Here is a 115,343-nt window from a genome sequence, read left to right as displayed (position 1 = left end):
CTAAATCTGCGTTTTTTACTGGCGGTCATCAAATGATTGAAACAATGGGATTAAAATTGATTGCTGGAGAGGGGTTCACGCCGGCCGATGAAGGTACTTTGGTTAATTTTAATCTAGATAGCGCGTCAGGTATTGTGATTACAAAAGCGCTTGCTCACACATTATATCCTGAATATTGGAATCAAGCGCTTGGTAAAACGATATATTTGAATGAGGCGCCTCAGAACGTACGAGGTATTGTAGAGCATTTAGTCGGTCCTTGGAGCTATTGGCCAGATAATAATAATAGCGTGATTTATCCAATCGTATTTATGATGAGTGATGTGAATGTGATTGTTAGAGCGCATGAGGGAAAACGCGCACAAAGTATGAGAGATGTGGTCGAATTGTTGATGAAGGATCCGTCAAGGTACATAGATGAATTGAAGTCTATGAATGAGTTGAAAAAAACAGCTTACCAAGCGCAAAATGCGGCTTATACAACGCTACAAGCGGTGATAATTGGGTTATCTCTCATCACCATGCTTGGGGTTTTTGGTCAAACCCGATTTACCGTTTTGAAGCGCCGTAAACAAATTGGCACAAGGCGTGCTTTAGGAGCCAGCAGAAGTGAGATAATTCGTTATTTTACACTTGAAAATAGCCTGATTAACATATGTGGTATTCTCATTGGTGTCGTGCTGACAATTATGGCTAACAATTTAATTGTCGAACATTTTGAGTTATCTCCAGTACCTATGGTTTATTTAATATACGGTGCAGTCATTATATTTGTAGCCGGTTTGGTTGCGGCAATTCAGCCTGCAATAAAAGCTGCAAATATTTCTCCAGCAGAAGCAACTCGTTCAGTGTGAGTTAGTATCAGAGCTTACTTCCTGTAAGCTCCTTTTTCTATGTTTCTTTTTACATGACCTGTTCATTTATGTGCCTCGGCGGGGGATAAGCAATGGATGCTTTTCAGTGAATTTTATATTAATTTTGTGTTTATTTTTTTTTATATGATCTACAATGTCGCAAGTTATCTTTTTGGGTACTTAAATACCTGTTTTGGCAAGGGTAATAAATAAAAAGCTTAAGGAACAGCAAACTATGTTCTTTTCACTGCGCTATGTCGTTAGTAAGAATAGTGAAATGCTGTAGAATAATTAGTCAAAAAAGTTAAAGGAAATGTCATGTTAAAAATGCGAGGAGTTGCAAAGTCTTTCATCACTGATACGGTCAAAACGCAAGCATTGCATCCATTTGATCTTGATATTCAGCAAGGTGAATTCGTTGCAGTCGTTGGACCTTCTGGTTCGGGTAAAACCACGTTTCTCAATATTGCAGGCCTGTTAGAAGAGTACTCTGAAGGACAATACTTGCTAGATGCTAAAGATACAATGGGTTTATCTGACAAGCATAAATCGTCATTAAGAAATCAAAAAATAGGCTTCATATTTCAGAGTTTTAATTTAATTCCTGAACTTAATTTATTTGATAATGTAGAAATGCCTTTGAGGTATCGCGATTTTAGTGCCAAAGAACGCACCGAGAGAGTATTGAATGCACTTGAAAAGGTAGGCCTTGCAGGGCGTAAGTCCCATTACCCGCAGCAATTATCAGGTGGTCAGCAGCAGCGTGTTGCGATTGCAAGGGCGCTCGCCGGTAGTCCTTCTTTTCTACTTGCCGATGAACCCACTGGGAACTTAGATTCAAAGATGGCTGAAGGTATTATGTCTTTGTTAAAAGATATCAATAAGCAAGGGACCAGCATTTTAATGGTAACTCATGATATGGAGCAAGCTAAGCAAGCTGGTCGTATTGTGGAGATCCGAGATGGTCATTTAAGTGAACAAAATATTGCAATGACTGCATAGAGGTGAGTCAAATGGGCAATTACTATTTTAAGTTGGCTTGGCTCAGCTTTAAAAAAACACCTCTACTGAGTTTATTAATAGTCGGCACCATAGCCATTGGTATCGCTGCTGCCATGATCACGATTACTGTTGGATATATGATGGGTAATAACCCATTACCGCACAAAAGTGAGCGTGTAGCCATGGTACACCTAAACTCCTGGGATCCGGCAGAGCCGATCGGTCACAGAAGAAATGGCGAACCCGACATCCCAAGTATGCTGACATATCAAGATGCCATGGCATTACTGGCAGCTGATAAAGCGGATAAGCATGTTCCATTTGTTTCATTCAGCACATTTGTGCGCACTGAAACTCAGGATGTAAAAAGCGCGGAAATGCATGATATACGCTCCACAAGCCGGCATTTTTTTAGCGTTTTTGGTGCGCCTTTTATTTACGGTTCTACTTGGAGTGAAGACGCTGATGAGCTAGGGCAGTCCGTGATTGTTTTGTCTAAAAGAGAGAATGACCGTTTGTTTAATGGTGCAAATTCCGTTGGAAAAAATATCCTCTTGGACTCCAAGTTGTACCGCATAGTTGGGGTGATAGATGATTGGCAGCCAACCCCTAAGTTTTATGTCAACTTCTACCACATGTATACCCCTACACTGCCTTATTTTGTGCCGCTCGAGTCTCAAATAAGAAACGACTTTTTTTCTCCAGCGACGATGGCATGGTATTGCTGGGGTGATGATCCGACGTCAACCCTAAAGGATGTCATGTTATCTGAGTGTGTATGGATCCGGTTTTGGGTGGAATTCGAATCTGAAGCAAAAAAGCATGAGTATTTCCAGTTTATGTCCGACTATACAGAAGAGCAGAGAAAGGTAGGTAGATTCCAGAGACCTGAGCCGAATCGTTTGATGTCTGTCACAGAGTTTTTAGAGGAAGAGGGGGCAGTGACTGAAGAAAGCAAACTCGGCATTGTCTTTGCGCTAGCATTTTTACTGGCCTGTTTATGCAATGTCATGAGTTTGATGATGACCAAATTTTATGGCAAGGGCGGTGAAGTGGGGCTGCGCCGAGCTGTTGGGGCTACAAAGAAAAATATTGCGGTGCAATTTGGTTGCGAGTCTATATTAGTTGGGTTTTTAGGGGGCGTTATCGGTTTAGTGCTCGCTCAGTTAGGCTTAGCCGCTTTAACTGATATGTACCCAGGTTACCATGCGAATGTGATGACAATGAATTTTACTTTGATGGTCAGTACGGTTGCATTGGCTGTCGGTACGTCATTGCTATTTGGGTTATGGCCAATTTATCGAGCTATTCGTGTCCAGTTATCAAGCCAACTTAAGAGTTTATAGGAGTATTTGATGAAGGATTTCAAACCTATACTGAAAACATTGTGGAAAAATAAAACGGGTCCATTTTTGCTTATTGTGCAAATTGCGGTGGCCTTTACTATTCTCATAAATGTTTCATTTATGGCCTCTTCAAAGCTGCATGAGTTGACTGAGTTAAGTGGTCTAGATGAAGACGTATTGTTTTCATTTAGAAGCAACTTACCGGTTGAACCTGAAGATTATGTTGCGCTATTACAGCAAGATTTAGCTGACATTAAAAATTTAAATAGTGTTGAAAGTATTACTGTCACAAACTCGGTGCCTTTATCTAGCTGGGGGGTATTTTACTCGTTAAATGCAAGTGAGGATCCTGATAGTTATATTGCTCAAGCCGGCGCTTATGCTGGGTCACGGGATTATATTAGCACGCTAGGCCTAGAGATAATCATGGGTCGATGGTTCGAAGAAAGTGAGATGGAGTTTACCGTTAACGGCAACAGTGAACGCTCAAATTCAATCCTAGTAACTAAGGCGATGGCTGAGCGAGTTGCTCCAAATGATTGGTCTACTGCTGTTGGGAAGGCTGTATATATAAATGGTCGAGCCTATCAAATCGTTGGGGTTATCGATAGGTTAATTGCTCCTTGGGCCGAATGGCAAGGCAATGAGCGCAGTGTAGTGTTCCCTTCCTATATCATGGCGGGTGAGAATATATTTATGGTGAGGGCAAAGTCTGGACAACTTGAGCAAGCGATGGATGATGTAAAAGCGCTTTTAATGCAACAACCGAGCAAGTTTGTTACAGACTTACATACTTTTCAATACACGCGAGAGACTGGATTTAAAGCGATGGAGTCATCATTCTTAATCTTGTCGGGTGTTACTATTGCACTGATAATGTTAACTATGTTGGGTGTATTTGGACAAGCGCGTTTTACATTGATGAAGCGTCGTCGCCAAATTGGTACAAGACGGGCATTAGGTGCAAGTAAATTCCACATAATGCGATTTCACATTCTAGAAAGTCTAATTGTGGTTGGTATCGGGATCCTACTAGGTAGTCTTTGTGCCATGATAGTGAATGTCAAATTAATCGAGTTGTTTCGCCAAGACACTGTTCCGTATGAATACTTTTTGTATGGTGGAATCGGTGTCTGTGTTGCCAGTTTGATAGCTGTTATACCAACAGTATATAACGCAGCCAATACGTCACCTGCAATCGCAACACGTTCTGTGTAGCGATTTATTACACACTCTATTAAAGCGTATAGGTTTAATAGAGTGTGATACACAATAATCTATATCATCTTTGTCCAATATATTCGAATACATTAGTTTTATCTTTATGTGCTTGTTATTGAGTCTGATTTTTAAATTTAGTAAAAAAAGCTTATTTTTGTGTTGGCTTTAAGTTAACATTTGGCAATCTATTTTAGTATACTCATAGTTGAGTAAGTAAGAAATTGCGGGGTAAGCATGAAGTGGCTGATATGGGTATGGCTCAGTTTATGTTCTGGTAGCCTGTCTGCTCACAACCAGTTGGTGGTTGACATTATGAGTAGTGAAAACTTCAGTCAACGTTATACCGAATTTCTCAACGGTCGCTCACCGTTAGACGTCAAATCATTTTATCCCACGACCAAAGGGTCTCATATTGAGATCATTGAGATGGTCTTATTGCAGCAAGCACTTTTCCTTGGCGGTGAAACTCGGGAAGTCGTGTTTAACCCTAAGCCATCGGTCAATATTATTGAGTTCTCAGATATGATTTCGGGGGAGAGCTTAGTGCTGGCACGCAGCGTGTGGCATGAGGACATTATTAACTACAGAGGTTCATTGTATGTCAGTGATGCCGTAGTTGAATTCGGTCAATATGAAGCTGGACTTTATGTCACGAAACGCAATGTGGCACTGCAAAATTTACCGCAAGAGCAGTTAGAACAATTAACCGTTGTTGCAAACCCTAGATGGCGTGTAGATTGGCGAGCTTTGAATAATACTGATATTAATATTGTGAGCTTCATTGGGCCTTGGGAGACCATGCTCAATATGGTCGAAACGGAAGTGGTCGACGCCATGTTAATTAATTTTAGTGTCAGCCAAGACCTACTACTAAACTTCGAAGGTCGTGAATATGTTCCTATTCAAAATATCAAAATGATGTTGCCTGATTCCCGCCACTTTATCGTCAGTAAGAACCACCCTCAAGGGGAAATGATTTTTGCTGCTTTGAATAGGGGATTAAAAATACTCAGAGCGCAAGGTGTACTCGATAAAGCACTGCAGCAGTCCGGTTTTATCAGTCATTTGGTAGAGGATTGGCGTTATGTGAATCAGCAAATGCTTCACCCAATACAGGGTGCGCCATGATTAAGGGGTTATATTGTTTACTGGCTTATTGGTTACTGAGTTTTGTAACTTGGGCCGATGTGGAGGCGGGATCTACGTCATCACAGCGTGAAGATTTATCGAAAATGCTGACGCACCTCACTGATAGTCTTAAAGAGGATTACGATCTCAATCTATTGCCTCAGGTGCGTGTACTTAGAGAGCAATCAAAACAATTAGGTGCTAAAAATTTACAGGCGCGTTCTTTATTGTTAGAGGGACTTATTCGCCAACATTTTGGGGACTATAAGCACAGCTTAGTATTACATAATGATGCATTAAACATTGCTAGAACGTTAGATATGCCGGCACTAGAAGTACAAATTTATCTCGCCATAGCACAGCTAGAAATGGATTTGGAACGATTCCGCTATGCCCAACAGCTGCTGGACCAAGCTTATCAATTAATTACTACTAAGGTGGCCGCTGAACAAGCCCATACATTGATGGGGGAATTTATTTTATGGCAGGGGTCGCTGTACTTACTCAAAGGAAGTTACCGTCAAGCACTGGCCACTTTAAGTGATGCGCATTTAATAGAATACGAGGCGCTTTCAAGTAAACTTGCATTAGCTCGGGCGTGGGCATATTTAAGTATCGGAGAGTATCAGCGAGCAGAGACATTAATAGAATCTGACTCTGTTAAAGCGAAAGAGCTTCAACGTAACCTGCATTTACGAGTTCGCTATCAACTAATGAGTGCAACGGCGGCGATACAAGCCGGAGACTTTACTGTGGCAATAAATACAGCTAAGCATGCACTAAATGAGACTTTTGGTACGCGTTTTCTGACAGAGCAATCTATGTTGCAAAATATTTTGGCTGGGGCGTATGCACAGTTGGGAGATTTTGAACAAGCACATCTGTATTTAAAGCGCTTTGCATTGTCTCAGCAAGCGCTTAATCTACAAAAACGTAACAACAAGCTCCTTCAATTAGAGGCACAGTATTCATTGGCAGCACAAAAACAGCAATTGAGTGTGTTGGAAAAGGATAATGCGATTCAAGCTCAACAACTTATTCAGCACCAGCAGCAAATTGATAATGCGCATCTTGCACAACAGCGTGGCGTGTTAGGGTTATTGCTTATCGCGCTGGTGGTTGGTTTTGGTTATTGGAGGTGGCAAAACAAACGCTACCTGATCACTCTAAAACAACAAGTGACAGAGCGCACCGCAGAACTCGCCGAACGTAATAAACGATTACAGGCACTGAGCTTTACTGACAGCTTAACAGGGTTAAATAATCGTCACTATTTCTTCAGTGTGATAGACGCGCAGATCAAATCTGATCCGTCGAAAAGTGAAGAAAAACAAGAAATGATATTTTGTTTATTAGACATTGATCATTTTAAAAAGGTGAATGATAGCTACGGTCATGCAGCTGGGGATATAGTGCTGCAGACTGTGGCTGATATCCTAAAACAGTGCACACGTGATAGCGACTTGGTGATCCGCTGGGGCGGAGAAGAGTTTCTGATTGTGATGCCGAATATGACGCATAATGAGGCCATTGAAGCCGTAGAGCGTGTTCGCAGACAAGTTGAGTGTTTCCCATTCGTGGTCAATGAACAGCCAATTCAAGTGACGTGCTCAATCGGGTTTGCACCATATCCACTGACCAATGGTACAAACAATACCTTGAGTTGGGAGCAAGTAGTTGAGCTTGCTGACAATGGACTATATATGGCTAAAAAAGAGCACCGCAATGCTTGGGTTGGACTACACAGCCTAAATCAACCATTGAACTCATCCATCAAACAATTAAATGAAGATTACCGAAGTTTAATCAACAGTGGCCAAGTGATCGCGTCAACTAGCTACTAAGCTGAAAAGTTGGCATACAAGCTCTTATGGCATGGTAAACTACGAGCATCCATATTGTTAACACTTGAGACTGCTGTGCTCCCAATTGAAGCTGTTTTTTCAGAGTTAGTCGACCACCTCGACACACATGAAACTGTGTTATTGCAAGCCCCGCCAGGTGCTGGTAAGTCGACTTGGCTGCCCCTCAACCTTATGAAGTCAGGTCAATATCAACGTATTGTGATGTTGGAACCCCGTCGTTTAGCTGCGCGTAATATTGCCCAATATTTAGCTGGTCAACTCAATGAGTCACTAGGTCAGCAAGTTGGTCTGAGAATACGCCAAGAAGTTAAGGTATCTGAGCAAACTCGGTTAGAAATTGTTACCGAGGGAATGTTGACGCGAATGATACAACAGGACCCAGAGCTGAGCGGTATTGATTTGCTGATTTTTGATGAGTTTCACGAACGCTCATTGGCGGCCGATACCGCTTTGGCATTTGCGTTAGAGACGCAAGCAGCTCTGAGAGATGATTTGAAAATTTTGGTGATGTCAGCCACGCTCGATAGCGAACGTTACCAATCATTTTTACAATGCCCATTGATACGTTCTGAAGGACGAGGCTATCCAATTGCACATAAATATATTCCAGTTAAAGATGAAAGCCAGTGGTTGATGCAAATCGCCCCTGTGATACGCCAAGCTTTAAAAGAGGAAAGTGGTAGTATCTTGGTTTTTTTGCCCGGTCAAAAAGAGATTCGCTATGTTGCTAATGCATTGCAAGATGCACTAGATAGCGAGCCAAAAGTACATTTAGCGATGTTATTTGGTGAACAAGATAAAAGCGCGCAGCAAGCAGCCATTGCGCCAGCACCAAACGGTGAGCGTAAAATTGTGCTTACGACAAATGTGGCAGAGACATCTTTAACTATTGAAGGGATCCGAGTAGTTATCGACTCTGGAAAGCGTCGCGCAGCCGTGTTCAATTTAAAAACTGGCGTCACTGAGCTTAAAACCGTCTCTATTTCAAGAGCATCCGCAGTACAGCGAGCGGGTCGTGCTGGACGAATCGAGCCAGGTGTAGTGTATCGTTTAGGTAGCCAAGCATTGTTTGAGCGACGTGATGCACATGATAAGCCGGATATTTTGAGTTCAGATATTAGTGGGCTGATTTTAGAGTCCAAAGTATGGGGGACTCAGATATCTGATTTACCATTATTGGATATGCCTTCGCTTGCACAGTGCAAGCAAGCTGAGCAATTGCTGTTAAACTTAGAGGCTATTGACAATCAAGGCAAGCTAATGACCCTTGGTAAGCGCATGCAGCAAATGGGCAGTGAGCCAAGGTTTGCGCATATGTTGCTTAAAGTACAAGCGCTCGAAACACAACTATCAGGCATCACTTTATTGGCCTGTTACTTTATGGCGCTACAAGATAGCCGTGTGAAATGCGCGCCAGAACTCAGTCTCGCGCTCAATCAATTGCACCACAATGCGCCCCAAACATTTACTAAGCAGTTGAAATATTGGTGTAAGCGTGCCGATATAACACATAAGACTAATGAGATCGCACTTGAGCATTTGGCCATTGTGGTGGCGCTCGCTTATCCTGATAGGTTGGCAAAGCGACGTGGCAATGGGTTTGTTTTAGCAAATGGTGCGGGCGTCAACGCTCACAGTGAGTTTTGGCAAGACTGCGACTATTTGGCCATTGCAGAGTTGGGCGGTCAACAAGGTCAAACCATTTTTAGTGCGACTGAATTTCATCCGACTTTGCTTGAAGCGGTTTTACCTTACTTATTTGAGCAAAAAACGGTCTGTGAATTTGACCAAAAACAGGCACAATTCTTACATCAAGACAGAGTGTATTTGGGGCATTGGGTATTCAGTGCAAAGCCGAGCTCGGCACCATTAAATGAGGCATCAAGAACGCAGGCCTGGATGTCCATTGTTAAAGAAAAGGGCCTAAGCGTTTTTTCTGCTTATGACGATGTTCATCAGCTGCTTGTGCGTATGCAATTGGCTGCACAGTATTTTCCGGATGTCTTTCCAGCTAGTACTGAAATTGATTTAGTGTCGGATTTATCACCATGGTTAGAACCATTTTTAGGTGAGATAAAACAATATAACCAGCTTAAAAAGTTAGATTTGAAAAGCGCTTTACTGGCGCGTATAGACTGGCAGAAGCAACAGCAATTAAATAGTTTATTGCCAGAGCGAATTCAGGTACCCAGTGGTTCTCAGATCCGTATCCAATACCAATTAGAGGGCCCTGCGCGTTTGGCCGTAAAAATGCAAGAAGTCTACGGTATGTTGCAAAGCCCAACCCTTTGCGAGGGTAGAGTTGATATATTAATGGAGTTGTTATCACCTGCACAAAGGCCGCTGCAGTTGACTCAAGATCTCGCTCATTTCTGGCAATCAAGTTATAAAGACGTACAAAAAGAAATGAAAGGCAGGTACCCCAAGCACTATTGGCCTGACGACCCTGCGACAGCTATTGCCACCAATAAAGTAAAAAGTCGTATGTAAAAATATCCCCGCCAGTTAATCTGCGGGGATTTTTTTAGAATCAATAAAAAAATTTCTTTACCTAAACTTAACTTGAGGTTTTAGTCTGGGCGCGAAAGATAAATAAAAAACAGCAGGATATTCAGATGGAACTTACTCAATTCTCTTTGCAATTAGGTCGATTCACACCGCTTGTTTGGACCATGTTACTCGGTAATTTTTTTGTCAGAGCCAGTTATTATATGGTTTGGCCTTTCCTAGCGGTTATTCTTTACAGCAAGTATGGCTTAAGCGCGACAGAGGTGGGTGTACTGCTCACAGGATCTGCGGTGTTTGCCGTATTGCTAGGTTTCTATACTGGTAATTTAGCGGATCGATTTGGTCGATTTGCATTATTATACAGTGCATCTATCGTTGGTGTGCTCGCTTTCACAGCCTTAGCATTAGCAGAGCAGTTATGGACATTTTGCTTCGCAGTTTTTTTTGCATGTATGCCAAGGACGTTGTGGGATGCACCCAGTAAGGCACTGTTAAGTGATGAGTTGAGCAATCGCGAAGATAGAGAGTTAGCGCTGCATATATTATATTTTTTAGTGAATGTGGGCGCAGCAATAGGGCCTTTATTTGGACTGTGGGCGGGACTTAATGGGGAGCAGTTTAGCTTTATTTACACCGCATTTGCGTACTTAGGATTGTTATTGGCATTGATTTTAAAGCAATCAAGCGCTGTAAAAAACGATAACAATGTGCAGCGAGCTCAAGTACCGAGCTTTAAGTCATGGCTTGCTATTTTGCGTCAAGATACGCGTTTTTTATGGGTTTTATTAGCGACGTTCTTAGTGTATTTAGTTTATGGGCAGGGAGATTCAAGTTTAGTTCAGTATCTGACTCGAGCTGAGGTTCCTGAACTAGCAGTGCTTATTTCAAGTTTGATTATTACGAACTCAATGGTCATTGTTATTTTTCAATTCCCTTTATTACATATCATGCGCAATTGGTCTATTCAATCTCGCCTTTATTGTGGTGGTGGCATCCTTGTTTTATCCCAGATGATGATGGCCTTTAATCCGGTTGATGGGTTTTGGGGTTGGGTGGGTGCTATTGCAGTGCTGAGCTTCAGTGAAGCCATTATGTTTTCAAATATTAATATTCATATCGACCGTATGGCACCATCACATTTAAAAGCGAGTTATTTTGGTGCCGCGGGATTATGCTCATTGGGATTTGCATTGGCGCCATTAGTGGGCGGGGTACTGTTGGATTGGGGCAGTGGTCTCTTATTGTTTATAGCGATGGCGATTGCCAGTGTAAAAGCACTCTACTTATATAAATTAGCCGAAAGTACAAAGTTATAGGCGACTCACTAAAGTTTATAGATAAAAGCTCCCATAATGGGAGCTTTTCTTATAAATTAGAACTTGATGATGGTAGAAACGGCTTCTTCTTCTGCAGTTTGAATAGATAACTTAATTTGTTTGTTCTGCCAGTCGATATCGACCATGCCATAGTTGCTACCTGACTTATTGATCAGGTGCCTATCGCTGGTGGTTAAATTGCTGACATTATTACTGACAATGCCCACTTGACCTGTAGGAATGGTGGCACCTGAAGGCGCGCAATTACCCCACTCTCCTGCGATACCTTTACCACTGCTATCTACCTGCGTATAACACCAAGGCTGAGCATGATCTTTTGTGGTACACCCTCGGTAGGTGGTTCCACCATAAGAGAATGGAAACTGACAAGCTTGCTCATATTGTCCATTGCCCTTAGTATCCGCATAAACAGGCAATCTTAATGGGTTTTCAATATGATATGGCCAATTTTGACCGAAACCTGATGCCGTGACTTCGTAAACGGTTACTGCGTCGCCGTGTTCAGTGCTTTTTGGTATGGTTTTCTGTAACAATTCCCCCCAATGTTGATCGCCAGAGAGGAAAATAACCGCTTTGGTTTTGCCCGAGTTTATCGATTTTTGTACTAAACGTAGCAGTTTCTCTCGTTCTGTTGGCACCTCAGCCCACGATTCATAGCTGGTCCCAGACAGGCCTGTCTCATTGAGTGCTGCGATAGCTTGTTCAAACTTTTTCCCATCGCCGTATGCGCAATATTTATCTCTGCTTCTACCTTGATACAGTGGTGGTAAAAACTGAATACCACTGGCAATTAACTTGATCTCAGAAGGTGTATTGAGTTGCTGTTCGAGCCATTGCCATTGTTGTTCACCTAAAATCGTTGTTTTATCTCCTTCACAGGCGCCATAGTTAGTAAATGTAGGTGAGCGGAAATAGCGCGCATCCAAAGTGATCACATGCGTACTTTCATTGGCAGGTCCAAGCATTTGGGCTTCATAGACACCAGCTTGACCATTTAACCTTGGATCATCCGCAGGCGCATCAAAATGACGAAGGTATTCCTTTTGGCTAGCGGCACGTTGAGGGTAGTGCTTGCCGTCGTTATTTGCACCATAATCATGGTCATCCCACGTTGCCATGGTAGGTATGTTTGCAGCCAAGAATTTTTGATAATCAATGTTACGCTTTTTATCATCATATTTTTGTCGCATCGTGTCCATATCTGTGGTGTCGGCATAAATGTTGTCACCTAACCAAAGAAATAAATCAGGCTGATGTGAAATTAACTTGGCCAGAGCTTGCGGCATATCTCCTTTGGTTTTAAAACACGAGCCGAGTGCCACTCTATCCAAGCGTTTATTTGCTTGAGGGTGGGTATGAGATAGTAGCGGTTCATTTTCAACTGGTGCACATGCTTCCCAGTTGCCTTGATCATCGGTATAACACCATGGCTCATCATGATTAATGGTCGCACAACCATAAAAGTTTTCGCCCTGATAGTTGGAGGGAGTTTGGCATGACTTTCCTGATACTGTTTTGAATTCAGGGATGGTCTCAGTGCGAACGTTTCCCCAAGTTTGCCCATCAATGGCTTGTTTTAGATAGCACCACTGGCTGGTACCGTTATTTTTGTCTGTGGTACCTTGATAACGAGCCAATTGATAGCTGAAATTGGATTGGCATTGTTCATAGGGTACTTCTGGCGCGGCAAAAGTATATAAGTGGACGGTACCTAAAAGGCTGGTTAAAAATACGAGATTATATTTTTTCATAATGATTCCTGCATGTAACGACTTTTCCTCCTTGTTGACTTAGCCCTAAAATTTACATTGACGGGGGTGCTTCCTGCTGAACGAAAGTAGTGTATTTCCCAAAAGTGAAACTGCGTTGTCAAAATCGTGTCAGAATTATTTCTTAGGTCATTTTAATGCCTTGATAGACATGGTGTGGTTTTGTAAGGTTATGAAATAAATGGTTTTATTATTATATTTATATTTTCTTTCTATTTTCTTATTTGGTCGTTGATTACTTGCACTTGTACCTGATTTTAGTTATTTTTATTTGGTAACTGTATTTTCCGCATACTTTTACGCCGTTGCAAAATAAAAGGTTTTGCAAATAATGTTAGAACTAAAAATCACAAACTCGCTTAATTGAATAACAAGAAAGTTGACTTGCCAATTGACGTCTTAGTTTAAGTAGGCAGGAGGCATTTTTGCACAATGTGTGTCGGTGGTTGTGATGTGATAAATTCAAGTTATTGTGTGTTTACCACATCAAAAAATGAAATTTGCTAAGAAAAAGCGGAGCCATATGGCTCCGCTTTTTGTCTATATGCAAACTTGGAAGCTAGTGTCAGATAGCCTCAAAGTTTATAGCCTATTGAGAGTGACGCCAGTATTTTAATGAGAAATTATCAATACTCACAGTGGCAGTTGAGCTGCTAAATGATCGTACTCTAATTAGTAAACGATATAATGCTTTGCTTTGGTCTAGCGTATATATCTCGTTTATTTGGAAACTGCCTTTCCCTAATACGCGTTCTTCGCAAAATGAAGCGCGCTCACCACCATGGTAATAAACATCCGTACATACTTGAATTGGTTTGCCATAGTCAGCTTGGGTTGCTTTAAGGTCTAATTGCGTGTGAATTTGATTTGCAAACACTTCCTCGCCCCATGGGAAAAAATGTGAGTAGCTTGCTTGTCGCCATGGTGATAGAGAGAGCGTGAGGCTCTTGTCGCCATACAGCGGTGAGTTTTGGTCAATAGCGATTGAGACATCATCGGGGTAGCGGGTTGTGAAATCAATGCGACCAGCTTCATAATCATTCAATACTTGATATATCGCACCGTCGATTTTGTTCGACGCACTGTACATATCGAGGTCATCGATCACAAGGAGGTCGTTTGATTCAATTTCAAAATACACGGATGAAATGGCTGAGGTGTAATAGTCATCGCTGAAATCAAGCACTAAAGGTACGCGTTTGGTTTCGTTTGCAGCCAATACGAGTGTGTTATAGTTTGCAATTGTATTTGCAGTCCCTGAGAGCTCTTTGGTGTAGTCTGCACGGCCTGAAAAATTGACAGCAAGCGACTTATTGCCTGGATTATGTAAAGTGACATATGTGGCTAAATATTCAGGCGTTGAGTGGACAATAAATAGATTATTTTTTTCAAATTTTAATTTAAAGCGCCCGTTGTCATCTGCGTTAATTTGCACACCACTTTGCCCTGACTCTGTTGGGAAGTGAATGAGCGTTGGATTATCCCTAAAGTATGTATTTAACTGTGCTTGTGTTGCAGACTCAAAATTACCCTGAATCGGGAAGTGGGCGATCATGGTACTCGTTTCACCATGGTTTTCACCAATTGTGGCCGAGATATTATCAAAGATGACAGGCATCTCTTCGAGTAGATGCATGCTCCATTGTACGGATACGTGTTTGATTTTTTTGTTTTTTGGCAGTGTGGTTTTAGTATCAAAAGAATGGATGCTTTGTGCTTGTGGTGGCACAACATGTGCGTCTGAGCCATATATTTGCATTTGGCTACCATCATTAAATTCAATAGTAAAAGAGGTGTAAAATAAAATATCTTGAGCAAATTGAGCATCTGCAAGCGCTGGTAACTTTACGTCAAAGCTGACTTCGAAGGGGGTAGACTTTGTAAAGGCTTGATTAAGCTCGAAAGAGCGCTCAATTTCAAAGTGACTCAATGCGTTTATTTGAAGGCTATACTGGTCAGAGATTGGGTTGATATTCGTCCTCGCGATAGAAGTCACATCGCCATAGTTCACTGTTATGTTTTCCAGGGATTGTTCAAAGTTGAGTTGTGCGATTGATTGAGCATAAGATTGACTACTACATAAACTGACCAAAGCAAGCACTAAAGGCTTAATTTTCATTTTCCTTTCCTTATTTAGTTGTAATTTCAAAGCACTTGTCGGTAGGCTAAATAAAATATTTAGTATTTATTCTAAATTGCAAATAAAAATACTGATTTAGTATTGCTTTTTTTGCGAGGCAAGCTTGTTTTTTATGCAGTTAAAGAAGTTAGAGATCGTGTTCGATAACAATTTCTTCGCTAACTGGATTATACAAACTAGGCTTATCAATTTGCTGAGCAATAAGTGTTTGTGGCAAAGATGGAGTGAGTAGAGGGGAAAATGCACTGACTTCATGGTAGCTATCATCTAACCATTTATTTAATAGCTCAGGCTGTTGTGGCAATACCAATGGACTGGCTTTATCGTGAAAAGGCTTCAGTTTAGGGTGAGGGGGAAGGGTTATAATTGAGCAAGAAAAAGTATATTTTCCTGTTATTGGATGTAGCCACTTTTTATATAACCCTGCGAAGCACAATGCTGCATTGTGTGCTTTAAAATCATGATAATGCTGGGGTTTTCCTTTATTATTTTGAGTTTCGCCAAACCCTTTTGCCACCACAATGCAGCGCTGGTACCTATATGGGTGGTATGCTGCACTACTTTTTACATTGAGTTTATCGTATCGGCTGTTAAACGACGTATATTTTGAAGGCTTAAATCCTGTTGTCGTTTCTGATAGTAACAACCACCAAATAGCATCGGTGAGCAGACGCTGGTTATTTTCTTGATATATGATACTTATCTTATCTGTCGCGCGTTTGAAGCGAGAAAATTGAACTTTTTCTATCGGGTTTTCGATACCTAAATCCAATAAAATTTGGATCACAAATGGGTCATCAGTGATATTGAGTCGGCCGCACATACTCACTCCTAATCTTCACTTCATACATCAGTGATGCTCACTTTAGTTTAGCGTTGAATGATAAGAAGTGATCATACTTGCACTTTTAACTATGATCTATAATACTGTATATGTATACAGTAAAGTGTGTGATATGGCCAATTTAATTGATTTTTTACAGCATCAGAATCTCGTATGGCATGGGACTGATAATGCGCCTTTGTCTCAGCGATCAGTTGAGAAGCAAAGTACCGGTTATGAAACATTGGATACCTGCCTTGAAGGTGGTTTTCCTATACCCGGTATCGTCGATATCCAATGCCAAGTCGGTATTGGAGAAGTGGCCTTATTGTTGCCTTTCATCCGCGAGCAATCACGCCTTTGTGTGATGATAAACCCGCCCGCTAATGTGAATGCTCACGCATTATTACATCAAAATATAGTGACAGAGTTAGTTTGGGTGCTTTCAATATCGGATCCGACGGAAGCACTTTGGGCTGCTGAGCAATGTCTAAAAAGCGGTGTTTGCAGCAGTGTATTGTTGTGGCATCAAGAGCTACAAATACATCAGGTAAAACGGCTAATTTTGAGTGCACAAACTGGGCAAAGCTTGTGTTGCTTATTACGTTGTAATCCTGCTCAAGGCGGTTCATTACCCGTGAGTTTATCTATGCAGTTGTCCCCAAGGGGAGAAGGGCTGGATATTAAAGTGACTAAATTGAAAGGTGGTTGGGCCAAACCCAAAATCACACTGACATGGCCCCAGCTTTGGCCACAGCTTATCCTTCGAGATGAGTCTGAGCAGTCAGGGCAAGTTTTGCCTTTTGTACGCAGTATCAGTAGGTAAAAGAAAAGTGCTTTGGCTTTACTTACATTTTCCTCAGCTACAGTTAGATGGTTTGTTAGCGCAAGATGCGTTGATGCCACCGACGATTATAGTCTCCAGTAAAAAACATGTTGTGGTTCAGTTAAACGATGCTGCTCGGCAACTCGGTATAAATATCGGTATGGGTTTAGGTACGGCGGCAGCAATGAATACCTCATTATCTGTATATGAATTTAAAGAGCGTAATGAACAACAGCGGATACAAGAGCTGGCTCAATGTTTGTATTTAGACACGGCTGAAATTCACATTTCAGCGCCTAATGGCTTATTGCTTAAAGTATCTAATATGCTGCCTTTGCATCCTAACTTGGCACATTATTGGAAAGTTATTCAAACGCGGCTTATGTCACAGCAAGTGTACTATCATTTTGGCCTTGGATACTCGCCTTTGGCGGCGCAGCTGCTTGCTCAAGCAGCGTTTGATAAGATAGATGAAGATAAAGCAACTTTGTCTGCAGAGGTAGGTAAATTACCGATAGGATCATTGGCGTTTAGCGAGCGGCGAAAACAACAGCTACAACGAGTTGGTGTTAAAACTGTACAGTCGCTGTTAGATATTCCTTTGGTTGAACTGGGAAAGCGCTTTGATACTGAACTAGTTCATTACGTTGGTAGGCTACAAGGAAAACTCCATCATCCTGTCGAATTTTATCAGCCACCGCAGATATTTCAGCGTGACATCACCTTACTGTTTGAATTAGAAAACCTTTCCTATTTGACAAAGCCACTTTATAAGTTATTACAACAACTTGAAGAGTTCTTAAAGTCACGTGATAAATTAACGCATGAAATAGCACTGACCTTGGTACAAAGGGACACCGAAGCAATCGTTTTAAAAGTCGGGAGTTCGCAAGGTGAGTACCGGGCTCAAAAATGGCAAGATTTATGTCACCTAGTGCTTGAACGAACGCAGCTATCTGCACCTTTGCAAGCCATCACTTTAAGAGTGGATAAGTTTTGTGAACCATCTAATCACAATGATGATTTATTTTCTGAGCCAATTGGTACCATGTCGAGAGCAGACCTGCTCAGCGTACTGCGCGCAAAGTTAGGAGAAGGCGCGATACATGGAATACAAACCATGCCAGATGCGCGTCCCGAGTATGCTACAAACCACTGTGAGCCGAGATTACAATGTTCGAAACCTTCAGTCACTGAGAAGTCAGCGCCATTACTTAGGCCTAATTTTTTGCTGGCTCAAATTCAGCCGCTTCATAACAAGGTTATGCTATTACAAGGTCCCGAACGGATCTCAACGGGCTGGTGGGATGGGCATGAAATTGAGCGAGACTACTTTATCGCACAAGATGAGCAGTTTAGGCGCTTATGGATATTTAAAGATAGGCAACAGCGCTGGTTTATTCATGGAATATTTAGCTGATGCAATATGCAGAGCTTTTTTGTCAAAGTAACTTCTCTTTTTTAGAAGGGGCATCTCATCCAGAAGAGTTGGTGAAACAGGCGCACTTTTTAGGCTACTCTGCATTGGCGATCACAGATGAATGTTCACTGGCAGGCGTTGTTCGCGCGCACACTTTGATTAAAAACACCAAACTGGATATACAGCTTATTATTGGCAGTGTCTTGCGTTTTGAGTCATTAAAAGTGGTACTACTCTGTCCAAATAAAGCAGCTTATAGCGAACTATGCCGAGTGATCAGCAATGCCAGACGCCGTGCAACTAAAGGAGCGTATCAACTTGAAAATTGGGACTTATTATCATTAAAGCATTGCTTTATCCTTTGGTTACCACAAGGTATGCCAAAAGATGAAGAATGGGGAAAGCTGCTCACACGTCATCACCCAAAACGTACTTGGATTGGAGTTCAAAGAGACTTAAGCAACCTTGAGAAGCGATACATCCAACGCTGTGAAATATTATCCGAGCAATTTGAATTACCCCTGTGTGCTGTTGGCGCGGTATTAATGCACAGCGCGAATAGAACTCGACTTCAACATGTATTAACAGCAGTTAAATCCAACAAAAGTGTTGAAGAATGCAAAGCACAGCTATTAGTGAATTGTGAACGTTCGATGCGTGCCAAAGATAAAATCGCGAAGTTATTTAAGCCATCTTGGTTGGATGAAACAAACAAAATAGCCAAACAGTGCCATTTTAATTTAGATGAGTTGCGTTATCAGTATCCGAGCGAATTAGTGCCAAAAGGTCAAACCGCGATGCAATACTTACGTAAACTCGTAGCACAAGGCTCAAAGCGCAGGTTTGTTGATGGACTACCAACAGATATTGCAAAAATTATAGAAAAAGAGTTGAAACTCATCGAGGAGTTGGATTATCCGTACTTTTTCTTAACAATTTATGACATTGTCATGTTCGCGAAAGCGCAGGGGATTTTATATCAAGGGCGGGGGTCTGCAGCTAACTCTGTGGTGTGCTACTGTCTGGAGATCACCGCAGTGGATCCCCGTCAAGTGGCTGTATTATTTGAACGTTTTATTAGTCGTGAACGCAATGAACCGCCAGATATTGATGTTGATTTTGAACATCAAAGGCGTGAAGAAGTGATTCAATATATTTATCAAAAATATGGTCGAAAACGTGCGGCGCTGGCTGCCACAGTGATCACTTACCGGTTTAAAAGTGCTGTTCGGGATGTAGGCAAAGCGCTCGGTATCAGTGAATCGCAACTGACATATTTTATTAAAAATGTTAATCGACGTGATCGAGGGTTAAATTGGCAGGCACAAATTGTCGAGTTGGGACTTGCGCCTGATTCGTTAAAAGGTGCACAGTTTATTGAGTTAGTGAATGAAATTACTGGCTTTCCCAGACATTTATCGCAGCATGTTGGTGGCTTTGTGATTTCTGCGGGCCCTTTGCATGATCTGGTACCGATTGAAAATGCATCCATGCCTGAGCGCACAGTGATCCAATGGGATAAAGATGATTTAGAAAGTCTTGCATTGTTAAAAGTAGATGTATTGGCATTGGGCATGCTCAGTGCTATCAGAAAAACATTTGAAATGGTGTATAAGCATACTGGCTGTAGACTAAGCATTGCTCAGTTAACACAGCGCCAAGATGATCCTAAAGTGTATGAAATGATACAAAAAGCAGACACAGTTGGGGTATTTCAAATTGAATCTCGTGCTCAAATGAGCATGCTTCCTAGGTTAAAACCACGCTGTTACTACGATTTAGTCGTGCAAATCGCTATTGTTCGTCCAGGCCCTATTCAAGGTGATATGGTGCACCCCTTTTTGAAGCGTCGTCATGGAGAGGAAGAAGTATCTTACCCCTCTGAAGCCGTTAAAGCCGTGCTCGAGCGCACCCTTGGCGTGCCTATATTTCAAGAACAAGTCATAAAGCTTGCGATGGTAGCTGCTGGGTTTACTGGAGGGGAGGCGGATCAACTAAGGCGTGCTATGGCATCTTGGAAAAAGACAGGTGAGTTGATGCAGTTCAAGGATAAATTACTGAAAGGCATGACTGAACGGGGGTATGAACATCAATTTGCTGAGCGGCTTTTTGAGCAGATCTGTGGGTTTGGTGAATATGGCTTTCCAGAGAGTCATTCTGCCTCTTTTGCTGTGTTAGCGTATGCGTCTTCTTGGCTAAAGTATTATTATCCAGCCATGTTTTATGCTTCTTTACTAAATAGTTTACCGATGGGGTTTTATAGCGCGTCTCAGTTGCTTCAGGATGCAAAACGACATCATGTCACAATTCTTCCTGTATGCGTGAACCAATCTAGTTATGATCACTCTGTTTGCCAAGTTGAAGGTCAATGGGCGATTCAATTAGGGCTTAGGATCATTAAAGGGCTGAATCAATCAATAGCAACTTTAATTGTTGATGAGCGCCCAGCCAATGGCTATATCAATATTCAAGGTTTATCTGAATTAGGCGTAGATAAAGGGTCGCTTGAACGTCTTGCATCGGCCAATGCATTGAAGGGTTTTAGTCATAATAGATATCGTGCTCGCTGGCAGTTAATGAATCAAGAGGTGACATTGCCACTATTTATTGAGTTACCTTTTGCACAAACGGTAGATATTCAATCACCGAACGACTTTGAGAATTTATTGGAAGATTATACAGCGACAGGGATCAGTTTGAATAAACACCCAATCACCTTACTAGATGAAAAAGGAGCGCTTAAGGCATTTACTAGAATGAATGAGCTTTGCGAAAAATCGCATAAAAGTGTGGTTACAGTCATTGGCGTAGTAACAGGTAAGCAATCCCCGGGTACAGCGGCAGGTGTAACCTTTTTTACCCTTGAAGATGATACAGGAAATATCAATGTGGTGGTCTGGGCTGGGACTGCCAGAGCACAAAAGCAAGCTTATCTAGGTGCAAAGTTATTGGAAGTGAAAGGAATTGTTGAAAAAGAAGGCGATGTTATTCATGTTATCGCAGGGCGGTTAATTGATAGAAGCCAGCTTTTACTTGGCTTTGATGCTCAATCAAGGAACTTTCATTAAGTTTTTTTAAATTAATTAGCTCAGCGTGTTATTTTTGGTTTTTTATTGCGTTTATTGAATTAAGTGTGAAGGAGTATTGGCTGAATAAAAGCGATAGGACGCGCATTTTGGCAAAAAGTGACAGGACGCGTATTTTGGCAAAAATCGACAGGACGCGTATTTTGGCAAAAATCGACAGGACGCGTATTTTGGCAAAAATCGACAGGACGCGTATTTTGGCAAAAATCGACAGGACGCGTATTTTGGCAAAAAGCGACAGGATGCGTATTTTGGTAAAAAGCGACAGGATGCGTATTTTGGTAAAAAGCGACAGGATGCGTATTTTGGTAAAAAGCGACAGGATGCGTATTTTGGCAAAAAGCGACAGGACGTGTATTTTGGCAAAAAGCGACAGGATGCGTATTTTGGCAAAAAGCGACAGGACCCGCTTTTAAATTATACGAAGGATCCGTTGCTTCAAGTAAACGAAGGGACTCGTTTTACTTAACAAGATCAGTAATATAAGTTTTATCAGTAAATATTTAAGGATTGATTTATGTCTGAGTTGATACGTGAAGTGGTTGCGACAGTGCTTTTTATTATTGCCTGTATTGCTTTATATATTATTTTTACTGATGACTTTAATCTACTCTTCTGTGCTTTGGTTCCGATTTGTTTTTTGAGTGCCTATTTTATTTGGCCAAAGCAAAAAAATCGAGAAAAAGGCATGACCGCGTTGGATATGATTGAAGCGGTTATTTTGTTTCCTGTCGAGTGTATCATTTGGATTTCACGCTTGCTGTATCGTTTTCTAGGCTTTATTGCAGGCGGTAAAGAGGGAGGGGGTTTTGACTAGTTCGTTTTGTCTTGCCTAACATCTACATTCGCTGATTTCTTTTCAACTTTCTATCCCTTATCTATACTCAACGACTGTGCAAGCTTTACCTTCGTTGAACTTTTCAAGCGGATATTGTAGTGAACGCCTGTGTTGCCTTTCGATTTTTCATTTGTCAATTTATTACACTGAGTGTGTACTTTTCTACTTTTGTCTTTGCAAATACACAAAACAGTTTTGATACAGAGCAGAGGTCGTTTTTTGATTTAGGCGAGCTTATTTTTCAACAGGTCGGTGATAGCGAGAAAATCCCTAAAGGAGTGATCACGGCAATAGCTCAAGATAGTAGAGGGTTTATCTGGATAGGCACGCAGTTTGGGCTTATCCGCTACGATGGTTATCGTTTTAAACGTTTTGGGCACAACCCTCAAGATCCTAGTTCCTTACCAGGTAATTTTGTTCGTACTTTGTGGGCTGACCAACATGGCAAGCTTTGGATTGGCACTTTTTCTGATGGCGTCGCTATGTTTGATCCGCATAGCAATCAGTTTCATCACTATAAATATGATGCCGCTAATACAAATAGCTTATCAAATAACAATATTCGAGCATTGGTCGGAGACAACCTCGGCAATATTTTTATTGCCAGTAATGACGGGTTAAATCACATAGACAGCGTAACAGGGAAGGTAACAAGGTTAGAGAACATATCGGGTTGTGATGAACCGCTAAAAACCACCCGGATGCGCTCTGTGCAACTAGGTGCGAACCACACTCTTTGGCTAGGAACGCAAAAAGGGTTGTGTAAAATCATGCTGTCGTATCCGATATCTCAAAATATCAAATCAGGCTCACTAGCACTTATTGGTCAGACCTATGGTGCTTTTAATGGTAAGAATGTATTTCGACTCTTTCTAGCTGCCGATGGCGCTATGTGGGTTGGTACAACGGATGATGGTGCAGCGAAGGTCAGCGCCAATCATAATGCGGTTGCATGGGTATCACATAATCCGAATGATCTTAAATCATTAAGCCATCATTGGGTGAATGGCATTGTGCAACCAACCCCAGACGAAATTTGGTTAAGCACATCTGGAGGCGGGATCACTGTTGTTGATGCAGCCTCAACACGAGTAAAGCGGCATATACGCCATGAACCCTTAAATGAATATAGCATTCCTCTTGATACTATGGGGGCCATGCTAGTGGATGATTCAGGCGTTGTGTGGGCAGGTACTTGGGGCGGTGGTTTAAGCCGGTATAACCCTCAAAATAATGCATTTAGAAAATTTGTACGTGGTCTTGATCGCAAAAATACACTGACACATGAGGATGTAAGAGGGTTTGTCGAGCTTCATAATGGTCAAATTTGGGTGGGAACAGCGCAGTCAGGTATTGATATCATTTCACCTAAATTAGGGGTTATTGGCGGTTTTAGGCCAGAGCCAGAAAACCCAAAGGCGCTAGCAGAAGGCTATGTACGTGTCATGCGGCAAACACGCGATGGCAGTGTGTGGGCTGGCACGACGAACAAAGGTCTACATCGTTATGACTTTGCACAGCAGCGTTTTTATCGCTATACCACATCCGAGGGGCTGCCAAGCATACAAATAGTTACTTTGCAGGAAACTCCAGGGGGCAAGCTCTGGGTTGGGACTGGTGAAGGGGTGGCGTTGATAAATACTCAGACAAATCAAATTGAAGATATTTCTGACTTTTCAGGCAGCGATCTCTTTATGGGTAAGTCGATTTTAAGCTTTGCCTATGATCACCAAGACAGGCTTTGGGTTGGTACACGTAATGGCCTATTGGTGATATTCATCACAGCCAAAAAAGTACTCGAAATAAGTCATGAGGCAGGCACAACCAACACTTTATCCGATAACTATATCAATAGTTTACTGTTAGATACTCAGCAAAGGCTTATTGTAGCGACGCCGCATGGTTTAGACCGCTTGGTTAATTTAAACGGTCATCATGCTGAGTTTGAATCATTAAATACCCTAGTTGGCAGGCCTGTAGGTACGGCCGGCAATCTACTCGAAGACGCACAGGGGCGCATTTGGAACGGATATGGCTGGTTAGACCCAAATCACGGCACATGGCAAAACTTAGCGCGTGCAGACGATTGGGATGTAGGCACCATGTGGACTGGTTCTTACATCAAGCTTCGTGATGGCACCATGCTTTTTGGCGGCACGAAAGGGATATTACTAATGCGCCCCGACCTTTGGCAAAGCTGGCAATATCAGCCGAATCTAGTGATCAGTGAATTAGAAATTGATAATCAAGCTACTCCAATTCCTGAAAAACTCATTTTGCCTGCAGATACGAAGAGCTTTTCAGTTGAGTTTGCTGCGTTAGACTTTACTTCTCCTGAGCACAATCTATATGCCTACAAACTAGAAGGATTCGATGAAAAATGGATTTACACAGATGCATCTAAACGCAGAATAACTTACACGAGATTACCTCCAGGTGATTATCATTTACACATTAAAGGGAGTAATCGCAAAGGTAAATGGAGTGACCGCCAAATTAATTTGCTCATCGTACAAGAGCCTAAATGGTTCGAAACGATTTGGATAAAGCTATCATTGTTTGCGTTGATTGCACTGGCATTTTATGGTTTTTATCGTTGGCGTGTGAAGGAACTGAAACAGCAACAGATGGCGCTTGATTCTTTGGTCCAGTCTCGCACCGAGAATATTTCAATGCTGGGTAAAATTGGTCAAGAGATCACGTCAACTCTGCATTTGGGTTCAGTTTTAGAGCGGGTATATAAGCATGTCAATGAATTGATGAATGCAGATGTATTTGTCGTTGGAATTTTGGATGCGCCAGGCCAGCGGATCTTATGTCAATTGGCGATTGAACAAGGTGAAAAGCTGCCTCCTTTTGAATATTCATTGACTGACTTACGTCGCCCTGCTGTTTGGTGTATCAATAACCAAAGTGAACTTGTTATTAATCGCGTAGAGGAGTTGAAACAGTATGTTGAATATGTCGCCGCGCCAGTGAGCGGCGCGAACACGGAATCTTTAATATATTTACCTTTACTGATTGATAAACAGGTATTGGGTTGTATCACTGTGCAGAGTTTCAAAAAATCAGCATTCAGTGACAATGATGTACAAATGTTACGTACTATCGCTAATTATACCGCGATTGCACTGGCAAATGCAGAGTCTGTAGAAAAGCTAGAGTCCACATTTGCGCAGTTAAAAGAGGCTCATGACCATCTTCAGCAAACACAAGATCAATTGGTTCAACAAGAGAAAATGGCGGGTCTTGGACGTTTAGTCTCAGGTGTGGCCCACGAAATCAATACGCCGTTAGGCATAAGTATTACTGCAAGTTCTCATGCTATGAAAGAGCTCGACGAGTGCCAAGGGCTATTTGATAGTAGCAAGTTAACAAAGAATAAGCTGAATGCATTTTTAAGTGTGATGAATGAGAGTCTGTATTTACTTGAGTCTAATTTATCCCGTGCTGCGCAATTGGTTAAAAACTTTAAACAAGTTGCTGTAGATCAGTCTATTGAAGAACGTGGTGAGGTGAATTTAGGGCAATATCTTGAAGATACCTTGATGAGTTTAAAGCCAAAATGGAAGCATACGCAGATAGTTGTTGAGACAGACTTTGATGCCAGTATTGTGCTATGCACTTACCCAGGTGCATTTGCTCAAGTGCTAACAAATCTCATTGAAAATGCAGTACGGCATGGTTTTGATGAGGGGAAAAAGGCTGGTGAAATTGCCATTCGTTTGAAGCGCACACCATCTCACATTGAATGGACCTTTATGGATAATGGTGTGGGTATGAGCAAGGAAACTTTAGCGAAGGTATTTGACCCATTTTATACTACAAGACGCAGTGCTGGCGGGACCGGATTGGGCATGCATATTGTGTACAATATTGTGACCCAAAAGCTTCATGGTGAGATTGCTTGCCATAGTGCGCATAACCAGGGGTGCCGGTTTGTCATTAAACTGCCTATTGATAATTAAAGCATAGATTAAACTCACATACCGGCTACGTTTTTAACTAGTTAAGCCGGTGGCTTAACGATAGTCTTCTGCGTCAAAATATAAGTGTTTCAATGTACCGCAATTGACAAATTTATACATCAACTCGGAGCTTTTAGGTACCCGTTTTGAGGTTTTAAACTTTTGCATACAGGCATTAGTTAAATCAACAAAAATCAAGTGATTGAAGCTCGGTGGCTGAGTTAACTTATGGATGTAGATCCGTTCAGATTTATTGAGCTCAATACTGTCATACTCTTGCCATTGAGAGGCCGCAGGTAAGTCTTTTATTTTGCGTGCATACAGCTTTTTGCTAAAAACAATGGTGCGATCACTGTAAACTTTAAACCCATCGCGTTGGTAGTGGCCTTCATAGATATCGGCGACAATATTGACTTCTTCTCCCCGCTCTAAACGTTGTAGGTTGAAAGGCTTTGGTTTAATGGTGATGAGATCTGAATCCCTGACGAGGTTTAAAAAGGCGACGTCTGGGTTATCAATCTGATATACAATTTGAATATCACTAGGTAATTTATACGAAGCAAAGTTTGTGGCGTAGATTTTGGAGCCGCGATTCATCAGTACCATGCCATGCTCACCTTTATAGGCAGGGTTTAATGGCGGGAGCTCTTTTTTTTCTTCTTCAGCGAGCGCAATGAAGCTAAAAGCAGAGATGAGAGTGAACAGCAAAATTTTTTTCATGGTATTTCCTTTGTGCTACGGACTTGGGCTGAGTATAGCAAGTGTTAGATGAAGCGCTACATCAGTCGCTTTGGCCATCATGGGTGAGATAAATATAAGATTAGGCTGCCACGTCTTCTATACGGTTGTAATGCAAGTTGTACTGACAAACCCTGTCGCGTCCACGCTGTTTCGCTGCATACAAAGCTTTGTCAGCGCAGTTCATCCATTTTGTTTGTGTCAGGTCATCAGCACTTGCACATAAGCCCAAACTAACGGTAATCGTTTGATTCTCGAGTAGAGCGAGTGATTTGATATTTGCCCTGAGTTTTTGTGCGACTTTTTGCGCTGTTTTGAGGTCTGTATTCGGGAGCAGCACGACGAACTCCTCTCCACCGACGCGAAACAGTAAATCGGTCTCTCTGATCTGTTCGCGAATATCAGACACTAAGTTAACAAGCACTTCATCTCCTTTTGCATGACCATATACGTCGTTTATTTGCTTAAAATGGTCCACATCAATCATGATCAGTGTCGAGTCGTAGTGGTAGTGCACCTTATTCGCTAACGCATCTTTCAAAAAAAGGTTGAGCTGTCTTCGGTTCAGTGCCCCTGTGAGGGCGTCTTTGCTTGATTCCTCTTTTAATAACGTGTGTAGCGCATCAATATGTTTGAGTAACAAGTGGACTGAGCAAGCCGTGAGTAAATAGGCAAAGAAAAACCTGAGTGCATCTGCCAAATCATAATTTAAAAACACATAGGTGGTCGCGGTGAGTAGTAACGCACAATTAAAGAGGATCGAGGTGAATAATGGAAATGCGAAGCTGAAGATAATACTCACAGGAAATACCCAAAAGATGGTACCAGCGCCTAATGTAAAAAGCGATAATGCGACACATGATATAGCTAAAGTTGCAATAATATGCTCATGAATGGGCAAGGCACGGCCTTTAATTAATGCGTGTGCATCAGCAATGAAAGCGCACACAAAAATTAAAATGAGTGCACCGAGCGCATACTCACCGATAATCAGGTTTTTGATTGCTAAGGGGGTAAACACCGCCAAAATGATCAAAGATAAAAGCGGAAACACTCTGCCTTTACCATCAAAATAGGTGTTTAAACGCAGCGAATACTGACTGTTATTTTTTACTGGCACGCGACATACTCTCTACCATAAATTATGCACTGTCACCCTTATAAATATATATAATTTATTCTTACTTTAAAGGTTTTTTGTGTTAATTATTTGATAACTCTTTGTGTCATTAATACAGGGGGATTATCAGGGTCAACCTTGTGTCTAAATGATTTGGGCTGTTGATGTACTTTTGGTTTATCCGCTGTGGTTTGGTTGTTACCAATATACAGCGGATTAATCAGTATATAAGTTCGAAGAGTCGATGACTTGCTGTCAGAATATCTATTGTAAAAACTCAGTTTTGGCTTGGCGCTGAGAGGCTAGCTGTGCGATAGCTTGATCACTTGGCTTTTGATCGATTAAGCCTTCATGGGCTAACAGCCATTGCTTACGTAGCACGCCACCAGCATAGCCTGTCATTTTACCATTGGCGCCTATTACTCTATGGCAAGGCACTATTAAGGTGATCGGGTTTCGTCCATTGGCACCGCCAACTGCGCGCACCGCTTTGGGGTTATTAAGCTGCTGTGCTAATTCTAAGTAAGATAAACTCTGGCCAAATGGGATGGTTGTTAAAGCCTGCCAGACTTGTTTTTGAAAAGGTGTGCCTTGCCAGTCAAGGTCGAGATTAAATTGCGTCAGCTTCTGGTCAAAATAAGCTGATAATTGCTGTTTACACTCTTGCAATAATGCACTGGGATGCACATCAGACGTTTGCTCCCCGCAAAATATCAGTTGGCGCACGCCGCTATCAGATGCTTTTATTTCAATCAGTCCCAGTGGGCTTTTAAAGTAATCTGTATACAAGCTCATAGTTGACTCCATAGTTGAAAAGTGAGGTAGCTGCGCCAAGGTGAAAGTTTTTTATCATCAAAAGCTTGTTGTGATTTTAGGGCTTTGATTACACCAAGGTCGGAAGCCAGAAAAATATCGGGGTCGCTTTGTCCACGCATTTTGGCATAAGCGACTGTCCAAGGGCCAATCCCCTTAATCGGTAACCAGTCATCCGCATTGTCGGTCACGTCGTTTTGTGTAAAATGTTCAGCAAAACGAATGAGTGTTTGCCGGCGCGCGTTGGGCATTTTTAAGAAAGCTAAATCACTGGTTGCCATTGCTTGTGGGGTTGGGAAAAAAGCCTGTTCGTCGTGTTTTTCTCCAAGCTCGTATACCAGCTGAGTGACCAAATTTTTCGCTGCTTGCACTGAGACTTGTTGTCCAAGTATGGCGCGTACGCCTGCTTCAAATAAGCTCCAGATCCCGGGTAACCGTAGCCCAGTGACCAATGTAAACTCATTCGGTAGTGCATTTTTCAAATCCCCTTCAATTTGGCCCAAGTCGGCGTCCAAATCTAAAATACGGCGGATATTGTTTACTACAGGTTTAAGGTATTTGATTTCGTCTATTTCAATGTCTACTTCAAAACAATGCGTTTGATCACAGTGCTTGGCAGTGAATTGCCCTCTGCAACCTTGCCAAAAAAAGGTGCGGCCATAGCTATCGTCCGTTACCCATTCAAGTCCGTCGATTTGGCGCTTGGACAAAAATTGCTGCATTTTTTGCCAGTTGAAGGGGGGACGATAATAAAGCGTCAATGTAATGTTTGAATTGCTTTGGTCTTGCTGTTTGCGCATTTGCGTAGGGGTTAGCTGTAACTGGTTTTTAAAGCAGTCATTGAAGCGACGTATACTATCGAAGCCGCTTGCCAAGGCAATTTCTGTGATAGGGAGCTGAGTTTGATGCAGTAATTTTTTGGCGAACAGGCATTGCTGATACAACGCATAAGCTTTTGGCGACACCCCAAGGTGCTGATTAAATAGCTTGCGAACATATCGGTCACTGACGCCAAGCCGGCTGGCAAGTTGAGGTAAGGAGCCCTGTTGTAGCGCACCTTGATCAATTAAGTGAAGTGCTCTGTCTAATGTTGTGCCAACCCCTTTCCATGGTGCAGAGCCAGGTGCACTGTCTGGCCTGCACCGCAAACATGGTCTAAACCCCGCCTGTGCAGCAGACATCGCAGTACTAAAATAAGTCACATTTTCTTCTTTTGGAGGATGCACAGGGCAAGTTGTACGGCAATAGATCCCCGTGGTTTTTACTGCAATAAAAAACTTACCGTCAAAGCGTGGGTCTCGTGAATGGCGCGCTTTTTTACAGATTTCTACATCTAACATCAAATCAGTCCTTCCGCGTTAATGGGATAAGTATATGCGAATTACTCTGTACTACTGGCCAGTTTCGGAACTCACTGTTGATGTTGAATAGAAAAAAGTCACACAATGACATACGCCATTATGTGACTAGACCCTGTATTAGCGAATGTTCGCTCTGATTTCATCAAAGCTGTGTTCAATTAATAACGTCCCATTTTTGAATACAGTTTTAAGTAAGTTCTCGCGGTTGCCCAAATCACTCTCGCGAATGGTTTTCACTCCTTTAACCTTATCGTGAACCACTGCGAGGCGACCTTTTTTACTGCGTTTTCCGTGATCTGTGATGGGATCTTTAAATACATCATGCCACAGGCCTTTCACTTTGACGGCACTTGCTTTCATGGCAAATTGCATCGTGTCTCTATCGAGTTTTTGCAGCAGCGCACCGCCCATGCCAAACGCGATATTCTCAGCGCTTTGTTGCTTGGTTTTCATGGTGTGCAAAATTTCACGAATGCTATTTTCTGCGATGCCATCCCCTTGGATCACACGAACGCAATCAGGTAACACGCGATAGCCTTTGCTATTGATGCGATAGCCAAAATTTGCCATCAACTTTTCGATGGTTTTGGTAACGACTTCCACAGGTTCGCCACTGTCTGGGCGGATCACTAAAGTGCCACCTGTTTGCTCTACTTGCTCTTTCAGCTCATCGCCCCAGATGTTATCGATGGCATGCCAAAGGTCGTATGAATCACTGACTACTGCGACGAGCTTTCCTGGGCCTGAAAATTGTTTGAGCATATTCTCATACGCGGCTTTTTCGCCGTTTTTCCCCCATGCTGTAATGGTACTGTGCTCTGCCGCAGGAATTGAAAACCCTGGCATAGCTGCGCCATAAAATCGTCTTGCAGCGACGATGGCACTGAGGGTGTCGGTACCCATAAAATTGAGTAAGTGCGCAGCGCCACCGACAGCAGCTGCCTCTTCAGTGGTTGCGCCGCGGGCACCAAAGTCATGTAGCTTAAATTCAAGCCCATCTAGTGAGTCAGCCGTTTCGGCCAAATATTGCAGAATAATTTGTTTACAGTGATAAGACACAGTGGCAACTGTAGTTGGATACCAAATTGCGCGCAGCAGGGCGGTTTCAACATAGCTGGTTAGCCATGCGCATTTGGGATCGGTATTGATAACTTGAACTAATGCATTACTGATAGGCACAACGCTCCCTTCTGGTAATGCTTGGATTTTGATGGGCAGCAAACCTTGGTGTTTGTCGACAATGTGTCGCCAACCTGCCTCATGAAAAGGCACGCCATGGGCTTCTAGAATGGTTTTAGCGTCATCCACATCTTGATGTGTGAGCGGGGTAGTTAGGTACTGTTTTATGAACATCTGTAAACCAAAAAACAGCGCTTTGTCATATTGCCCACCGCGAGGCTCAATATAGCTTGATACTTGGCTAGTGCCTTCTGGATACTGCTTAAAGTGTGAGGCTTTGTAGCTATCTGCGTTAAGTATGATATTGGTCATGATGGAGTTCCTCCTATCTATTTGCTAACTGGGTCTATCCCAATCGGCATTGGCATTTACATACCGGTTAATTCTTGAATGATAAAGTAATGATCTTCAAATAATTTACTTGGCTCTAACTCTGCGAGCGGCACCCACATGGCATGCTTGGCGTCATCCCCGCCTTTGACTTTGGGCAGTAATTTATTCGGCGCCAAATCAAAATAAAATGCATGAGTGATAGTGCGCCCTCGTGCCGATCTATTTGGGTCATCAAATACTTGTTGTTGCTTCATTGACCCCATTAACACCGGGGCAGGCACCTTTAACTTGGTTTCTTCTCTGAGCTCTCTCAGGCAAGCGTCAACAAGTTTTTCACTGCCATCGACAAAACCACCGGGTAGCGCCCACAGCCCTTTTCCAGGGCGTGCTTTTCGTTCAATTAGCAATACATGGCCACTTTGTACGACCACCGCATCGACGGTGACAAATGTCGGCGGGTAAGGGGCGTTTTGCCATGCTTGGCGATATTTTTCGATGAAGTCATGCTCGCTTTGAATGGCAGAGTAGTCATCGGTTCGCATAAATTTGTCTAGCGTATCACGCACAAAGTGAGGTAACACTTGGGCATTTTGCGAAGTTAAAAAATTTTCACCTTGAGATGAAAAGAGTTGCTTCCGAATTGGCGTAGCAGAGATAGATTGGTAGTTTTCTACAGGAACCGATCCCCATTGGGGGAATAAGTTTAAGTAGTAAGATGACTGGTCTTTACTGTGACCAATTAAACCTACACGAGGCGTTTTATGCGGCATTTTATACTGTGCTGTAATGATGCCTTTTACGGTTGTTTGCACATTACGAACCCAAGCATCGTCGTTATAGACTGTGTCCATTAGAGGCGCAATGTGTACTCGATTGTTTTGTTCAGTGGTGAGTGAACCGCGGATCATTAACTCTCTCTCTGAGTTAGTCCATGGGTTTCTAACTGTTCTTGGTTGGTGGGCAGAGCCACACAAAGTGATGATATGCTCAGCACGTCTTAACCCTTCTTGAATCACAGCTAAGTGACCTTGATGAAAAGGCTGAAAACGGCCAATAAATACGAGAAAGTCGTACTTTTGATCGTGTTGTAGTGTCATTGCAGCAAACCCCTTGCTGTTGTTGTAAAACGCGACGCAGGTCTATCCCGCTTACGTTGTGATTATCGAATGGTTCCCATTCGATAATGCTACAATGACATATCCGCGCTTAAATTTCAAACATGAACATTGATTAAGTTCCCATCTTCGGGCAAACCAAGTTGAGATTTTAAGTCAGATAACAGCGCTTGCTTTTGCTCATCGTTTAATTGGTTGCTATCTTGCTCCACCAATGCGTCACTTAGATATTCGACGACTTGCTTTAAATCCACTTGTGCAGAAGGCTTGTCTTTTGGTGGCTTTGCTGGCGCACCGGCGAGTTCGCCGATTGCTTTGGCATCAAAGCCGAGCTCAGACATTTGTTCAGCCAGTGCTTTTGACGGTTTAATACCAGCTTCACTAAAGCTGTTTACAATGCTTTGGGCATCGGCTTCTGACAAATTATCAGGGTCAAATTGTTCTAACGTCTCTTTGATAGTACTTGTTTGCTGCTCCGATAATGTGATTTGAGGGCGACTTGCTTGTGTAGCGTTTGAATATGATTGCGTAGCTTGTGTGATCATGGGCAATTAGCTCCAACAGGTTCGTCATTTTAGTTTGACTACTAATTGCGCAAATAATGTGGAAGTGTGAATGATAACTTTCTATTTTTGGCAAGAATGACCTCTATTTTACTCTCCATTATTTTTGACATCACTTTTGACGGACACTTTTTCATTTTCAGATTCGATGTATTTCAACTCGCCTAATTGGTAAGGGACACGTAAATCGAGGTTGAATTCGTAGATTTTTTGTATCTGCTGTTGCACAAAGTTTTGCTTTATGGTGTCTAAATTCTTTTCTGCCCATACCTCAATGGAGTCTGAATGTAGAAATTCATCCGGATGGTTTTCTACATCGTGCAACAGCTGTTGCCACGTATCCTTGTGTGTCGCTGCGGGCGTATCGAAAGTAAACTCAATGACTTCATTCATCCAGCTCAGGCCATTATTTTCATACGCTTCCAAGACGCTTTTATGCAAATCTCTGCGCTCGCTTTCATCGGTATCTTCATCGTGATGTACTACAAATTCTCGGTCGTCTGTTAGAAAGTATTGAGTATGTGCCCATTTGTCAGTTTGCTGCCCAAGCATGGCGAAAATATTTCGACTATTAGACTTGTCAACTTCTTGTAACATGGCGAAGAAGTCTTGATGCTCAAATTGCTTAATGGTATTCGCCATATCAATTATGCCTACATTTGTAGCAAAGTCACTTTGGTCAATATGTTGATTAAGCTCTAATAATTGGCCATCATTCATTTTATTGTTATCAAGCAATTTAATGTATTGCATCAGGTGTGCGGAATACTCATTCAACTCCATTAGACTCACATCTTCAATGGAAGCATATTCAACGCGCAGTAATGGGTCTGCAATGCCATCATCATTTAATAATCCCACAGGTGTAAAGGGGGCAGTGCTATCATGTGCCTTGTTTTGTTGAGCAAGGTGAGATAAAACGTGTAATGAGCTACTGAGTACATCATCCGATAATGCGCTTAATGCTGAAATGATGTCTTCACTGTTGTCACTGATTAAATTCGTCTTTTCATTATAGTGAGGAACCGATGTCAGTATTTCCGCCAGTTGTTCCAGTTCATCGTCATTTAAACGCTGGCTCAGCTCAAGTAGGTCTTTGGTTGGCTTGACAAAGGTAAATCGAATTTTTCCGTCCGAAGATAGTCTGTCTTTTTGTGCTAAGAATGCGTCAATATCACTTTGTTCTGTAAGCGCTCCATATCGAAACTTATTTTCCTCATGATGATCAGCTTGAATGCTGTATACACTGAAATAGCCAAAAGAAACCAAGTCCGGTATTGCTTTAAAGAAGATATTATCTTTAAAACCTTTGAAAAATTCGTCGGTTTGAGAAGCGGAAAATGATACGTGATAATCATCGCCGCTGGGGAGTGCAGTCGATTCATATCTTGAGCCTGCATCGTTCAATGCTGAATTGAGAGGTGTGTTTTTACTGCTGTGTGAATAGCTTGGCACGTTGCCAGTACTTGGGTTGGTCAATCTATTAATCATCACCTTATCCTTAGAATCTGATTTATTGAGCTATTTGTCGGCCAACAGTGTTATTTCTTTAGGGACGAGGTGGTTAATATTTGAACGCAGCGCGTAAAGATCACACTGCTATAAATTACTGCGTAGTTGCGAGCTATCTTTGCTCCGGTGTGCGATGAATATGCGTAAAGCCATGAATGTTGCGACGCCAGCAACCGCTGCGCATAGGAGATGATGCAACACTAAATGGCTAACTATAAATGCTGGAATGTCTTCCATTCCGTCGATGAAAAACGCTTTCAATAGTAGCCCAGCATAAGCACTTAAGTGACCAAATAGAGCCACCTTGTAGATAAGATTGAACTGCTTTTGTGAAGCAGGAGTGATAGTTAAAGGCGCAAATTTGATTACTAAGAGTGCTGACAATGCTATTGCTATACTGATAACACCTAAACCTAGCAGCGAGGCCTTTATAAGTGCAATTACAAAAATATATCCTAGTAACATCTATATATCACCTTGATTGAACAACGACAGAATGCTATGTCAGTATGGTTTTGATTGTCTATCTGAATTGCTCTGAGGCGTTATCAGGTTTTATTTACTAATCTTGTTGACTCAGTGCTTTGTAGGGTACATAGTAACCATTCTACTTCACAGGATAATAAGAACTAACCATGAATTTGCTTTCCAATACACAACATAATTGCCTGTGGCGCTCTGTCACGTGGTTGGGTGTGTAGCGGTTTAGCTTTTTTACTAACCGCGACGATAAATGCGGTTAGCTTATTCTTGAAAATTCCCTCATTTATCGTCCTTTTATAATAAGGATAAATAAAAATGCCCGTGCAACTGTCTTATGCATTTGTGGTTTTAATTTGGTCTACGACTCCATTGACTATTGTCTGGAGCAGTTCGACGATGGCACCTACCACGAGTGTTTTGCTGAGAATGCTCTTGGCGCTAGTATTGGCGGCAATCGTAGTAACATTTAGCAGAATAAAAATGCGCTGGACAAAAACAGCATGGCTGTTATATGCCTATTCAGGTGGCGGGATTTTTATAGGAATGATGCTTTCCTACTTGGCCTCCCGCACAGTGCCTTCTGGGGTCATCTCCTTAGTGTTCGGCTTAGCACCAATCATATCTGGCGTATTAGCACAGAAGTTATTGGGAGAAGAAAAGCTTACATTCATTAAAAAGAGTGCGTTAGGGTTAGCATTGGTTGGTATGTTTTTAGTTTGCTTTACGCAATTACAAGAGCTGAATTTAGAGCCTTTAGGTTTGATATTTGTTGTGTTGGCCACCATCAACTTTAGCATCAGTGGTATTTTGGTTAAGCGAGTAAATATCTCCATTCACCCTATGGCGACAACCTTTGGTTCACTGCTTGTTGCGACTCCGTGCTTTTTCATAATGTGGTTGTTATCGGGTGCGCCATTTGAGATAGATAGCTGGAGTGAAAAATCTATGTTGTCCACTTTTTATCTCGGTATATTTGGTTCATTTTTCGGTTTTTTGGCTTATTTTCATATATTACAGAAATTAAAAGCCAGCACTGTTGCATTGACAACATTGATAACACCGGGACTTGCAATGACATTAGGTGCTTTGATTAATAATGAAATTATCACGCCTCTGTTATTAGTGGGCACGATCACCATAATTTTAAGTCTAGCATTATACCAATTTGGCGGTTCTTGGAAGTCGATACATTTGATCAAGAGAAAAGCCCGTTAGGCAAAGAAAAATAAGAGGGTCAATAAAGTATGAAGTTAATAAATAACTTAATTGGCCCCATTCATTTTAAAATAAGTAGAGTGAATTTATTACTATGTATAAATAACAGGTTTAATTCATATTACAATCTGTGGTAAAAATAGTAACATCGTTGAAAAATAAAATTATAATTATAAGTTTAGGGACAATGAAACTAGCATTCGAAGACTTTCAATTTGATATTCAAGCGCTGACTCTGTCTAAAGATGGCAGAAAAATATCGTTAAAAGAAAAACCAGCACAAATCCTTGCCTTGCTGATAACCCAACCAGATAAGATCCACAGTAAAGTGGAGATCTTAGAAGAAGTTTGGCCTGGCAGGACCGTTACTGAGCAAGTTGTATTTCAAAATATTGGCCATCTAAGAGCTCTTTTTGGTGATGAAGCAATAAAAACCTTTTCAAAAAAAGGGTACCAGTGGCAATTGCCATGTGATCCTGTTGATGGTGCGTTACAAGGTGCATCAGTGGTTGCATCCGATGATGTTTCTATTGGTGAAGCGCAAAAGAACGATTCAACAGTGCAAGCATCGGCTCAAATCTCAGACGAAAAACACACAGCTCAATTACCGTGGGCCTTAATAGTACCCGCATTAGTTGCTGCGGCTGCAATTGGTGGTTTTTTGGTGTTTGCGTAAATTCAGTTTTTGTGGCTAAGCTGCGCATTGGGATCAGCCTTTATAGCTTTGTGGATAGAGGAGCGTGTAGCAATAATGTAGCTTGTTCATTCTTAAGCATTGAATGTCGGCGTGTGGTTGTAAATTGAATAATTGAACTAATACTAAGTTCTGCTGTCGGAATTTAAGTCTATAAAAGCTAATGTAGGGCATATTTGACCTGTTTCTATTGGTGCTTTTAAGTTAGCCTGCCTCAGAGGCTATTTTGACCAAAAGGAGTTTTTTTTGACTACGATAGCATACCACCATCCATCACAAACCATTTGTGTTGATAGTTTGACTACCACATCGCAAAGCATTGTGACCCATGATGCGCAAAAATGCCAAAGAGTGCACAATGGATTTATCTTTGCATCCGGTAATTGCACAGAAATTTATCATTTGTTGACGAATTGGCAAAAAAACTGCTTTGAAGCGATAGGATGTACATTTTTCTTTATTAATAAGTTTGATGAGATATTTTACGGTGAAATTCGTCATGGCAAACGATTCTTGGAGCCCTTGCAAGTGAACTGGGCTATTGGCTCTGGTGCTAATTGGGCAATAGCGGCAATGGACTTTGGCAAAAGTGCCTTGGAAGCCGTCCAGTATGCATGCACCAGAGATAAATCCACAGGAGGTAAGGTACACTCTTTTTGTTTAAAACAAACGACAAGTTGGTTGTCTTTGGGGTGTACTAAAAAGCACCTAGAAGTACTGCCAGAAGTTAAGCACTTTTAAACACTAACAGCCTAGCTATCTCTTATTGGCATGGGTATTATTATTTGTTTGATTTTGGAGCGATTTACAGATGACGACGCTTTATATTACTGGTGCAGGTGTTAGTGCTGAGAGTGGCATTCCTACTTTCCGTGGTGAAGATGGTTATTGGACGATTGGTAGCCGCAATTATACGCCTCAGCAAATGGCAACTCGTGCGATGTATGAGCAAAATCCAGCTGAGTTTTTAAAGTGGTATTATCATCGGTTTGTGACATATCGTCATCATGGTCCAAATACTGTGCATCATTGGCTAGCTGATAAGTTATTAATAACCCAAAATATAGATGGGTTAGATGGCAAGGCGGGTAACAGGGGTTTTATTTCTATCCATGGACGAATTGATAAGATGACCCAATATCATGTCCAAGGCGAAGAAGTCGATATTGAAACGACACCGTGGCAGCAAGTAGATGAAAGTAATCTAACCGAATCGTTACTCGAGTTGTTCAAGATCTCCAGTAAAGGTCCTGAGCTTAATGTTTCTCTTAAGCCGTTTGTTTTGCTTTTTGATGAGTTTTATACCGATTTATATGGCATAAATAGAGCACAGCAACGCATGTGGGATGCCACTAAAATGGTATTTATGGGAACTTCTTTCAGTGTCAATATCACGCAAATGGCTTTGGATATAGCTCGCCATAAGGATATACCAGTAGAGGTTGTAGACCCCGAACCGACTCATATTCTACACAGTCACGTACAGTATTTTCCAATGACTGCAAAGGAGTATATTGAATATGGCGACCATACCTAAGCATGCTACGGTCGTTGAACTGGAAACGGAGCGTTTAGTACTGCGACAATGGCAAGAAACGGATAAAATACCTTTTGCACAAATGTGTGCAGATCCTGAGGTGATGCGTTATTTCCCCGAGTTGCTGAACAAAAATGAGAGTGATGTGCTGCGTGAAAAAATCAAAGCTTTAATTGATGAGCGTGGTTATGGCTTTTGGGCCGTTGCACTTAAAGAGCATGTATCTCATGTCTCTAAGCAATCAACGAACAGTCGATTTATTGGTTTTGTGGGTCTGCATTGGCAAACACAGATTATGCCTGAGCTGCCTTTTATGGAAATTGGTTGGCGACTGAATCGGCATTATTGGCGCAATGGTTATGCATACGAAGCCGCAAAAGCGGCACTCACATTTGCTTTTGAGACTTTAAAATTAAATCAAGTGTATGCGTTTACAGCCACAGAAAACATCCCCTCTCAAAAATTGATGAAGCGTTTAGGGATGAAAAACTTAAATCAAGACTTTGCACATCCAGCACTACCTAGAGGCCATACTTTGCAAGCCCATTGCTTGTACGCAATTACTCGCCAGCGATTCGAAAAGTAACATTTAGTGTACTTGACACAACGCATTGATATCGATCTGATAGTAACTAGCAACAATGAGTAAAATTTGATTTTTTGGCTCAAGGTTTATTTTACGGTTTTTCATAGCGTCTTTTACACGGCTTAAATTACTACTTGTTGGAGAGATATTATCAGCTTGTTCGGCTTCTATGAGCGCAAATAGCGCGGTAAGTTCATGTTCTGGCAAATCCATGTTATTTAAGTTGTATACGAAATAGCACTCTAATGGTGTTAACCCATGTTGGTTGCGCACTCGTAGCGCCTTAGCCAATGATTCATTGCGCTCAAATAGTAAGAGTGAGCGAATAAAATTAAACGGTGGTGGTGATTGCTCCGTGTTAGCAAACAGTGCATGTAAAAAGGTATTTCCTTGGTGGTTAGTTTGTGAAAAAGCATCTGAGGCTTGTAGTGCAGGCATAAAAAAGCTGACCCTATCACTGTTGTTAAGTCCAGCGATGATGCCTGGGGGGAGACCGTGGGCAGCAATGCATTGTGCAGCTATATTTTGATAATCGGCATAGCTAGCAGTTTGTGATTCGCCTGTTTCAAAGCAAAACTTAAGCTGCGCAGCGCGACCAACATCGTTTTGTTGTTGGTAGGCTGAAAGTATTTTTGATAGATCTTTGCTGCGAATAGCTAAGATTAGCTCAGCAACAGCTTGCTCATTGCTTTTGTTATCATGTACCTGCGTCATTATCTATCCTCGTTCTAAACTGCGCTTTATATATCATAACTTTACTCGATAACATGGGTTATCAACAGAGCAATTTGCTTTAAGCTTGAAAAGTATTCGCACTGACCTTATTGCATTGTCATACTGGTCAAAAGGAGTATCAAGTATGGTCTGGCAAATCGTAGTATTTTTGCTGTTGTGTATAGTGATTATTTTGTTGTATCGAGCGGTACTCTGGGCAAAGAAAATGCCAAAGGGAGCTTTTTTATTTATGGCTTTCATGCCTTTGATCGCGTTATTTCCGATCCCACCGCCACAATTTAAAAATATTGCTAAGGCAAAACAGGAACAGAGGAAGAAACAGCAATCTGAAGAGGACTAGTAAATTAATCAATGAAATAAGAATATAAGGAGTCATTGTATGACAGGGGAGACGAACCTAACGGTATTACTTGCCAGTATGGAGCCGGATTTATCTTCGGAGCTGTATGTGTATGCAGTTGTATCTGAGTCGCAACTTGAACAACTTGGTTTGGCCAATATACTGGGTCTATTTCGAGAAAAGGAAGGGGTTACGGTAATTACCACTCAATCATACGCTCAAGCACAAGGTATAAAATATCAGGGGGATTATCGTTGTATTACGCTTAATGTTCACTCAAGCTTGGAGGCTGTTGGTTTAACAGCTGCCTTTGCCACTGCACTTGGTCAAAATAATATCAGTGCTAATGTAGTAGCGGGTTATTATCATGATCATATTTTTGTGCAAAACAACTATGCTGATGAGGCGTTGCAATGTTTACTCAATTTATCTCGTGATAATCAAAAGAAGTAGGCCTTAAGAGCGTATAAAAAGGCTGCTCATACAGCCTAGCAAGTTGGGAACTGGGATTAATTCATGGTTAAGACAATACGGCCTTGAATATCACTGTTAAGCATTTGCTCGAATACCTGATTAATATTGGCAAGAGGCTGGGTTTGTACAATGGCTCGTACTTTACCTGAGGCTGCAAACTCTAAACATTCGATTAGGTCTTGTCGTGTACCGACAATGCTGCCGATTACGCTGATCCCTTTCAAAACCGTATCGAAGATCGGGATAGGCAGCGCATCATTAGGCAAGCCAACTAATACGCATTTACCACCCCGTTTCACGCTCTGGTATGCACTGTCAAAAGCTGCTTTTGATGCCGCTGTGCATATTACAGCTTGTACACCTCCAAACTGTGTTTGGATTTGCTGTGCGGGGTCAGTATGTTGATAGTCGATACACAGATCCGCACCTAACTCTTTTGCTAACGAAAGTTTATTGTTACCAGTATCAACAGCGATAACATTTAGCCCCATCGCTTTGGCATATTGAATTGCAAGGTGACCTAGACCCCCGACGCCGACAATGGATACCCATTGGCCTGGTTTTATGTTGCTAGCTTTGAGTGCTTTGTATGTTGTCACACCTGCGCAAAAGAGTGGGGCAGCCTCAACGAAATCTAAATTATCAGGGATTTTTATGGTGTAGTCGGCATTAGCCAAGCAGTACTCAGCATAGCTACCGTCTACGGAATAGCCGCTATTTTTTTGTTCGGGACAAAGGTTTTCATTGCCTTGTAAACAGTGTTCACAGTGACCACATGCAGAGTGTAGCCATGGGATCCCGACTTTGTCGCCAATATTGATATGCGTCACGTCTTCCGCTTTATTGATGACAGTACCCACGCCTTCATGTCCGGGGATAAGGGGCATTTTAGGTTTTACAGGCCAATCGCCATGGCATGCATGTAAATCTGTATGGCAAACGCCACAGGCAGCTACTTTTACTAACACTGTTCCGGGTTTTATTTCAGGCTGAGCAACGTCTTCGATGCACAGTGGTTCTTTAAACTGATGAGCGATAGCGGCTTTCATGTTTGTGCCTTAATAACTTAGAAGTTGTTATTGAGTGTATCGCCTTTTGTTTTTACATTATTGATCAGGCTCAATAATTTGGTGTGATAGTTAACTTAGGGAAATTATGTAATATTTATAAACACTTAGTGGCAAAGTGAAATAGTTTCTCTGTATTGTTACGCAAGGCTGTCGTAGATTGAGATGTACCTAAATAATTACAACCAAAGCAGAGAAAGGCAGTGGAATGAATGACCTGACCCAAGGGGCGATTGGTAAGCATCTCGTCTCGATGAGTTTGCCTATTATGATTGGCATGCTTGTGCATACATGCAATTTTTTGGTAGAGCTATATTTTGTCGGGCAATTAGGTAGTGCGGCATTAGCAGGCGTCAGTAGTGTGGGTGTTCTGGTGTTTTTTGTAATGGCATTGACACAAATTCAGAATATTGGCATTGGTACCTTGGTCTCTCATGCGGTTGGGCGAAAAGATGTTAAGCAAGCGAACCTCTTATTTCATCAAGGATTATTTACAGCTTTCGCGAGTGTCGTAGTGCTTGCGTTAATTGCGGTGTCTGTTGGTCCATTGTATTTTACGTTAATCGCACCAAACACTGAAACCTTGATTGCTAGCTTAAGTTATTTTTATTGGTTTCTTCCCGCGTTGATGTGTCAGTTTCCTATCACGGTTATTGTTGCGACACTTCGCGGTGCAGGTGTTGTAAAGCAGCCAATGATGATCAGTATTATGGCTGTGCTGATCAATATGTTGCTCTCTCCTGTTTTGATCACAGGGGTAGGCTTAGGTATCCCATTAGGTCTGATAGGCGCGGCTTTGGCAAGTTCTATAGCCATGCTGTTTAGTGGGCTTGTATTGTGTTGGTACTTTAGCCGTCGGCAAGATTACTTTTATTTTTCATTTATCGAATGTTGTCCAAAAGTGGATGTGATCCGGCAGATTGTTAGGGTCGGTATTCCCGCCGGTGGCGAACTGCTTTTAACATTTGTCTATATGTCAGTTACTTACTGGGCACTTCGTAATTTTGACCCCTCTGCACAGGCTGGGTTTGGTGTGGGCGTTAGGGTGATGCAAGCCCTTTTTCTGCCCGCGATGGCGGTGACTTTAGCTGGGCCTGCGATCGCAGGTCAGAACTTTGCCTCAGGACATACTCAGCGTGTATACAATACTTATCGTCAAATGGCATGGATGACGTTTAGTTTAATGCTGGTCTTAAGCGCAGTATGTTTTGTTAACGCTGAAACGTTAACTGCATCATTTTCTGACTCTAAAGAAGTGATTGCTGTAGCGACAGTGTTTTTAAGTTTTGTTTGTTTTAACTTTATACCGGCTGGCTACGTGCTGGTGGTATCAGCGATGTTTAAGGCTCTGGGCAATGTGTGGCCAGCATTTTTTAGTACGGCAATCAGGCTGTGTTTATTTTCTATTCCGGTGATCTCATTATCAACACAATCTACTGTGCATATAGAGACAATTTGGCTTATCTCAGCAGGCTCTGTCTATGCGCAAGCAGCTATCAGTTTTATATTGATAAGGCGGGAGTTCGCACAAAAATTACCAAAGCGAGTTGAAGGTGGTGAGGCGCGCACATTATGGCCTCCATCTCACTCTACTTAATAGACTCGGCGGACACCGCATCATGAGGCATCAGCACTTCTTACTTGGAATATAAATTCGCTGCCTTGGCCAAGACGACTGTTAACCTTGATTTCTGATTTTATAAGGTCAATCAATCTTGCTGTGATAGCAAGGCCAAGCCCCGCATGAGATTTTTTGCAACCACGGGTATTGCTTGCCTGATATCGGGCTTCGAAAATATAAGGCAGTTCCTTTGGACTGATCCCGACTCCGGTATCTTGCACCGCGATACTATATGATTTATCCATCGCGCAAATTGAAATGCAGATATTGCCTTTGGCAGGCGTATGGCGAAGTGCATTTTCAATTAGGTTGCTTAAAATGCGTTCCAACTTGGCAATGTCAGAGTAAACAGTAAAGTCACAGTCTGCTGGTGAGACACTTAATGATACATCTGCTTGTTGCGCTTTTAGAGCAAACTTAGCGAGAATATCATAGATGAGTTCCCCTAGATTGAAGACTTCAAAGTTGACATTAGACTGACCAGACTCCAGATGTGCCAATTCAAATATTTGGTCAATGAGACTTTTTAATTGGTTGCAGTTTTTAAGTGCAATGGCGAGGTATTCTTGTTCATTGATACCTGCAGGAGGCGTTTTTTCAATCAACTCTAGATAGCCTTGTAATGACGCCAATGGGGTACGAAGGTCATGAGATAAGTGTGCAAGTAATTTTCGGCGTTGCTCATCTATGGCGGTGAGCTGCGTCATTTGCTGGTGGATGGTGTCCAGCATACTATTGACACTTTGCCCGACAAGATGGATCTCATTGTGTTTTGACGGCCAAGTAATTTTTTTGATGGCTTGCGTATCAAAGTCATTCTTTTCGACATTTTGAATAAACTTGCTCAAACGTTGCAAAGGCTGGGTCATAGTCCGAAATAGTAGCAACAGAATGGCAAATAGAAAGACTGCCATTGCGATTAGCCAAGCGGTGCTTTTTGCCAGTTGTTCTGAACTTTTAATTTGAGCACTAATTGAGTCCGCGATGGCCGAACCGATGATGACATACAAGTAGCCTTGAAGTGTGTCTCCATTATAAACAGGGGAGACGGAAAAGATTTTATTTTGTTCAACTGAGCGTGGGTCTTCGCCATAGACGGGGAGTTTGTTTGGCTCATTTATCAATTGGATAAGAGGTCTAAGGTCTATCGATTGTCTTTTGACTTCGCCGGGTTTAGCTGAGTAGGTGAGCAGTTTACCACTGGGGTCGACAAAGTAGAACTCGAAGGCAGGACCCAATACCATTAAGGTATGAAACAGGTTTTCCAGTGCCTTGTAATCATATACTCCTTGTTTGAGTAGCGGGTTATCTTGCGCCAAATGTTCCGCGAGCCCTAAATGCAACTGCTGTTCTGCTTGGGAACGAGACACTGAAGCGAGGTCTTGTGTCCAAAACACAAATGCGGAGACTGTCAGCATAAACACGCCGGTGATGATCAATGCAAGGCGATGATAGAGTGAAAAGGTCATAACCGTTCCTGTTGTAAAGGCTTCGAATTAAGTTTATATCCCACTCCCCAGACCGTTTCGATAATCGCTTGATCTGTGAGTTTCTCTAGTTTGGTGCGAATACGATTAATATGCGAGTTTACTGTGTGCTCATAACCAAGGTGATCGTAGCCCCAAACTGACTCGAGCAACTGAGCACGTGAGAAGACTTGATTAGGGTGCTTGGCAAAAAACAACATTAGCTCGAACTCGGTGGCGGTTAAATCCAGTTGCTTTTGGTGCAAGGAGACTTCATGGCAATGTGGATCAACTTGCAAATCACCAAGGGTAATAGGGGGTGAAGTCCCATTAGGTATTTCAATGGTTTGCTGTGCTTCTAGTAATTTAATGTGTCTGAGTTGTGCTTTAATACGCGCTTGAAACTCTCGATAACTACAGGGTTTGCAGATGTAGTCATCAGCCCCCATTTCTAGACCAATAATTCGGTCCATCTCACTACTTTTTGAAGTCAGCATAACAACACTAATTTTGGGGTGTAGTGTTTTTATCTCTCTACAAAGTGTTAACCCATCGACTTGGGGTAACATAATGTCTAATAACACGATGGCATATTTTTGATTTGATAGCTGAGACATAACACCTTCTCCAGTTGCAAGGTGATCAACTTCAAGGTCAAGCTCGTTTAAATGTACTTGGAGTAAGCGAGCGATGTCTAAATCGTCTTCGACAATGAGCACACGTTGATGCATAGACTAACCTCCTGCTCATGCTTTATGCATAAGCAAACACGCCCCGGCTACTCGGATACCGGGGCGAGTAGGAGGCTATTTAGTTCTCATAATGGTCACTGACATCAATGGGTTGTCAAATTTATGGTCGCTGCTTAACACAGAATCAGTTAGACCATCGTCTTGACCAACAACACCTGGATGCATGGCAACCTTGTTCAGTGCTTCTCTTTGCGCATTAAACCCTTCACCACCGTCGGCAGGTCCAGGAATTGTGCCACTGGCTTCTGAATTCTCTTCAGTACCTGCGTCATACGCATAGGTGACGTAGTGCATCTCGTCACCAACAGCCATAGAAGACACATCTAAGGCATTAAGACCGGTAAAGCCGTCATTTGTATTCACCATCATAGTAAATAATGATAACTTTTGGCCATCAAGTGATGATTGGCTCAGTGTTAATTCCGTTTTATTACCCGGAGGTAAGACCCCTTCTCCCGACACTTTGCTTTGCACTACACCTAGCGCAAGTAGGTCGCTGTTATCACCACTTTCTGCCATTTTCTCCAGTGCTTCACTCGCCGCTTCCCCTATTTGCCATAGCTGTCCTTCTTTATGCAGCACAATGCCGATTGGTGATAGGGGTTGTGCATAGGTCATATTGGTGACCGTCACGGTTAACATCGCCTCACTGGGTTCAGGGTCAGGCGTTGGGTCTGGTGTTGGATCCGGTGTTGGATCCGGTGTTGGATCAGGCGTAGGGTCCGGTGTCGGAGCAGGTGCTGGTGTTTCAACAACTGTTGTTGGTTCATCGTCATTATCGCTACATGCAACTAAGGTCAGGCAAGCAATCGGAATAATTAAATTAGAGAGTTTCATGATAGCCACCTTATTTCACTGTGATAGTCACTTTAGCAACAGGGTTTAACCAGCGATGTACTGTGTTGTGTAAATCACTTTTACCACCTGATGCGTCATCATCACCTAGGTTGCCACGGTGAATGTGGATCATCTCATTTGCTTCACTTTCTGTTACGCCAGTGCCCTGTGTACCTGGTGTCGCACCAGGCGAAGCTGGTATGCCAAGTACGCCTGGCGCGCCCGAACCATCCACGACAAGTTCATTATTGGCTTCAGTGCCCGCATCATACGCGTTCAGATAGACATGATAGGTACCAGCCTCAGAAGGGATTTGCCAACTATTTAAGCCAATAAACCCGTCATTGGTCGGTAGCATCATGGCAACTATTGACAATTTGTCGTTACCATCAGTGGTTTCTAAATCAGCCATTGTGCTAGTTACTGGCGCGAGTAAACCACCAGCTGGGTTGCTAACAGAATTCGCATTTATGCCTGTCAAAATGGTGTTAAGGCCGTCTAAACTACCGCCTTCAGCCATCGCTTTAAGTTCATCAGAAGCTTTCTCACCCGCTTTGAATAGCATGGCATCACCCGTATGTGCGGTGATGAGTAGAGGAGTGAAATATATCCCTTGAGTTAGGTTTGTAACTTTGACTTCAAGAGACGCTGCATGCGCTGCGCCAGCGCTAAGAAGTGTGCCTGCGATGAGTGATAGAATACGTGTTTTCATAATTGGCTCTTGTTGTTTGTAATTGACAAGACTAATCATGCAGGGCAATTGTCGCGAAAGCCTCGCTCAATTATCACAAATTTATCACAGCAAGATCATTTTTTAATATATGTAAAAAAACCAGCCATATAGGCTGGTTACTGGGGTTAAAATTTATTTGCGGGTGGCCATTTTGGGTTGCATATTTCATCTTCACCGACTGCTGTTGGGGCTTCGGCAGTGATACTCGATGGAGTATCTTCTTTAGGAATACAGACTTCGACGACATAATTGAGGTGATCATTATGACGAATTTCTTCCATTGCACTGAGTAATTGTTCAACGCTGGTTACTTTAATCCCTTTGCCGCCGAATGCATCAGGCAGTTTGGCGATTTCCCATGACGGTAAGTCATTGTAGCTATACACCTGGTTGAGTAATTTATCTTGATAATCAACAGGTGGCTTACGAAATGGGTTGGGGTTGACGAGGTATTGCTCAATCCCATAAATGCCATTGGCTAAGACGAAGACAACGGTGTTTTGCCCATAAGCATGTTGATCGGCAACGGCTTGGCAGGTCTCATGGAATGCGCCATCACCGACAACGACAATAGACCTTTTATCGGGGTAAGCGCACTTCACACCGGTGCCCGCTGGGACTGAGTAACCGATTGATAACCACGCAGCTTGGGCTACAAAGCCATTTCGTGCAGGTATTTTGACGCGTTGAGCCCCAATCAATGGGAACCCAGCATCGACAATTAATACGTCATCTTCTGTTATCCAGCTGCTCATCGCGGCGAAAAAGCTATCGTACCCTAATTGCTGATCAGGCATTGGCATATTGTTCACAGGCATGGGTTTGCGAATACCGGCCAATTGGGCGGGATTGTGTTTGGCCAATTGCTCAAATGCTTCTGTGAGGTAGTATAAATAATCTTTGAGCAATACAGATGGGTAAAAATCAGCACCGACATAGACGCCTTGGTGGGCAGACAATATAGTGTTGCTGCTACGAATATCCTGATTTCCAGTATCTTTACCCGTAGTCCATGCACCTATGCCTACTAATACGCCGTCTTTACCTACCAGATCTTGTACTTCAGATGGTGAGAGTGTGACACAGCCCTCGAACCAAGGGTGAGTTTCTGCAATGACTGATTTACTTAAAGCGGAAGTGACAAAATGGATATGTCCGTCCGGCATGGAGTGATGACGATTAATCACTTCCATTAAATTGAGAAACTCATCCTGTAACCCGAGGCGTTGTAATTCAACGCCTGCCCAAAATATACTTTTGGGCTTGGATAGCATCAATTGCAAGGTGGCGTCAGCAGCTTGTTTAGCACAACTGACGGTGAGCGTGTCATTTTTGCGCTCTCTTATTCGTCCCTGCGGTCTTTGACACGGACTACGCCAAATATCTTCGGTAACTTCAAAATAGATAGGGCGTTGCTCGCTCAGCAGTGCTGTGATTGCTGAGTCGATTTGGTAGGGGGCTTGTAAGGCGTTATTGATGCGCTCTGCGGCCACCGTAATTGGGCGAAACATATGAATATCGACGAATTCATAGCCTGTAGTATGGGAGTAAAGCAACCCTTGGCATTTTGAGACTTGGTCTTCTTTATTGGTGGGGGCACCATTGATTAATATAACGGGCACTTGCTCAACATAAGAACCTGCAATGGTATTGAGTAGGCTAAATGCACCGACGCTATATGTGACATACAATGCACAAGGGCCTTTTAGCCGAGCATAAGCATCTGCAGCAAACCCGGCACAAATCTCGTTTGCATTGCCTTTAATGGTAATTGGAGATTGGCTGTCGGCTAAAATGGTATCCAATAAGCCAGCAGTATAATTACCCGCGACGCCAAACATTTGGTCAACACCAATTTCTTCTAAGCGGTCTTTGAAATAATCCGCAACTGTATATTCTTTGAAACATGTACTCATAAATAATGACTCTTCGTTTTATTGGCCAAAAAGCGGCTGTGCAAATGCATAGCCGCTCACTTTGGTGATAGTTATCACTTTGTGTCGAAGTAGCAGAGATCAACGCCAATGACGCTATCAAAGTCTTGAGTACGGTCAATCGGTGCCGTATTTGCTGAGAAGTTAGTTTCTATATATTGGTTGATGAGCTTACTGGAGTTTTCCTCGTAAATCGCTTTGATTGCATCCGCTGCATGGATGTTGGTATTTTCAAAATACACTTGGCTAAATGGTTTCAAACCAAAGCTTTTTTCTAGTGCTAAATCAGTAGAGCGCAATGCACCTTCAACCCAGCCCTGATAATCAGAGAATGCTTCACCACAGGTATATAGGTTTGGCAATGGCTCACTGAGTGTTTCCATTACTTCTTTATCATTGGCACCCACTGCCCATTGGTGAACACCGAAACCGAATTGTCGGCTTGCAGGAATATCAAATTTAGTGCTGCCTTCCCAAATACGAGCACTGGTTAGGATAGGCTCAGGTACATAGTGAGTATTAAATATCTCTTTAAAGAATTTTGTTGCCTGAGCCACAACTGCTGTCGACGCTGGATAGATATCATCAGGGATATCTTGGACATAGTGACTTTGATTCGGGTGATGGTAAGTCTCGCCAATATTTTGCAAGTTGCTCCAGAAGTTGATATTCAAGTAATCACAATAGATGGTTAATGCGGCAGGTCGCTCATATTTTTCGTTGCCGATACGGTCCAGCTTGGCTTGAACATCTTTAGATGGGTGTGTCGAACGTTCTTGGTACATCAGTGCTGCAGCCAATTCATCATTTACCGCATAGAAGGGATAAACAGAGCCTGTGGGTAAATCGGCAAAGTTGGGGCCAAACTCAACTGCGGGCCTACCAGTGGTACCGCGACCCCACCACGCTGAGTCATAATATAGGTTAATTTTTAGCAGCGGCTGATTACTGGCGGATTGCAGAGTGTTCCAAAGTTGCTCAGATTTATCTTTGTCGAGTTGGTTAAATGCATTAGAGCGAACAAACAGCTTTTCAAGCGCAAGTCGTGGTAAACCTAATATGACTTTTTCAGCTTGTACAATGCCTTTGTGTGTTCGGCCGTGTTCATCTGTGTGGCTATAATGAAGGGAGTACAGTCCAGACTCTTCTGCGTAGTCAATCTCTTCAATGCTAGTCTGTAAGTGAATGTTGTCAGTGCCAACTTCTTCAACCAACTTATTAGGTAAGGTGCTAAAGCCATCTTTAAACGTTTTAAATTGTACATTGGCTGGGAAGTCTTCTAACAGCTGATATGCCACACCTGCGTTCATTTGTGATAAAAATGTACCATTGAAACCAAGTACTCGGTAGAGCATATTAATACACTCTTGTGAATAACCCATGTCGGTATAGAGATCCCACAGTGTCCACTCATTCAGCGTTTGTCCTTGCCATTTGCACTCCAACCTAAAAGCCTGCCAAAACTCTGGGCCTCTGACTTCAGGACGTTGTTGAAACTGAGGGTTGGCTTCTAAAATACGATTGAAGACGACGTTGACGATGTCTTTGGGGTTCACACCTTGCTCTGATTGATCAAGATTGTATAAGTGAGACCAAATGGCGTAGTTATCTTGTTGAGCATCTTCAACACTAAAGCTCTCACCGCGAAAGAATAGTCGATTGTTTCCGCCGCTATTCATAGGAAATGGAACGATGTCGTTTTGTAAGTTCAGTTTTAAAAACAGCGCCATGAGATCATCCATTCCATCAAATAGGAATCGCATACCACCTTGCTCTTCTTTGACGGTAATTGTTTTAGGATGTTCCGAACGTAAATTATTGAATTCAAGTAGATCGGAATCTAAGCGTCCACCAGTTCGATTAGAACGCTCAAATATAGCAAGATCTTGTACTTGGGCTTCTTGCTGTAATCGCCAAGCACTGTATAGACCAGACATGCCAGCGCCGACAATGGCAACTTTGACTTTTGTTGGGAGGGGTTTATCCGTGATCTCTTTGCCAAATGTGTAATGTGTCATAGTTTTTCCTTAGCCTTGATGGTTAAGCCTACTTTGGCAGACGACTACTCCTATAAAACAACTACTGCGACTGTGCTGCAAAGCAGATAGTTAAATCTGCGATTTACATAAATATTTTACATTTTATGCAAGTGTTTAAAGTCACTCAGTTTGAAAAACAGAGCGATGCATTGGGACAATTCAGCATTAAATGTAGCACAAAGGTTAACTTTGTGACGTTTAGATATCATGCGCTAAAATTTATGTGCGTTGGCATGAATTTTATTCCCTAAGTTACCCCAGAAGATTGTCTTATGATACTTGAGTACACATACACATTAGGGCAAACTACATTTAAAACAGATGGTTATGATTAGGTGTCTACGAAGACTGAATCAATGGTATTAAATCATGCGCTTTAAAATTGATAACAAGGAAGTCGACCTGGTCCGTGGGGTGATTTATACCCAAGGTACACAACAACGACTTGATATACGAGCCAAAACGCTGCAAGTACTCACCTTGTTAGTCGAAAACCCAGACCGTGTAGTCACCAAACAAGAATTATTAGACAATGTTTGGTGTGATGTCGTTGTGCAAGACCAAGTGTTAGTTCAGTCGATTAAAGAGATCAGGGATATGCTTGGGGCCAATACGATTAAAACCTTCCCTAAAATTGGATATCGCTGGGTCGCAGAGGTTGAAGCAACTAAACAGCCAGCTCAGTTTAAACAGTTTATGACGATGCCAATGGTGACGCTTGGTTTTTTAATTCTGATATTAGTAGCAGGATTAGCTTACTTTATCTCAGGCAAATCTAATTTGCAGCAATTGCCCCGTGTGGCGTTTTTACCAGTTGAAAACAACATGCCAGATAAGCTGCATGAATGGGTGCCGATTCAAGGCATGGATCAATTAACACGCACGCTTGCTCAGCAAACAACCTTATCAGTGAGTAACACCGATGATGTATTATTAGCGATAGAGTACCTTCAGGAGCTTGATACTCGAGGTGCACGCCCTCTGTCGGGGAAAATATTTAAATTGCAGCAAAAATTGGATGTTCAGCTCGTGGTCCAAACTCGACTGACCGGTTACCCTGAAGACTTACAATTACACTACACTCTCCATTCAACGTATGGCCCGCAACAAGGGGTAATATTATCCCAAAGTGTCGAAGATGCATTAAACCAGCTAGTAAGCGTATTAGCCGAAAAGTATCAGCAGCAAGAAATAACAGCTACTGCGTCTTACCATGGTGCATTTAGCAATCAAGCCTTTGCCAAAGGGGTGAATGCATTTTTACAGCGAGATTATGAAGATGCTATCGCACTGTTTCGCAGTGCGCTAGTAGAGCAACCGAATATGCTAGCCGCAAGACGATACTTGGCAGGAAGTTTGGCAAACACCTTTCAGTTGGAGCAGGCAATTAGTCTGCTTCAGGGGAGTTTGTTACTAGTAGACAACTCTGTGAGTCAAAAAGAACATTTACGCGCCAATTTGTTGATAGGCTATTTATTAATACATTGGCCACAAGGAGAAAATAGGCAACAAGAGTTAGATTTGGCCGAGCAGTATATTGCGAAAGCAAAGGGGTTAGCCCAATCTAGTCAAGATAAGCTGTTTATCGCATACTCTTATGAGGAGCTTGGTAAAATCAAGCGCTTGCAAGGGCAATATAGTGAAGCAACAAGGTGGTTATTAGCTGCGCTTGAGTATCATCAAAGCTTTCGTGGTCGCTATGGCCAGACAGCGGCATTGATCGAGTTGGCAAAAATAGCCATTGCACAGCAAGAGATAAATGAAGCAAAACATTATTTTAGTAAAGCGATGCAAGTTGCCAACGAAAGCAATGCCAGCCCCAATCAAATTTGGGTATTGTTAGCACAGGCTGACATGTATCGAGAGTTGGGGGAAAAGGGCCGTGCGCATTCTATGGCACAGCAGGCACTTGATATTGCGCACCAAGCGGATAGTCCTCAACTAATTGCGCGGGTGCAGGCGTGGTTTGCTCAAGTGCCCATTCATACGATTAATTAAAGGCTACAGTAGTCAGGTTGCTTTGGTTTCCAATCAGGCACAGTATCGCGTTGGGCCACCTTTTGTTTTCTGAGTTGCTCAACTGCTTGAACCACAGTTGTAGGCTCAATTACTTGATCTTTAGCAAAATATACCCAGTCTACATCTTGATAGTATTGACGCATATGGGTCGATTGAACCAATTTATTTGGATCAAACCATTGATTGAAGTTAATGGACATAGGCACCTCGGGATAAACATCTGCACCATGTTTAGCAAATAAGTGGCCATTGACGTAGTACTTCAGTGTATTGTCGGCGACTTGAAGAACCAGCGTGTTCCAGCCTTGCAAAGACTCAATATGATAGTCGTATGCGTTTACTTTGGTCCAAGGCGTTAACTGAAAAGTTTCCCAAGAAGTGGCAAACAAGGCAAGACGCTCAGTACCCCAACCGCCGTTAGGCAAGTATTCGAAATCCATTTCGCTATAGTTTTTATCCATAGGCGCTTTCAAGGGGCTAATGGCGTAGAAGGTTTGGATAACCGCATCACCATCGGGCCCATATTGTGGGGCATCATTAAAGTAAACTCTTGCGGCGTATGTACCTTCTTTGTATTTACGGTTGTGGCAGATTTGTGTATGGCGAGTATTCTCAGCTGTGCCATCGGTTTTTGAAGTAATACGCATTACGGTATTGCTTTGATTGAGAGGGTCTGGGTGGAATGTAATACCTTCTTTCCACCAGGTCGCGTTTTTAATGCCCGGATGGCCCACTTCTTCGCGAATTTGCCAACCATTCTCTTGTGCATCTTCAAATTTTCGATAGCTAAAGTCATCAAACATGACTTGAGGTGTCTTGGCATTGGCAGCTGGTGCATTTGCACAGATCCCGAGTGTACCAGCTACGAGCAAGCTTACCTGTGTTTTTATCAAAATTTTGTTTGTTAGCATGTTTTCTACTCCGTTATTCGTTGTTGGAGTAGCTTGTAAAAGACAGGTTGAAAGTGCCAATTAAACTTACTTAAATTCAAGTTTCCTTACTATTAAATTTTATTAAACTTATGATTTTTATGTATATAAAAATGAGGCTTACTCATCCATAAGCAAGCTCATTGGGCTAGTAATCTGTCAATTAATGGCGGGCCTGTACGTCAACTTCCTGCCCATCTGTTAAACGTTCAGCACCCCTTACCGCGATTTGATCGCCAATATTAAGTTGACGTGTGTTATCTATGGCTTTGACCTCGACAAATGTGCCTTCGCCTTTACCAACTTGGACTGGTATTTGCTGAACAGTGTTGTCATGGTCAACTTTGACGATATGGATCCCGTTTTGCCGAATGATGAGCGCATCACGGTTAACCAATAAAACGGGTTGATTGGATTGCAGTGGTACGGTGACATCAACAAGCTGTCCAACCGCATAAATTTGCTTGTGGTCTGTGGGCAAATCGGCTCTGACTTCGACCGTTTGTGAGCGAGGATCCGTAGCGGGGATAACACGGCTAATTGTTGCTGAGCTTGTAACTGGGTTGTTCAAGTCACCAGTTTGAAAAGGCAAAACAATTCCCTGCTTGAGATAATGTAAATATTTTACTGGGACATATAGCCTTGCTTCTAAATTATGATTATCAACAAAGTTCAGCAATTCACTAGCTCGGCTGACTTCTCTACCTGCGCGTTTAAATCGCTCACTGACAACACCGGTGAAAGGTGCTGTTATTGTCGCCCGAGATAATTGATCTGCGATGACGTTCAGTTCAATTTGAGCTAATGCGATATCAGATAACGCCAGATCATGTTGATTTTGCACGCTATCAACTTGAGTCGCCGCAGCACTGTTAGTCTTAGCAAGTTTTTTCAATCGGGTCAGTTCTTGCTGGTGGAATCTCAAATTGATTTGTGCACGTTTGAGCATTTCTTGCTGGCGAGCTTGTTCAAGCTCTAAAGGTAAGGTGTCCATTCGAATGAGCACCTCTCCTTGTTCTACTCGCTGTCCAGGCTCTGCAACAAAGAGCAGACGCCCAGCGAGCCCTGCTGTAATCACAACATCTTGCTTGCCAAAGAGGGTGCCACTGACTGCCAGTGAGCTGGTCAACGGGGCCTCTGTCACCGCTTCTACAGTAACAGGCAGCGCTGCACGGCTGGTTGCGCTAAACAATAGCGAGTTGCATGCCAAAGCCAAGGAAAATAATGTCACAGTTAAAGATGTTTTACGCATTGCTAATTCCTTATTGATTTGACACTAAATTTAGAGAAGGTTTTGAATTATCATTTTGCTTAACTTTCGGTTGCTTTCCTCGACCAAGTTGCAGCAAGCTAGGCATCAATATCAAGGTGAACAGGGCACTTATTGCCATACCACCTACGATCACAGTGGCTAAACCGCGGTATATCTCAGCACCAACGCCTGGCACTAATGTCAGCGGTAGCATGCCAAAAAGGCTGGTTAATGTGCTTAAATACACAGGCCTTGCGCGCATTAATACGGCCTGTCGAACCGCCGCTTGTCTAAGCATGCCGGAAGCTTCGGCAACACGAGTTTGGTCGACAAGTAAAATGGCATTATTCACCACTAATCCGAGTAATATGATAAAGCCAATCATTGTGAGCAAGTCGAGGGATTGAAAAGTAAATAAGTTAAGAACAAACAAAGCGATAACGCCGCCCGCAGCAGCTAATGGCATCACCAAAAGCACTAATAGACTGTCTTTAGCAGATTTAAATAGTGCACTCATTAATAAAAACAAGATGAATAAGGCTAAGACGAAATTGATTGCCATCTCTTGAATGGCCGAATTCATTTTTTGTGCATTGCCCGATAGGATAACCCCTGCATTTTCAGGTAATGTGGCTTTGACTTTAGGAATAACTTGCGACAGCAAAATTTGTTGTGCTTGTTCAAGTGACATATCAGCCGGTGGCGTGACCACAACACTGACCGTTCTACGACCATTGACTCGGCGCAACTGACTTGGCCCGACTGTGCGTTCGACATGTGCAAGCTCCCCGACGGTTTGAATACCTGAGTCTGGTGTGACGATAGGCAAAGCTTTTAATGCCTCGGGTGAATCCCAGCTGGTGGCGCGTAAAATCACATTCATACGGTCATTGCCATTGAAGTATTCGTTGACGAATAATCCCCCTGTAAAAGCTTGTACAGCTTGAGAAACGTCTTGGCGGGTGAGGCCTGCTTGAGTGATTCGGCGATCATTTGGATGCAACCTTAATTCTGGCTCGGCCATATCTAATCGAGGTTGGGGTTGCGCTGTTGCCTCGGGCAGAGCCTCCTTAACCGCCGTTAATGCCACTTGTGCGCCTGAGATGAGGTCATCCATATTAGGACCTGTGATCTCGATATCTATATTTCGTCCATCTCCGCCATTGGAAACTTGGATCATAGAGCCTCTAAAGAGGAAAACTTGAGTATCAGGCAGGTCTACTAAGATTTCTTCTCGGGTGACTTTCATTAGCTCTTCTACTCTCTGTGGATCTGCAGAATAAATAAAGCCGCCTGCATTCGTGCCGAATAGATAAAAATTGAAATCTTTGATACCTGGTTGCTTTTCTCCTGTGTAGTGAGGCATAAGTCGCGCTTTGACCCGCTTTAACAACTCCTCTTCCATATAGTTTACATTCCCGCCTGGCGGTGTAATGAGGGAAAAGAAAAAACCATCAGTGGGTGCTTGAGGCATAAAGTCTGTTTTAGGCAGCATGGTGACTGTGATGAGTAATGAGCTCCCCAATAAGCCAACGATCCAAGAGACTTGTTTGAGCTTGGTGTTGGTCAGTTGCATGATAAAATTGGTTAACTTTTTCCAGTATGCTTGATATGGGTCTTTTTTTGCTTTGCTGTCAGGAATATAGCGATTCGCTATGGGAATGATTGTGAGGGCGCTTAGCAAGGAGGCGATCACGGCAATGGATAATGTTAACGCTAAGTCTGAAAATAGTTGCCCTTCAATACCTGCCATAAACAAGATAGGTAAGAATATGGCTACACTGGTCGCTGTAGATGCAAACAGTGCCCCTGCGACTTGTGTGGCCCCTTTGAGCGAGGCTTTGTGGTTATCAAAACCGTTAGATTTTAGCCGCGCGATGTTCTCTTGTACTATGATAGCGGCATCTAATACTAAACCGACCGCAAATGCTAAGCCCGCCAGTGAAATAACGTTAATGCTGCGATCAAAGATATTTAAAGCCAAGAAAGCCACCATTAATGATACGGGTATGGTGGCGGCGATGATCAGCGTTGTTTTTATACCACGAAAGAATAGCCACAAAATAATACAGGACAAGAGTACCCCTAAACCCAAATTACTTTTAACCAGCAGCAAGGCGTTACGAATGTGTACTGAGGCGTCGTAACTGAGCTCTATACTTAACCCTGCTTCCTTCAATGGGCCCGCATTAAGCTCATTTATTGCAATGTTAATCTCATCCAATAGCGCTACGGTATTGGCTTCATTGATTCGTCCTACGCGAATATAATAGGCGGGTTGCCCATTTCTGCCACTCATACCCAAACGGTCAGAAAAGGTCTCTTTTACCGTGGCAATGTCTCCAAGATATATAGGCCTTTCACCTGAGTAGCCGACGCGCATTTGTAACATATCTTGTAAATCATATTGGCCTGTGAAGCGCACTGTATACTGTCTGCGTCCCACATTGGCGAGGCCCGCTGAGGTATCTTGAGAGGCGCGTAATGTTTGCCTAATTTGATTGATGCTAATGCCTAGCGCTGACGCTTTATGTGGATCAAAGGTGACACGTAGCTCCTTTGAGCGCTCACTAGCCAGATCTACACGAGAAACCCCTTGAATTTGAGATAATCTAGGCTCAATGATTTCATCTATTTGCTTTTGGTATTGGGCCATATCTAGACTCAAGCCTTGCTCGCCGGCCTCAAGTGGTGTGACGAGCAAAGTGGCTGCAGCGGCGATGCCCCCACCACCAAAACCACCGCCAGCAGATACCACGGGGTCAATTGCATCCAGAGGGAGTGGTGGAGCTTGATTGAGGTTAGTGAGTACATCCAGCATGGCCTGTTGCATATCAGTGCCGATAGCAAAAGTCAGTGATATAGAGCCATTTCCGCGGTTAATCGTAGTATTTACTTCAAGTGCACCTGGTGTGTTTTTAACCGCATTCTCCAAAGGTTCGATTATTACCGACTCAATTTCTTCAGGTGCGGCTTGGCGCCAACCGGAAAATATTGTGATTTGAGGTTGCTCAATATCAGGTGTCAGTTGTATTGGGAGCTTAAAAATACTTAATAATCCAAATACCAGAACAAGTGCCAGTATAACGATGACACTGGCGGGGTTTTTGAGGGAACTGCGTGTTAAATTCATCACAACATCCAAGTTTAACTGTACATGATGGAGTGTAACGACTGAGCGAAAAAGTGCCAGTACCAAAAAAGTAGCCATGCTTTCGACGCGCGATAAACTGCTGTTTTAAGGCGATTGATTGCACTTTTGCAATAAGCTGTAACAATTTTTCATTGTTTGAAATATGTGTTTTTTAGCCTAAATACCGAATAGAACATGGTCGAAGTTTATTTAGGGCTTTGGGCTGTGTGCAAAAATCTAACACCCAGAGACAGTGTTATTCAGCAAACTGCTGATAGTTTGATATAGGTTAAACAATATATTCGTCGTTGACGCTTTAGCTGTAACTGTGTCAGGCGCTAGACTAAAATCTTGTAAATAGATTAGGAACGGCCATTTGGAATAAAGGCTATGTCGTTATGAAGTATTACGAAGGAGTGGCATGGGCTTTCAAAAGGCGGGTTTAGGGACAAACAAGCAATCGTAATTAGATGTTTTTTATATTGTTGGAAGGAGTATCTTCATGTTTGTTGCTTTGAAGTGGGACCATCAAATTGGGGCTCATTTTGTATCTTGGATTGTTGTGGAATGTTCTGCGGTAAGGGATAAATTTGGCCTACCTCAGGCAATACCTCCGCGCCGAGACATTGCTTATTTTGTCGATCCAAAAACCGCTGAGCAAGATGCACATGCATTTGCAGATCATAAAAATGGTGTTACCAGCGTCTTGTGTGAACAAGATTACTCTCCTTACCTGTCTGACCATCATGGTTATGCGCATTATCAGTGGGACCATACTTATCTGGAAGAATTAGTAAAGCACGCGGTGTTATATTGGGAAGATGGTAAACACCTTGCGGGCGCGCCATTAAGAGATGATATCGCTTATTTTGTGTGCCCCTATGAGTCTGAGTTGGATAGCCGATTTTTTGCGCAGTATAAACTGATGATGGCAGGGCAGTGTTTACTTCATAGTGCGTAAAGTGCGGCGCGTAAAGGGCTGGTGCAAGCCCTTTTCACTGTTTAAATATCTTGCGTTGAAAAAGTAGGGTAACCATCAGGTTTGAAACGATTTAGGTTGAGTAAAAAGCGACTGTCTTTGACAGGCAAAGTAGCAGAATCGTAATCATAGGTATTCAATTTGTCACGTAGAGCTTGATTATTTACTCCATCTCCCTCCATATGGTACCAGCTAACGATAGGTGGTGTTACAAAGTACCCATAGTTATTCTCAGCCACTTCATTGCGCTTGGCAAATCTAAATGCGTGCGTAAGCAAGCCATCTTTATGGTAAACAATTTTTAAATGTCCATTTTCAAAAGGCAGTTGGTTTGCAGGCTTTGTATACAGGCTTCCATGGGCACTGTAGCTACCATGTGTGACAATGCCATCTAAGGTCCAGATAGCAGCATACTCCCAATCATGGCGATGTCCGCCTCCTAGAAATGGAATAATCTGATCTTTTTTAAAATATAAAGCATAAAAATGGGCACAGAATTGCCCGACACTGGTCACTTTACAGGCATACCTGTGCACCGTATTTGATGTTGAAAGAAACTCCCTATCACGACAACTGCCTCCCAATGAGCCAGATGTGTTCAGGCCAGCGTTTTGTTGTCCAGTTCGACTTATTCCAGCACTGGGAAAACAGCCATCGCCGTCAAAGTCAAAAACAGGCTCAGTGTTATTAATCACATAACTCGGTGGGAGGGCCTCGTTGAGTGCGGCAAAGTCATTTGCTTTTATACTTGTGTTAAAAGTAATACAGCTTAGCAAAAGTGCTGAATGAATTATTTTGTTGGTCATAATATTCCTTGTTATTGGCGATATAGCATTATCAAAGCGCGTATTTACACACGATAAACACACCTTATCGCGATATTATGACCAAATGTATAATTAATGTTGTTTTTTGATTTTTTACTCTACTTCGGAATCGACTTTGTGTTGGAAATCTTGTTTGACTATTTCCAGCGCATCTAAGACTTGTTGAGGGGACACTTGGTTTTGCTCTAATAACATTATTAAATCAACAGCGAGTTTTACATGCAGTGGGGCTTGGTCTAGTGAGGAGGGTTTGTTCATTCGTTAAATTGTCTCTTTTTGGATACTTGCTTTATGGCAACGTCTATCGCCACTTTAACACGCTCCTCCATTTGTTGTCGCTCAGACTGGGGTAAATAAAACTCCATATCGACATCATATCGAATATACCGGGCGGGTAATTGGTTGAGTACGGTACAGCAGAAATCAGCCATGACATTATCGTCATATTTTTCATTTAATTTGCGTTCTAAGATTTGCTCTATCATCACTTTTTCATAATAATTGTGTAAATCATCATGCAGTTTCATAGTGTCAATTCCTCCTCGAATACAATGTAAAGTCTATATCATAAAAGTTGTCTGCGCGACTTAACAACAAGTTATTTATCTGTATAAATACAAACCGCACGTAAATACAAAAAACTTATTTGGTGAGAAAGTGGGATGAGGCTAGGGCATTGAAAAGTTGTTGGTGTACCGAGACCAAACTATCAATATCTCGTTGATAACCACCGCCCAGAGAACACATCAAAGGGATTTTGTGATGATAGCAAAAGTCTAAAATGATCTGCTCGCGTTCTAAAACGCCTTGTAGTGATATATTAAAGTGACCTAATTCGTCTTTGTGGAATATGTCAGCGCCAGCATTATATAAAATAATATCAGGTTGATGAAGGCGTACGCACAGTTCTAAGGCCTGTATCAAGGTGGCCAAATATTGACTGTCTTTTGTGCCTGAGGGCAGGGCAAAATCGTAATCTGAGACCTCTTTGAGCCTTGGGAAATTTTGTTCACAGTGGATAGAGCAGGTGATCACATCACTGCGTGATTGCAAAATAGCGGCAGTGCCATCCCCTTGGTGTACATCACAATCTAAGATTAATACATTATCTGCCAATTGTGTGTCAATTAACTCACACGCCGCAACAGCCAAGTCGTTGAAGATACAAAATCCGCTAGCTCTATCTGCAAATGCGTGATGATAACCCCCAGCTAAGTTAGCTGAGAAGCCATGTGCCAATGCATACTGTGCAGCTTCAATACTGGCTCCGACAGAAATGAGTGTGCGCTCAACCAATTGCTTAGACCACGGGAAACCCATACGCTTGATGTCAATTTGGCTCATTGCTCCTGTGCAAAATGCGTGGATATAGTCTTCACTATGGCAGCGAATGAGTTGCGCTATTGAAGCTTTCCTGCTCACCGGCTTAATATATTGCCCCAGTTCTGTCGCTGCAATACGTGCTGTGAGCTTTTCATATTTAGATATAGGAAAACGGTGTTTGGGAGGGAGTTCGAGTTTGCTGTAAATAGAGTCAAAAAACAGCACGTTAGCGATTACCTTGTTTTTCGAGTTGTTGTATTTTCTCTTCGGTGGCAGAGATGGCTTTTCGGCAGCGCCCTAAGCGGGTGTGCAGTGCTAAAATTTCGGCGTTAAGTTTAGTATTTTGCTCAGCGCTTGCGCCGTCTAGTTGTGCACGGCGTATATCAATCATCTCTTGCAGTCGACGTTCAAACTCATGGTTTTGAGAGAGCTCCTGATACAATTCATGGGATGATTGCATAATGCGTTGCACTGCTTTTTTATATACCTTGGCTTTTTTAGGTTGGCTGAGTTTATTTTCTTTTGCCCATACAGGTGTAGACTTGAGTACTTTAATAATGGCTTGCATTTGCTCGCCCACTTGCTCTACGGCAAATTGATAGGCATGGCGATTTTGCTCTGGGGGAAGGTTTTTAAGTGTGAGCTTAATTTCGTCTACATAATCGCGAAGCAAGAGGCTTTTAGTATGAAACAAATGACTATCGAATAAACTAGGTTGGTTTTGTATATAACGGTTTTTATCAAACCACTTGGCATTATCAAACTGGTGGGCCTGAGTCGCTAATTGTTCAAGTTTGCTGTTGAGCTTACTGAGTGCTCGGCTCATGATATATATGCCTCAAAAATTAGCTTACCAGCCAAAATGATTACTACAGTGTTAAATATAGGCTTTATTAGTTTACTGCCAAATTTTATGGCTGAATGGGCACCAATCCAAGCACCGAGCATAAGAAATGCGCCCATGGTGATCCCTAATAAAAAGTTTACATGCCCTAGTGCAACGAATGTGATCAGGGAAATAAAATTGGACACAAAGTTCATTGAGCGCGCTAGGCCACAGTTTAGCAGTAAACTCATTTTGTACAGCAAACTATTTGAGGCGGTCCAAAATGTGCCTGTGCCCGGGCCTGCTAAGCCATCAAAAAAGCCCAATGACAAACCTTGTAGCCACTGTTTTACCTTTAACATACGAGTTTTCTTTGGCAAGGTGTTTAATTCAGTGGAGCTGAGGCTACCGAACAGGCTGTACAATGCGACGATGATGATGATAATCGGCAGGAGTTTATTTAAAAACTCAATACTCAACTTGTCTACGAGCAGTGTTCCCAGGATTGCTCCTATGGCCGTTGCGAGTGTAGAAGCTGCCCAAAAGCGTGGATTAAATAGCTGCTTTTTATAATAGGTAAAACTGGCAGTTAGCGACCCGAAACTGGCAGCTAATTTATTGGTACCCAGTGTCACATGAGGCGGCAACCCCGCAGTTAAAAGTGCAGGTACAGTTAGCATGCCTCCACCACCAGCGACGGCATCAATAAAACCAGCTGCCAAAGCAACTGCACATAAAAGCGCCCATGTGAGTGGGTCAAAAGCGAGTTCTAGCATTCTTAATCTATTTGTCTAGCAAAGGGTGGCAGCGTATCAAGCATGGCTTTTCCGTAACGTTTGGTTACAAGACGCCTATCAAGTATTGTAATGCGACCAGAATCAGTTTCCTTGCGCAGCAGTCTACCACAGCTTTGTACTAATTTCTTTGCAGCATCAGGTACAGTAATAGATAAAAACGGATTTCCGCCTTTTGATTGAATAAACTCAGCTTGTGCTTCTTCAACAGGTGAGGTTGGCACTGCAAAAGGGATTTTGGTAATAACTAAGTTTTCTAGATACTTTCCTGGCAGGTCTAGCCCTTCCGATAGGCTTTGCGTTCCAAACAAAATACTGCCGGCTCCTATGTCGATAGCAGCTTTGTGACGACTGAGTAAAGCCTCACGTGACATTTCGCCTTGTACTAGAATGTTAAGTTTCTTTTTTCTTAGGGCTGTAACAACGTGGTCCATTTGCCAGTAAGAAGCAAACAATACTAAGTTTGCCTTCTTTTTATCTAGGTATTGCGGCAGTGCTTCGGCTAAAAAGTCACTGAATGTTTTGTCTGTCGGTTCAACGGTCGTTTTAGGTAAATGTAAAGTCGCTTGTTGCTGATACGCAAACGGAGAGTCAGCCTTGATGAATTTCACACCGTCTTCGCCAGTTAACCCACTTTCCCTAGAAAAGTGGTCAAAGCTGCCAAGGGCTGTGAGTGTCGCAGAGCAAAGTACGGCACCTGCACATTCTCGCCATAGCTTGTCTTTTAGATAAAACCCGACCTCGATAGGGCAGTCACATAGCAAGTGGTCATGATGGCTTTTATATTCCATGCGTTTTATCCAACGTGCATGTGGCGTGCTTTCGCCTTTGGCGGCATAGCTAAACCATAACTTGTTTAGCTGCTCTAGTCGGTTAATATATTGGCCACTCTCTACTAAAAGTGGATCAGCTAAAAATGCCTGCACATCACCATCTGAGACATCGGTTGTTAATGCCTCATGCATTTTATTGAGAGCTCTGAGTGCATCGAGTGTTGCATCTGCAATGTCTTTTGCTTGAGTGGTGAGTGTCTCAGGTACATCTCCGTTTATAAATCGGTACGTATCGTTGTCATTATATTCGAAATCCGCTTGATCTAAACTGTCTCGCACAGTTCTCAGACACTTGCTGGCGTCATTTGCTGCATCATTGAGTTTGAAGTTTTGTCCAATGGCTTTTTGAGAGACAATCGTGTTAGCCATTTTTCCGCTAAATTTTAATAGTTTTTCAAGCCATTCAATAGTGCCTTTAATGGTGGCTGCGGCGGATGAAAAGTCTCGTGTTATATGCGGTAAATGGTGTGCTTCATCAATTACGTAAAACGTATCTTCAGGCTCAGGCAATATCGTGCCGCCACCCAGTTCTAAATCAGCGAGTAGCAGGGCGTGATTAATAACCAATACATCCATTTGTGCGATTTTTTGTCTAGCCATATGGAACGGGCATAAATGATGTGATTTCATCTGACGCTGACAGGCATGTTTGTCGCAGGCAATGAGGTTCCATACTTTGTCGGGAATGGTATCTTCCCAGCTATCACGATCACCCGCCCATTGTTTATTTTGATATGCATTGGCCAGCGTCTGAAGGCATTTTTGCTCCATATCAGTCAGCGGTGAGGATGTGGTCGGAACAAGGGACATTTGCATATCATCTTGATTGACGGCGGCCATGAGTTTTTGTACGCAAATATAGCGCTGACGACCTTTCACTAAATCAAACTTAAAGTCGATGCCGCTATGCTCTTTGAAAAAAGGTAATTCTTTTTCAATTAACTGTTCTTGTAACGCTACGGTTGCGGTAGAAATAACGAGCTTTTTCTTTTTTGCTAGTGCTAAAGGCAGTGCGCCTAAGCAATATGCCAATGACTTACCAGTACCGGTGCCAGCTTCAATGACACAGATACGTTGTGATTTGTGGTATTCACCTGCAAGTGTTTTTGCTATTTCTGCTACGAGATAATTTTGACTGCTGCGAGGGCGGTAGTCCTCTAGTTGCTGGGCGATATTTTGATGGGCATGACGTACGGTTTTTTTTAATGAGTCTGACAACATGTGGATCGCCTAAGCAAAAAAGTATGGATATAATTACAGGGGTGTATTTTAGGCGGGGTTCACAATTGGCACAAGCAGTATATCCGGGCTTTATTTTGTCACGGCAACAAACTTCAAATAAAGGCAAGATCCGCTTGTGCTATTGGTTGAAGACACATCAAGGTGTGATTAAAGCATTTATTGAACATGAAAAGTGCGTATTTTTTATCAAGCGTGTCGATCAAGGACGAGTAAAACATAGCTTAGAGCAGGCTGGTTGCCAGTTTCATCTGACTGATGTGCCACTTAAGCATTTTGACCAAGCAGCAGTATGTGCTCTTTACTTTTCAAGTTTAAGTGACTTTTATACCGCTAAAGAGGTATTGAATGGGCAGGTGTCTATGTATGAAGAAGATATCCGCCATGCCGACAGATATTTAATGGAACGATATATCAAAGGAGGTGTTTGGGTAACAGGCCAACCCTTACAGCGTGATGGCTATCTCGAGTTGCATAGCGCTAAGTTAAAAGCTCACCCTATATTTGTGCCTCATTTAAATATGCTGTCGTTGGATATTGAATGTAGTGGGGATGGTGTCTTATTTTCAGTAGGTCTGGTGTCTGATCAAGATAAAACTGTGATCATGATAGGCGCTCCACAGCCAAGTGACATTAATATCATTTGGGTTGAAGATGAAATAGCACTATTACGTAAGTTGTGTGCATTAATTGTACAGTTAGACCCCGATGTGTTAATTGGTTGGAATGTCATTGATTTCGATTGTGTCGTGCTGCACGAGCGTGCGCAAGCTTTGGGTGTCACTCTAGATATTGGCCGTGATGGTGAAGCGATGCATGTCTCCAGTGGCAATTTCACTCGTGTGCTGATACCTGGTCGAGTAGTGATAGATGGTATTGATACGATGAAAAATGCGACCTATCACTTTGAAACATTTAAGTTGAGTTTTGTAGCCAAAGAAGTACTTGGTCGTGACAAGTTAATCAGTCAAGATAATCGTTTAGAAGAAATCATCAGGCAATTCCATGAAGATAAACTGAGCTTGGCAAAATATAATCTAGAAGATTGCCAATTGGTTTGGGATATATTTCAGCAGCAGTCGTTACTTGATTTTGCGATTGCGAGAACCCGATTGACGGGCTTGGAACTAGAGCGTATGGGCGGCTCTGTGGCGGCTTTTACGAACCTATATTTACCTCTACTTCATCGCAGTGGCTATATTGCGCCAAACTTGGGTGAGCATGGGTTAAACTTTGATAGCCCCGGCGGCTATGTGATGGACTCTAAGCCAGGTTTATATCAAAACGTCTTAGTGCTCGATTTTAAAAGTCTATATCCATCAATCATACGCTCCTTCTGCATTGATCCCATGGGGCTTATTGAAGGTGGCAGAGATGAGGCCAGTGCAATTCCAGGCTTTAATAAGGGGTTATTTTCTCGAGAATACCATCATCTTCCCCAGTTGGTTGCACAGCTTTGGGAGGCTCGTCATCAAGCTAAGCTTGAAGGAGAGCATATGTTACAGCAAGCGATCAAAATTATCATGAATAGCTTGTATGGTGTATTAGGTTCCAAAGGGTGTCGTTTTTATGACCCGAGGTTATCGAGCTCGATCACCATGCGAGGGCATGAAATTATGCAAATGACTCGTCGCTGGATTGAAGAGATGGGATATGAGGTGATTTACGGCGATACAGATTCAACGTTTGTTAAAGTCAATGATGCTTTAAATGGTGAAGCTTGCCAAGGTATTGGCAAAATGTTGATGACTAAAATTAATCAGCGTTGGGCTTGTGAACTTAGCGAAAATTATAACCTTCAGAGTTTTTTAGAGATTGAATTTGAAACACATTACAGCCCATTTTTTATGCCCACGATCCGAGGTCAAGAAACAGGCTCGAAGAAGCGTTATGTAGGTCAAATTGAACGAAATGGTCAACCAGAGTTGATATTTAAAGGGATGGAGACTGTACGCAGTGATTGGACGAGCATTGCAAAAGAATATCAACAAGCGTTAATCAGAGCGTTATTTGATGGAAAAAATGTCACAGATATTACAGAGCACTACATTAATTTGATCACATCGGGACAAGCCGATGAAAAGTTGATTTACAAAAAGCGTTTGGGTAAGTCACTCGATGCTTATGTCAAAAATATTCCTCCCCACGTGCGCGCAGCGAAAGAAGCAACGCGTTTAGGGCTTGTGAATGGCCTAGGGAAGGGCAGTCAAATTGCATACTATATTAGCCAATCAGGCCCACAGCTTTTTGTGGAAGATATTAAGCAGCTAGATTATACCCACTATATAGAAAAGCAGATTTTACCTATTTATAGAATGTTGCCGAATATAGATGAAAATGCCATCAACTTGGCCGGTCAACGTTCCCTCGATTTGTAAACGTCAGGAAGCGATTTTTTATCGCTTTGTAATATTCGAGATTTTACCGTACACCAGATAGTCAATCGATAAAATTGCGTTTACTGTGATGTAAATGCCAACACCTAATTGTGCAAATTTTTTGTATTGAACCGAGCCGTCGGGTTAATTTTTGCCCACTTAAACCAAAAGTAAAAATATTTTTATTAACGCGATTGTTGCTTGCTTTTTTTATTCAGAATAAAAGTTGGTTTTTTATTGTACATCCTGTCTGTGAATTTAATTAATAATTTAATTCATATTGTAGTAAGTGTTTATTAACTTCAAAACCTTATTAAAAATAGATGCTTTTGTGTTTCATAGTTGTTAGTGAGTGTTAACTCCCTCTTGTTTGACGTTTAACATGAGTCCCGATTAGTATCCATGCCGAATTTTTAAAACCGGCCACTAGAGCCAGAAATAAAGACTTATAAAACTCAAGCTTACTGCATTGTGGTAAGCCCAGGGAGAATCTCATGTTGAACACTAAAGTAACTAAGGCTGTGCGTATTGCATTAGCATTTGGTGCTGCTTCTTCAGCTGCATTTGCGACGAATGCAGTGGCTGCAGAAGGCGCAGAAAAAGTAGAACGTATCGAAGTAACTGGCTCACGTATCAAGCGTGTTGATATGGAAGGTGCAAGCCCTGTTGAAGTAATCTCAACTGCTGAATTTGAAAGCCAAGGTCGTGTATCTGTTGCAGAAGCACTACAAAGCGTTACATCTAACAGCTTTGGCTCAATCACGCCATCGTCAGGTAGCAGCGCGCAATCTCAAAACACAGTAAGCCTTTTAGGCGCTGGTGCTGGTCGTACTCTAGTTTTAGTAGACGGTAAGCGTTTAGGTGGTTCTCCATCGTTAAATGGCGGCGGTGCAAACCTAAGCTCAATCCCAATGGCTGCGGTAGAGCGTATTGAAATCTTAAAAGACGGCGCATCAGCTATTTACGGTTCTGATGCGATTGCGGGTGTAATCAACGTTATCCTTAAGAAAGATTTCGAAGGTGCAACGTTTGACATCCAAGTAGGTCGCCCAGAAGCACAAGGTGGTGACACTAAGCAGATGTCTCTTTCATTTGGTGTGAGCTCTGACAAAGGTAACATTACATTTGTATATGACCACCAACAGCGTGGTGAGATTTTCGACCGTGATCGTCCTTATACGTCAGCAACAATGGAAGACACAAATGGCGATGGCAAAATCTCAATCTATGATGAAACAACTGGTATTAGCTACTTCGGTGCGACGGTAAAAGGCCCTGATGGCTACCTAGCTTCGCCTAAATGTAATGAGCTAAAAGAAACAGTTCCTGGTTTTGTTGGCGTACTTGATCAAGGTTCAAGCCTAGGTGGTATTGGCAAGGGTGAAGTTTGTGGTTACGCATTTGCTGACGTTTCAGCAAACTCTGCATCAACTAAACGTGACTCAATCATGACAAGCTTAACATATGAGCTTACTGATGATTTAGAGCTATATGCACGTGGTATGTTTAGCCGAAATGATTCTTTCGGTCGTTATGCACCGCCAGCGGCATCTTGGAGAGGTATGGCTGCTGACAATGAGCATAACCCAACTGATGAAGTGGTAAACGGTCAATTCCGTTGGTACCAACTTGGTAACCGTGATGGTGAAGTAACAGACTATCAGCAAGACTACCTATTAGGTCTTAAAGGTATGTTCGGCGATACAGCTGAGTGGGAAGTATCTTATCACAAAGCTAAGCTAGACTATCGTACAGCTGGTCGTTATTACCTAAGCTACTCAGGCCTTGCATATAACCAGCAAAATGGTATCGATATGGGCTCTGAAGAAGGTATCGATAACATGCGTGCGACAACGTATACTGAGAACCAAAGTGAGCTAGATCACTTCTTCGCAGGTCTTGGTTTTGAATTTGGTGAGCTACCTGCTGGTATGATCAGCCACTACGTAGGCGGTGAGTATTTCGAAGAAGTACTTGAGTCTAAGTACGATGCGCAAAGTGAAGCAAAGCTTATCGGTGGTAGCGCTGGTAGTTCAGGTCTAGGTGAGCGTGATGTAACGGCGTTCTTCTATGAGATGTATATCCCTGTACTTGATAATCTAACTGTAAGTGCGGCATACCGTTACGACGATTACAGTGATTTTGGTAGCGTAGGCAACCCAAGTATTAAAGTTGAGTATCGCCCAATGGATGATCTACTTATCCGTGGTTCTTACTCAGAAGGCTTCCGTGCACCAACGCTTAAAGAGTTGAATGCAACTGACTCTGAAGGTGCGCCACAAGCAACTGATTATGTACTTTGTGCACAGCAAGGCACTGCCGCTTCAGAGTGTAAACAACGTGGTTTTGAAGAGTTAAGACAAGGTAACAAAGACTTAGGTCCTGAAGAGTCAACTTACGTTAACCTAGGTGTTGTTTACTCTGGCTTCGAAGATGTGTCTGTTAAAGTTGATTACTTCGAACTTGAAATTGAAAACGTGGTTTCTTTAATCACTGTTCAAGATCTAATTTACATCGAGAACGCAGGCAAGCTAGACGAAATCACGACTAAATTCCCTAAAGTTGATATTCAGCGTGATGCCAATGGTGCTGTAGATGGTAAAGTTAAAACACTTTACGCAAACGGCTCTTTCATGTCTCGTAAAGGTTTTGATATTGACCTTTCTTACAAGCTAGACACAAGTTTTGGTGAGTTTAAGTTCAAGAAGGTAACAACGTTACTGACTGAAGTAGGTGAAGACGTATACTTCTCTGGCCCAACTGGCAACGAGAAAAGTGCTCCGGCTCAACCAGAATGGCGTTCACAGTTCACAGTAAACTACACGCTTGATAATGTGGCGATTAACTGGACTACAGATATCGTTGCTGATACGTACGAAACTGAATATGTTAAAGCTGAAGTACGTGATGGTGAGCTAGTACCAGTGAAAGCGTACGAAGATAACATTCCAACGTTCGTTACACATAACCTAAACATGAAGTATTTCACTGAAAACTACGGTACGTTCACTTTAGGTGCACGTAACTTGTTTGATAAAGACGTGAACTATGATGATAACGGTAATTACATTGATTACTCAATCTATCACTCAGCTCACATCGGTCGTGAGATCTTTGCAGGTTACAGCATCAGCTTCTAATTTGCTGATCTAACTGATAAAAATAAAAGCCTCGCCATGCGAGGCTTTTTTATGTCTTTCACTAAATGCTGTGCTTAACAGCCCTCTATTTCTGTACATCTAGCCTCTCACAAACCTATTTAGCACATTGACTTGAATATATCAGTTGCTCTGTTTTCGGAATTCTATTGATCTGTTTAATTCAATAAATGCATTTCTGTTTGAAAAATAGCCTCTTAAGTGTTTTTTAGCCCTTTTTTTGTACCTATGTTTAATTTTTGTTTCTTAAATTGGTATTTAAGTCTATGTGTTTACCTATTTTTATCATTGTTTTTTTGTTTACACTAAATTAACTCTGTGTTTTTGTGGGGTTTTTTGGATTTATGTTGATGATTTTATTGTATTTATTTTTGTTTTTTGTTTGTTTTTTTAAAGGGTACGGTTGTTTCGGGTTTGTTTGTTGCGTATTTTGATCCAACAATCAGGGTGTTATTTTATTTTCTATATTTTTTTATTTTTGAATTTTTAGAATAAACCCTTCTAATACATGAGCTTAATGTTTTTTTATTGTTTTATTTGTAACATTTAATGTTGTTCAATGTTGATTTTTGCGGGTTTAAGTGCAATAAAATTGTTGACGCTGAGTGCGGGGATTGTTTAGTATTCCTGCAATGTGTTGCCTTTAGTGCAACAATAAAAATATTGGTGTATGCCATTTATATAATTATAACCACTCAAAAGGGTGGTCCAGGGAGATTCAAATGTTAAACAATCAAGTAACCAAAGCTGTGCGCTTAGCATTAGCTTTAGGTGCTGTATCAGCATCCGCTTTTGTGTCTGCTAATGAAGCAGGTGAGCAAGAAGTGGAACGTATTGAAATCACGGGTTCTGCAATCAAGCGTACAGATCTTGAAGGTGCATTACCTGTAGATGTAATCGACGCAACTGATATTGCAAAGTCTGGTGTAACAAGTGTGCCGGACTTAATCGCAAACATTCCGTCAATGCAGGGTTTTACTGCCGCTGGTGAGTCTGTTGGTGGTGGCGGTGGTGGTATCCAAACTGCTTCCCTACGCGATTTGGGCGCTGAATATACGCTGGTTCTTATCAACGGTCGCCGTATGGCATCGTCTGACTCAGGTTCAAGCATTGATATCAACTCAATCCCTTTATCAGCGATTAAACGTGTTGAAATTCTTAAAGATGGTGCATCTGCATTATATGGCTCTGACGCGATTGCAGGTGTTGTAAACTTTATTCTTAAAGATGACGTGCAAGAGACAACGATCAGTGCACGTTATGACAAGCCAAAAGATACGTCTAGCTCTAACTTCTCTATCACAACTGGTTTTGGTGATTTAGGCAGTGATGGCTTCAACGTTATGGTGAGCTTTAGCCGTGATGAGCAAGACAATCTAAGGTCTGTAGACCGCGATTTTGCAAAAACTGGTTTTGTTCAATTTGAGCACGCTGGCCAAGAGTTAGTAGCGATTGCTGGTTCTTCAAATGCGATCCCTGGTAACGCTTACGTGACTTACAACACGCGTGACGAGGCCGGGAACTTAGTTCTAAACGACGCTGGTAACAATGTTACTAAGACATACGCATTAAACCCTTACAAAGAAGCAAATGGTTCTTGTCACACGACAAGTGCACCATCTGGTAATGCATGTCAGTTTGACTACACGAGTACATTAGAAATTCAGCCAGAGAGTGAGCGTAACAACTTATTCTTACAAGGTACATTTGCAGTAAACGACGACACAGAAGCATATGTGACAGCGTCTGCTTCAGAATTCCAAATGACGACGCGTATTGCTCCTTACCCAACAGGTACATTTACACTGGCTAACGATTCACAGATCGTGAAAGACAATGTAATTCCATATCTTCCTGACAATGTACTAGCAGATATGACGAAAGTTGCTGCTCGCTGGCGTGTACTTCCAGGCGGTAATCGTACGGACGAATATACGGCATCAACAACACATTTTGTAGCCGGTTTACGTGGTGATTTTGGTGAGTGGAACTATGAGTTAGCCGTTACAGCATCTGATGCAGAGCGTGAGCAAGTTCGTATCACAGGTTACCCATTAGAGAAAGAATTCATTGAACTTGTGACATCTGGTGAAGTAGATATATTTGCAGACCCAGATTCATTAACTGACGAGCAAAACACAGCGGTTAGAAACACGATGTTTAACGGTCTGTGGGACACAACTGAGACTGGTTTGTTCGCTATTGAAGGTAAGACATCAGGCCCAATCGCAGAACTGGATGCTGGTACAGTGTACATGGCTGTTGGTTTTGATTACCGTATGTCAGACTACTCGCTGACCAATGGTGAAGGCCAAAATGCTGAAGTCGTACTATTTGAATCAGCTGGTGAAGAATTTGATTTAGAGCGTGACAGCTACGGCGCATTTGCTGAAGTTGTGGTACCTGTACTTGAAAACTTAGAAGTAACAGGTTCATTACGTTACGATGAAATTGGTGAAATCACAGATTCTAAGCGTACTGGCAACCAAACTGTTAACGAAAGCGCTGACGATACAACATATAAGTTGAGTGTTTCTTATCGTCCTAATGACCAGTGGTTATTGCGTGCTTCATATGGTACTGGTTTCAAGATGGCGACAATGCGCGAAATCGCAGAGCCACGTGTTGAGTTTGGTGTAACAGCATCACCTTATGACTGTCCAGCTGGTTTGAGACAAGAAATTGCACAATTCTGTTACTCTGACAAACTTCAGTACGATGTATTCCGTGAAGGTAATACAGGACTTAAACCTGAGACTTCTAAGCAGTACACATTTGGTTTTGTATGGTCTGGCGATCAAGGCACAAGCTTTGGCATGGACTACTGGAACGTACAGATGGAAAACCAGGTTAGACGTCTAACCCAGAACCAAATCTTTGGTGACCCGGTAACATACGCTCAGTGGTTCACGACTAAGATTGACCAAGGTACAGGCGATACAGTTGTTGCAATCATCCAAGCAGCTGAAAACGTGGGTGAGTCAAGAAATTCAGGTATTGATTGGCACTTTGATTTCACGACAGAGTTTTCTTTCGGCACACTTAAGTCTCAACTAATGGGTACTTACATGCTTGAAAGTGAAAGCTTGCGTGTTGGTAGTGACAATATCTGGGACTCTAGTTTAGGTAAAGTGGGTACGAACGAAGCTGTTACATTCCGTAATATTGTTAACTTCAACAATACCTTCACACATGGTGATTTCACACATAGCTTGAACATTAAAGCACGTAGCGGTTACACAGATGCAGCAGCAGATGTGAGTTTCTATGTAGCTAAAGCTGATGATTGGAATGATGCGGTTGATGGTAGCGTAATTCAAAAGCATATCCCAGTGTATATGACAGTTGATTACCGTTTAGCATATGCTTGGGGTGACAATGCAAATGTAGGCTTTGGTATTAAAAACTTATTTGATAAAGAACCGCCATTTACGCTTAATGCGGCAGCGGGTCACCAGGTAGGTTATGACCCTCGTTACGCAGACCCGTATGGACGTACTTTCTACCTACAAGCTGATTACACTTTTTAATCTCAGCATCTTGGCTCTAAGCTCAATTTAGAGCCAAGTTACGAATTTACAAGGAAAACATAACAAACTGCAGCATTTATAACTTTATTCATAAATGATTTTGACAGCATTTATGTAAACAAGGTAGATGTCATGTAGCGTAAGTTTCCAATTGAAATATTCGTGTCTAAAAAACCTGCATAGGCAGGTTTTTTTTTATTTATTTTATTGTCTTTTATGGCTTTTGTTGTTTCTTTTGTGTTTTTAGTGTTAATTTTTGGTTTTAAGGCCTGTATTTTTTTTGAACTTATAGCTTGTGTTTTTGCTTGAACTTTACACATGAATTTTTAGCTTTAGGTTTGCCTGTTGTTATCGGTCTTTATCGTTGTGTTTTTTTTATTCTTTTGTTTTTGTTTGTTTTATTTTTTGTTTTTTTATTTTTTTTGGTCACTTAAAGTTGGGTTGATTGCGAAAAAGCCAACAAAAATCATCCACTCCTTTTGATGTCGAATAAAAAACACCCTTCTTCTTTTTGTTGCTATTTTTGCAACTGACTTTTGTATTAACTCGTTTTTACAAGCTTGCATGGGTATTTACTTTGTGGTTACTATACTTGCGTTGTTACATATAAGGTACACAAAAAAGTAACGTGTTTAACCTTGTATAGAAGGCATAATTAAAATAAAAGCTTTGTTAAAAGCCCAGGGAGAAATTGAATGTTAAATAGTAAGATCTCAAAAGCAGTTCGCTTAGCGATCGCTTTTGGTGCTGTTTCAGCAACTGCGTTTAACGTAGCAGCTGAAGAACAAAAAGAAATCGAAAAAATTGAAATCACGGGTTCTAGCATTAAAGGTACAGACCTTGCTGGTGCTTTACCTGTAAACGTATTAAGTGCAGAAGACATCAAAGCAACTGGTGTTACCTCTGTTCCTGACTTAATCACTCAAATCCCTTCAATGCAGGGTTTCACTACTCCAACTTCTTCTGTTGGTGGCGGTGGTGCAGGTACTGCAACAGCGTCTTTACGTGGTTTAGGTTCAGAGTACACTTTAGTACTTCTAAACGGTCGCCGTGTTGCATCACAATTCTCTGGTAGCTCTGTTGACATCAACAGTATCCCATTAGCAGCAGTAGAGCGCGTTGAAGTACTTACTGATGGCGCATCAGCTATCTATGGTTCAGATGCAATCGCGGGTGTAATTAACTTCATCCTTAAGGACGAAGTAGATCAATCAACTCTTTCAGTAAGAACAGATCGTCCACGTGACGGTGGTGAAACAACTAACGTAAGTTTCACAACTGGCTTCGGTGACTATGACTCTGATGGCTACAGCTTAATGTTCACAGTATCTCACGATACTCAAGAAACATTGCGTTCTAAAGACCGTGAATTCGCAAAAACAGGTCTTTTAGAGTTTGCTTATGAAGGTCAAAGCTATTTTTCAATCAATGGTTCTCCAAATGCTATCCCTGCAAACGTTGAAGTAGAGCTTGACGACGGTGATGCTGCTTACTTCTTCAACCCGTACCTATCTGAGCATGGTACTTGTGCGCCAGACAATGCTAAAGATCCAAGCTCTGATCAGTGTATGTTCGACTTCACAAGCACACTTGAAATCGTTCCTGAAAGTGAACGTACTTCATTCATGGTACACGGTAATTTTGATGTTACTGAAGACATCAAAGCATTTGCTACTGTGAGCTATACCGATTTCTCAATGACTGCTCGTATCGCGCCTAACCCAACTGGCCCAATCCCAATTGGAACAACTGGTGAAGCTTACAAGCAATATGTTGAACCTCACCTAACTGAAGACCAGAAAGCTCGTGCAACTGAAGTTTATGCATCATGGCGTGCACTACCAGGTGGAAACCGTACTTCAACATACGATACAACTACTTTCAATTCATCTTTTGGTTTGGAAGGTGTACTTTTCGATACTATCGATTTCAGCACAGCAATTGCAATCTCAGGTGCAGAGCGTGATGAGAGCTTCTCTGATGGTCACTTCTACGCAAACTGGGTAGGTGATATTGCTAACGGTACAATCGACGTATTCGCGCTTCCTGGTGAAATGAGTGAAGCAGGTATGGCTGCTCTTGAAGCAAGTAAATGGCGTCACCTTAACCAGACATGGAAGACAAGCTCAATTGCTTGGGATTTCCGTGCATCACAGGCGTTATTTGAATTACCAGCGGGTGAAGTATACATCGGTTATGGTGTAGATTACCGCGTAAACTCTTACGAAAACCTTCCTTCTGCTGAAAATGCTAAAGATGAACGTTGGGGTTCAGGTGGCGACCCAATCTTTGACCTAGAGCGTACAACGTACGGTGCATTCACTGAATTCCAGGTTCCTTTACTAGACGACCTAATGCTTTCTGCAGCAATTCGTTACGATATGATTGGTGGTGTTGATAACAACCATTTCATTGATGAAAACGATGAGACTGAAACAGTTCAGCAGATCACTGCAAATGACGACGAAAGCGACGTAACTTACAAAGTGAGCTTGCGTTATAACGCGACTGATGACTTAGTACTTCGTGGTTCAATCGGTACAGGTTTCCGTTCAGCGACAATGCTACAAATTGCACAGCCGCAAAACTACGGTGGTGTAACTCGTGCACCATACACTTGTCCTGTAACTGATGCTCGTACACGTGGTTGTAGCGCTGCGCCAGTACAGTATAACTTGTACAACAGTGGTAACCCGAACCTAGCACCTGAGACTTCAGATCAGTGGTCACTTGGTTTTGTTTACGCACCAAGCAACGAATTTACTTTCGAAATGGACTACTGGAAAGTTGACATCACAAACCGTGTTGATCAACCTTCAGAAACATACGCGTTTACAGTTAACCCAGGTCTATATGACGCACAGTTCGTAATCGGTGATGATCCAAACGGTGGTTCTCGTGAACGTCTATACTTCATCTCTCAACCAGTTAACATCGGTGAGAGCATCAACGAGGGTATTGACTGGAAAGTTAACCTAACAAACGATCTTAGCTTTGGTACGCTGAAGACTTCACTTCAAGGTACATATTTTGTTAAGCAAGAGTACACTCTAGCTGGTACAGCTGACGAGTGGAGAAGCTCTCTTGGCCAGTATGGTGCTGATGAAGAAGTTGTATTCCGCAACGTTATCACTGCGCAGACAGTATTGAGTACAGGTGATTTCACTCATACGCTACGCGCTAACTTCCGTTCTGGTTGGAAAGATCAAGAAACTGAAGTTCAGTTTGGTACAATAGATAATCCAGACTACGTTCGTGCTGACGACGGTACATTAACTGGTGACGTACACAGCCGTGACGTACAGTTGGAAGTTCCATCACACACAACTTTCAACTACAAAGTTGATTACTATGGTTTTGAAAACACAGTACTTTCAGCTGGTATTAAGAACATCTTTGACAAAGAGCCTCCGTTCTCACTGGGCGATGCAGAAGGTCACTTAGTAGGTTATGAAGGTCGTTACTATGACCAGTTCCTACGTACTTTCTACGTAAGCGTTGACTACAGCTTCTAATTTGAGCTGAGTTATAAAAGAGCCGCTTGATGCGGCTCTTTTTAATTTCCCACCTTTAAATCGTTTACACTTCATTTTTTATTTTAGTTATACCCGAATTCAATTCCGAAGTGCGACACTCTTTAATATCAAGCAGCCATTTCTTGTTCTTTAAAAATAATAGCTGGTTGCTTAAACCCTAAACACTTTCTGGGATGGTAGCTGATCCTTGATTGAGCGAACTGAATGTTTTCATTTGTTACTTGTCTTAAATCCATACCCTTTTTCACATATTGCCTCGATAGACTATTTGTGTTTTCGGTTGCCCTTTGCTCCCAAGAACCGTATGGGTGCGCAAACCGCCTAACTATCTGATCTAATATAGAGTATATAAAATTACAGACTAAATAACGTTGAACCTAAGCGTATCTGAACAGCTTTTAGCACTTTCTCGAAAAGAGCCCAACGCACGTAAATGCATGCGATTACTTGCCGTGTCATTATTTTATGAAGGGAATAGCAGAACCGACATTGCAAACCGCCTTAATGTAGCACGAAGTAGTGTTAATAGATCGGTCTCTAGTTACCTAGAGCATGGGCTCGATGGCTTAAACAATAAGTCTATTCAAGGACGTCCATCTAGGCTGCAAGCGTCTCAGCTTGAGCAACTGTCTGAATCTATTAAGCGCACAAACACGGAGCTTCAAGGTGGCCGTCTAACCGGTAAGGGTATTGTACATTACATTAGTAGTGAATTTGGTGTTCATTACCACTTAAATCATGTCTATAGAATACTAAAGCAGCTAGGCTTTAGTTGGATCACAAGTCGTTTAAAACACCCTAAACAGTCATTACAAAGCCAGAAGCTTTTAAAAAACTTCTAACTGGAAACGATCCTTCACACACCTGGACACTTACCTCTTGATCGTATCGACGTATGGTTTCAGGATGAAGCTCGATTTGCCCAGCAAAATCCGACTACGCGCATTTGGGCTGAGACAGGTACTCGGCCAAGGATTGTGAAACAACAACAGTTTGAATACGGGTATTTATTTGGTGCAGTATGTCCTGCTACGGGCCAAACGGAAGCGTGAGTAAGTCTATTTGTAAATAAAGAAGCGATGACGCAGCACATGCGTCAAATATCACAAGCTACACTAATTGGTAGGCATGCCGTAATGATAATAGATGGCACAGGCTGGCATACACATGATACTGCATCAGAATTCAGCAACTTAACGCTAATAAAACTTCCCCCTAATTCACCTGAGCTAAATCCAATAGAGTATTTTCGGTCTATGTAGAAATAGTTGACGAAGTTTCGAAAGCTTGGAATCAATTTATTTCAATACCGGTTCGAGTTAAGAAAATGTGCAGTCGTGAATGGATAAATCTGATTTAACCTTTATGTGGAATGGTATTAGTATCCAATGCTGCGCCAATCTGCGCATGTCCTGCGGATTCTCTCCATTATCTGCTGTGATTGTGTGTACGCACTCTTTAAATGGCATAAGCATCTCTATTGTCGATTTTGTAACTGCATCAGCCGATTTTGATGGTACTTTCTTCGCTAAATAAAACCGACTTTTTCGCTCTAATATAGTCACTATCGCGCCTTTACCATGCTTACCTAACACTATGTCAATTTCCCAATCACCAAATCGTTCTCAACTTTCAACAATTACTGGTCGTTCATCAATTGATACCGCACTTTTAATCGTTGACGCTTTATCTTTTAGGCCTCTACGATATCGCTTATGTCCTTGTCTTAAATGGCGATAGAGCTTACAACCTCGACATTTATCACGAGCTACATAACGATAAATCCACTCATGGCTGACTGTTTCACCTACGCTTGCAGCACATTGGAAATTTGCTCAGGACTCCAATTGATACTGAGCAAAAAGCAAACATATTCAATGAGCTGGGCCGGTATCCGATACTTGCGAGAGACCATACGCCTTTTAACAGAAGAAATATGTGCATTCTGAGGGCAATATTGCCCATGCTTTTGATTTCTTTTTAGTTCACGATACACCGTTGCACTTCACTTTTTTGGCTATTTCAGAGATCGAAATCCCTAGTTCCAAAAGGGTAGAAATCTGGTATCTTCTTCCCTCGATCAACTGCTGATAATTCATAGTAGTATTGCTGGTTTCTTTGGCGAGAAGAGCGTACTACTTTCGGCAGCTGGCTTCCTCTTCTATATCTGTCTATGAGTGTCGCACTTATTATCTGAAATCAGGTATACACATAAACACAATTCTTATTTAATAACCCTCCTTACTTGGCCTAATAAAATTGTTTCATATAGATTTACATGGCTGTGGTTGATGGAATCAGTTTCGCATATAAATCTTTGTTATACATACTAACTATACAAAACTGTCTGTTTTCACAGAGTGTGTGGATTTATAATTGTAGTGTAGTTTATCCGAATTAATTATTTTATATGTTTTCTGTTTTATTTTTATTCGCTTGATTTATTTTTTTGTACGTTGTAATTTTAATAACTAGATTTTCTATAATAAAAACAGGGAAAAAAATGATAAAAAGAATAGGGTTAGTAGCATTGCTTGTATCGATGGGATTCGTTTCTGGTTGTCAATCAACGGGTTCAGCCGATGAGACTGCAAAAAAGGATGGGTATCGTTGTGAGCAGGTACGCAGCCTAGGATCAAGCATTCCTAAAAAGCGTTGCACAACAAAAGAGCAGCGTAGACAAGATCGTGTAAACGCTCAAGAGCAATTGCGTGAAAGCCAGGTTACTCTGAGTGGTGATGGGGCTGGCTAAATTTAATTTAGCTTATTATTCGGGGTTTATTTCATTAGCTATAATCTATTTTCATTTATAATGAAAAGGTGTTTTATACATTTGTCTTGGTATTTTTACCTGTGTTTTAAATGGTTTTTGCTATGGCTTTAACTCCGGAAGGTGTTTTGTTTTTCGTTTTTAAAAGGAAAATTAATATGAAGATGACATTAAGTATTATAACTCTCTCTCTACTACCTTTACTTACAGCTTGCCAGTCGAATCAACTTTCTAAAACAGAAGATAATGGATATCGTTGTGAACAGGTACGTAGCTTAGGAACAAGTATTCCTAAAAAGCGTTGCACAACAAAAGAGCAAAGACGAGAAGAAAGAAAACATGCTCAAGATCAAGTGAGAGAGTCCCAAAGAAATGTACTAACAAGTGCGATTGGTAGCGGAGGCTGATCTCAAGCGTAATGTAATGATGCGCTCAGTACTTTTCAGTTTATCTGACATCAACTACCTTGCTGGCTTTTTTATATTGTATTTTAAAACCTTGAAAGCTTGGTAGTTCCCATCTTTTGGGCGCATCCTTTCTATTACCAGATTGATATTCTAATACAATACGTTTTGATAAAAAGTTATACGTCACAAACATGCTTAATTCGGGCAGTGTGACTTTGATAGGGTGCTTTTCAATAAATGGGTCTAATATCCAACTTTCTATGGCTTGAAAATATAAATCTTCTGGTTCAATTAGCTCTAAGTCTTCAAAGTGGCTAACGCCCAGCTCACGTAATGTACATTCTAAGTGCTGCTCTAAAGTAGGTACTACTTCGTTTATTTTTTCGTATTGATAATATAAAGCGTGATATGCAAGTGAGTCTTCGAGTTTTTCGATTAAGCTTGGAAATACCTGCCCGCTCTGAATTAGCATACAGCAGGCCGGGATCAGCATGTCACTTTGTGCATGACTCACTTTTGTTGCCAGCGAAACGCCTGCATAGACCAAGTTATATTCTATTTTTATCTGCTCATCTTCTATAAATGCTTGAGTAATGTGCTGCTCACCCATCCCTAATTCAATCAGTACTTTTATTGGTAGCGGCGCGGCAAGTGTTGCCATGGTCATTGCTTGCTTTGTGCCTTTGCCTGCAAGGGCAAAGGTGTCTAGTACCAGCATTGCCTGTGCGCGTTCGTCTACCCGTGAGGTATTGGAAGGTGATATTTCCATGTTACCGTTGCCGAAACCGCCTCTGCGGTTTTGTCGCTTTATAAATACCCACTCTGGGCGTGCTTGTGCGATGGCTTGGATAAGGGCTTGGCGATCGTAGCTTGCCGCCTTATCAAGACTTGGCAGCAAAAATGCCTCTCTTAACTGCTCACTAAATTGCTTTGCTTCGGCTAGGGCTTCAGATTCTGTATGAATAATGCCATCAAGTTTTCCTCTTATCAGCGCGATAGCAAGCTCTATATCACATTGATTTGGCAATAGTAGGTTTAGTTGCTCCAACTGCTCTAGATGAGTCGGTAACTGATAAACGCGAGCTGGTACAGAGATAACAGCGATTAAGTCAATCATGGCTTGCTTGAGCGCGCCGGATGGCATTTTATTAATTAAAAAACCAAGCTCAGCGTCCACTGGTAGTGGGTATAGCATTCGACCAAGATCAGTTGCTCGTTGGCCATCGTCAATAGCACCGATATTATGCAATGTTGTAATCGCACGTTGTTTTGACGCTTCCGGCAGGGGATCAATAAAGGGCAATGAGTCTACTCCTTGTGCGGCACACCCTGCTGCGAGTACAAGCTCTGTCAATGCTTCCCGTTGTATTTCTGGTGGTGTGCGCTCAATCAAAGGTGCATATTGGCCGTACAGACGAATGCAAATACCTGCTTGGGTTCTGCCTGCGCGACCGAGGCGTTGCTTTGCTGAATCTTGGCCTATGGCATCTAAACCAAGTACGGTTTTTCCGTTTCTTAGATGCGTACGGCGCTCTAACCCTGAATCAACGACACAGGTAACATTGGGAATCGTTAGGGATGTTTCTGCGACATTGGTGGCCAGTATAATGCGCTGTGTTGATTGCTGGGACAGGGCGAGCTGCTGATGTTGCTTACTGCAGCCACTGTAAAGCGGAACGATAATCGCGTCGAGAGATTTTAAAGCTGTCGCACAGGCGAGGATCTCTCCTTTTCCTGGTAGGAATACCAAAACATCGCCATGTGTATCTTCAAGTGCTTGTTGACAGGCAAAGACAACGCGCTCGACAAGGCGCTCTTTGCTGGGCATAGCGCGCTGGTCTTTTGCGATAAAGTCTAGCTCTACTGGATACATTTTACCTTCGCTATGCAAAATTGGTGCTTCCAGATAACGACTCAGGCTGTTCGCATTGAGTGTCGCAGAGGTCAATACTAGTCGGTGCTTTGCATGTTGTTTGAGTAGTGCCAGTAGTAAATCCATATCCCAACGTCGCTCATGAAATTCATCGAGCACGATATGTGAATACGTGGCCAATTTATCTTCAAAATACCATCTTAGCGCAACACCAGGTGTGACAAACACAATATCTGTTTGCTCATTAAAGACAGTTTCAAAACGAATGGCATACCCTACCTTGTCACCCAGTTGTGAGCCACATAAGCAAGCCACATATTCAGCAAGTGAAGTACAAGCGATCCGCCTTGGCTCGATAACCAAAACCTTTCCCATTGTGGCTGCCCAGATTGGGAGCTGCGTTGATTTTCCAGAGCCTGTAGCTGCGGTAACGACAACATCTTGCTTGGCAAGAGTAGCTACAAAATCTGATTTGATGGATTCGATGGGCAAGGTCATGGCTATTGTTTATCAGTGCTTTTTTATCGATTTTATCAAAAAATGATTGAAAAGGGACAAAAGTGAACACACTTAAATACAAAAGCACAGTAAATGAGCAAGTATGATAAATTTAATGTTGATCGTGTTTTTAGTCGTGTTTGTGATTGCTTATTGGTATAGCAATGATATCAGACGTTACTTTTGGCACAAAAAATACCAACAGCGCACGCTGTCTCGAGCAGATAGAAAAATATTACTCAAATATATGCCTATTTATCGCAACATGACAGATGCTGATCGTGCGCGATTGGAGCAACATATTATTTGGTTTTTAGGGGAGAAGCGTGTTATCGGGCGTGACGGCTTGCAGGTGACACGACCCATGTCGCTAATTATCGCTGCGGATGCGTGCTTATTGGTTTTGAACCAAGCTTGGCCACTATACCCCAATGTTAAAGAAGTATTATTGTATCCGAGTCAGTATTATGCACCGCAAACCAACAAAGACAGTGCTGGGCTAGTCAGTTATCACACGGCAGTGAGACAAGGCGAGTCTTGGCCAGGCGGCACATTGGTATTGAGCTGGCATGATGTCCTTGAGGGTAATCGTTTACCCGGAGATGGCCACAACTTGGTATTTCATGAGTTTGCTCATCAACTTGATCAGCAAGCAGGCAATACCAATGGCACGCCTGAATTACCAAAAGAGATCAGTTACCAGCATTGGGCAGATGTTTTAAGCCGTGCCTATCGTCAGCTAAAAACACAGTTAGCGTATCAAATGCCGCACGTTATTCATGAATACGGTGCGACTAATGAGGCAGAATATTTTGCAGTTTTAACGGAGACCTTTATCGAAAAACCCGTTGAGCTGAAGCAAGAAAACCCAGAGTTGTTTAACCTGTTAGTGAGTTATTTTAGATTTGACCCTAGAGACTGGTTGGGTAGGGCTGTGTAAAACTGGCAAACACAAAAAGGTTCCAGCCTGCGCATCAAATGCGTCGTCTGCGTTATTCATGAATACGGTGCGACTAATGAGGCAGAATATTTTGCAGTGTTAACGGAGACCTTCATCGAAAAACCCGTTGAGCTCAAGCAAGAAAACCCAGAGCTGTTTAACCTGTTAGTGAGTTATTTTAGGTTTGACCCTAGAGACTGGTTGGGTAGGGCTGTGTAAAACTGGCAAACACAAAAAGGTTCAAGCCTGCGCATCAAATGCGTCGTCTGCGTTATTAATGAATACGGTGCGATTAATGAGGTAGAATATTTTGCGGTGTTAACGGAGACCTTCATCGAAAAACCCGTTGAGCTCAAGCAAGAAACCCCAGAGCTGTTTAACCTGTTAGTGAGTTATTTTAGGTTTGACCCTAGAGACTGGTTGGGTAGGACTGTACAAAACTGGCAAACATAAAAAGGTTGAACCTTGTGTATCAAATGCATTGTCTGCTTTATCCATGAATACGATGCGACCAATGAGGCAGAATATTTTGCAGTTTAACGGAGACCTTCATTGAAAAACCGTTGAGATCAAGCAAGAAAACCCTGAGCTATTTAATCTGCTAGTAAGCTATTTTAGGTTTGACCCTAGAGGCTGGTTGGGTAGGGCGGTTTGAAAAAGTGATAATGCAAAATGGGACGGATCAACAAAACAAAAAAGCCGCTGAGTCAGCGGCTTTTATCAATAACGGTTACAACTTATGAGAAGTTGATTTCGTTGCGCTCACCACGCTCTTTACGTCTGTTGTCACGGTTACCATCTCTGTTACCGTCACGACGTTTGTCGCTGCGAGGATCTCTGAAGCTACGCTTACCACCGTCACGACCTTCAGAACGCCTGCCACCATCACGGCGATCACCACGCTCTTCAAAGCGTCTGCCACCTTCACGACGATTACCATTGCCACGCGCCTGATCTGCAGGGTGTGTGCTCTTAGTCATCTTCATTGGACGTTGACAAATATGAACACCTTGGAAGTGTGTTAGCGTTTCAGCAGGCATATCCTGTGGAAGCTGAACGGTGCTGTGCTCATCAAATAGACGGATTTCACCGATAAATTTGCTTGAGATATCTGCTTCGTTAGCGATTGCGCCCACAATGTTCTTAACCTGAACACCGTGCTCACGACCCACTTCAATGCGGTAAGTATCCATTGGCTCTGAGCTATTGCGACGGCCTTTTCTGTCGCCACGTTCACCACGCTTGTCGCCACGTTCACCGCGCCTGTCATCACGGCGGTCACGGTTACCATCACGGTCACGACGCTCGCGTTGTTGAACTTTAATTTCTTCAACTTTAAGCGGAGACTGTTGCTGTGCTAGACAAAGTAGTGCAGCTGCAAGTTGTTCTTGGCTTAGCTCTAGCTTTTCACTCAGGCCCTGAGCAACTTCACTGAAGAACTCAATGTCTTTGTGATCAAGTGACATGCTAAGCTTGTTTTGAAGTGCTTCAATACGCTTTTGCTCAACGATTTTTGCACTTGGAAGCTCTACTTGCTCGATGTCTGAGCGAGTATGACGCATGATGTTACGTAGTAAGTAACGCTCGTTACCTTTTACGAACAAGATAGCCTTACCTTTACGACCCGCACGACCAGTACGACCAATACGGTGTACGTATGCTTCGCTGTCTTGTGGGATATCGTAGTTGATAACTAGGCTTAGGCGGTCAACATCTAGACCACGTGCTGCAACGTCTGTTGCGATAACGATATCTAGTAAACCACTTTTCAGTCTTTCAACTGTACGCTCACGTGCCTGTTGGTTCATGTCACCATTGAGTGGTGCAGCAGAGAAACCTTCACGCTCAAGCAGCTCAGCGAGCTGAACAGTATCGTTACGAGTACGTACAAACACGATAGAAGCATCATAATCTTCCGCTTCTAAGAAACGCACGATTGCTTTGTTTTTATGTGTTGTTGCACGCCAGTAAACCTGCTCAATTGTGTCAACAGTTGAGTTACGTGGTGTGATTTTTACTTGCTCTGCGTTATCTAAGTACTTAGAACAAATAGATTGGATCTGCTTTGGCATAGTTGCAGAGAAAAGGCATGTTTGCTTTTCTTCTGGTGTTTTTTCCATGATGCTTTCAACATCATCGATAAAGCCCATGCGTAGCATTTCATCAGCTTCATCTAATACCAATGCATTTAGGTTTGATAGATCAATGGTCTTACGGTTGATATGGTCGATTAAACGCCCCGGAGTTGCCACGATGATCTGTGCGCCACGGCGAAGTGCACTTAACTGCACGCCATAGCTTTGTCCACCATATAGCGCAAGTACTTCTACGCCTCTGGTGTACTTAGCATACTGCTCGAATGCCTCAGCAACTTGCAATGCAAGTTCACGAGTCGGAGTCAGTACTAAAATTTGTGGTTGCTTAACGGATGCGTCAACATTGTTTAATAGCGGCAGTGCGAAAGCTGCCGTCTTGCCCGTACCCGTTTGCGCTAGTCCCAGCACGTCCTTTCTTTCTAGCAATAACGGTATACATTGAGCCTGGATCTCAGAAGGTGATTGATACCCTAGCTCTTCGACTGCTTTTAGGATTGCAGGAGAAAGGTCTAAAGATTCAAACGTTACTGGTTCTGACATTAATGCGCCTCAACAATTTAAAAGAGGCGGCATTGTACAGTAAAGAAAAGATAATTGCTTGTATAAATTGGCACTAAATTTGTAGGTGGTTGAAATTGGTCAAAAAATAAACTGTAATTTTTTTAGGGTTACTGATATAACCCTAAATTTGCCTTGGCATAGGCCTCAAAATCATCAAATCCACCAATGTGATCCTGGTCAACAAATATTTGTGGCACTGTGTTACATGGCTTGCCAGCAGACTTTTCTAGGTCAGCCTTACTGATCCCTTCTTTGTTAATATCGATATAGCGAAAATTGAAGTCGTCACGCTCGTCTTTTAAACGTGTTGCTAGTTCTTTTGCACGTACACAATAAGGACAACCTTCTCGACCAAAAATAACAGTAAACATAGTAATAACTCTCTCATTGATTTTAATGACACTCAGTATAGTTGAGTACGCTGTAATTAAAATTGATTAAAAGCTATTACACCAATCTGTTTTTTCGATTTGAAAAGAAGGGGAGGCTGAATGTTGTTTTATGAACGATATACTGTTTTGATTAAGTGAAAGCCAAATTTGGTTTTAATGGGGCCATGCACCTCATAGAGTGGCTTTTTGAATACCACGTCGTCAAAGGCTTTTACCATATCGCCTTTATTAAACTCTCCAAGGTCGCCGCCCCGTTTTTTTGAAGGGCATGTTGAATGCTGTTTTGCTAGCTTATTAAAATCTCCCCCTTTTGCGAGTTTGGCTTTGATGGCTAAGCATTCTTTTTCTGTTTTGACTAAGATGTGATACGCGCAAGCTTTAGGCATGATAATACTCCGACATGTTTAAGGAGCGGATCATGCAAGGCGATGGCGAAAAACGCAAGAGGCAATTGCTTGCTCGCCACGCCTTTATCAGGAAAGCGCAAGCCATCATATGGGTTTGTCAGTGTAGATGACGGCGTTATATTAAAAAGTCACACTAAAACCAATTGAAGGGCGCATTTCAAAGTCGTCATTTTCTTCTTTTATATGTAGGTCATTCACTGACGTGATTTTGTCGTAATCTAAATCAATGTAGGCGACATTGTCTTGACCATAGGCATTCATAAGCTCAAGTATCAATTTACCCTCTAAGCCAAACACGGTAGTCTTTCTTTCAAATCGCACATCTAATCTGTGGTAAGTCTTGAAGCGCTCAGAAAACGGGTCGCCATAAACAGGTAAAAAGCGTCCAGCATGATCTGGGTTTTCTCTAACACCGACTATCGGGGTATAAGCTTGCCCACTGCGTGCGGTAAAATTAAATCCACCTTGCCAAAGTTCATTGATGTCGTAATTCAAAACGGCGTTAAATACAAGAGGTGTATCTGCGTAGTAATCTCGTGTGATATTGCGGCGTAAGTCCGTGCGCTCGCTTTTTGCGTAGCTCAGCGCAACCCAGCCATACCAGTTGTCGGTTTTGTTCTTATTGACTAAAAGGTCAACACCATAGGCGCGTCCTTCAACTTGGTTGCTATATAAAAGGTGAGCATCGTTGCCAGCGTCGATTGCCAGTGGTAAATCTTCCATGGTTTTATAATAGCCTTCAATAGACCAAGACCATTCATCTTCAAGCACTTGCCTAAACCCAAGAGTGCTGTGTGTCGCAACTTGTGATTTGAGGGCGGGATTGCCTATCTCGGGCAGAATATATTCAACATCTTGCATGCGGTTATAGCGACCCACCTTAGCGCTGATCACACTATTTGGTGTCACATAGTAATTAATGGCGACACGAGGCGACGTAAATGTTTCATCGGTATAGCGGTTATGCTGGCTTTGGACGCCGACTTCGGTTTGCCAGTCTTCATGCGGTTGCCAAATGTGTGTGATACCAACAAAGCCCGAGTCCAGATCTATGGTACGCTTACCGGAAATACGTTCACCTTTTTTCAGGTCACAATCTGGGTCAATTTCAGTACACAAATATTGAAATGTGTCATATTCATAAGACGTTTCATTATCAAAGTAGGCCGCGTCAAATACAAATCTGTGCTGTGGGTTAACGGTATAGTTTAGGCGTGCTTTATAGGTAAGTTGCTTTTCACCTTCTTGTTCAAAAAATCCGCTTAAATTGTTTGGTTGTTTGCCAAATTCTAGTCGCCCAGAATGATCCAGTGCGCCAATACCGACTCTTAAGTGAAACTTTTTGCTGTAGTGATCCCAAAGTATGCTCTGACTATTAAAGTCCCTGATAAATCGAGCATCACCCTGAAATTCAGGCGTTTTTTGTGCGATTTCAGCTCGCTCACTAAAACCCGCAGCGGCGGAGTCCTCAGCGCCGGTAAAATTAAAAGTAAGGGTATTATTGTTATTAATGTCCCACAAAAATTTGCCCTGATAGTCATGGTCATCTGGTGCGTCGTTAATGGTCACCCCTGACGGTTCGCCATCATCATCCTCTAACTCTTCACCTTCACTGAAAAACAAAGGCAGTGTGCTTTTTCTGCCGGAGACATAAAACGCTGTAGTTTCAGTAGCCTGACCTTCTACAAAAAAGCCTGCATTAAACATCGAAAAGTCTAAAGTGGTGGTAATTGGCTGATACTTTGGATTTCTCAAGGTGACGTCAAAAACTGCACCAGTGGCATTACTGTAGCCAGCACCGTAACCTGCGGAATACAATTGAAAGTCTTGAATAATATGGCGGTTGAAAATTGAGCTGCCAAAATCGTGGAAAATATACCCAGCTGGCATAAAGTCGACTTCAAACATGTTGTCACTGGGTGATGAGCCTCTGACAGCGGGTTCACTCATTGAACCGCCAGCAGCTACTACACCGGGCAGTGCAAAAACAGCACGTAGCGGGTCGCCCAATGCGCCGGGCATTTCAATAAGCTTTTCCGTATCCTCTGTAATTTCTGATGTAATTGAGCTGCGTTTATAAATGACTTCTATATGCTCAATGTCATCTTTTTTGGTTTGAGCATGCACAGACATCGCCATACACAGCATGATTGGAGATAAAATAAAGCGTTTTTTCGCAGTAAAAGCAAGCATCGTCGAGTCCCTGTGGCAGTGAGTAACTTTAAATTTGACGACAGTGTACGGGCTAAAAGCGTTGATTTATTGCGGATTTGGGTAAGAAAATGTATTTCAGTTATACACTTTCTTACAGGCGAAGGCGGATCCCAAGTTCGCTTGAGTAACCAATAGATCGCTCAATGACTTTAAGTTTCGTATCCATAACATAGTAAGTTGGGTAGGCTTTTATTTTGTAATCTTGCGCTGTTTTTCGGTTGCCTAACAATACCGGCATTGATAAGTTTAAGTCTTTGCTAAAGGCCTTAACTTCTTCGGCACTTTGAAAGTCTAAAGCGATGGCAACCGCATTCACTTTCCCTTGGCGGTGGAGTTTATCGATATTTGGCATACTGTAGCGACAAATGTTACACCAAGGTGCGAAGAAATAGATGACGGAACGCTCCCCTTGAAGTTGACTAATGTCATAGCGTTGAGCCACATTCTCTAGTAAGGGTAATGAGAAGTAGGGGGCGGATTGTCTTCCATCATCTTCCAGCATACCAAGTTCTTGATACGCTAAAACCGCAGCAAAGATGACAATAAAAACGATGATATTAAAGAGAGATTTAATCATTACAGGCGCTTAATCTGCGTTGTTATATATGAAGACCGAGCGCCAGTATAAAAAATTGCAACTGGGTTGCAAGGATTTTGTCTTAACCTTTCTATTCTTCAGACGTGTTAAACCTACTTATGAGTGGTAAATATTTTCGCCAAGATAACGTTTGGCTTTATTTGCTTTTAATTTAGTTAAATCTACAAGTACCAGTCCATCGATACAATTATTGAAGTCAGGGTCAATGCTGAAGCTTAAAAAGTTGACGCCACTTTGTTCACACAATTCGGTATATTGCTTAAAAAGCGTTGGAACCTGTGCGCCCATATTTGCCAGTATGTGTTTAAGCTCAGCAAAATCTTCTTTTATATCTTCACCTGAAAACAGGTTACTGCAAGTATCGAGCTGAGATTGTGACAGCTTAAATTCATTGTTAGGGTGAGCCAAACTCTCTAATTCTGAGAAATAATGCTGATAGTGATATACCAACATGGCTTTTGCTTTATCCGGCAGCGCATTGGATAAACTGACTGGGCCGAATAAATACCTGTGTTCAGGGTAGCGCTGGATAAAGGCACCAATCCCATACCAAAGGTAATCCAAGCTTTTTCTGCCCCAATATTTTGGTTGCACAAAGCTTCTGCCAAGTTCTAGACCTTGATTGAAATACGGTGTCATTTCGCTGGTGTACGAAAATAAACTGCTTGTATATAACCCTTTCTCACCGTACTGGTTGATAACTTGTTTTGCGCTGGCTAAGCGGTAAGCGCCAACGAGCTCAAGTTGTTTGGCATCCCACAATACAAGTTGTTGGTAATACATGTCATATTTGTCGGTATCACGTCGTTTACCGCTGCCTTCGCCAACGGCTCTAAATGCAATTTCACGTAAGCGACCGAGTTCTCGAAATATAGGAGAGCTGCCAGCATATTGATACAAATATATTTGCATTCCATCAGCTGTTTCACCTAGACGTTCACATTGTTCAATCGCACTTTTTAGCTCTTTTTTACATTCAGGCACCGCTATTGGGGTCTGTGTTTTTAATGGCAGTGTTTTTTTACTGTTGAGTCGATAGAGTTGCTTGCGAATAAGTGCAACGATCTCTTTATCTTTAAGGTTGTCTAAACGGTATGATTCTGGAGGGATGCTGGCTCCGATTTCAAATTCTAAAGACTTTTGGCGCTGTTTAAACATTTCTTTGACCAGTAATAAACTTGCCAAAGGCTTATAAATCATGGATGTACCATAAAATAAAGGGCTGTTTTTGGCTTTAATATAAATAGGCAAGATTGGGCAGTTGGCTTTTTTTGCCATGCGTAAAAACCCCGTGTTCCACTTACAGTCTTTGATCCCAGTAGGGCCCAGGCGTGACACTTCTCCTGCAGGGAAAATAAGTAAGGCTCCTTCAGCTTTAAGGTGCTTTTGTATATTGGCAAGTTCTTGTTTTCGGCTGGCGTTTGATAGATTGTCAACGGGTAATAACAATGAATGCATAGGCGTAATTGACATTAACATACGATTTGCGACGACTTTTAAGTCAGGTCGCGCCTTGGCCAAAACTTTAATAAGTGCTAGGGCATCCAAAGAGCCTATTGGATGATTGGCGACAATCACAACGCTGCCTTCGCTAGGTATGTGCTCAATTTGTTTTGGTTTGAATCGCGCGTCAAAGTCTAACTCTTCCAGTACTTGCTCGACAAACTCAAGGCCCTCTAAATGCGGGTACGTGTCAGCGAATGCGACAAATTCCTGCTCGTGTAATAGGTAACCTAACCCTTTTTTTACTAACCCCTTTACTTTAGGTGAGTTTTCTAGTTGTGGTAGGTTGGCTTCGATCACTTTATCAACGCTGATCATAATATTTCTCTACGACTGTGTTTATAGCAGATTAAAAAGCTAATGTGACAATCTGGTTGCGTTGGTATGTCAGTTTTATGGAGATCGTACACTATCGTCACCGCACTGCTAAAAGGTATACTCTGCTGCGCGAATCATTTATCTGGAGTAGGGATAGAGTATGTCGGTATTAGTTTGTATAACTGGGCGTAATAATGAAAAGCTTATGGCGCAGCTGAGGGAGATGTTGCCTGATGTGGAGTTAAAGTTGTGGCCGCATTGTGGTGATCTTGATGATGTAGAGTTTGTTTTGGCCTGGAACGCACCATTGGAATTGTGGCAGCAATTGCCCAATTTAAAGGTTGTCCAATCTTTTGGTGCTGGTGTCGATGGTATTCCAATGGATCTGCTTCCAGAATCAGTAGAAGTTGCGAGAATCGTTGACCCTAAATTAAGTGATGATATGGCGGAATATATACTTTCTCATGTACTTGCTCATAAACTTAGGCATCAAAACTACTTGGTAGAGCAGGCTAAGCAAAACTGGAAACCTCGCCGTGCCAGAAAGGGTATAGCAGCAGGTGTTTTAGGGTTAGGTGAGCTTGGTAGAGTTGTGGCGCAGCGTTTGTCAGACAATGGTTTTGCAGTAAGGGGTTGGTCTAGAAGCGCTAAAGTACTGAATAATATCGAGTGTTACTCAGGTGAAGCACAACTAGCATCTTTTGCTTCAGAGCTTGATTATTTGGTGTGTTTACTCCCGTTAACAGAGGCAACACATGGGATACTAAATAGACAATTGTTCCAGCATGTATCAAACGATTGCCTATTAATCAATGTTGCACGAGGTCAGCATTTGAATGAGAAAGAGCTAATTGAAGCGATTGATATGGAGGAGCTTGGCAGTGCGGTTTTAGATGTATTTGCTCAGGAGCCATTGCCCAAAACACACCCATTTTGGGAGCACCCAAAGGTGACCGTAACACCCCATATTGCGGCTGTCACTAGTTTAGATACAGTTGTTGCGCAAATTGTAGATAATATTCAAGCTTGTATATCAGATATGCCCATTAAAAATGGCATCGATGTATCTAAAGGGTACTAAGCGTGAGCGATAATGAAAAAGAATTATTTTTGACTGAAATTCTCTCATGTTGATGGCGCTGATGAATGATTTCATGAGTGTAAAAGTAACTATATGATTTGTAAGTAAATGTAAGTAATAGTTATTCTTTTTTACAAAATTACTGTATATAAAAACATATTGAGACATCTTTTTATATTCAGTATGTTAGGAAAAAAACAATAATAAGACGGGAAATTAAAATGAAAAACGGTCAAGGTGGTGTCAAACTCTCTTTTGTCGTTATTTCTGTACTCGCGTTAGGTGTTTCAGCTTGGTTTAACCAAGCACAAGCTGCAGATACCACGTCACATACGTATATTTATGTTCAAGAAGAATGTACGTAACTGTGTTTTATGGGGCATTGCTGCCCCATAAGTAATTTTATCTCTTGGCGTGAATTTCTCTGTTCTCTATCTTCTTTTCTTCACTTTTCTTTAGCAGTGTGTACGTAGATCCACTTCCACCATGACACGTCAAGGCAGAATGAAAAGCTAATACGCTGGGCATTTCTTGTAACCACTTATTACAATAGCTTTTTAGAATGGCGGGAAAAGGCTTACTTTTAAGTCCTATGCCATGGCGGATCAATAAAACACGGATATTGCGTTTTTGACAGTCCGTAACAAATTCAAACATGGCTTGGCGTGCTTCAGAAAATGATTTGCCATGCAGGTCTAATGTCGCATCAATTTGATACTTGCCCAATCTTAGGTTTTTATATACCCCTTCTTGCACTCCGTCTTTTTTATATCCAAGTTGGTCGTAAGGGTCTAGCAAGTCGACATATTCAGTAGACAAAAAGTTGGGATCGAAATCGAGTTCCTTTTGCGCGGCTTCTCGCCTAGCGAGTTGAGCATCGGTAGGTTGGTTTTTTTGCTGTTTGAGTTGTGCGCGATTGTCTTGTGCCAACGGTACAACATCGCCCATTGAGGCTAAAAATAGCTCTTCATCTGTCATCGCCATGACGATTCTCCAATCAGGGACAATTTTCACGATTCTAGCTTATCAATGAGATCTTGAATAGCCTCTTACACGCGAATATTTTTGTGATCTGATTTATGGCATAAAACGTACGCGGAGGGACTTTACGCGCTTAGTGGTGAATAGTTATTAACTTTTATTCAATAGATATTATTCATGATAAATAGCTGAGATGATGTACACCTCAGCTATACAATAATTAGTTAGTATCGTAGTGCTCTAGTGTGAACACCTTAAATAGATAAAAAGAGTTTATTAGAATAAGACCCAGATTTGAAATCACTGAAGTATCCATAAGATCTAGACTAAACAAAACGAAAAGTAGGCTACAGGCTATAGCTGCTGCAGCTCGTAGTAGTGTTTTGTGATTAATAAAAAGAGCTCCAAAACCTAGTACCAGTAATAAACTATTCAGTAACCAGTCAAACTCATTAGCCATGATCTTAAATTAACTCCATAATTGATTAAAAAGGGGCGCCATTATGCGCCGCTTTTTTAGTCATCTCAAACGAGTAATTTTACATCTTTCGGATTAGTTTTTCTAATTCATTGTGAGGTGCTTAACCGCGGCTATAAAGCCATGGGTCTCTAGAATTGCATATTTTTGACAAGTTGCTGGCTTTGACACATCTTGACACAAATAAAGTGTATTACGTTCTGACGCTTTAATTGGCTGCAAAATAGAGTCAAATAAAACAGGTTTAACTCCGGGCAACCCTGGCCAGTAGACGCTCTGAGTTACCATATTGAGTTTTTGATATGTGATGAGCTGAGGCTTGGGAAATAGTATCGCAATGAGTGCTACGACTCCAACTATAATCAGCGTTGTCAGGCTTTTCTTGGGCGGTTCAGTTTGTGCTCCTTGTTGGCCATGTTGTTGTTCAAGCTCTTGTTGCCGTTTTATTTGTTGAGCAGAGAGACGACGCTTTTTATTTTTGTTTGCTTGTTGTTTTTGAAAGTCACTTTTATTCAGTAGTGTTTGTTTTTTTGGATTAATTGCCATGCTTAGGTGTAGCCTTTTGGTTGCAGGACTCTATAATAGTTCTATGCTATAGATGATAGCGCATTTCTAATTACTAGCCCACGGGAAAGGATATGGAACAACAAATCTCTATTCTCATTGTTGATGATGTAGGAACTGTTAGAAGCTTTTTGCATCAGACATTGATGCACTTGGGAATTGACAATGTAAAAGAAGCCTCTACCGCAAAGCAGTGCATAGCTGCATGCGAAGAGAGCCACTTTGATATTGTCTTTTTGGATATTGAATTACCAGATGGAGATGGAAAAGAGTTAATTGCTGAATTAGCTCAGATTAATCCGGATATTAACGTTGTGATGGTTTCGGCGCATTCAACAGTTGATAACGTTAAAGATGCTATCGAGCGCGGGGCTAAAGGGTTTGTTGTAAAGCCTTTCTCACCGAAAAAAATTGCAGCGATGCTAAAGAAGTTCTATCCAAAGTTGGAAATAGCGTAACGCGATTACGTGTTGTGTAACTCAGTAAAAGATAGGCATAAAAAAACCGACTTACGTCGGTTTTTTTATATCCATTTCCACAGATTATAGCGCTTTGATTTGAGCAGCTAGGCGGCTCTTATGACGAGCAGCTTTGTTTTTGTGGATTAGACCTTTAGTTGCGTAACGGTCAAGGATTGGAGTTGCAACAGCAAATGCTTGCTGTGCAGCTTCTTTATCACCAGCTTCAATAGCAGCGATAACTTTTTTGAAGTAAGTACGCATCATTGAACGACGGCTTGCGTTGTGCTGACGACGCTTTTCGCTAGTAATAGCGCGTTTTTTTGCAGACTTGATGTTAGCCAAGGTATGCTCCTAACAATCTTTTAAAAATAAGCTTAGTTTAAAGGCCGAGGACTATGCCTGTTTTATGATCCAATGTCAATAAAAAATAACCTGCCCGGCCTAAGTATTTCAGTACGGCTCTACCACATCAGACATGACTACAAATTGGGTTAGACGAATGATGCGCTGCCTTTTTATGCCTGTTAAAACCATTTCCAAAACCTTTGGTCTTCAGCAACGGTGTAAACAGACTATGAATCAAAAGCCAACTGGCTGATGATTAATGCGAGTATTGTAGCAAAACACAGAACTCAAGCCTAGCTTTAATGTTGCATGGTGGCTTCTATTTGAAAGCCGTGTTTTATGGTTATGGTTCTAGCTGGTCTATGGCATACTTGGCGCTGATTTTTAATTGTTAGGGTAAGTTTAGTGGCAAAAGGGTTATTTAAATCAGGCATTATCGTGAGTGCCATGACCATGTTATCGCGTATTCTCGGTTTAGTGCGTGATGCTGTGGTTGCAAATCTTCTCGGTGCTGGGCTTGCCGCTGATGTTTTTTTATTCGCAAATCGAATTCCAAATTTTTTCAGACGACTATTTGCTGAGGGTGCTTTTGCACAAGCGTTTGTTCCTGTGTTATCTGAAATTAAAGAGAAGCATGGCGACGATGAAGTAAGAATTTTTGTCGCACAGGCTGCAGGCACACTTGGTACTATTTTATTGTGTGTGACTTTGCTAGGTGTGATCGGTTCTCCTGTGGTGGCGGCGCTTTTTGGTGCCACTTGGTTTCTAGATTGGTGGCAAGGTGGAGAAAGTGCGGAAAAGTTTGTGCTAGCCAGTGCTTTACTCAAATTCACAATACCTTATTTATTTTTTGTATCTTTGGTTGCCCTTTGTGGCGCGGTTATGAATGTTTATAACCGTTTCTCTGTTGCTGCATTCACACCGGTATTATTAAATGTGAGCTTAATTAGCTGTGCAGTATTCTTGCACGACAAATTTGAACAAGGTGCCTACGCGCTAGCTATAGGGGTATTTGTTGGCGGAGCAGTTCAGCTGGCTTTTCAAATTCCTTTTTTAGGCAAATTAGGCATGCTCTCAAAGCCAACATTTGCTTGGCATGCACCACATGTTACAAAAGTGAGAAAGTTAATGCTGCCGGCTATTTTCGGTGTTTCAGTTAGCCAAATTAACTTGCTACTCGACACCATTATTGCAGCTGCCTTGATGACGGGCTCTATCGCATGGTTGTATTATTCAGATCGATTAATTGAATTTCCACTGGGGTTGTTTGGCATCGCCATTGCGACCGTGATTTTACCTGCCCTATCTAAATTACATGCTAACGATAAAGCTGATAACTTTCAGCATACTATGGATTGGGGGGTGCGGTTTGTTTTATTGCTCGGCATTCCAGCAATGGGTGGTTTAATGGTGATTAGTCCACTCATCATATCTGTATTATTTGGTCATGGTGAGTTTAAAAATAGCGACGTGGATAACATTGCTGCTGTGAGCGCTGGGGTCACTGCATATAGTGTTGGTTTAGTGAGTTTTATGTTGATTAAGGTACTCGCTCCAGGTTTTTATGCGCGTCAAGATACTAAAACACCAGTTAAAATTGGTATAATAGCACTGGTTTTGAACATGATATTTAATCTAGCGCTCGCTCCATTTATAGGGTATCTAGGACTCGCTTTGGCAACGTCTTTGTCGGCTACGTGTAATGCGTTTTTATTATACCGAGCGTTAAAGAAAGAACATGTGTATACCTTGTCTCATTTTACTTTATGGTTTGCCGCTAAATCAGTAGGGGCAACATTGATAATGGCGACGTGTGTTTATTCGTTATCAGAGCATTTGGTTTGGCAAGGTGAGAGTCTCATCACGCAGCTTTGGGTTTTAGGTTGTCTAATGGCGTGTGCAATTTTTTTGTACTTCTTTGTGTTGTTTATTTTTGGGGTCAGGGTATCGACAATAAAAGAAATAAAGACAATAGAAGAATAAATAGGCGCGAATGGGGGACTTCATAGCTCGCATTTCTAACTAACTTGGGTATAATCGAGCTTTTTGAAGACTCGAGCAAAAGGCACGCGTTGTATGCAATTAATCAGGGGTATCCATAATATTCGGCCACATCATTATGGGTGTGTATTGACTATAGGAAACTTTGATGGTGTTCACTTAGGTCATACCGAGGTATTAAAAGGGCTTAAATCGGATGCTGAGAAATACAATTTACCAAGCACAGTGATGTTGTTTGAGCCGCAGCCACAAGAGTTTTTTATCAAGAATAAAGCGCCAGCGCGTCTAACTCGTTTGCGAGATAAATTAGCATTACTCGCTGAAAATGGCATAGAACGTGTTATTTGTGTGAGCTTTAACGACAAATTTTCGAACTTAGAAGCAGAGTACTTTGTGAGAGAAGTACTTTATCAACGGTTAGGCGTGAAAGCGTTAACTGTAGGCGATGATTTTCGCTTTGGTAAAGCTCGCAAGGGTGACTTTGCGATGCTTTCTAGTATCGGTCAAGAGCTTGGTGTACACGTTAAGGATACCCTAAGCTTTAGACAACAAAATAGTCGAGTGAGTAGCACACTTATTCGTAATGCTTTGGCTGAGGGTGACCTTCATAAAGCACACGAAATGCTGGGGCATACTTATGCTATTTCTGGTCGTGTTATTCATGGCTGGAAAAAAGGCCGCGAGCTGGGCTTTCGTACCGCAAATGTCGCATTGAAAAGGCAAGTGAGTCCGGTGCAAGGTGTGTTTGCAGTCAATGTTTATATAAATAGTAAGATTTTTCATGGTGTAGCTAACGTTGGTACCAAGCCGACGCTAAATGGCAAGCGTGCTTTACTGGAAGTACACCTATTTGATTTTGACCAAGATATTTATGGTCAATTTATTAAGGTGGAGCTTATTCATAAGCTTCGCGATGAACAAAAATTTGAGTCACTGACGCATCTGACAAAGCAAATATCGGCAGACGTCGATGCAGCAAGAGCAGTATTTTCTAAAATTAGGTAGCCGAACGGAAAGTAAGTTAAATGAGCGATTACAAACATACTTTAAATTTACCGGAAACATCGTTTCCGATGCGTGGCAATTTGGCGCAACGCGAACCCAAAATGCTTAAAAAATGGTATGAGCAAGACCTATACGGTCAAATTCGTAATGCGAAAAAAGGTAAAAAGCCATTTATACTGCACGATGGCCCTCCTTATGCCAATGGTAATATTCACCTTGGTCACTCAGTAAATAAGATTTTAAAAGACATCATAATTAAGTCAAAAACACTATCTGACTTTGATGCACCTTATGTACCGGGTTGGGACTGTCACGGTCTACCAATTGAGTTAATGGTAGAGAAAAAGGTCGGCAAGCCAGGCAAAAAAGTATCAGTGGCGGAGTTTAGAGAAAAATGCCGCGAGTATGCGCGCAAGCAGGTAGATGGTCAAAAGACTGATTTCAAACGCTTGGGCGTGTTTGGTGATTGGGACAAGCCTTACCTAACAATGAACTTCGATTTTGAAGCGAACGCCATTCGAGTGTTAGGCCGCATTATTAAAAACGGTCATTTACATAAAGGTGCAAAACCTGTTCACTGGTGTACTGATTGTGGCTCTGCACTTGCTGAGGCAGAAGTTGAATATCAAGATAAACAGTCTCCAGCGATTGACGTGCGCTTTGTATTTACTGAAGCGGCGGCGGTTGAAAAAGCGTTCTCTTTGGCTGAAGGTCATGAGGGTAAAGGCGATATCAGCACTGTAATTTGGACAACAACACCTTGGACTTTGCCTGCAAACAGAGCGGTCGCAGTGCACGGCGGTCTTGAATATGCATTAGTCCAAATTGAAGATGAAGGTAAAGAGCAGCGCTTGGTACTAGGTTCTGAGTTAGTAAAAGATGCTGTTGATCGCTTTGGCTTTAAGCAATATCACGTACTGGGCTACTGTAAAGGTGACACATTAGAAAACCTTGAAGTTGCGCACCCTTTCTATGAATTCAATGTGCCAGTTATTCTTGGTGAGCACGTTACTACAGATTCAGGTACTGGTATCGTTCATACAGCGCCTGGTCACGGTCAAGAAGACTTTGTGGCAGGACAAGCATATAACCTAGAGGTTGCAAATCCTGTAGGTGCGAATGGCGTGTATTTACCTGACACGCCGATTTTTGCAGGCCAGCATGTGTTCAAAGCGAACGCAAATGTAATTGAGCTATTAACTGAAAAAGGTATGTTGATGCACCACCATGCATTGACACACAGCTATCCACATTGTTGGAGACATAAAACGCCAATTATTTTCCGTGCGACGCCGCAGTGGTTTGTGAGCATGGATCAAGCCGACTTGCGTAAAGACTCGATGAAAGAAATCGAGAAAACACAGTGGATCCCAGCTTGGGGTGAAAACCGTATTGCAAACATGGTAGAGGGCCGCCCTGATTGGTGTATTTCTCGTCAACGTACTTGGGGTGTGCCAATTGCGTTGTTTGTTGATAAAGATACAGGCGCACTTCACCCAGATACTGAGGCACTTATCGAAAAAGTAGCTGACTTAGTTGATGAAGCTGGTATTCAAGCATGGTATGACCTTGAGCCAAGCACGCTGTTAAATGAAGCAGATGCGCAGCAATACGTTAAGGTACAAGATACATTAGATGTGTGGTTCGACTCTGGTGTCACACACGCATGTGTTGTAGATGCAAGAGAGGAGCTAACTGGTCCAGCAGATTTATACCTAGAAGGCTCGGATCAGCACCGTGGTTGGTTTATGTCATCTATGATGACGTCTGTGGCTATTAACGGTCATGCGCCATATAAGCAAGTGTTAACGCACGGTTTCACAGTAGATGAAAACGGCCGCAAGATGTCAAAGTCTTTAGGTAACGTGATTTCACCACAAGACATTATGAATAAACTAGGTGCTGACATCCTACGTTTATGGGTGGCTTCAACTGATTACACGGCTGAAATGACAGTATCTGACGAGATCTTTAAGCGTTCAGCAGACCGTTATCGTCGTATCCGTAACACCAGTCGTTACTTACTATCGAATTTAAGTGGCTTCAATCCAGCAACGGACTCGGTTGCAATTGAAGATATGGTTGAGTTGGATCGTTGGATTGTGTCTCGTGCAGCAGAACTACAAAGTGAAATTGTAGAAGCGTACGACAACTATCAAATGTTAGTAGTGACACAAAAGCTGATGAACTTCTGTACAGGTGAGTTAGGCTCATTCTATCTTGATGTTATTAAAGACAGACAGTATACAGCGAAGAGTGATAGCCATGCTCGTCGTTCATGTCAGACAGCGCTCTATCATATCGCAGAAGCGATGACCCGTTGGATGGCGCCTATCCTGAGCTTTACAGCGCAAGAGCTTTGGGAAGCACTGCCAGGTGAACGTGGTGAGTTTGTCTTCACTGATGTTTGGTACGACGGAATTACTGGTGCAACGTGTGGTCAACTTGACAATGCTTTCTGGCAAGAGTTGTTAACAGTTCGTGATGAAGTGAACCGAGTACTAGAGAACGCACGTAAAGAAGAAGTCATTGGTGCAACACTACAAGCTGAGGTAACACTGTACACAGGTGGTGAGTTAGCTGAAAAACTTCAAGGCTTAGAAGATGAACTACGCTTTGTACTACTGACTTCAAAAGCACATGTTGAAGTAGTATCAAGCCAACCAGACGGCTCAGTGGCTTCTGAGATCGATGGCTTGTTCATTAAAGTTGCTGCAACAGATGCGGCGAAATGTGATCGTTGTTGGCATCACAGTGAAGATGTTGGTACAAGCGAAGCGCATCCAGAGTTATGCGGACGTTGTATTACCAATGTTGACGGTGAAGGCGAACAGCGTAAGTTTGCATAAGGGAGTTGCAAGTGACCAAATTGACCGAACGAAGTGGTCTAGTGTGGTTATGGCTCAGTCTACTGCTTTTTGCAGTAGACTACGTCACAAAAGCATTAGTTGTCGCGAATATGAAGCTTTACGAATCTATCGAGCTACTGCCATTTTTTAATTTCACGTATATGCATAACTACGGTGCTGCATTTAGTTTTTTAAGTGAAGCGGGTGGCTGGCAAAGGTGGTTTCTCAGTGGTATTGCTGTCGTGATCAGCGTGTTATTAGTGGTATGGCTTAAAAATCTACGTGCTAATAATTGGATACTTTGCGGTGCGTACTCGTTAGTGCTTGCCGGCGCTATCGGTAATTTATATGACCGCGTAACTTTAGGCTACGTTGTCGACTTTTTACACTTTTACTATCAAGATTGGCATTACCCTGCTTTTAATGTCGCTGACATGGCGATCGTCGGTGGTGCTGGTCTACTTTTATTTGATGCATTTTTTGGTGATAAAACCAATTCTCGGGAGACAGAGGCGTGAGTGAACAAGTCATAGGCCCAAAATCAGAAGTTCTGTTTCATTTTTCTATTAAGCTGGAAGACGGATCTGCTGCTGACTCGACAAAGGTGGATAATAAGCCTGCTAAGTTGTTTATGGGAGATGGAAGCCTCACCGAAAATTTTGAAAACTGCTTGTTGGGTTTAAAAGAGGGCGATAATAAAACCTTCAAATTACAACCAGAAGACGCATTTGGTATGCCAAACCCGGATAATATCTATTACTTAGATCGTACCAAGTTTGGTGCTGATACACCTGCAGAGGTAGGCAGTATTATTGCCTTCACTCAGCCTGATGGCACTGAATTACCAGGGCTTATTCGTGAAGTGGCAGGAGACTCTGTTACGGTTGACTTTAACCACCCCCTTGCAGGTCAGGTGGTGACGTTTGAAGTAGATATCTTAGAGGTTCATAGTTAATGGAAATCTTGTTAGCTAATCCACGTGGGTTTTGTGCTGGTGTTGATAGAGCGATAAGCATTGTCGAACGCGCATTAGATATCTTTGAAAAGCCAATTTATGTGCGTCATGAAGTGGTACACAATAAATATGTCGTTAATGGTCTAAGGGACCGAGGCGCCGTGTTTGTTGAGGAATTGCATCAAGTTCCAGACGAAAGCATTGTTATATTTAGTGCTCATGGTGTGTCACAACAAGTGAGACAGGAAGCTAAACGACGAGAATTAAAGGTATTTGATGCAACATGCCCGTTGGTTACTAAAGTACATATGGAGGTAACCAGAGCGAGCAGAAAAGGCACTGAATGCATTTTAATCGGCCACAATGGGCATCCTGAAGTGGAAGGCACGATGGGGCAGTATGATAACCCCAATGGTGGGATATATCTTGTCGAAACACCTGAAGATGTTGCGTCTTTGGCGGTGAAAGATGAAAGCAATCTGTTTTACTGTAGTCAAACGACGTTGTCTGTTGATGATACAGCTGATGTGATTGATGCACTTCGTGAGAAGTTTCCTGAGATTCATGGCCCACGTAAAGATGACATTTGTTATGCTACGCAAAACCGTCAAGACGCTGTCCGAGACTTGGCCGACAAAGTCGACTTGCTGTTGGTTGTGGGTGCTAAAAATAGTTCTAACTCAAATCGACTGCGTGAGCTTGCGGATAAAATGGGCACGTCCGCTCATTTAATTGACGATGAAAAAAGCATCTCTGCAGAGTGGTTTGAAAATGTTGAGCGTGTAGGCGTCACCGCTGGAGCTTCTGCACCTGAAGTACTTGTTCAGCAGGTTATTGCTCGCTTAAAAGAGCTCGGTGGTCACACGGTTGTAGAAAACCCTGGCCAAGAAGAGAATGTAGTGTTTGCAGTACCAGTTGAGCTGAGATAACACGTGACTCCATGGGTTAATTCGACTTCGATTGACCGTGGTTTATTTAAGGCGATGCTCTCCGAGCGAGGCATACTTGCAATGATTATTGCCTCGCAAGCAGTCGCCTTTATTTATACCCTATCCAGTGGTAAAGATTTTTGGCTGAGTTTGGGTTTAGTGAGCCTGTTTACCCATGCCAACGCGTTTGTAACGCTTGCACTTATAGCGCTCGTTGTAAAGTACTGTAAGGAGCTTGCTTTTAGAACTGAGTTGATTGTTGTACTCATTTTCTTTCAGTCTGTCTGTATCTTTTCTAGTTTATTAGTTCAGTATTCTCTGTTTTCTCCTGTAGATCCTATTGATTGGGCATTCGTCTTCAATAATAACGCCATATGTGGTTTTGTAGTTATTTTACTTATGCATTTTATGGCTATTTACATTGATAATTTGAATACGATTGCACACGCCGCTCATGCTGAGCTAGAAGCATTACAAGCAAGAATTCGGCCTCATTTTTTACATAATGCTTTGAATACGTTGGCGGAGCTGTGTCATGAGAACCCTGATGATGCTGAAGAAGCGGCGTTGACGATGGCGAAATTGATGCAGGTAGCCTTCTCAAGTGGAAAAACTCATAGCTTAGGTCAGGAACTTTCGTTGACCAAAGGTTATTTAGCGATAGAAACGTATCGGTTTGAACATCGCCTACATGTGGATTGGACGACCGATAATATCGATTTAAATATACGAGTGCCCGCTTTAATTTTACAACCATTGGTTGAGAATGCGGTGGTTCATGGCATTGAACCTGCCTTGAAAGGGGGGAGAATTAACATTGAGGCGAGTTGTGTTGAGGGTAACTTAATCCTTAAAGTCGACAACCCATATAATCAAGGATCCAAGTCTCGTTCTGGGCAGGGTATCGCTTTGGCAAATATTCGACGTCGTTTAGTAATTTACTACGGCGATAAAGCGTCTTTGAAGACATCGCAAAAAAGTGGTAGATTCTTCCTAACATTGATGTTGCCGCTAGGAGCTTTGAATGAAATATCTGGTAGTAGATGATGAACCGATTGCCCGTCGACGTATTCAGCGGTTACTAAAAGAGTTTGAGCTATTGGAGTGCGTTGGAGAGGCTCAAGATGGTGAAAGTGCATTAAAACTGGTTGAGTCCCTTCGACCAGAACTCGTTTTTTTGGATATTTCAATGCCGGGGATGGATGGCATTGAACTTGGTAAAAAGCTACGGGATAGTGATGTTAACATCAAACTTATCTACGTGACTGCGTACCCTGAACATGCACTAAAGGCATATCAAATTTACGCATCTGGTTATTTAGTGAAGCCTGTTGATAATACGCAAATATCTGAACTGATGAATCATCTTTTTCCTGACACATTAGCTAAACTTCAGTATCAAGTTGGACACGACATTAGGTGGGTCAATGTCCCTGATATTTTAATTGCTCAAACGGATGATAGGTATACACATATCTACTTCGAAGGAGGGGATGCCTTGATAGATACTCCCCTTAAGAAGCTATTGGCTGACTTCCCGTCCCATTTTGTGCAAGTGCACAGAAATACAATCGTGAAAAAAGCCAGTATTGTAAGTTTGGAAAGTTATGAAGGTACCCATAAGGTTGTTTTAGACGGTGTAGACGAACCTGTTTCAGTTAGTCGGCGTGCATATGCAAGTCTCAAATCTGTGTTTTAACCACTGACCCACATTGATTGACCGTTTAGTCATTTGACTATTTGGTTACACAAAAAAAGCGATAAGATGTAGATTAGAGTATACATTGAGTTTTTTTCATGGGTAATTTGTTTCCAAAAAAAGTCCAGATGGGGTTCACTTTATTAGAGGTGGTCGTCGCCTTTATGGTGCTGAGCTTTGGACTTCTTGGTGCGGTTGCTTTGCAAGCTAAAGCAAAACAAGCAAGCTTTGACTCAATGCAGCGGGCTGCAGCCGTTGCACTTGCTGGAGACATCATTCAACGTATTCGATCTAACGACACGCCTGCGATGATAGATTTATATGGTGGGTCGTTCACAAGCCAAACTCAATTAAATACTGATACGACGTGTTTTTCGAGCTTTTGTAATAATCAAGCGATTGCTAATTTGGATAAAGAGCAATGGAAGCAAGCGATTAGAGCCAAAGAGAATACTGGTTCATTAGATGATACAACAGTGTGTATTACCCCTGTTAGAGATGGTGATGGATTTGAGGTTACGGTCACCGTTACCTGGGTTGGCAGGCAAGCAATAAAAGCCAATAACGCTACGTCAAATATTAACTGTGGTACAAAAGATGATTACAGAAGACTCGTGTCTTTATCAAGTTTTGTACTGGTGAGGAGTTAACGATGCGCCAGCGTGGGTTTACTCTAATTGAAATATTAATCTCCTTATTTATTGGCGCGATTTTGCTAGGTGGTGTTGTTGCTACATATGTCAGTATGCGTGTGACGACAAAAGACACCATGGCCATAGGTGAGCTTCAAGAAATTGGCCGTTTGTCATTAACCTTGCTGCGCAGAGATTTGGAGCAAATAGGGTTTTGGGGGACTTTTTACGATAAGAGTTTTAGCAGTAATAATTCAGCGGGCCCTGCAAACCCTGTTGGCGATTGCTTTGGCGGCTTGAATAATGGCAGCTTCCCAGATGTCACACCAACCAACTTTCGTCCAATTTATGCCGACTTTACTACTAATGGTAATGCTCTAGGGTGTATCACTGGCGCAAAAAAGAACACCGAGGTTTTACAGTTGAAGTTCCTAGAAGGGGAGCAAATAGCCGTCGGTGCAGTGAACGCAAATAAGTACTATTTTATCGCTCAGCAGGAGCAAGCCGAATTTATTGCAGGCCCTAACGTTGTGGCTTTGCCAAATGTAAACTCAACATTGTGGCCATACAGTCATCATGCTTACTATATCGCTGATCAACAAATCACCATTGATAGCAACCAACTTTCGATCCCAGTTTTGATGAGAAAGAGATTGACCGTCAACGGGCAAATGACGACGGAGACCGTTATTGAAGGGGTTGAGGATATACGATTTTTATTTGGTATCGATATCGATGGTGATAGCCGGGTTGATAGCTATCGTAGTGTGAAGAAAATGACAGCGGCAGACTGGGAAAGGTCTGAAGGCGTACTCACTGTCCAAGTTATTGTATTAGTTAGGTCATTAGAGCCTGATCCCGGTATCAAATTAAATAACCAAACATATACGTTGGGTAATGATACCGACAAAGTCGTTCATTCATTTTCTGACAGTTATCGTAGAACTGTATTTTCTACAACAGTGCAGCTTTATAACATGGGGTCGTCAGCATGGTAGGTCAGGCAAAACAGCAGGGAATGGTATTAATTGTATCAATGGTACTTATCGTAGCTGTGACGAGTATTGCGGTTACCTTGATGAGCAGCAGTACTTTGGATATCAAGATAACGAACGCAGCTCAAGAGCGAGAAACAGCTGAAGCTTATCTTATGGGTGAGGTCCAGCGGCTGGTAAAAGAACAAAAGCAATTGTTCGGAGCAAGCAAGTTTCACTTAACCAATGGCAAAATTGATGCAAATGATAATGGTGTTCATAAGTTTGATAATGAAAGCCAAGAAAGTCCTGTGGATTATGAGTTAAGAAATTTAAACAAAGGACAGTTAGAAGTGCCATGCCCTCGGGTATATGGGTATACCGAGGGGGTTGTCTGTAACATGACTGAGCTGACTAGCTCTGTAGAGTATGGTGATCAAGGTCGTCATAAAGTGACAGTGGTTATTGGTATTGGTCAAGAAATTCAAGATGTTAAGGCAAATCAATGATGTATTTTAAACGACTACTATTGTTCTGTCTGCTAATGAGCAGCGCAGTGTATGCCGAGGACATCGAGCTCTACGTTAAACACGATGTAAGTGGCTCCGAAAAGTCCCGCGTGATTGTGATCTTTGATACTTCTGGCAGTATGGCCTGGGATGTCAATGATGGGAGAAGGTGCTATGAATACAGGAATTGGCGACTACGTTCCGTAGATTGTTTTGACACCTCAAAAACTTCAAAAGCGTGCTACAAGTACATCAATGGACGCTACCGCTCAGTCAATTGTGGTGATAGTCGTTTGAAAGTGGCGCAAGATGCAATGGTGTCTCTGGTCACCGATAATCCGGACTTTGACTTTGGTTTAATGCGCTTGTATTCCAGCTCTGGTGGTTATGTTTTAAATGGCATTGGCTCAGATCCTAGTGTGGTTATTAGTAAAATAAACAGCTTGCGTGCAAGTGGCAGTACTCCGCTTGCAGAAACACTTTGGGAGGCTTATTTATATTTGACCGGTAGGGCAATAGATTATGGTTATAACGGCGGCAACAATCGTGATAAAACCATTGAGTCTAGTGGGCGTTACAAGTCACCTTTTGCACCTGTGGCTGGCGATCCTGAACGCTGCGACACATCGACCAACATTATATTGATGACAGATGGTGATCCAACAAGTGACACCGGCAAAAACTCTGCGATTGCCAATGAATACCTCAGTAAATTTGGTTCATACCCTACGACTGTATCGAATAGTTACCTAAATTCATTGGCAAAACTGATGCGGGGCACTGCGGACACCCAAGTGGATTTGTACCCCACAACCGCAGATAAACAAGATTTTGCACGTGTATATACCATCGGCTTTGGTACTGGGATGTCTAATTCGGGTAAAGCACTATTGAAACAAACCGGTGAGGTAGATGGTGGTGGTGCTTACCTTCATGCTAATACCGCTTCTCAGCTCTCAGAGGCACTTAAATTAACTATTTCTAAAATACGAGAGCAAAGTGATAGCTTTTCTTCTCCGTCGGTGTCAACAAGTAGCTCGGATTTAAGCCGCAGTGGTGACTCCGTTTACTTTACTATGTTTTATCCAGAGACACATACGCGTTGGGCGGGAAACCTTAAAAAGTTAAAAGTCACAGGTGGTATAGTACATGGCTCAAGCAGCACATCTAATGCAATCAATGATCAAGGTCAAATTGATAAATCAGTGACGACTTTTTGGTCCGCCCCTGGCAGCAAGGATGGTAATGTTGTTTTGGAGGGAGGGATCAACTATCAACTCACGCAGCGACAGACGACTCGCCGACTATTTTCTGACTTTGGTAAAGGTACTTTATACAACTTTGACTATTCAACCGCACTCACTGCGCATCAAGGCTCATTGGTTAACTTGGCGGCTAAATTTGGTACTTCAACCGCAGAAGTAGAAAAAACTATGTTGTGGGCAAGGGGCCAGGATGTTGATGACCAAAATGGTAACCGAAATACTGGCGAGAGGCGCAAAGATATATTCGGCGATCCTCTTCACTCAAGACCGGTTACGATTGATTATGGTAGCAATGACTTGAGAGTGATTGTGGGTACCAATGCTGGCTTTTTACATATGTTCAAAGATAAGGGGGATACGGTCGAAGAAAGTTGGGCGTTTATTCCTAATTCACTACTTGATATTTTAAAGCCGCTGAGAGATCGCAGACAGGACACCAAATTATATGGTATGGATGGGCCGATCACAGTTTATTTTTGGGATAAAAATGATAGTGGCGTTGTCGACTCGGGTGAAAAAGTCTGGTTAATAGCGGGGATGCGTAGAGGTGGAAATGAGTACTTTGCCTTTGATATTACATCGCCAGATCAGCCTAGAATGCTATGGGGTGGCCCAATTCAAGGTGGAGTAGGTGACTTTACAGAGTTAGGTCAGACATGGTCAAAACCAGTTGTTTCTTTTATCACAGCACAACCTGATAAACCTGTGCTCATATTTGGTGCCGGCTATGATACCAACAAAGACAATGCCTTATTCTCAAATGACAATAAGGGAAGAGGGATTTACATTGTTGATTTGGAAAGTGGTAAACCTGTCTGGACTTTAACACCTGATACTGGCTTTAAAGGTAAACATAGCATTGCCGCTGATGTCAGTGTATTAGATTCTGATTACGATGGTTATGTAGATAGAATTTATGCAGCAGATACCGGAGGCGGTCTTTGGCGTATAGATTTACCCAGTAGCTCACCAAATGATAAAGATGCGCCTTGGTCCCACTTTATGTTAGCAAATTTGAGTGGTGGAAATGATAATGCGAAAAGACGATTTTTCTATCGCCCAATGATAGCGAGGACTTACTTTAGTAAGGTGACGGTTGAGATAATCGATGGCAAGCCAACCAAGGTTAGAAGAGATGTTCCCTACGAGGGTATTTTGATTGGTAGCGGTAATCGCGCTAAGCCAACTTCAACCCATGTTAAAAACTTCTTGTTCATGGTACGGGATGAAAATACTAAAACGCAAACCTTTACCTCTCAAAATACGCCAAGCGTGATTCGGGCAAGTAATTTATTTAATGTAACAAACGATCCGTTCAAAGCGAATTTAGACAGCTATGAAGATTTTACGGATAAAGAAGCTGAATTGGGGCAAGCAAAAGGGTGGAAGATTAAGCTGGAATCTGGCGAAAAATCTTTATCTGCAGCGACAGCGATTGGTGGATTAGCGTATTTTACGTCTTTCTCACCGACAACCGTCTCAGAAAACCAGTGTGCGATTGGAGAAGGGACCGGCTACTTATACATTGTACACTTACATTATGGCATGCAAGTTTTCCAAAAACGTCGTTATCGTACCACCGCGACATTACCTGATACACCACGTACACATTACGATGTATATGAAGATCCAATTACTAAGAAAAAGACGGTAAAAGCGAAGATTATTAGTCCGACAGTGATTAAAGAAGACGCTGTAGATGAGATGTTTGGCGGTAATCCTGCCGATGGGATTGATCCGCAAAAGCTTGAGCCACCCAATGTGTATAAAAACCCGGACGGTTCTGCAAATGTTCCAGGCGTTTCACCATTGACAATAACTTATGAAACGAGACAGCTGTATATTTACAAAAAAGAGGATAATGATGAAAAATAAAATTCGTACAGTCGTTGGGTTTTCATTAATCGAATTAGTGATTGTGGTTGCTATTGTAGGGGTGCTTGCATCCCTTGCTTACCCAAACTATTCGAGCTATATCAAACGTGGTGCCAGAGCGGATGCAATGACTATTTTGCTTGATGCCGCTAATAAACAAGAACAATATTTTGTAGATAACCGTCAGTATACCAGTAACTTAAGTGATATTGGCGTGCCGTCTACAAGTGAAAATGGATACTTCAATATCACTGTTGCCTTAAGCAATGGCGGTTATACACTGACAGCGACTGCTGCAAATGGCCCTGTGAAGGGAGACTTAGAATGCACAACCTTATCAGTGAACAATTTGGGTATAAAAACAGTAACAGGTACTGCGACAGCTGATCACTGTTGGGAACGTTAGTAGTTAGTCACATCTTGTTGTATCTTTGAGCCGTGTTCTCCCTGTGGTACTAATTGACAGTGACTTACCAAATTTTCGGCCATCTTTACGTTTTACACAGTATGTGAAAGTTCCGTTTCCCAGGCCCCAAAGTGTGCCGGTATGTAAAAAGGTCAACGCATTTCTTTGATAGGTCAGCTCGTCAAGTGAGTTTATTTTTTGACTCACAGTCAGAATAGTGTCGTGGGTGTTTAAACATTTTAAATGCCCCCTATCAATAAATAATGTCAATTCTTTGTGCCAATAATCTCGGACGCAGCAATTAGCAATAAGTGGGCATAACGTAATACGTTCACCTGAGTAAACGGCTTTAAGCCTGGCATAACTGATGAGTCTATCTAAGTGCATCAGAGCATGTTTGGGTCTATTTGCAGTGTAGATTTCCCTCATTGAGGGAATGGTCAGTGTGGCCACAATAGCGCAGATTGAAAGTGTTATAATAAACTCAAATAGTGAAAACCCTAACATGGAAAGATTGCTTTGTTTCATTATCCCCAGTCCTTTGGCAAGTAATTATCAATAGTGACAGGGGTGATTTTGAGGGTTTAGTTAAATCAATTTGGCCGCATTTTAGCTAAGTATTATTATGTGCTATCTACGCTTTATATGACTATAGGGTTGGGTGAAATGAAAAAGTTAATTTATCACATTACCTTTATCACCCAGTACAAATTTGCGTAGTATTACCAGTAAATAAGGCTGTGCCAGCCTGTGTGATACTGAGGCTCTGATTTTTTGTTGCTGCGCCTTGAGGGCAATATATAAATATACCATTTTGCCCATTGCCTAATCGGCCACTAGAGTCAAATTTAAGTGATGCAACAGGGTAGTCTAAATCGTCAATATCTTTGACCTTTTCCATCACTCTCAGTAAATCATCAGTATTGACCGTATAAGCACCATTGTTATCACGATCTACAAAAATCGCAATGCGGTTACTTTTCCAATCGGTTGTACAAGTGAAGTCTTGATTTTGTAGAAGCTGGGTCTCTAAAGCAGGACAGATAATGACGATTTCATCACTGGCAGTTGCCTTTGCTCTGGCAAAAGTGACACTACGTTTTAGCTCAAGTAAAAAACTTTGTGCTCGATTTTCTTGATACGTAGAGCTGGTAAAGAAAAAGGTAAGGCTAGCTAAAGTGCCCAAAATTGCCACTGTCATTAGCAATTCTATTAAGCTCATGCCGTGTTGATGTCGCATGGTTAGCTCCCAAAGTAGACAAGTGTCGATAGTTTATTTTGCGCTTTTTCAATATATTATTCAACAGCTATGTTTGCCATGCTTGCCCCTATTGTCTAAAATCGACCCATTACCAGAGGAAGCATGATAATCATGAAGAAGATTGAAGCAATAATTAAACCATTTAAGTTGGATGATGTAAGGGAAGCCCTGTCTGATATCGGTATTACTGGCATGACGGTGTGTGAAGTGAAAGGCTTTGGGCGCCAGAAGGGGCATACAGAGTTATATCGTGGTGCGGAGTATATGGTTGACTTCCTACCTAAAGTAAAATTAGATATTGTGCTTGCTGAAGAAGATGTTGACCGCGCAATCGATGTGATTTTAAAAACAGCTCAAACCGGTAAAATCGGTGATGGTAAGATTTTTGTCACTGAAGTAGAGCGTGTCGTAAGGATCCGTACTGGCGAAGAAGACGAAGAAGCAATTTAAAGCCAGTGAGGTTGATCAGGCATCAAAGATGCCTGATCTGATGAATCAACGTTGATTAAGTGCTTTTGTCTTCCTGACATTTTCACTTAATTCAGTTAAACCAAGTTTTTCGTAGCTTTTTTCCATCATATCTAGTGCTTCAAGCAAATAACTGCTTTGTGAATAGTGCTCCACAACATACTTACCACGATTTGCAGCGGCTAAATATGCTTCACGTTCGAAGTAGTAATTAGCAATTTTCATCTCATAACGTGCCATTTTATTAAGTAGCCACGCTAAACGCTTTTTTGCTTCAGGCGTATATTCGCTTTCTGGGAAGCTTTTGACCAAAGTTGATAAGTCTTGAAAAGCAACCCGTGTTTTACTTACATCACGGTCTGCTCTGTCTACACCGAAGTATTCTTGGAAAGCATTTTCATCAGCTTTAATATTGATCAAACCGCGCATGTAATACATGTAATCTAAGTTTTTATGATTTGGATTTAATCGAATGAAGCGGTCAACAGTGGCAAGCGCTTGATCGATATTTCCCGTTTGGTAGTGTGCATACACCAAATCCATTTGTACTTGTCTAGAATATGGCCCAAACGGGTAACGCGCATTGATAGCGCCAAGTAATTGAATTGCTCTGGCGTATAGGCCTGAATCTAATGTGCGTTTGGCATCTTCATACAAAGCTTGAACAGATTTGTTTGGTACACGTTCAATTTCTTCTTGTTCTGGTGCTGAAGAACATGCGGCTAATCCTAGTATAGATGCGCTAATAAATACTGCTGCAGCGCGTTTTCCCAACTTCATTATCATTTTATTTTACTACCTTCGTTGTCTTCGGCTAGGCCAAGTCGGTAAAACCGAGTAAACTATGCATTTATGCGATTCTAACCCAGTCGAGCGAGGCTTGCACTGGTAATTTAGGTAAAGTTACACATGTCAGAGCAAATTTCTCTACAAGCCGAAGTGCCAATCGAGTTAGGCGGTAAACGTCTAGACCAAATATTAGCGCAATTGTTCCCAGATTTTTCACGTTCAAGAATAAAAACGTGGATTTTGGATGAAAAAGTGACTGTAAACGGTCAAACTTTGAGCACACCCAAAGAAAAGCTATTTGGTGGTGAAGTCGTAGAGATTGAAACACAAATAGAAGCAGAGCGCGAATATGAAGCGCAAGATATTGCATTGGATATTGTTTATGAAGATGATGATATTCTAGTAATTAACAAACCTATGGGTTTAGTTGTGCATCCAGGTGCAGGCAATCCTAATGGTACGGTGCTTAATGCATTGCTTTATCATCACCCTGATATTATCAATGTACCGCGTGCTGGTATTGTGCACCGTTTGGATAAAGACACAACTGGTTTGATGGTGGTTGCAAAAACCATTCAGGCGCAAACTCACTTGGTTAAAAACCTCCAAGCGCGCACCAATTTCACCCGTGAATACGAAGCAATTTGTAATGGTACAATGACTGCCGGTGGTGTAATTGAAAAGCCGATTGGTCGCCATGCAACGAAACGCACGCATATGGCTGTTCATGAAATGGGTAAGCCGGCTATTACACATTATCGTGTCGCTGAGAAATTCAGAGCACATACTCGTTTGAGGCTACGTCTGGAAACAGGTAGAACTCACCAAATCCGTGTACATATGGCATACTTAAAGCATCCATTGATTGGGGATCAGTTATACAATGGTCGCCCATGTCCTCCGAAAAATGCCTCGGCAGAGTTTTTGGACACTCTACGTAGTTTTAAGCGTCAAGCATTGCATGCTGTTAAGCTCAGTATCGCTCATCCAATTACGGGTGAGAAAATGACTTGGGAAGCGCCAATTCCTGAAGATATGCAAGCACTTACAGAGATGCTAAGAGCTGATACAAAAGCTAACCCACAAATCGAATACTAGCTTTATG

General features: G+C 42.2%; 96 protein-coding genes and 4 pseudogenes (2 of these 100 only partly in view). 53 read left to right on the top strand and 47 right to left on the bottom strand.

Annotated elements, in window-relative coordinates; genetic code table 11:
- The 8 genes from S4054249_RS16375 to S4054249_RS16340 all read left to right on the top strand — a co-directional run.
- On the top strand, positions 1 to 854 hold the 3' portion of the coding sequence (locus S4054249_RS16375) for an ABC transporter permease (RefSeq protein ID WP_046357475.1). 358 nt of this gene lie to the left of the window's left edge; 854 of the gene's 1,212 nt are visible here — the last part of the coding sequence; its start codon lies off the left edge, out of view; its stop codon occupies positions 852 to 854.
- 318 nt (positions 855 to 1,172) lie between these two features.
- Complete coding sequence (locus tag S4054249_RS16370) at positions 1,173 to 1,856, top strand: ABC transporter ATP-binding protein (RefSeq protein WP_046357476.1); 684 nt, start codon at positions 1,173 to 1,175, stop codon at positions 1,854 to 1,856.
- A gap of 11 nt (positions 1,857 to 1,867) precedes the next feature.
- A complete protein-coding gene (locus S4054249_RS16365) occupies positions 1,868 to 3,202 on the top strand; it encodes an ABC transporter permease (RefSeq protein WP_046357477.1) in 1,335 nt (444 codons plus the stop codon).
- 9 nt (positions 3,203 to 3,211) lie between these two features.
- Positions 3,212 to 4,420, top strand: coding sequence for an ABC transporter permease (locus tag S4054249_RS16360; protein WP_046357478.1), 1,209 nt, complete (start codon positions 3,212 to 3,214; stop codon positions 4,418 to 4,420).
- Positions 4,421 to 4,657: 237 nt separating this feature from the next.
- Complete coding sequence (locus S4054249_RS16355; protein ID WP_046357479.1) at positions 4,658 to 5,551, top strand: hypothetical protein; 894 nt, start codon at positions 4,658 to 4,660, stop codon at positions 5,549 to 5,551.
- The gene (locus S4054249_RS16350; protein WP_052961080.1) at positions 5,548 to 7,395 is read left to right on the top strand and encodes a tetratricopeptide repeat-containing diguanylate cyclase; all 1,848 of its coding nucleotides are present in this window, start codon (positions 5,548 to 5,550) and stop codon (positions 7,393 to 7,395) included. Before S4054249_RS16355 ends, S4054249_RS16350 begins: the two co-directional genes overlap by 4 nt.
- A gap of 75 nt (positions 7,396 to 7,470) precedes the next feature.
- Complete coding sequence (hrpB, locus tag S4054249_RS16345; RefSeq protein WP_046357492.1) at positions 7,471 to 9,906, top strand: ATP-dependent helicase HrpB; 2,436 nt, start codon at positions 7,471 to 7,473, stop codon at positions 9,904 to 9,906.
- 125 nt (positions 9,907 to 10,031) lie between these two features.
- Positions 10,032 to 11,240, top strand: a complete 1,209-nt coding sequence (locus tag S4054249_RS16340; RefSeq protein WP_046357480.1) for an MFS transporter — start codon at positions 10,032 to 10,034, stop codon at positions 11,238 to 11,240.
- A gap of 56 nt (positions 11,241 to 11,296) precedes the next feature.
- Here the strand turns inward: S4054249_RS16340 and S4054249_RS16335 are convergent, their stop codons facing one another.
- From S4054249_RS16335 to S4054249_RS16325, 3 genes are all read right to left on the bottom strand, one after another.
- Complete coding sequence (locus S4054249_RS16335; RefSeq protein WP_046357481.1) at positions 11,297 to 13,012, bottom strand: alkaline phosphatase D family protein; 1,716 nt, start codon at positions 13,010 to 13,012, stop codon at positions 11,297 to 11,299.
- Positions 13,013 to 13,619: 607 nt separating this feature from the next.
- A complete protein-coding gene (locus S4054249_RS16330) occupies positions 13,620 to 15,149 on the bottom strand; it encodes a hypothetical protein (RefSeq protein WP_046357482.1) in 1,530 nt (509 codons plus the stop codon).
- 148 nt (positions 15,150 to 15,297) lie between these two features.
- Entirely contained in the window at positions 15,298 to 15,993 is a 696-nt protein-coding gene (locus tag S4054249_RS16325; RefSeq protein ID WP_046357483.1) for an SOS response-associated peptidase family protein, read from the bottom strand.
- Between the two features lie 133 nt (positions 15,994 to 16,126).
- Between S4054249_RS16325 and imuA the strand changes: the two genes are divergently transcribed.
- From imuA to S4054249_RS16295, 6 genes are all read left to right on the top strand, one after another.
- On the top strand, positions 16,127 to 16,819 hold the full coding sequence (gene imuA, locus S4054249_RS16320; RefSeq protein WP_046357484.1) for a translesion DNA synthesis-associated protein ImuA: 693 nt from the start codon (positions 16,127 to 16,129) through the stop codon (positions 16,817 to 16,819).
- Positions 16,820 to 16,826: 7 nt separating this feature from the next.
- The gene (locus tag S4054249_RS16315; protein ID WP_046357485.1) at positions 16,827 to 18,239 is read left to right on the top strand and encodes a Y-family DNA polymerase; all 1,413 of its coding nucleotides are present in this window, start codon (positions 16,827 to 16,829) and stop codon (positions 18,237 to 18,239) included.
- On the top strand, positions 18,239 to 21,307 hold the full coding sequence (locus S4054249_RS16310) for an error-prone DNA polymerase (protein ID WP_046357486.1): 3,069 nt from the start codon (positions 18,239 to 18,241) through the stop codon (positions 21,305 to 21,307). Before S4054249_RS16315 ends, S4054249_RS16310 begins: the two co-directional genes overlap by 1 nt.
- Positions 21,308 to 21,372: 65 nt before the next feature.
- Positions 21,373 to 21,741 carry a hypothetical protein gene (locus S4054249_RS16305; RefSeq protein WP_235611258.1) on the top strand — a complete coding sequence of 123 codons (369 nt, stop codon included), beginning with the start codon at positions 21,373 to 21,375 and terminating at the stop codon, positions 21,739 to 21,741.
- A gap of 101 nt (positions 21,742 to 21,842) precedes the next feature.
- Positions 21,843 to 22,142 (top strand): hypothetical protein, encoded by a 300-nt coding sequence (locus S4054249_RS16300; protein ID WP_046354655.1) that lies wholly within the window; start codon positions 21,843 to 21,845, stop codon positions 22,140 to 22,142.
- 173 nt (positions 22,143 to 22,315) lie between these two features.
- Positions 22,316 to 26,131 (top strand): two-component regulator propeller domain-containing protein, encoded by a 3,816-nt coding sequence (locus S4054249_RS16295; protein ID WP_145925468.1) that lies wholly within the window; start codon positions 22,316 to 22,318, stop codon positions 26,129 to 26,131.
- A 54-nt stretch (positions 26,132 to 26,185) separates the two neighbouring features.
- On the opposite strand, the gene S4054249_RS16290 is transcribed toward S4054249_RS16295, so the two are convergent.
- The 9 genes from S4054249_RS16290 to S4054249_RS16250 all read right to left on the bottom strand — a co-directional run bounded on the left by S4054249_RS16290 (position 26,186) and on the right by S4054249_RS16250 (position 35,330).
- The gene (locus tag S4054249_RS16290; protein ID WP_046354657.1) at positions 26,186 to 26,851 is read right to left on the bottom strand and encodes a hypothetical protein; all 666 of its coding nucleotides are present in this window, start codon (positions 26,849 to 26,851) and stop codon (positions 26,186 to 26,188) included.
- 100 nt (positions 26,852 to 26,951) lie between these two features.
- Positions 26,952 to 27,989 (bottom strand): GGDEF domain-containing protein, encoded by a 1,038-nt coding sequence (locus S4054249_RS16285; protein WP_046354658.1) that lies wholly within the window; start codon positions 27,987 to 27,989, stop codon positions 26,952 to 26,954.
- A gap of 264 nt (positions 27,990 to 28,253) precedes the next feature.
- Entirely contained in the window at positions 28,254 to 28,784 is a 531-nt protein-coding gene (locus S4054249_RS16280) for a methylated-DNA--[protein]-cysteine S-methyltransferase (RefSeq protein ID WP_196764541.1), read from the bottom strand.
- Positions 28,781 to 30,142: a DNA-3-methyladenine glycosylase 2 family protein gene (locus S4054249_RS16275; protein WP_046354659.1), complete on the bottom strand. Its 1,362-nt coding sequence runs from the start codon at positions 30,140 to 30,142 to the stop codon at positions 28,781 to 28,783. Before S4054249_RS16275 ends, S4054249_RS16280 begins: the two co-directional genes overlap by 4 nt.
- A gap of 138 nt (positions 30,143 to 30,280) precedes the next feature.
- The gene (locus tag S4054249_RS16270) at positions 30,281 to 31,654 is read right to left on the bottom strand and encodes a nicotinate phosphoribosyltransferase (RefSeq protein WP_046354660.1); all 1,374 of its coding nucleotides are present in this window, start codon (positions 31,652 to 31,654) and stop codon (positions 30,281 to 30,283) included.
- A 56-nt stretch (positions 31,655 to 31,710) separates the two neighbouring features.
- Positions 31,711 to 32,772: a bifunctional nicotinamide-nucleotide adenylyltransferase/Nudix hydroxylase gene (locus tag S4054249_RS16265; protein ID WP_046354661.1), complete on the bottom strand. Its 1,062-nt coding sequence runs from the start codon at positions 32,770 to 32,772 to the stop codon at positions 31,711 to 31,713.
- 116 nt (positions 32,773 to 32,888) lie between these two features.
- A complete protein-coding gene (locus S4054249_RS16260) occupies positions 32,889 to 33,335 on the bottom strand; it encodes a hypothetical protein (RefSeq protein WP_046354662.1) in 447 nt (148 codons plus the stop codon).
- Positions 33,336 to 33,443: 108 nt separating this feature from the next.
- Complete coding sequence (locus S4054249_RS16255) at positions 33,444 to 34,844, bottom strand: hypothetical protein (RefSeq protein ID WP_046354663.1); 1,401 nt, start codon at positions 34,842 to 34,844, stop codon at positions 33,444 to 33,446.
- Positions 34,845 to 34,952: 108 nt separating this feature from the next.
- Complete coding sequence (locus S4054249_RS16250; protein ID WP_046354664.1) at positions 34,953 to 35,330, bottom strand: hypothetical protein; 378 nt, start codon at positions 35,328 to 35,330, stop codon at positions 34,953 to 34,955.
- Positions 35,331 to 35,663: 333 nt separating this feature from the next.
- Between S4054249_RS16250 and S4054249_RS16245 the strand changes: the two genes are divergently transcribed.
- The 5 genes from S4054249_RS16245 to S4054249_RS16225 all read left to right on the top strand — a co-directional run bounded on the left by S4054249_RS16245 (position 35,664) and on the right by S4054249_RS16225 (position 39,380).
- Complete coding sequence (locus tag S4054249_RS16245) at positions 35,664 to 36,563, top strand: DMT family transporter (protein ID WP_046354665.1); 900 nt, start codon at positions 35,664 to 35,666, stop codon at positions 36,561 to 36,563.
- Positions 36,564 to 36,750: 187 nt separating this feature from the next.
- Positions 36,751 to 37,239 (top strand): winged helix-turn-helix domain-containing protein, encoded by a 489-nt coding sequence (locus tag S4054249_RS16240; protein ID WP_046354666.1) that lies wholly within the window; start codon positions 36,751 to 36,753, stop codon positions 37,237 to 37,239.
- Positions 37,240 to 37,503: 264 nt separating this feature from the next.
- Complete coding sequence (locus S4054249_RS16235) at positions 37,504 to 37,998, top strand: hypothetical protein (RefSeq protein ID WP_063881468.1); 495 nt, start codon at positions 37,504 to 37,506, stop codon at positions 37,996 to 37,998.
- 70 nt (positions 37,999 to 38,068) lie between these two features.
- The gene (locus S4054249_RS16230) at positions 38,069 to 38,794 is read left to right on the top strand and encodes an SIR2 family NAD-dependent protein deacylase (RefSeq protein ID WP_046354667.1); all 726 of its coding nucleotides are present in this window, start codon (positions 38,069 to 38,071) and stop codon (positions 38,792 to 38,794) included.
- A complete protein-coding gene (locus S4054249_RS16225) occupies positions 38,778 to 39,380 on the top strand; it encodes a GNAT family N-acetyltransferase (RefSeq protein WP_046354668.1) in 603 nt (200 codons plus the stop codon). The genes S4054249_RS16230 and S4054249_RS16225 overlap by 17 nt, the downstream gene beginning before the upstream one ends.
- A 3-nt stretch (positions 39,381 to 39,383) precedes the next feature.
- Here the strand turns inward: S4054249_RS16225 and S4054249_RS16220 are convergent, their stop codons facing one another.
- Positions 39,384 to 40,094, bottom strand: a complete 711-nt coding sequence (locus tag S4054249_RS16220; RefSeq protein WP_052960857.1) for a hypothetical protein — start codon at positions 40,092 to 40,094, stop codon at positions 39,384 to 39,386.
- Between the two features lie 145 nt (positions 40,095 to 40,239).
- On the opposite strand from S4054249_RS16220, the gene S4054249_RS16215 reads away from it, so the two are divergent.
- Both S4054249_RS16215 and S4054249_RS16210 read left to right on the top strand, forming a co-directional pair.
- Positions 40,240 to 40,455: a hypothetical protein gene (locus S4054249_RS16215; protein ID WP_046354669.1), complete on the top strand. Its 216-nt coding sequence runs from the start codon at positions 40,240 to 40,242 to the stop codon at positions 40,453 to 40,455.
- Positions 40,456 to 40,494: 39 nt separating this feature from the next.
- Positions 40,495 to 40,908 carry an ACT domain-containing protein gene (locus tag S4054249_RS16210; RefSeq protein WP_046354670.1) on the top strand — a complete coding sequence of 138 codons (414 nt, stop codon included), beginning with the start codon at positions 40,495 to 40,497 and terminating at the stop codon, positions 40,906 to 40,908.
- A gap of 56 nt (positions 40,909 to 40,964) precedes the next feature.
- Here the strand turns inward: S4054249_RS16210 and adhP are convergent, their stop codons facing one another.
- On the bottom strand, positions 40,965 to 41,978 hold the full coding sequence (gene adhP, locus S4054249_RS16205; protein ID WP_046354671.1) for an alcohol dehydrogenase AdhP: 1,014 nt from the start codon (positions 41,976 to 41,978) through the stop codon (positions 40,965 to 40,967).
- A gap of 226 nt (positions 41,979 to 42,204) precedes the next feature.
- Between adhP and S4054249_RS16200 the strand changes: the two genes are divergently transcribed.
- A complete protein-coding gene (locus tag S4054249_RS16200) occupies positions 42,205 to 43,593 on the top strand; it encodes an MATE family efflux transporter (protein WP_052960858.1) in 1,389 nt (462 codons plus the stop codon).
- 20 nt (positions 43,594 to 43,613) lie between these two features.
- Here S4054249_RS16200 and S4054249_RS16195 read toward each other — a convergent pair whose 3' ends face one another.
- The 6 genes from S4054249_RS16195 to S4054249_RS16170 form a co-directional block, all read right to left on the bottom strand.
- The gene (locus S4054249_RS16195; RefSeq protein WP_046354672.1) at positions 43,614 to 45,086 is read right to left on the bottom strand and encodes a sensor histidine kinase; all 1,473 of its coding nucleotides are present in this window, start codon (positions 45,084 to 45,086) and stop codon (positions 43,614 to 43,616) included.
- Entirely contained in the window at positions 45,083 to 45,814 is a 732-nt protein-coding gene (locus tag S4054249_RS16190) for a response regulator transcription factor (RefSeq protein WP_046354673.1), read from the bottom strand. The genes S4054249_RS16195 and S4054249_RS16190 overlap by 4 nt, the downstream gene beginning before the upstream one ends.
- A gap of 75 nt (positions 45,815 to 45,889) precedes the next feature.
- Positions 45,890 to 46,672, bottom strand: coding sequence for a spondin domain-containing protein (locus S4054249_RS16185; RefSeq protein WP_046354674.1), 783 nt, complete (start codon positions 46,670 to 46,672; stop codon positions 45,890 to 45,892).
- A 10-nt stretch (positions 46,673 to 46,682) separates the two neighbouring features.
- Complete coding sequence (locus tag S4054249_RS16180) at positions 46,683 to 47,384, bottom strand: spondin domain-containing protein (protein WP_046354821.1); 702 nt, start codon at positions 47,382 to 47,384, stop codon at positions 46,683 to 46,685.
- A 146-nt stretch (positions 47,385 to 47,530) separates the two neighbouring features.
- Positions 47,531 to 49,321: an alpha-keto acid decarboxylase family protein gene (locus tag S4054249_RS16175; protein ID WP_046354675.1), complete on the bottom strand. Its 1,791-nt coding sequence runs from the start codon at positions 49,319 to 49,321 to the stop codon at positions 47,531 to 47,533.
- Positions 49,322 to 49,395: 74 nt separating this feature from the next.
- Positions 49,396 to 51,357: an FAD-dependent L-amino acid oxidase gene (locus S4054249_RS16170; RefSeq protein WP_046354676.1), complete on the bottom strand. Its 1,962-nt coding sequence runs from the start codon at positions 51,355 to 51,357 to the stop codon at positions 49,396 to 49,398.
- A 390-nt stretch (positions 51,358 to 51,747) separates the two neighbouring features.
- Here S4054249_RS16170 and S4054249_RS16165 point away from each other — a divergent pair, with 390 nt between their 5' ends.
- The gene (locus S4054249_RS16165; RefSeq protein WP_046354677.1) at positions 51,748 to 53,376 is read left to right on the top strand and encodes a tetratricopeptide repeat protein; all 1,629 of its coding nucleotides are present in this window, start codon (positions 51,748 to 51,750) and stop codon (positions 53,374 to 53,376) included.
- Here S4054249_RS16165 and S4054249_RS16160 read toward each other — a convergent pair.
- The 3 genes from S4054249_RS16160 to S4054249_RS16150 form a co-directional block, all read right to left on the bottom strand.
- Positions 53,373 to 54,308: a glycoside hydrolase family 16 protein gene (locus S4054249_RS16160; protein ID WP_046354678.1), complete on the bottom strand. Its 936-nt coding sequence runs from the start codon at positions 54,306 to 54,308 to the stop codon at positions 53,373 to 53,375. The two genes, S4054249_RS16165 and S4054249_RS16160, sit on opposite strands and share 4 nt — an antisense overlap.
- A 181-nt stretch (positions 54,309 to 54,489) precedes the next feature.
- Entirely contained in the window at positions 54,490 to 55,578 is a 1,089-nt protein-coding gene (locus S4054249_RS16155) for an efflux RND transporter periplasmic adaptor subunit (RefSeq protein ID WP_046354679.1), read from the bottom strand.
- A gap of 10 nt (positions 55,579 to 55,588) precedes the next feature.
- Positions 55,589 to 58,711 carry an efflux RND transporter permease subunit gene (locus S4054249_RS16150; protein WP_046354680.1) on the bottom strand — a complete coding sequence of 1,041 codons (3,123 nt, stop codon included), beginning with the start codon at positions 58,709 to 58,711 and terminating at the stop codon, positions 55,589 to 55,591.
- Positions 58,712 to 59,213: 502 nt separating this feature from the next.
- Between S4054249_RS16150 and S4054249_RS16145 the strand changes: the two genes are divergently transcribed.
- Positions 59,214 to 59,672, top strand: coding sequence for a hypothetical protein (locus S4054249_RS16145; protein ID WP_046354681.1), 459 nt, complete (start codon positions 59,214 to 59,216; stop codon positions 59,670 to 59,672).
- Between the two features lie 41 nt (positions 59,673 to 59,713).
- Here the strand turns inward: S4054249_RS16145 and S4054249_RS16140 are convergent, their stop codons facing one another.
- From S4054249_RS16140 to dinG, 7 genes are all read right to left on the bottom strand, one after another.
- Positions 59,714 to 60,496: an NPP1 family protein gene (locus S4054249_RS16140; RefSeq protein ID WP_046354682.1), complete on the bottom strand. Its 783-nt coding sequence runs from the start codon at positions 60,494 to 60,496 to the stop codon at positions 59,714 to 59,716.
- A 114-nt stretch (positions 60,497 to 60,610) separates the two neighbouring features.
- Positions 60,611 to 60,775, bottom strand: coding sequence for a pleiotropic regulatory protein RsmS (rsmS, locus tag S4054249_RS26075; RefSeq protein ID WP_080928279.1), 165 nt, complete (start codon positions 60,773 to 60,775; stop codon positions 60,611 to 60,613).
- The gene (locus S4054249_RS16135; RefSeq protein ID WP_046354683.1) at positions 60,772 to 61,044 is read right to left on the bottom strand and encodes a late competence development ComFB family protein; all 273 of its coding nucleotides are present in this window, start codon (positions 61,042 to 61,044) and stop codon (positions 60,772 to 60,774) included. The genes rsmS and S4054249_RS16135 overlap by 4 nt, the downstream gene beginning before the upstream one ends.
- A gap of 115 nt (positions 61,045 to 61,159) precedes the next feature.
- Positions 61,160 to 62,065: a histone deacetylase family protein gene (locus S4054249_RS16130; RefSeq protein WP_046354684.1), complete on the bottom strand. Its 906-nt coding sequence runs from the start codon at positions 62,063 to 62,065 to the stop codon at positions 61,160 to 61,162.
- Between the two features lies 1 nt (position 62,066).
- Positions 62,067 to 62,666, bottom strand: a complete 600-nt coding sequence (locus tag S4054249_RS16125; protein WP_046354685.1) for a primosomal replication protein — start codon at positions 62,664 to 62,666, stop codon at positions 62,067 to 62,069.
- A complete protein-coding gene (locus S4054249_RS16120; protein WP_046354686.1) occupies positions 62,663 to 63,442 on the bottom strand; it encodes a sulfite exporter TauE/SafE family protein in 780 nt (259 codons plus the stop codon). Before S4054249_RS16120 ends, S4054249_RS16125 begins: the two co-directional genes overlap by 4 nt.
- 2 nt (positions 63,443 to 63,444) lie before the next feature.
- Entirely contained in the window at positions 63,445 to 65,514 is a 2,070-nt protein-coding gene (gene dinG, locus S4054249_RS16115; protein WP_046354687.1) for an ATP-dependent DNA helicase DinG, read from the bottom strand.
- Positions 65,515 to 65,537: 23 nt separating this feature from the next.
- Between dinG and S4054249_RS16110 the strand changes: the two genes are divergently transcribed.
- From S4054249_RS16110 to S4054249_RS16100, 3 genes are all read left to right on the top strand, one after another.
- Positions 65,538 to 67,910, top strand: a complete 2,373-nt coding sequence (locus S4054249_RS16110) for a DNA polymerase II (protein ID WP_230851866.1) — start codon at positions 65,538 to 65,540, stop codon at positions 67,908 to 67,910.
- Between the two features lie 494 nt (positions 67,911 to 68,404).
- Positions 68,405 to 71,050, top strand: coding sequence for a TonB-dependent receptor (locus S4054249_RS16105; RefSeq protein WP_046354688.1), 2,646 nt, complete (start codon positions 68,405 to 68,407; stop codon positions 71,048 to 71,050).
- 740 nt (positions 71,051 to 71,790) lie between these two features.
- Positions 71,791 to 74,598: a TonB-dependent receptor gene (locus S4054249_RS16100; protein ID WP_046354689.1), complete on the top strand. Its 2,808-nt coding sequence runs from the start codon at positions 71,791 to 71,793 to the stop codon at positions 74,596 to 74,598.
- A gap of 110 nt (positions 74,599 to 74,708) precedes the next feature.
- Here S4054249_RS16100 and S4054249_RS16095 read toward each other — a convergent pair whose 3' ends face one another.
- Positions 74,709 to 74,918, bottom strand: coding sequence for a hypothetical protein (locus tag S4054249_RS16095; protein ID WP_046354690.1), 210 nt, complete (start codon positions 74,916 to 74,918; stop codon positions 74,709 to 74,711).
- Positions 74,919 to 75,293: 375 nt separating this feature from the next.
- Here S4054249_RS16095 and S4054249_RS16090 point away from each other — a divergent pair, with 375 nt between their 5' ends.
- The gene (locus S4054249_RS16090; RefSeq protein WP_046354691.1) at positions 75,294 to 78,113 is read left to right on the top strand and encodes a TonB-dependent receptor domain-containing protein; all 2,820 of its coding nucleotides are present in this window, start codon (positions 75,294 to 75,296) and stop codon (positions 78,111 to 78,113) included.
- 128 nt (positions 78,114 to 78,241) lie between these two features.
- Here S4054249_RS16090 and S4054249_RS26975 read toward each other — a convergent pair.
- Positions 78,242 to 78,451 (bottom strand): annotated as a pseudogene (locus S4054249_RS26975) (IS30 family transposase); the annotation flags it as partial.
- A 120-nt stretch (positions 78,452 to 78,571) separates the two neighbouring features.
- Between S4054249_RS26975 and S4054249_RS26070 the strand changes: the two are divergent.
- Positions 78,572 to 79,494: pseudogene (locus S4054249_RS26070) on the top strand (IS630 family transposase).
- Positions 79,495 to 79,514: 20 nt separating this feature from the next.
- Here S4054249_RS26070 and S4054249_RS26970 read toward each other — a convergent pair.
- Positions 79,515 to 80,233: pseudogene (locus tag S4054249_RS26970) on the bottom strand (IS30 family transposase); the annotation flags it as partial.
- Positions 80,234 to 80,637: 404 nt separating this feature from the next.
- On the opposite strand from S4054249_RS26970, the gene S4054249_RS16075 reads away from it, so the two are divergent.
- Positions 80,638 to 80,886 (top strand): hypothetical protein, encoded by a 249-nt coding sequence (locus S4054249_RS16075; RefSeq protein WP_046354693.1) that lies wholly within the window; start codon positions 80,638 to 80,640, stop codon positions 80,884 to 80,886.
- Positions 80,887 to 81,008: 122 nt separating this feature from the next.
- Positions 81,009 to 81,311, top strand: a complete 303-nt coding sequence (locus S4054249_RS16070) for a hypothetical protein (protein WP_145925039.1) — start codon at positions 81,009 to 81,011, stop codon at positions 81,309 to 81,311.
- Between the two features lie 40 nt (positions 81,312 to 81,351).
- Here the strand turns inward: S4054249_RS16070 and S4054249_RS16065 are convergent, their stop codons facing one another.
- Positions 81,352 to 83,682 (bottom strand): DEAD/DEAH box helicase, encoded by a 2,331-nt coding sequence (locus tag S4054249_RS16065; RefSeq protein ID WP_046354695.1) that lies wholly within the window; start codon positions 83,680 to 83,682, stop codon positions 81,352 to 81,354.
- Positions 83,683 to 83,785: 103 nt separating this feature from the next.
- On the opposite strand from S4054249_RS16065, the gene S4054249_RS16060 reads away from it, so the two are divergent.
- From S4054249_RS16060 to S4054249_RS26060, 3 genes and pseudogenes are all read left to right on the top strand, one after another.
- On the top strand, positions 83,786 to 84,622 hold the full coding sequence (locus tag S4054249_RS16060; protein WP_046354696.1) for a M90 family metallopeptidase: 837 nt from the start codon (positions 83,786 to 83,788) through the stop codon (positions 84,620 to 84,622).
- 51 nt (positions 84,623 to 84,673) lie between these two features.
- Positions 84,674 to 84,841: pseudogene (locus tag S4054249_RS26065) on the top strand (zinc-dependent peptidase); the annotation flags it as partial.
- A gap of 96 nt (positions 84,842 to 84,937) precedes the next feature.
- The gene (locus tag S4054249_RS26060) at positions 84,938 to 85,075 is read left to right on the top strand and encodes a hypothetical protein (RefSeq protein ID WP_430522134.1); all 138 of its coding nucleotides are present in this window, start codon (positions 84,938 to 84,940) and stop codon (positions 85,073 to 85,075) included.
- 284 nt (positions 85,076 to 85,359) lie between these two features.
- Here the strand turns inward: S4054249_RS26060 and S4054249_RS16055 are convergent, their stop codons facing one another.
- The 6 genes from S4054249_RS16055 to S4054249_RS16030 all read right to left on the bottom strand — a co-directional run bounded on the left by S4054249_RS16055 (position 85,360) and on the right by S4054249_RS16030 (position 92,711).
- A complete protein-coding gene (locus S4054249_RS16055) occupies positions 85,360 to 87,258 on the bottom strand; it encodes a DEAD/DEAH box helicase (RefSeq protein ID WP_046354697.1) in 1,899 nt (632 codons plus the stop codon).
- A gap of 128 nt (positions 87,259 to 87,386) precedes the next feature.
- Complete coding sequence (locus tag S4054249_RS16050; RefSeq protein ID WP_039608642.1) at positions 87,387 to 87,650, bottom strand: GrxA family glutaredoxin; 264 nt, start codon at positions 87,648 to 87,650, stop codon at positions 87,387 to 87,389.
- Between the two features lie 128 nt (positions 87,651 to 87,778).
- The gene (locus S4054249_RS16045; RefSeq protein ID WP_046354698.1) at positions 87,779 to 88,057 is read right to left on the bottom strand and encodes a peptidylprolyl isomerase; all 279 of its coding nucleotides are present in this window, start codon (positions 88,055 to 88,057) and stop codon (positions 87,779 to 87,781) included.
- Between the two features lie 141 nt (positions 88,058 to 88,198).
- A complete protein-coding gene (locus S4054249_RS16040) occupies positions 88,199 to 90,271 on the bottom strand; it encodes a TonB-dependent receptor plug domain-containing protein (RefSeq protein WP_046354699.1) in 2,073 nt (690 codons plus the stop codon).
- Positions 90,272 to 90,383: 112 nt separating this feature from the next.
- Positions 90,384 to 90,869: a TlpA family protein disulfide reductase gene (locus S4054249_RS16035; RefSeq protein WP_046354700.1), complete on the bottom strand. Its 486-nt coding sequence runs from the start codon at positions 90,867 to 90,869 to the stop codon at positions 90,384 to 90,386.
- A gap of 117 nt (positions 90,870 to 90,986) precedes the next feature.
- Entirely contained in the window at positions 90,987 to 92,711 is a 1,725-nt protein-coding gene (locus S4054249_RS16030) for a GNAT family N-acyltransferase (RefSeq protein WP_046354701.1), read from the bottom strand.
- A gap of 160 nt (positions 92,712 to 92,871) precedes the next feature.
- Here S4054249_RS16030 and S4054249_RS16025 point away from each other — a divergent pair, with 160 nt between their 5' ends.
- Both S4054249_RS16025 and S4054249_RS26635 read left to right on the top strand, forming a co-directional pair.
- Positions 92,872 to 93,792 (top strand): 2-hydroxyacid dehydrogenase, encoded by a 921-nt coding sequence (locus tag S4054249_RS16025; RefSeq protein WP_046354702.1) that lies wholly within the window; start codon positions 92,872 to 92,874, stop codon positions 93,790 to 93,792.
- 221 nt (positions 93,793 to 94,013) lie between these two features.
- Positions 94,014 to 94,157 (top strand): hypothetical protein, encoded by a 144-nt coding sequence (locus tag S4054249_RS26635; RefSeq protein WP_167354849.1) that lies wholly within the window; start codon positions 94,014 to 94,016, stop codon positions 94,155 to 94,157.
- Positions 94,158 to 94,194: 37 nt separating this feature from the next.
- On the opposite strand, the gene smrA is transcribed toward S4054249_RS26635, so the two are convergent.
- The 3 genes from smrA to S4054249_RS16010 all read right to left on the bottom strand — a co-directional run bounded on the left by smrA (position 94,195) and on the right by S4054249_RS16010 (position 95,797).
- A complete protein-coding gene (gene smrA, locus S4054249_RS16020) occupies positions 94,195 to 94,776 on the bottom strand; it encodes a DNA endonuclease SmrA (protein WP_046354703.1) in 582 nt (193 codons plus the stop codon).
- A gap of 217 nt (positions 94,777 to 94,993) precedes the next feature.
- Complete coding sequence (locus S4054249_RS26965; RefSeq protein WP_046354704.1) at positions 94,994 to 95,233, bottom strand: hypothetical protein; 240 nt, start codon at positions 95,231 to 95,233, stop codon at positions 94,994 to 94,996.
- A 102-nt stretch (positions 95,234 to 95,335) separates the two neighbouring features.
- The gene (locus S4054249_RS16010) at positions 95,336 to 95,797 is read right to left on the bottom strand and encodes a hypothetical protein (protein WP_046354705.1); all 462 of its coding nucleotides are present in this window, start codon (positions 95,795 to 95,797) and stop codon (positions 95,336 to 95,338) included.
- A gap of 92 nt (positions 95,798 to 95,889) precedes the next feature.
- Between S4054249_RS16010 and S4054249_RS16005 the strand changes: the two genes are divergently transcribed.
- Positions 95,890 to 96,273, top strand: a complete 384-nt coding sequence (locus tag S4054249_RS16005) for a response regulator (RefSeq protein WP_046354706.1) — start codon at positions 95,890 to 95,892, stop codon at positions 96,271 to 96,273.
- Between the two features lie 84 nt (positions 96,274 to 96,357).
- Here the strand turns inward: S4054249_RS16005 and rpsT are convergent, their stop codons facing one another.
- Positions 96,358 to 96,618: a 30S ribosomal protein S20 gene (rpsT, locus tag S4054249_RS16000; RefSeq protein ID WP_046354707.1), complete on the bottom strand. Its 261-nt coding sequence runs from the start codon at positions 96,616 to 96,618 to the stop codon at positions 96,358 to 96,360.
- Positions 96,619 to 97,026: 408 nt separating this feature from the next.
- Between rpsT and murJ the strand changes: the two genes are divergently transcribed.
- From murJ to S4054249_RS15935, 13 genes are all read left to right on the top strand, one after another.
- Positions 97,027 to 98,604 carry a murein biosynthesis integral membrane protein MurJ gene (murJ, locus tag S4054249_RS15995; RefSeq protein WP_080928282.1) on the top strand — a complete coding sequence of 526 codons (1,578 nt, stop codon included), beginning with the start codon at positions 97,027 to 97,029 and terminating at the stop codon, positions 98,602 to 98,604.
- A gap of 93 nt (positions 98,605 to 98,697) precedes the next feature.
- Entirely contained in the window at positions 98,698 to 99,627 is a 930-nt protein-coding gene (gene ribF, locus S4054249_RS15990) for a bifunctional riboflavin kinase/FAD synthetase (protein WP_046354708.1), read from the top strand.
- Positions 99,628 to 99,647: 20 nt separating this feature from the next.
- Positions 99,648 to 102,476, top strand: coding sequence for an isoleucine--tRNA ligase (ileS, locus tag S4054249_RS15985; protein WP_046354709.1), 2,829 nt, complete (start codon positions 99,648 to 99,650; stop codon positions 102,474 to 102,476).
- Between the two features lie 11 nt (positions 102,477 to 102,487).
- The gene (gene lspA, locus S4054249_RS15980; RefSeq protein ID WP_046354710.1) at positions 102,488 to 102,994 is read left to right on the top strand and encodes a signal peptidase II; all 507 of its coding nucleotides are present in this window, start codon (positions 102,488 to 102,490) and stop codon (positions 102,992 to 102,994) included.
- On the top strand, positions 102,991 to 103,431 hold the full coding sequence (gene fkpB, locus S4054249_RS15975) for an FKBP-type peptidyl-prolyl cis-trans isomerase (protein ID WP_046354711.1): 441 nt from the start codon (positions 102,991 to 102,993) through the stop codon (positions 103,429 to 103,431). The genes lspA and fkpB overlap by 4 nt, the downstream gene beginning before the upstream one ends.
- The gene (gene ispH, locus S4054249_RS15970) at positions 103,431 to 104,360 is read left to right on the top strand and encodes a 4-hydroxy-3-methylbut-2-enyl diphosphate reductase (RefSeq protein WP_046354712.1); all 930 of its coding nucleotides are present in this window, start codon (positions 103,431 to 103,433) and stop codon (positions 104,358 to 104,360) included. Before fkpB ends, ispH begins: the two co-directional genes overlap by 1 nt.
- Positions 104,361 to 104,363: 3 nt before the next feature.
- A complete protein-coding gene (locus S4054249_RS15965) occupies positions 104,364 to 105,407 on the top strand; it encodes a sensor histidine kinase (RefSeq protein WP_145925038.1) in 1,044 nt (347 codons plus the stop codon).
- Positions 105,385 to 106,059 carry a LytR/AlgR family response regulator transcription factor gene (locus tag S4054249_RS15960; protein ID WP_046354714.1) on the top strand — a complete coding sequence of 225 codons (675 nt, stop codon included), beginning with the start codon at positions 105,385 to 105,387 and terminating at the stop codon, positions 106,057 to 106,059. Before S4054249_RS15965 ends, S4054249_RS15960 begins: the two co-directional genes overlap by 23 nt.
- Before the next feature lie 98 nt (positions 106,060 to 106,157).
- Positions 106,158 to 106,709 carry a type IV pilus modification protein PilV gene (gene pilV / locus S4054249_RS15955; RefSeq protein WP_046354715.1) on the top strand — a complete coding sequence of 184 codons (552 nt, stop codon included), beginning with the start codon at positions 106,158 to 106,160 and terminating at the stop codon, positions 106,707 to 106,709.
- Positions 106,710 to 106,711: 2 nt separating this feature from the next.
- The gene (locus tag S4054249_RS15950) at positions 106,712 to 107,689 is read left to right on the top strand and encodes a PilW family protein (RefSeq protein ID WP_046354716.1); all 978 of its coding nucleotides are present in this window, start codon (positions 106,712 to 106,714) and stop codon (positions 107,687 to 107,689) included.
- Positions 107,683 to 108,174, top strand: coding sequence for a pilus assembly PilX family protein (locus tag S4054249_RS15945; protein WP_046354717.1), 492 nt, complete (start codon positions 107,683 to 107,685; stop codon positions 108,172 to 108,174). The genes S4054249_RS15950 and S4054249_RS15945 overlap by 7 nt, the downstream gene beginning before the upstream one ends.
- Complete coding sequence (locus S4054249_RS15940) at positions 108,171 to 111,314, top strand: pilus assembly protein (protein ID WP_331245626.1); 3,144 nt, start codon at positions 108,171 to 108,173, stop codon at positions 111,312 to 111,314. The genes S4054249_RS15945 and S4054249_RS15940 overlap by 4 nt, the downstream gene beginning before the upstream one ends.
- Positions 111,301 to 111,720 carry a type IV pilin protein gene (locus S4054249_RS15935; RefSeq protein ID WP_046354718.1) on the top strand — a complete coding sequence of 140 codons (420 nt, stop codon included), beginning with the start codon at positions 111,301 to 111,303 and terminating at the stop codon, positions 111,718 to 111,720. The genes S4054249_RS15940 and S4054249_RS15935 overlap by 14 nt, the downstream gene beginning before the upstream one ends.
- A gap of 3 nt (positions 111,721 to 111,723) precedes the next feature.
- Here S4054249_RS15935 and S4054249_RS15930 read toward each other — a convergent pair whose 3' ends face one another.
- Positions 111,724 to 112,248: a GspH/FimT family pseudopilin gene (locus tag S4054249_RS15930; protein WP_052960861.1), complete on the bottom strand. Its 525-nt coding sequence runs from the start codon at positions 112,246 to 112,248 to the stop codon at positions 111,724 to 111,726.
- A 169-nt stretch (positions 112,249 to 112,417) separates the two neighbouring features.
- A complete protein-coding gene (locus S4054249_RS15925) occupies positions 112,418 to 112,960 on the bottom strand; it encodes a pilus assembly FimT family protein (protein ID WP_052960862.1) in 543 nt (180 codons plus the stop codon).
- Between the two features lie 132 nt (positions 112,961 to 113,092).
- Between S4054249_RS15925 and glnB the strand changes: the two genes are divergently transcribed.
- Positions 113,093 to 113,431 carry a nitrogen regulatory protein P-II gene (gene glnB / locus S4054249_RS15920; protein ID WP_010382451.1) on the top strand — a complete coding sequence of 113 codons (339 nt, stop codon included), beginning with the start codon at positions 113,093 to 113,095 and terminating at the stop codon, positions 113,429 to 113,431.
- A gap of 45 nt (positions 113,432 to 113,476) precedes the next feature.
- On the opposite strand, the gene S4054249_RS15915 is transcribed toward glnB, so the two are convergent.
- Positions 113,477 to 114,235 (bottom strand): outer membrane protein assembly factor BamD, encoded by a 759-nt coding sequence (locus tag S4054249_RS15915; protein WP_046354720.1) that lies wholly within the window; start codon positions 114,233 to 114,235, stop codon positions 113,477 to 113,479.
- A gap of 123 nt (positions 114,236 to 114,358) precedes the next feature.
- On the opposite strand from S4054249_RS15915, the gene rluD reads away from it, so the two are divergent.
- Both rluD and pgeF read left to right on the top strand, forming a co-directional pair.
- Positions 114,359 to 115,336: a 23S rRNA pseudouridine(1911/1915/1917) synthase RluD gene (rluD, locus tag S4054249_RS15910; protein WP_046354721.1), complete on the top strand. Its 978-nt coding sequence runs from the start codon at positions 114,359 to 114,361 to the stop codon at positions 115,334 to 115,336.
- Positions 115,337 to 115,340: 4 nt separating this feature from the next.
- Positions 115,341 to 115,343, top strand: the 5' end (the start) of a protein-coding gene (pgeF, locus tag S4054249_RS15905) for a peptidoglycan editing factor PgeF (protein ID WP_046354722.1). It continues 723 nt past the right edge of the window; only the first 3 of its 726 coding nucleotides appear in the window; the start codon lies at positions 115,341 to 115,343; its stop codon lies beyond the right edge, outside the window.

This window comes from Pseudoalteromonas luteoviolacea (genome assembly GCF_001750165.1).
Classification (GTDB): Bacteria; Pseudomonadota; Gammaproteobacteria; order Enterobacterales; family Alteromonadaceae; genus Pseudoalteromonas; species Pseudoalteromonas luteoviolacea_G.
The sequence above is the reverse complement of the archived record's forward strand: the minus strand, read 5'-3'. Positions and strand labels throughout refer to the sequence as shown.

Coding starts and splice junctions, on each gene's coding strand:
- S4054249_RS16160 (WP_046354678.1), bottom strand. CDS start 54,308: ATGCTAACAAACAAAATTTTGATAAAAACACAGGTAAGCTTGCTCGTA.
- S4054249_RS16090 (WP_046354691.1), top strand. CDS start 75,294: ATGTTAAATAGTAAGATCTCAAAAGCAGTTCGCTTAGCGATCGCTTTT.
- S4054249_RS16290 (WP_046354657.1), bottom strand. CDS start 26,851: ATGAAAAAAATTTTGCTGTTCACTCTCATCTCTGCTTTTAGCTTCATT.
- S4054249_RS16150 (WP_046354680.1), bottom strand. CDS start 58,711: ATGAATTTAACACGCAGTTCCCTCAAAAACCCCGCCAGTGTCATCGTT.
- S4054249_RS16140 (WP_046354682.1), bottom strand. CDS start 60,496: ATGACCAACAAAATAATTCATTCAGCACTTTTGCTAAGCTGTATTACT.
- S4054249_RS16120 (WP_046354686.1), bottom strand. CDS start 63,442: ATGCTAGAACTCGCTTTTGACCCACTCACATGGGCGCTTTTATGTGCA.
- rluD (WP_046354721.1), top strand. CDS start 114,359: ATGTCAGAGCAAATTTCTCTACAAGCCGAAGTGCCAATCGAGTTAGGC.
- S4054249_RS26635 (WP_167354849.1), top strand. CDS start 94,014: ATGAAAAACGGTCAAGGTGGTGTCAAACTCTCTTTTGTCGTTATTTCT.
- S4054249_RS16035 (WP_046354700.1), bottom strand. CDS start 90,869: ATGATTAAATCTCTCTTTAATATCATCGTTTTTATTGTCATCTTTGCT.
- S4054249_RS15925 (WP_052960862.1), bottom strand. CDS start 112,960: ATGCGACATCAACACGGCATGAGCTTAATAGAATTGCTAATGACAGTG.
- S4054249_RS15960 (WP_046354714.1), top strand. CDS start 105,385: ATGAAATATCTGGTAGTAGATGATGAACCGATTGCCCGTCGACGTATT.
- S4054249_RS16210 (WP_046354670.1), top strand. CDS start 40,495: ATGACAGGGGAGACGAACCTAACGGTATTACTTGCCAGTATGGAGCCG.
- S4054249_RS16075 (WP_046354693.1), top strand. CDS start 80,638: ATGATAAAAAGAATAGGGTTAGTAGCATTGCTTGTATCGATGGGATTC.
- S4054249_RS16095 (WP_046354690.1), bottom strand. CDS start 74,918: ATGTGTAAAGTTCAAGCAAAAACACAAGCTATAAGTTCAAAAAAAATA.
- S4054249_RS16245 (WP_046354665.1), top strand. CDS start 35,664: ATGCCCGTGCAACTGTCTTATGCATTTGTGGTTTTAATTTGGTCTACG.
- S4054249_RS16300 (WP_046354655.1), top strand. CDS start 21,843: ATGTCTGAGTTGATACGTGAAGTGGTTGCGACAGTGCTTTTTATTATT.
- S4054249_RS16190 (WP_046354673.1), bottom strand. CDS start 45,814: ATGCATCAACGTGTGCTCATTGTCGAAGACGATTTAGACATCGCTCGC.
- adhP (WP_046354671.1), bottom strand. CDS start 41,978: ATGAAAGCCGCTATCGCTCATCAGTTTAAAGAACCACTGTGCATCGAA.
- S4054249_RS16110 (WP_230851866.1), top strand. CDS start 65,538: ATGGATATAATTACAGGGGTGTATTTTAGGCGGGGTTCACAATTGGCA.
- S4054249_RS16060 (WP_046354696.1), top strand. CDS start 83,786: ATGATAAATTTAATGTTGATCGTGTTTTTAGTCGTGTTTGTGATTGCT.
- pilV (WP_046354715.1), top strand. CDS start 106,158: ATGGGTAATTTGTTTCCAAAAAAAGTCCAGATGGGGTTCACTTTATTA.
- S4054249_RS15930 (WP_052960861.1), bottom strand. CDS start 112,248: ATGAAACAAAGCAATCTTTCCATGTTAGGGTTTTCACTATTTGAGTTT.
- S4054249_RS16155 (WP_046354679.1), bottom strand. CDS start 55,578: ATGCGTAAAACATCTTTAACTGTGACATTATTTTCCTTGGCTTTGGCA.
- S4054249_RS16135 (WP_046354683.1), bottom strand. CDS start 61,044: ATGAAACTGCATGATGATTTACACAATTATTATGAAAAAGTGATGATA.
- S4054249_RS16275 (WP_046354659.1), bottom strand. CDS start 30,142: ATGTTAGATGTAGAAATCTGTAAAAAAGCGCGCCATTCACGAGACCCA.
- S4054249_RS16370 (WP_046357476.1), top strand. CDS start 1,173: ATGTTAAAAATGCGAGGAGTTGCAAAGTCTTTCATCACTGATACGGTC.
- S4054249_RS16055 (WP_046354697.1), bottom strand. CDS start 87,258: ATGTCAGAACCAGTAACGTTTGAATCTTTAGACCTTTCTCCTGCAATC.
- S4054249_RS16355 (WP_046357479.1), top strand. CDS start 4,658: ATGAAGTGGCTGATATGGGTATGGCTCAGTTTATGTTCTGGTAGCCTG.
- S4054249_RS16350 (WP_052961080.1), top strand. CDS start 5,548: ATGATTAAGGGGTTATATTGTTTACTGGCTTATTGGTTACTGAGTTTT.
- S4054249_RS16215 (WP_046354669.1), top strand. CDS start 40,240: ATGGTCTGGCAAATCGTAGTATTTTTGCTGTTGTGTATAGTGATTATT.
- S4054249_RS16330 (WP_046357482.1), bottom strand. CDS start 15,149: ATGAAAATTAAGCCTTTAGTGCTTGCTTTGGTCAGTTTATGTAGTAGT.
- glnB (WP_010382451.1), top strand. CDS start 113,093: ATGAAGAAGATTGAAGCAATAATTAAACCATTTAAGTTGGATGATGTA.
- S4054249_RS16105 (WP_046354688.1), top strand. CDS start 68,405: ATGTTGAACACTAAAGTAACTAAGGCTGTGCGTATTGCATTAGCATTT.
- smrA (WP_046354703.1), bottom strand. CDS start 94,776: ATGGCGATGACAGATGAAGAGCTATTTTTAGCCTCAATGGGCGATGTT.
- S4054249_RS16200 (WP_052960858.1), top strand. CDS start 42,205: ATGAATGACCTGACCCAAGGGGCGATTGGTAAGCATCTCGTCTCGATG.
- ispH (WP_046354712.1), top strand. CDS start 103,431: ATGGAAATCTTGTTAGCTAATCCACGTGGGTTTTGTGCTGGTGTTGAT.
- S4054249_RS16175 (WP_046354675.1), bottom strand. CDS start 49,321: ATGAGTACATGTTTCAAAGAATATACAGTTGCGGATTATTTCAAAGAC.
- imuA (WP_046357484.1), top strand. CDS start 16,127: ATGGCCAATTTAATTGATTTTTTACAGCATCAGAATCTCGTATGGCAT.
- S4054249_RS16045 (WP_046354698.1), bottom strand. CDS start 88,057: ATGCCTAAAGCTTGCGCGTATCACATCTTAGTCAAAACAGAAAAAGAA.
- S4054249_RS15950 (WP_046354716.1), top strand. CDS start 106,712: ATGCGCCAGCGTGGGTTTACTCTAATTGAAATATTAATCTCCTTATTT.
- S4054249_RS16040 (WP_046354699.1), bottom strand. CDS start 90,271: ATGCTTGCTTTTACTGCGAAAAAACGCTTTATTTTATCTCCAATCATG.
- S4054249_RS26965 (WP_046354704.1), bottom strand. CDS start 95,233: ATGGCTAATGAGTTTGACTGGTTACTGAATAGTTTATTACTGGTACTA.
- S4054249_RS16325 (WP_046357483.1), bottom strand. CDS start 15,993: ATGTGCGGCCGACTCAATATCACTGATGACCCATTTGTGATCCAAATT.
- S4054249_RS15935 (WP_046354718.1), top strand. CDS start 111,301: ATGATGAAAAATAAAATTCGTACAGTCGTTGGGTTTTCATTAATCGAA.
- S4054249_RS16230 (WP_046354667.1), top strand. CDS start 38,069: ATGACGACGCTTTATATTACTGGTGCAGGTGTTAGTGCTGAGAGTGGC.
- S4054249_RS16025 (WP_046354702.1), top strand. CDS start 92,872: ATGTCGGTATTAGTTTGTATAACTGGGCGTAATAATGAAAAGCTTATG.
- S4054249_RS16165 (WP_046354677.1), top strand. CDS start 51,748: ATGCGCTTTAAAATTGATAACAAGGAAGTCGACCTGGTCCGTGGGGTG.
- S4054249_RS16195 (WP_046354672.1), bottom strand. CDS start 45,086: ATGACCTTTTCACTCTATCATCGCCTTGCATTGATCATCACCGGCGTG.
- S4054249_RS16010 (WP_046354705.1), bottom strand. CDS start 95,797: ATGGCAATTAATCCAAAAAAACAAACACTACTGAATAAAAGTGACTTT.
- S4054249_RS16145 (WP_046354681.1), top strand. CDS start 59,214: ATGTTTGTTGCTTTGAAGTGGGACCATCAAATTGGGGCTCATTTTGTA.
- ribF (WP_046354708.1), top strand. CDS start 98,698: ATGCAATTAATCAGGGGTATCCATAATATTCGGCCACATCATTATGGG.
- S4054249_RS16125 (WP_046354685.1), bottom strand. CDS start 62,666: ATGAGCCGAGCACTCAGTAAGCTCAACAGCAAACTTGAACAATTAGCG.
- S4054249_RS16260 (WP_046354662.1), bottom strand. CDS start 33,335: ATGATCACACAAGCTACGCAATCATATTCAAACGCTACACAAGCAAGT.
- S4054249_RS16360 (WP_046357478.1), top strand. CDS start 3,212: ATGAAGGATTTCAAACCTATACTGAAAACATTGTGGAAAAATAAAACG.
- S4054249_RS16050 (WP_039608642.1), bottom strand. CDS start 87,650: ATGTTTACTGTTATTTTTGGTCGAGAAGGTTGTCCTTATTGTGTACGT.
- S4054249_RS16365 (WP_046357477.1), top strand. CDS start 1,868: ATGGGCAATTACTATTTTAAGTTGGCTTGGCTCAGCTTTAAAAAAACA.
- S4054249_RS16185 (WP_046354674.1), bottom strand. CDS start 46,672: ATGAAACTCTCTAATTTAATTATTCCGATTGCTTGCCTGACCTTAGTT.
- dinG (WP_046354687.1), bottom strand. CDS start 65,514: ATGTTGTCAGACTCATTAAAAAAAACCGTACGTCATGCCCATCAAAAT.
- S4054249_RS15945 (WP_046354717.1), top strand. CDS start 107,683: ATGGTAGGTCAGGCAAAACAGCAGGGAATGGTATTAATTGTATCAATG.
- S4054249_RS16270 (WP_046354660.1), bottom strand. CDS start 31,654: ATGACCAATATCATACTTAACGCAGATAGCTACAAAGCCTCACACTTT.
- S4054249_RS16005 (WP_046354706.1), top strand. CDS start 95,890: ATGGAACAACAAATCTCTATTCTCATTGTTGATGATGTAGGAACTGTT.
- S4054249_RS15940 (WP_331245626.1), top strand. CDS start 108,171: ATGATGTATTTTAAACGACTACTATTGTTCTGTCTGCTAATGAGCAGC.
- S4054249_RS16255 (WP_046354663.1), bottom strand. CDS start 34,844: ATGATTAATAGATTGACCAACCCAAGTACTGGCAACGTGCCAAGCTAT.
- ileS (WP_046354709.1), top strand. CDS start 99,648: ATGAGCGATTACAAACATACTTTAAATTTACCGGAAACATCGTTTCCG.
- S4054249_RS16100 (WP_046354689.1), top strand. CDS start 71,791: ATGTTAAACAATCAAGTAACCAAAGCTGTGCGCTTAGCATTAGCTTTA.
- S4054249_RS16250 (WP_046354664.1), bottom strand. CDS start 35,330: ATGTTACTAGGATATATTTTTGTAATTGCACTTATAAAGGCCTCGCTG.
- S4054249_RS16070 (WP_145925039.1), top strand. CDS start 81,009: ATGGCTTTAACTCCGGAAGGTGTTTTGTTTTTCGTTTTTAAAAGGAAA.
- S4054249_RS16220 (WP_052960857.1), bottom strand. CDS start 40,094: ATGACGCAGGTACATGATAACAAAAGCAATGAGCAAGCTGTTGCTGAG.
- S4054249_RS16065 (WP_046354695.1), bottom strand. CDS start 83,682: ATGACCTTGCCCATCGAATCCATCAAATCAGATTTTGTAGCTACTCTT.
- rsmS (WP_080928279.1), bottom strand. CDS start 60,775: ATGAACAAACCCTCCTCACTAGACCAAGCCCCACTGCATGTAAAACTC.
- S4054249_RS16180 (WP_046354821.1), bottom strand. CDS start 47,384: ATGAAAACACGTATTCTATCACTCATCGCAGGCACACTTCTTAGCGCT.
- S4054249_RS16310 (WP_046357486.1), top strand. CDS start 18,239: ATGCAATATGCAGAGCTTTTTTGTCAAAGTAACTTCTCTTTTTTAGAA.
- S4054249_RS16265 (WP_046354661.1), bottom strand. CDS start 32,772: ATGACACTACAACACGATCAAAAGTACGACTTTCTCGTATTTATTGGC.
- S4054249_RS16280 (WP_196764541.1), bottom strand. CDS start 28,784: ATGAGCTTGTATACAGATTACTTTAAAAGCCCACTGGGACTGATTGAA.
- S4054249_RS16225 (WP_046354668.1), top strand. CDS start 38,778: ATGGCGACCATACCTAAGCATGCTACGGTCGTTGAACTGGAAACGGAG.
- S4054249_RS16335 (WP_046357481.1), bottom strand. CDS start 13,012: ATGAAAAAATATAATCTCGTATTTTTAACCAGCCTTTTAGGTACCGTC.
- S4054249_RS16340 (WP_046357480.1), top strand. CDS start 10,032: ATGGAACTTACTCAATTCTCTTTGCAATTAGGTCGATTCACACCGCTT.
- S4054249_RS16170 (WP_046354676.1), bottom strand. CDS start 51,357: ATGACACATTACACATTTGGCAAAGAGATCACGGATAAACCCCTCCCA.
- S4054249_RS15915 (WP_046354720.1), bottom strand. CDS start 114,235: ATGATAATGAAGTTGGGAAAACGCGCTGCAGCAGTATTTATTAGCGCA.
- S4054249_RS16030 (WP_046354701.1), bottom strand. CDS start 92,711: ATGATCAGCGTTGATAAAGTGATCGAAGCCAACCTACCACAACTAGAA.
- S4054249_RS16240 (WP_046354666.1), top strand. CDS start 36,751: ATGAAACTAGCATTCGAAGACTTTCAATTTGATATTCAAGCGCTGACT.